Below are 108,421 nucleotides of genomic sequence, written 5' to 3'. Positions count from 1 at the left end.
TTCGTGCTCGCCGACACCCTGGAGAACGCCACCGCGGCCGCCGGACTGGTGAAGATCGCCTACGTGGAGGACGCGCCCGAAGTGGTCTTCCACGACGTGCTGGACGAAGCCGACCAGCCGCCCGGCGAGGAGGACGTCGAGATCGGCGACTTCCACCGCGGCTTCGCCGAGGCGCCCGTCCAGCTCGACCAGACCTGGACCACGCCGCTGCAGAACCATTGCCAGATGGAGCCCTGCGCCACGACCGCCTGGTGGGAGGGGCCGAGGCGCTGCGTCGTCCATACCTCGGTGCAGATGGTCAAGCCCGCCCAGCATGGCCTGGCCGAGACGCTGGGGCTCGACCGCGACGACGTCCACCTGATGACCCGCTACATCGGCGGCGGCTTCGGCGGGAAGGGCCAGACCTACGAGGACCTGATCCTGGCCGCGCTCGGCGCCCGCGAGCTCGGCCGGCCGGTGAAGGTGACCTTCACCCGCCAGCAGATGTTCCACGGCACCATCCATCGGCCGGCGACGGTGCAGCGGGTGCGGCTGGGCGCGACCAGGGACGGGCGGCTCACGGCCCTCTCGCTAATGACCACCACCCACTGCCAGCGGCACGGCGCCTTCACCGAGCACGCCTCCAACTTCTGCCGCAGCCTCTATGCGGCCCCGAACCGGCTGACCGGCCACCGGCTGGTGCACCTGGACCTGCCGCACGCCGGGCCGATGCGGGCGCCGGGCGAGGCCTCGGGCATGCTCTCCCTGGAGTGCGCCATGGACGAGCTGGCCGAGCAGCTGGGCCTGGACCCGGTCGAGCTGCGCATCCGCAACGAGCCGGAGGTCGATCCCGAGACCGGCAAGCCCTTCTCCCTGCGCCAGCTGGTCCGCTGCATGAAGGAAGGCGCCCAGATGTTCGGCTGGGACCGCCGCAACCCGCGCCCGCGCCAGACGCGCGAGGGCCGCTGGTGGGTGGGCATGGGGATGGCCGCGGCGATCCGCGGCAACTTCCTTCTGCCCGCCAAGGCCAGCTTCTCGGTGGACGCGGAGGGGGTGATCACCGTCCGCCAGGGCATGACCGACATCGGCACCGGCAGCTACACGGTGCTGGCCCAGATCGCCGCCGAGACCATGGGCGTGCCGCTGGGCCAGGTCCGGGTGGAGATCGGCGACTCCGAGCTGCCGCCGGCCCCGGGTTCGGGCGGCCAGTTCGGCGCCGCGACGGCCGGCTCGGCTGCGCTGGCCGCGGGCATGAACCTGCGCAAGGCGATCGCCGAGCTGGCGGTGGGCGATCCCGGCTCGCCCCTGCACGGCGGCGATCCGGCCCAGGTGCAGTTCCAGGACGGCGGCATCGCGCTGGGAAACCGCGCCGAGAGCCTCTCGGCCCTGATCGCCCGCGCCGCGCCCGAGGGGCTGACCGTCGAGGGCGACAGCCGCCCGGCCGCCGATGCGCGCAACTGGAGCCAGCACACCTACGGCGCCCACTTCTGCGAGGTGGCGGTGGATGCGGCGAGCGGCGAGGTGCGGGTGCGCCGCATGCTCGGCGTCTTCGCCGCCGGCCGGATCATCAACTGGAAGACGGCCCGCAGCCAGCTCACCGGCGGGATGATCTGGGGCGTCGGGTCGGCCCTCACTGAGGGCAACCTGCCCGACCCGCGCTACGGCTCGCTGATCAACCAGGACCTGGCCCAGTACCTGGTCCCCGTGCAGCTCGACATCGGCGACCTCGACGCCATCATGCTCGACGAGGTGGACGACAAGGCCAACCCGATGGGCATCAAGGGCGTCGGCGAGCTCGGCATCTCCGGCGCCGGCGCGGCCGTCGCCAACGCGATCTACAACGCCTGCGGCGTGCGCGTGCGGGACTATCCCATCACGCCGGACAAGCTGATCGCGGGCGGGCTTTAGGGATGGGTGACAGGCAGCGCTGCACGCAACCGGTCACCGATGCCCGCCGGTGACTGGTTGGGCGAAGCCCTACCTGTCACCCCTCTCGAACTAGCCCGCCTGCGCCGCGGCGCGGAGTTCGCCCAGCACGCGGGCGAGGTCGCCTTCGCGGAAGGGCTTCTGGAGGACCGGCGAGCCGCGGTCGACGTCGCGCAGGCCGGCGTCGCCGTAGCCGGTGGCGAAGGCGAAGGGGGCGCCCTTCTCGCGCAGCAGGTCGGCGAGCGGGAAGATCGGCTGGCCGCCCAGGTTGACGTCGAGCACCGCGCAGTCGAGCTCGGCCTCGTTGGCCAGGGCGATGGCCTCGTCGAGCCGGGAGGCCGGTCCGATCACCTCGCAGCCCAGGTCGCCCAGCATGTCCTCGATGAGCATGGAGACCATCATCTCGTCCTCGACGACGAGGACCCTCAGACCCTCGAGCTTGACTGCGTCGCTCATGCGATGGGCTCCGTTACGCTCACGCCACAACTCCAGCACACGGAGGGGCCGGCGACCAGCGCCAATGACGCGTTGTCATGAACTCCCCCACCCGCCCTGTCTCTATCCGAGGTTAACACCTTCACCGTGGAAAGGTTTCCGGGCCGCATTCAGCCCGCCTCGCCGCGCTCGATCGGCGGGGAGATCCGAAGGCCGGTGATCTGATTGCGCTCGCGCCGGACGACCTGGAAGCGATGGCCGTGGAAGATGAAGGTCTGGCCGACCTTGGGGATGGTCTGGGCCTCGTGGATGACCAGCCCGGCGACGGTGACGGCGTCCTCGTCGGGCAGGTCCCAGTCCATCGCGCGGTTGAGGTCGCGGATCGCCACCGCGCCGTCCACCGTCACCCAGCCGTCCGGCTGCGGCCGCACGCCGGCGACCGCCAGGTCGTGCTCGTCCTCGATCTCGCCGACGATCTCCTCGAGGATGTCCTCCAGGGTGATCAGGCCCTGCAGGGCCCCATACTCGTCGACCACCAGCGCGAAGTGGGTCTGGCGCTTGAGGAAGGCGTTGAGCTGGTCCTTCAGGTTCGTCGTCTCGGGGATGAACCAGGGCTCGCGCGCGATGGCCATGACGTCGATGGTGTCCATCCGCCCCTCGGCCCTGGCCAGCGCCTGCAGGAGGTCCTTGGCGTGCAGCACCCCGACGATGTTCTCCGGATCGTCGCGGTAGAGCGGAACGCGGGTGTGGGCGATCTCCAGCGCCTCGGTGACCAGCTCGCGGGCCGGCAGGGCGGCGTCGATCATGGCGATCTGCTTGCGGTGGACCATCACCTGGGTGACGTCCATCTCGGAGAGGTCGAGGACGCCGCCCAGCATCCGCCGGTCGCGCTCCTCCACCAGGCCCTCCGAGTGGTGGTACTCGACCGCCCCGCGGATCTCCTCGTGGGCGGCCAGGACGTCGGTCTCCATGGACAGGTTGATGCCGAACGGGCGCAGGGTCTGGCGGACCACCCATTGGGCCGCGCGCGCCAGCGGCCCCACCGCCTTCACCAGCCAGTAGGTCGGGATCGACAGGAACCGCGCCGCCGCGTCGGGCCGGGTGATGGCGAGCGTCTTGGGCAGGATCTCGGCGAAGACCACGATCAGCACCGTCATCACCGCCGTGGCGATCAGCGGGCCCATGTAGGAGCCCGGCGCGAAGATCGAGCTCAACACGCTGGTGGTCAGGGCCGAGGCGAAGATGTTGATCGCGTTGTTGGAGAGCAGGATCGCGCCGATCATGTTCTCCTGGTCGGAGATCAGCTTGTTGACCCGCCGTGCGGCCCGGTCGCCCTCCCGCTCCAGCTGGTGCATCCGTCCGCGCGAGGCGGCGGTCATCGCGGTTTCGGCGGCCGAGATCGTGGCGGACGCCATCAACAGCAGGAGAATCGGCAGCGCGAGCGCTGCGACCATGGCCGCAATCACGGCGAGGCTCCCTCCGAGAGCAGGAAGTCGCGCAAGGGCCCGGGGTCGACGTCCTTGGCGACGAAGGCCTCGCCCAGCCGGCGGGCGAGGATGAATGTCAGGCGCCCGCCCTCGGCCTTCTTGTCCTGGCCCATGTGGGCGATCAGGCGGTCGGCGGGGAAGGGCTCGGGCCGCACGTCGGAGAGGCGGGTCGGCAGGCTGGCGGCGGCGATGGCCCGGCTGGCGCGCTCGGCGTCCTGGGCGGGGCAGAGGCCGAGGCGGGCCGAGAAGCGGAAGGCCAGCGCCATGCCGGCGCCGACGGCCTCGCCGTGCAGCAGCGCCTCGCCGTAGCCGGTCTCGGCCTCCAGGGCGTGGCCGAAGGTGTGGCCGAGGTTGAGCAGGGCCCGGCGGCCGGCCTCCTTCTCGTCCTCGGCGACGATCTCGGCCTTCATCTCGACGGAACGCGCCACTGCGGCGGCCAGCGCCTCCGGCTCGCGGGCCAGCACTTCGCCGCCCCGCGCCTCAAGTTGCTCGAAGAAGGCGAAGTCGCCCAGCAGGCCGTACTTGATGACCTCCGCATAGCCGGCCCGCATCTCCCGGTCGGCCAGGGTGTCGAGCACCGAAAGGTCGGCCAGCACCAGCCGGGGCTGATGGAAGGCGCCGATCAGGTTCTTGCCCTGGGGGGTGTCGATGGCGGTCTTGCCGCCCACCGAGGAGTCCACCTGGGCCAGCAGGGTCGTGGGGACCTGCACGAAGTCGATGCCGCGCTTGTAGATCGCCGCGGCGAACCCGGCGAGGTCGCCGACCACGCCGCCGCCGAAGGCGACGATGAGGTCGCCGCGGTCCAGCTCCAGCGCCAGGAGCCGGTCGGACACGTCGGCCAGGCCCGCCCAGCTCTTGGTCTGCTCGCCGGGCGGGATCACCACCGGCAGGGCGGCGAGCCCCGCCCGTTCGAGGGCGCCGGCGAGCCGCTCGCCGTGCAGCCGCCACACCGTCTCGTCGCTGACCACGGCCGCCCGTCTGCGGGTGACGAACGGGGCGATGCGCGCGCCGGCCTCGTCCAGCAGTCCGCGGCCGATCACCACCTCGTAGGCGCGCGCGCCCAGCCCGACCTTGACCGACCGGCTCATCGGGCCGCGCCGTCCAGGTGGGCCTGCAGGGCGTTCAGCACCTGCTCGACCGTGACGTGGTGGGCCGAGTCGGTGGTCTCCACGGCGATGTCGGCCTCGGCGTAGGCGGGATAGCGGACCTGCGCCTGCTCCCTCAGCACGGTCATCGGGTCCCGGCCGTGCAGCAGCGGCCGGTTGTCCTTGCGGGCCAGTCGCCGGGCCAGGACCTCCAGGTCGGCCTTCAGCCAGACGGTGATGGACTTGGCCTTGAGCAGCGCGCGGGTCTGCGGGTTCATGAAGGCGCCGCCGCCGGTGGCCAGCACGTGCGGCGGCTCGTCCAGCAGGCGTGCGATCACCCGCCGCTCGCCCTCGCGGAACGTCTCCTCGCCCAGGTCGGCGAAGATGTCGGCGATCGAGCGGCCGGCGGCCTGCTCCACTTCGGTGTCGGCGTCACGGAACGGGAGGTCGAGGGCGCTGGCCAGCCGGCGCCCGACGCTCGACTTGCCCACGCCCATCAGCCCAACCAGGGCGATCGTGCGGGCGCGGAGGGGGGCGAACTTGTCCATTGGAGTGGACGACGCTTACACGAGCGTGCGCCGCTGCGCCAACTCTCGGGCGCGGGCCGCTTGGGTTAGGCTCGGGCCCATGACCCAACGGGCGATTCGCCGGTGAGCTCGGGCGCGGCCTGGGCCGAGGCCTTCCTGGAGATGATGGCGGTGGAGCGGGCCGCCGCCCGCAACACGCTCACCGCCTATTCCAAGGACCTGGCCGACGCCTCCGGCTTCCTGGCCGGCCGGGGCCGCGATCTCGCCGACGCCTCGGCCGAGGACGTGGAGGCCTATTTCTCCAGCCTGGCCGCGCGGGGGCTCTCCGCCGCGACGGCCGCCCGCCGGCGGGCCGCGGTGCGCCAGTTCTACCGCTTCGTGCTTGGCGAGGGCTGGCGCAAGGACGACCCCTCCCGGCGGGTCGACGCGCCCAAGAAGGGCCGCCCGCTGCCGAAGGTCCTGGACCGCGACGAGGTCGGCCGGATCATCGGCGCGGCGGCGGCCCGGGACGGCGCGCAGGGCCTTCGGCTGGCCTGCATGGTGGAGCTTCTCTACGCCTCCGGACTGCGCATCTCGGAGCTGGTCGGCCTGCCCTTGGCCGCGCTCGCCCGCGACCCGGCCTACCTGATCGTCAAGGGCAAGGGCGGCAAGGAGCGGCTGGCGCCGCTCAACGCCGCCGCCCGCGAGGCCGTGAAGGCCTACCTGGCGGTGCGCAAGACCTTCCTGCCCAAGGGCGATGCGGCCAACCCCTGGCTCTTCCCCTCGCGCGGCAAGGGCGGGCGGCTGACGGCCCGCCGGTTCGCCCAGATGCTCGACGAGGCGGCCCTGGCCGCGGGGGTGGATCCGGCCAAGGTCAGCCCGCACGTGCTGCGCCACGCCTTCGCCACCCATCTGCTGGAGGGCGGCGCCGACCTGCGGGTCGTGCAGACCCTGCTGGGCCACGCCGACATCGCCACAACTCAGATCTATACTCACGTCGCCGGCGACCGGCTGCGCGAGGTCGTCGAAACCAAACATCCACTGGGCCGTAGACGCTGAGCCGTGCCTGAGACCCTGAACGACCTGGACGGCCTGGTGCTGTTCGCGATCGGCCGCACGCCCGTGACCCTGGGCGGGGTGGTTGTCGGCCTGCTGATCATCGTCGGCGGCTTCGTCGCGGCGAAGCTGGCCACGCTGGCGCTCGAGCGGGTGCGCGGCCGCAGCCGCCACGGCAAGGCGGCGCTCTACATCGTCGAGAAGCTGATCGCCTACGGCCTGATCATCGTGGCCATCGTGGCCGGCCTCTCCACCGTCGGCCTCAATCTCTCGTCCCTGGCGGTGTTCGCCGGCGCCATCGGCGTCGGCGTGGGCCTCGGCCTGCAGGGTATCGTCAAGGAGTTCGTCTCCGGCCTGGTGCTGATCTTCGACCGGGTGATGAACGTCGGCGACTATGTGGAGCTGGAAGACGGCAAGCGCGGCCTCGTCCAGGAGATCGGGCCTCGGGCGGTGCGGGTGCGCACCAACGACAACGTCGACATCCTGGTCCCGAACTCCAAGTTCATCGAGGGTCCGGTGGTCAACTGGACCCTGCACGGGCAGGGCCGGCGGATCCACGTCCCGTTCAGCGTCGCCTACGGCTCGGACCGGGAGAAGGTGCGCGAGGTGGTGCTGGCGGCGGCCCGCTCGGTCCCCTTCACCCTGCCCGACGACGACATCCGCAAGAGCCAGGTCTGGCTGGTCGGCTTCGGTGAAAGCGGCCTCAACTTCGAGCTGCTGGTCTGGCCGCAACTCGATGCGGTCAAGCGGCCGGCCGCCATGCACGCCGCCTACACCTGGGCGATCGCCGAAGCGCTGGAATGCGCCGGCGTCGAGGTGCCCTTCGCGCAGATGGACATCCGTTTCCGCAGCCTGTTCGGCCAGGAGGGCGAGGACGCGCTCAAGGCCCTGCGCCTCGACCGCAGCGATCTCCACCACGAGGCGCCCCACGCCCCCGCCCCGCCGAGCACCAACGACGCCGCCGACGATCTGACCCGTCCCCTGCCGACGCCGGAGCCGCCGGAGCGCGCGGCCGAGCGGTGACGAAGTCCTCCCCCGCAGGAGGGGAGGGGAACCGCCGAAGGCGAGGGTGGGGGCACACGGCGCGTTGGCACTCACCGCTTGCGAACCCCCTCGGTCCCTTCGGGGCAGTTCCCCCCGCGGGGAAGCATACTGGAACGAGAAAGGCCGCCCGCTCGGGAGCGGGCGGCCTTCCACCTCACGGGCTGTCGGCGCTAGCCGCTAGCCCCAGTAACGGAAGCGGCCGTAGTCATCGACGAAACGGTAGCGGCCGGTCTCGTCCGGGCAGACGCGGACGTAGCGGAACTCCTCTTCGCGGCCGTCGCGGTCGAAGTCGACCGGCGCGGGGGCGAGGCGGCACCGCATGCGGTTGTAGTAGCTGTAGTCGTAGCGGCCGCTGCGCCGCCAGTTGGCCGGCTCGCGGTAGGGGATGGTCTCGTTGTAGCTGTAGTAGTAGCCGCGGTCGTCGCAGCGGGCGGTGGACTTGCCGACGCCCAGGCCCACGCCGCCGCCGACGATGGCGCCCAGCACCGCGCCTTCGGTGCGGGCGTTGCGGGCGGCGATGTTCGAGCCCAGCACGGCCCCGGCGATGGCGCCGATCAGCGCGCCGGCGGTGGCCTGACGGTCCTCGCGGCGGCGGCAGTCGACGTCCACCGGCGCGCCGTAGGCGGTGTTGCGGCCGTAGTAGCCGGCGCTCGGGGCGACCGCGTAGGTGTCGTACCAGTTGCGCTCGTCCCACACCGGGGCGGGGCCGTAGCGGCGGGCGTAGGCGCCGTAGCCCCAGCGGGCGTCATAGGCGGCGCGGGCGCGTTCATATTCGTCCCGGCGGCGGTCGTACTCGCGGCGGGCCTGCTCATAGCTCGCCCGGCGGGCCTGATAGTCCGCCTGTTCCTCGCGGTATTCCCGCATGTCCTCTCGGTACTGCTGCGGGTAGTACTGGGCGTAGGCGGCCGGCGCGGCGGTGGTAAGCGCCACGGCGGCGGCCATGCCGATCTTCAAGGGGGTGCTCATAACAAAGGGCTCCGTTGTCTCCTCGGGTCGCGCAACGCTCTGTGGATTGGGCGCGCCGCGCGAAAGACGCTCCGGCCCGCATGTCCGACCCCCCGAACGACATGGGCTCGGCTCGACCTCGGGCTAACAAACGAAAACTTCCTGGCGGGGTTGCACCCCCGTCCGAAGCGGGCGCCGCCGAGGCGTTGAATCTCTTCACATCTTTGTGTGGGCGCGCCGACGCACGCTCAGTGCGAGCCGGTCTGGGAATGCGGCGCCGACACCGGCTTGCTCTCGGGCGATCCGCGCTCCCGCAGCCAGATCGCCAGCACCACCAGCATCGCGGTGGAGAGGAACTCGCTCTGCCAGTTCTGGAAGGACTCGAACCAGAACTGCGGCGCGGTCAGGTGCTCGATCAGCGTCGGCGGCGGGTCGCCGTGCTCCGCCGCTTCCTGGGCCCGCCGCCGGGCGCTGTTGACCCAGTGGAGCAGGAACGAGGCGATGAACAGCGCCATGAGCGTCAGGCTGAGCGAGTGGGCGTAGAGCCTGGCGATAAGGCCGCCTTTCCGCACCGGGCCGGGCGCATCGGGCTTGTCGCTGTCGAGCGCGGGGTCGCGATCCTGCGGCGAGGGGCTGTCCGGGTCCTTTGATTCGGGCGAGCCGCGCTGGAAGAGGTAGGCCGTCAGTGTCACGTAGGCCCACATCTGCAGGAACTCGCTCTCCCAGTTCTCGAAAAGCGCCGAGAGGAATTCGCCGCTGGTCAAGAAACCCAACAGGGTCAGCGGGGCCTGATCGTGTTCGGCCAGGGTCTGGTTCTCTTGCGCCCAGCCCGCGAAGACCTGTCCGGTCAGGCTCGCTGCAAACAGAAGCAACAAAGCGATCGTCAGGCTGTTGTCTCTGATCCAGTTCTTCATGTGAGTAGAAGCTGCGGCCACGGCGCAGGTTCCCGACACTTGTGAGGGCGCAGCTTCCCTTCTAGTTTCCGACCCTTCCGCGAACGGCAGGAAGCGAAACCCCGGATGCCCCCTCACTACCTCGAATTCGAGCGGCCGATCGCCGACCTCGAAGCCAAGATCGAGGAGCTCCAGAAGGTATCCGAATCCGCCAATCCCGGCGCCCTGGACGCCGAGATCGAGGCGCTGCGCGCCCGCGCGACCGAACTGCGCAAGCAGGCCTATTCCAAGCTGGACGCCTGGCAGAAGACCCAGGTCGCCCGGCATCCGAACCGGCCGCACTTCACCGACTACGTAGCCGAGCTGATCGAGGACTTCGTCGAACTGCGCGGCGACCGCACCTTCGCCGACGACCAGGCGCTGATGGGCGGCCTCGGCCGCTTCCGCGGCCGGCCGGTGGTGGTGCTCGGCCAGGAGAAGGGCCGCGACACCGTCTCACGGGTGAAGCACAACTTCGGCATGTCCCGGCCCGAGGGCTACCGCAAGGCCATCCGGCTGATGGACATGGCCGAGCGGTTCAACCTGCCGGTCATCTCGCTGGTCGACACGCAGGGCGCCTATCCGGGCGTGGGCGCCGAGGAGCGCGGCGTGGCCGAGGCGATCGCCCGCTCGACCGAGCGGTGCCTGTCGCTGAAGACGCCGCTGGTGGCGGTGATCACCGGGGAAGGCGCCTCGGGCGGGGCCATCGCCATCGCCGCCGGCTCGAGCGTGCTGATCCTCGAACACTCGATCTACATGGTGATCTCGCCGGAAGGGGCGAACGCCATCCTCTGGCGCGGCGCCCGCACCGCCGAAGAGGCCGCCAAGGCGATGAAGATCACCGCCCAGGACCTCCTGAAGCTCAAGGTCGTGGACAAGATCATCCCCGAGCCCCCCGGCGGCGCTCACTCGGACCCGACCGCCACCATCCGCGCCGTCGGCGACGCCATCGAGGCCGAGCTGCTCAAGCTGGACGGGCTCTCGGCCGAGGAGATCCTCAAGCGCCGGGCCGAGCGGTTCTACGCGATCGGGCGGCTGTCCTGAGCCTGAATCCTCCCCCGCAGGGGGAGGGGGACCGCGAAGCGGTGGAGGGGGTTCAAGCCCTCCGAAGCCGGGGTGTTCGCTCTTAACCGACTCAGCGCCTGCGAACCCCCTCAGTCGCTTCGCGACAGCTCCCCCAGAGGGGGAGCATCTTCAGGCCACGGCCCTCAGCGTCTCGGCCAGCTCGTCCACGGCCTCGGGCGTCGTCGCCCAGCTGCACATGAAGCGCACGCTCCCGTCGAGGAAGCGGTAGACGAACCAGCCGGCGGCGTGCAGGCGGGCCAGCGTTTCCTCGTCCATGTCCACGAACACGGCGTTGGCCTCCACCGGGTGGCGCACCGGGAAAGGGGTCGCCTCGGCGAGGCGCCTGGCCATCGCATTGGCGTGCGCCGCGTGGCGCAGGATGGCGCCGTCCTCCAGCAGGCCGATGAAGGGCGCGGCGTAGAAGCGGGCCTTGGACGGCAGCTGGCCGGCCTGCTTGAGGCGGGCGTCGAAGCGGTCCCGCAGCCTGGGATCGAAGATGACGATGGCCTCGGACGGCGTGGCGCCCGCCTTGGTCCCGCCGAACACGGCGATGTCGCAGACGTCCTTCAGGCGCCTGGGGTCGAAGCCGGCGGCGACGGCGTTGGCCAGGCGCGCGCCGTCGAGATGGATCGGCAGGCCGCTGGCGCGCACCGGCGCGGCCAATGCGGCCAGCTCCTCGGCGGAATAGACGGTGCCGTACTCGGTCGCATTGGTCACCGACAGGGCCGCGGCGGCCTGGCGGTGGGCGAAGGGCGGTTGCGACAGCGGCCCGGCCAGGGCCTCCGGCGTCAGCTTGCCGGATGCGCCGGGCAGGGCGATCAGCCCGACGCCGTGGCCGAAGAGGCCCGGCGCGCCGGTCTCGTCGGTGCAGATGTGGGCGTGCTCGTGGGCCATGACCGCGTCGAACGAGCGGCAGATGGCCGAAAGGGCGATGGCGTTGGCCGCCGTGCCGGAGGCGACGAACCGCACCTCGGCGTCGGCGTCGAGGAAGCTTCGCACCAGGTCGGCCGCCCGCGCGCTGACCGGGTCGGCGCCGTAGGCGGGGGCGAAGCCGTCGTTGAAGCGGGTCAGGGCGGCGAGGGCTTCGGGCGCGGCGGGGGCGACATTGTCGGAGGCGAAGTCGTAGCGGCCGCTCATCCGATCTCCCGCGCCCAGGCGCGCACCTCGCCCACGAACAGCTCGGGCTCTTCCATGGCCGCGAAATGCCCGCCGCGGGCCATGTCTGTCCAGCGGACGATGTTGTAGGCCCGCTCGGCGAAGCTGCGCGGCGGGGCGGTGTAGAGCGGCTCGCCGGGGAAGTTGGCGAAGGCGGTGGGCGTCTCCACCCGCTCGCCCGGCTCGAACGCCATCCGGCCCTCCTCGAGCAGGCCCCGGTAGTACCAGGCGCCCGTCGTGAAGCTGCCGGTCATCACGTAGATCATGACGTTGGTGAGCAGCCGCTCGCGGCCGAACGCGGCGTCCAGGTCGCGCCCCTCCATGTCGCTCCAGTCGTGGAAGCGTTCGAGGATCCAGGCGGCCTGGCCGACCGGATTGCCGGCGCCGAGCCAGGCCAGGGACTGCGGCTTCGAAGACTGCAGGCGGAAGTAGGCGCCCAGCATCTCCATCATCGCCCCCTGCCGCTGCGCCCAGGCGACCTCGTCGGGCGACTGCGGCCCGCCGTGCGGACGAAAGCCCAGCATGTTGAGGTGAATGGCGCGGACCGAGCCGGCGTGCTCGCGGCCCAGCCACGACGTCACCAACGCCCCCCAGTCGCCGCCCTGGGCCAGGTAGGACGGATAGCCCAGCACCTGCGTCATCAGGGCGTTGAACAGCCGCGCCGTCGTCCGCTGGCCGATCGGCCGCTTCGGCTTGGATGAAAAGCCGAAGCCGGGCAGGGACGGGATCACCAGGTCGAAGGCGTCGGCCGCATCGCCGCCGAACCGCGACGGGTAGGCCAGCGGCTCGATGGCCCGCCAGAACTCGTAGTGCGACCCCGGCCAGCCGTGGCTGAGCAGCAGCGGCCGCTTGCCGCCCGCCTCGCCGACGACGTGCAGGAAGTGGACGTCGTAGTCCTCGACCCGGGCGGTGAACTGCGGGAAGCGGTTGAGGTCGGCGATCGCCGCAGCCGGATCCCAGTCTTCGCTCCAGGTGCGGCAGAAGTCGCGCAGGTAGGCGCCGTCACAGCCGTACGCCCAGCCGTTCTCCACCTCCGGCGCAGGCGGCCAGGGATAGGCGCGCACCTGGTCCAGCACCCTGGCGACCTCGTCGGCGGACCAGTCGACGGTGAACGGCTTGGCTTGGGTCATCGGCGCCTCCCTTGAGGGCCGCAGATGGCCCGGCTGACGCCGCGGGCGTCAAGCGGTCCGGGCAGTAACACACCCCACCGCCATCCCGGCCGGAGCCCAGCGAAGAGCCGGGACCAGACTGCGCCGAAACTGGGTCCCGGATCGGCCTTTCGGCCGTCCGCGATGACAGAGCTGTTGTGCTCAGTGCGGCCGCAGGCCCCGGGACAGCGCGTGGCTGAGGTTGGAGGCGAGCTTGCGGGGGTCGGCGCCCGGGTCGAGCTTGCCGGCCAGGGCGAGCAGCACGACGCCGTGGGTGGCGGCCCAGAACATCGCGCCGATCTCCTCCGGATCGCCGGCCAGCACGCCGGCCTCGATCAGGCCGCCCACATAGCCGCTCATCGTCCGGCGGGCCCGCTCGGCCGCGCGGCGCAGGTCCGGGTAGTCGAGCTCGTTCGGCTGATGCAGGTCGAACATCAGCTTGTAGGTCTGCGGATGGGCGAAGGCGAAGTCGAGGTAGGCCTCGGCCACCCGGGCGCTGCGGGCGCGGGCGTCCCCGGCCTCGGCGTACGCCGCCTCCAGCGCCTCGGCGAAGCGGTCGAAGGCCCCGGCCCGCACGGCGGCGAGGATGTCGTCCTTGTCCTTGAAGTAGCGGTAGGGGGTCATCGGGCTGACCCCCAGTTCGCTGGCCAGCTGGCGCATCGTCACCGCGTCGGGGCCGCGTTCGGAGAACAGCCGCTCGGCCGCCTCGCACAGACGCTCGCGAAAACCGGCGACGTCGGACTCGGACAGGGTGCGCGGCATGCCCTCACGATTCTTTCACTGACGGACAGATTGCCAGCGCATAGGTCTTACGCCATAAATTTACAACGTAAGTCTTTTCCGAGCCAAGGAGGATGGCGGATGGACGGCGAAGTGATCACCAATCCCTACCTGCGGGGGAATTTCGCCCCCGTCCGGACCGAGGACGACTTCGAGCTCGCCGTCGCCGGCGAGATCCCGGAGGGCTTGCGCGGGACCCTCTACCGCAACGGCCCGAACCCGCAGTTCGAGCCGCGCGACCCCAACCACCACTGGTTCCTGGGCGACGGGATGATCCACGCCTTCCGCGTCGAGGACGGCAAGGTCGTCTACCGCAACCGCTACGTCCGCACGCCCAAGTGGAGGCTGGAGAACGCCGCCGGGCGCTCGCTGTTCGGCGCCTGGCGCAATCCGATGACCACCGATCCCTCGGCGCTCGGCGTGGACAGCGGCGCAGCCAACACCAACATCGTCTGGCATGCCGGCCGGCTGCTGGCCCTGGAGGAGGGCCACATGCCGTTCGAGCTGGCGCCTGGCACGCTCGACTCGCGCGGCTATGTGGAGGCCTACCGCGACCGGGTCACCGCCCACCCGAAGATCGATCCGGTGACCGGCGAGATGATCTGGTTCGCCTATTCGCCGGGCGAGACGCCGCTGAACGCCGCCGTCTCGTACGGGGTGACCAACGCCCAGGGGCAGGTGGTGCGTCGCGACACCTTCCAGGCGCCCTTCGCCTCGATGATCCACGACTTCCTGGTCACCGACCGGCACGTGCTGTTCCCCATCCTTCCGCTCACCGCCAGCCTGGAGCGGGCGATGAGCGGGCGTCCCGCCTTCGCCTGGGAGCCGGACAAGGGGGCGTTCGTGGGCGTCATGCGGCGCGACGCCGACGTCTCCACCGTCCGCTGGTTCAACGCGGGGCCCTGCTACGTCTTCCATCCGATGAACGCCTGGGAGGAGGGCGACAGGATCCACGCCGAGGTGATGCGCTACGACCGCGCGCCCCTGTTCCCCAATCCGGACGGCTCGCCGGGCGAGCCGTGCGGCGCAAAGCTGGTCCGCTGGACTTTCGACCTGGCGGGCGCCAGCGACGCCATCGTCGAGACGCCGCTGGACGATCTGATGGGCGAGTTCCCGAGGTTCGACGAGCGGCGCACGGGCCTGTCCTACCGCCACGGCTGGTACGCGGCCGACACCCGTGGTTCCGACACCATCCGGATGAACGCCCTGGCGCACATCGACCTGCTGACGGGCGCTCGGCAGGTCTGGGAGTTGCCGGCCGGCGACTTCGCCTCCGAGCCGGTGTTCACCCCGCGCAGCGCCGACGCGCCGGAGGGTGACGGCTGGCTGACGGCGGTGATCTACCGCGGGGCCGAGGACCGGAGCGACTTCGTGGTCCTCGACGCTCAGGACGTGGCCCGCGGCCCGATCGCCACCGCCGCCCTGCCGCGCCGGGTGCCGTTCGGCTTCCACGGCAACTGGGTTCCCGCGTAACGGCGCTCTGCTAAGCTCGGGCGGACAACAGGGGAGGGGCCGATGGACGGCTGGGACATGCTGGTGGCCAAGGACGATCTGCGGCGCACGCAGGTCGCGCCGTCCGACGCCGCGACGCGGGAGCTCGCCGAGGGCGAGGCGCTTCTGGAAGTGGAGAGCTTCGCGCTCACCGCCAACAACGTGACCTACGGCGCCCTCGGCGACGCCTTCGGCTACTGGAAGTTCTTCCCTGCGCCGGAGGGCTGGGGCCGCATCCCGGTGTGGGGTTTCGCCAAGGTGGTGCGCTCCAGGGCGTCCGACGCGCCCGAGGGCCTGCGCCTCTTCGGCTACTGGCCCATGTCGAGCCATCATGTGGCGCGGCTCCAGAAGACGCCGACGGGCGTCGCCGACACCTCGCCGCACCGGGCCGAGCTGCCGCCGACCTACAACGCCTACACGCCCGCCCCGGGCGATGCGCTGGACGACTACCGCTCCCTGCTGCGCCCGCTGTTCACCACCGGCTGGCTGATCGACGACCAGCTGTCGGAGGACCCGTCCGTCAAGGCGCTGGTCCTCTCCAGCGCCTCCAGCAAGACGGCGATGTCGCTGGCCTGGTGCGCGCGCCGGCGCGGCCTGAAGGTGGTGGGCCTGACCTCGGCCGGCTCGGTGGAGCTGCTGAACGGCCTTGGCCTCTACGACGAGGTCCTGCCCTATGAGGCCGCCGGCCAGCTGGCGGCGGAAGGCCCCACGGTCTACGTCGACTTCGCGGCCCGCGCCGACGTGACGCTTGCCGTCCACCGTGCTCTCGGCCCGGCGCTCGTGCGCAGCGTCATCGTCGGCCTGACGCACTGGGAGAGCGCCGACCCCGGCGCGCCGCCGCCCGACGTCGGGCCCGCGCCTGCGGTGTTCTTCGCGCCCGACCAGATCCAGAAGCGGCTGAAGGAGTGGGGGCTGGCGGCCTTCCAGCAGCGCTACGACGAGGCGCTCCGCGGCTTCGTCGCCGACGCAACCTGGCTCAAGCTGCGCCATCGCCGGGGCGTCGAGGCCCTCCAGGCCCTCTACGCCGACGTGCTGGAAGGCCGCGTCCGCCCTGATGAGGGCCACATCGTCAGCCCGCGTTAGGCTTCTAGACCTCTCCCCCCGCTCGCGGGGGGAGAGGGTTGGGTGAGGGGGGACTCGCCGCACTCACCGGCGACTGGGCTGAAACACAGCCCGCGCCTCCCTCACCCTACCCTCTCCCTCCGCGTTGCGGAGGGAGAGGTCTTTGGTGCGTGCGCCGCGCCGGTGCTACCAAGCGTCCGACTTGCAAGGGGAGGGGCCGATGAGAGCCGTCTGGTACGACCGCACGGGGCCGGCGCGCGAAGTGCTGCAGCTGGGCGAGCTGCCGACGCCGCAGGCCGGCGTCGGCCAGGCGCTGATCCGCATCAAGGCCTCGGGCGTGAACCCGTCGGACGCAGGGATGCGCCGCGGCGGTCCCATGGCCTATCCGCGCATCGTGCCCAACAGCGACGGGGCCGGGATCGTCGAGGCCGTCGGGCCGGGCGTCTCCCAGCGCTGGGTCGGCAAGCGGGTGTGGTTCTACAACGGCCAGCGCAACGGCCGGGCCTTCGGCTCGGCGGCCGAGTACATCGAGCTCGACGTCGACCTGATCCGCGAGCTGCCGGACGCGGTCTCATTCGCCGAGGGCGCGACCCTGGGCATCCCCTGCATGACCGCCCACGTCGCCCTCTTCAAGGCCGGCCCGGTGCAGGGCCGCACCGTGCTGGTCACCGGCGGGGCCGGCGCGGTCGGCCACTACGCCGTCCAGCTCGCCCACTGGGCCGGCGCGACCGTGATCGCCACCGTCAGCTCCGAGGACAAGGCCGAGCGCGCGCGGGCCGGCGGGGCCGACCACGTCATCGACTACCGCCGCGAGGACGTCGCCGCCCGCGTGCGCGAACTGACCGGCGGCGAGGGCGTGCACCACATCGTCGACGTGGACTTCGGCGGCAACCTGGCCGCCAGCCTGGCGTCGTTGCGGATGAACGGCTCGCTCGCCTTCTACGCCACCCGCGGCGAAGCCGCGCCCCAGGTCCCCGCCGGCGCCCTGATGCGCCTCAACCTCGGCGTCCACGGCGTCTACCTGCCCGTCTCCCCCCACGAGCAGCGCCGCCGCGCGCAGGGCGACATCACCCGCTGGATCGGGACGGGCGAGCGGATCCTCTCCGTCGCCGGGACCTTCCCCCTCGAAGACACGGCCGGCGCGCATGAATTGGTCGAATCCGGCGGCAAGGTCGGCACGGCGGTGGTGGAGATCGACTGATCGCTTTCCCTCCCCCTCATGGGGAGGGTCGAGTCGGCGAAGCCGGCCGGGGTGGGAGAGTCTCGAGCCCCCGCCGCGCAGGATGATCAGCGCCCTAGACGGCCCCTCACTTCCCCACCCGTCCAGCCGCTTCGCGCCGGGCCACCCTCCCCATGACGGGGAGGGAGCGCGCCTAGACCAGCGCGCCGTGGCAGTGCTTGAACTTCTTGCCCGAGCCGCAGGGACAGGCGGAGTTGCGGCCCGTGGACTGCCAGTTGGCGGGAAGGGCGGTGACCGGCAGGGCCTCGCGCTGGGCCGCCGAGAGGCCCTCGGGCAGGGCGCCGGCCTGGGCGACGTTCTCGCCGGTCAGCGGGTCGAGGTGGACCTCCATCAGCCCTTCGGGCAGCGAGGGCAGCTCCGGCTCCTCGACCTGGATCTGGGCCGTCATCACCCACTTGGTGACGTTCTGGCGCAGGTCCACCAGCAGCTTCTCGAACAGCGAGAAGGCCTCGGTCTTGTACTCGTTCAGCGGGTCGCGCTGGCCGTAGCCGCGCAGGCCGATGACGTTGCGCAGGTGGTCCAGGTGCATCAGGTGCTCCCGCCACTGCATGTCGATGTTCTCGAGCAGGAAGCTCTTCTCGACGGCGCGCATCCGCTCGGGCGTCAGGATCTGCTCCCGTTCGGCGGCTCTCGCGTCGGCCGCGGCCGCGATCCGCTCACGGATCTCCTCGTTGGCGATGCCTTCCTCGGCCGCCCACTCCCTGATCGGCAGCTCCAGGCCCAGGTAGTCGCGCACGTGCTCGTCCAGGCCCTCCACGTCCCACTGCTCGGCGTAGGCCTTGGGCGGCAGGTGGCGGTTGACGAAGTCGTCGATGGTGTCGGACCGCATCTCGGCGATGACGTCCGACAGGTCCGTCGCCTCCATGAACTCGTGGCGCTGCTCGAACACGGCCTTGCGCTGGTCGTTCACGACGTCGTCGTACTTGAGCAGGTTCTTGCGGATCTCGTAGTTGCGCTGCTCGACGCGCTTCTGGGCCGTGGCGATGGCGCTGTTCAGCCACTTGTGGGTGATCGCCTCGCCTTCCTGGACCCCGAAGGTGCGCATGATGGCGTCCAGCCGCTCGCCGGCGAAAATCCGCAGGAGGTCGTCCTCGCAGGAGAGGAAGAACTTCGACTGGCCCGGGTCGCCCTGGCGGCCCGTCCGGCCGCGCAGCTGGTTGTCGATCCGCCGGCTCTCGTGGCGCTCGGTGCCGAGCACGAAGAGGCCGCCGGCCGCCAGCGCCTTGGCCTTCAGGTCGGCGATGTCGGCCTCGACCTCGGCCTTGTACTGCATGGCCATCTCGGGCGTGACCTCGATGCCCAGGCCCTGCTGCTCGTCGCGCCAGCGCAGCACGCGCATGTCGACGTTGCCGCCCAGCTGGATGTCGGTGCCGCGGCCGGCCATGTTGGTGGCGATGGTCACCGCGCCCGGCACGCCGGCGTCGGCCACGATCATGGCCTCCTGCTCGTGGTAGCGGGCGTTCAGCACGTTGTGCGGGATGCCGGTCACCGTCTGGCCGTTCAGCTCGAACTTGTGCTGGCCGAGCAGTTCGGAGAGCTGCTCCGACTTCTCGATGGAGACGGTGCCCACCAGGATCGGCTGGCCGCGCAGGTAGCAGGCCTCGATCTGCTTGATGATCGCCTGGTTCTTCTCGGCGGCGGTGCGGTAGACCTCGTCGTCGTCGTCGATCCGCGCGATGGGCCGGTTGGTCGGGATTTCGACCACTTCCATCTTGTAGATGTCGCCGAACTCCTGCGCCTCGGTGGAGGCCGTGCCGGTCATGCCCGACAGCTTCGAGTAGAGGCGGAAGTAGTTCTGGATGGTGACCGAGGCCAGGGTCTGGTTCTCGGGCTGGATGAAGACGCCTTCCTTGGCCTCGATGGCCTGGTGCAGGCCCTCCGACAGCCGCCGGCCCTGCATCATCCGGCCGGTGAACTCGTCGATCAGGATGATCTGGTTGTTGCGGACGATGTAGTCCTTGTCGCGCGTGTAGAGCACGTTGGCGCGCAGCGCCTGGTTCACGTGGTGCACGACCGAGACGTTGGCCGGGTCGTAGAGGCCGGCGGAGTCCTCGGCCAGGTGCCCGGCCTGCTCCAGGATCTCCTCGATCCGCTCCGAGCCCTCCTCGGTCAGCAGCACCTGCCGGTGCTTCTCGTCGTGGTCGAAGGTCGCCGGATCCTTGATCAGCTCCTTCATGAGCGCGTCGACGACCTTGTAGAACTCGCTGCGGTCCTCCGTCGGTCCGGAGATGATCAGCGGCGTGCGGGCCTCGTCGATGAGGATCGAGTCCACCTCGTCGACGATGACGAAGTTGTGCCCGCGCTGGACCATCTCGGAGATGTCGTAGACCAGGTTGTCGCGCAGGTAGTCGAAGCCGAACTCGTTGTTGGTGCCGTAGGTGATGTCGGCGCGGTAGGCGGCCTGGCGCTGGCCCTGGGAAAGCCCGTGGACGATGGTCCCGACCTCCAGGCCCAGGTAGCGGTAGACCTGCCCCATCCAGTCGGCGTCGCGCTGGGCCAGGTAGTCGTTGACGGTGATGACATGGACGCCCTTGCCGGTCAGGGCGTTGAGGTAGACCGGCGCGGTGGCGACCAGCGTCTTGCCTTCACCGGTCCGCATCTCGGCGATGCCGCCCTGGTGCAGCACCATGCCGCCGACCAGCTGCACGTCGTAGTGGCGCTGGCCCAGCGTGCGCTTGGACGCCTCGCGGACGGCGGCGAAGGCCTCTTCGAGCAGGGAGTCCAGGCTCTCGCCGCGGGCGATCCGCTCCTTGAACTCGGCCGTCTTGGCGCGCAGCTCCTCAGGGCTCAGCCGCTCGAACTGAGGCTCCAGGGCGTTGATCTTGGCGACCCGCGCCATCATCGCCTTGACCTTGCGGTCGTTGCTCGAGCCGAAGAGCCGTTGGAAGAACATCGATCAGGTGGTCCTTGGTGGCGGGGCGCCGGCGGTGCGCGCCATGAGGGCGATCACCCTCCCGCCAACCCGGAATCCCGCCTGTTATAATGCGTCGGAGACTTAAGGAGCGCCCCCTGAAGTGTCAACGCGACCTCGGGCGGCGGGGGCGCGGGGAGCTGGATAGGCCCGCCCTCGTGAACGGCGTCCCGGCGGCGGCTTCGGGCGGCGTTCATGCGCCGCCGGGCGCGGGCTAGGCGGACCGGGAAGAGGGGTCGAGCCAGTCCGCGAAACGGCCGCTCACCAGCCGCAACACCTCGGCCGCGCCCCTGCGGATGCCCGCGACGCTCCGAGCGACGGAGTCCAGGGATCGGCGCCAAGGCGTCGTCGCCCTGACGGCCTCCGAAGCGGGGCGGGCGCCCTCCACCTCCGCAACCTCGGCCACCTTGGCGACCTTGGCCGGGGCGGTCGTGATGCCCGGCTGACTGACGCCTTCGACCAGTTCGATGGTCTCGCGGATGTACTGGGCGTGGACGACGATGCCGATGTCGAGGCGCTCGTCGTTCAGCTGCACCTGCTGGACGAGCAGGCCGGCGATGAGCGGCTTGGCGGGGCCCGTGCTCGTCCGGTGCAGCCCGGACGTCGCAAACACCGGGCCGCCCGAGTTTCCCGGGAACACCGAAAAATCGAGGAGGAAGGTCGGCGAGTACTTCGGCGAGACGGGGTAGGACGCCACCCGCCCGGCCCGAAGTATCGGAAAGCCGGCGCTGTTGGCTGCGACCCCGCGGGGAAAGCCCAGCACCAGGAGCTCGTCGCCGGGGCGGAGCTCGTTGGCGTCCGGTCCGGTCTGGGGCGCAAGATAGCCGGCCGGGATCGCCGCCTTGGCGTACTCCGGCGGCGCCTGGATGCGCATCACGGCGACGTCCTGGCTGGGATGGCGGGTCCAGAGCGGCGCCTCGGCCGCGTCGCGGATCCTGATCGGCGCCGGCGTATAGCGCCACGTCCCGTCCGGGTTCAGGCTCCGGTAGCCGATGTTGGCCTCGCCGCCGGGCATGCGCGCGAGCACGTGGTTGGCGGTGACCAGAACGGTCCCTGGCGTCCCATCCGCCGAGATTGAGGAAACCAGAAAGCCGGTCCCGATAATGCGGTCGCCGGCCGCGCTCGGCTGTTCGACTTGAACTGTTGCTTGGATGAGGTCGACAGGCGTGTCCAACACTGGCGTCTTACGAGTTCCCTTCTCTCGTCTGTAGTTACTCCTTGATGCAGGGGTAGTTATCGCGCCCCGCAATAGCCAATCGCAAGGCTGTGAACGTGGCGCGCCCAATCGCCGCATAGTAATCGTGTGGCTGAATACATCACATCGCCGTGATGCCGGCCGACGTTCTGCGGGGCGGCGCAGGCCGCCGGGAGTTCAGTGGGGTGCGGTCGCCCGGGCCGCCGCCTGCTCGCCGTAGCGCTCGGCGAGCTGCGCCAGCGCGCCGGCGCAGTCGCCCTCGAAAGACGAGCCGTGCATCAGCGCCAGGGTCCGCGGCCTGAGCTCCGCCAGTCGGCGCAGCATCGGCCCGGTGTCGGGACCCAGGCACATGGCGTGGAACATATCCTCGGAGTCGAAGGCCGGCCCGACGATGTCGCCGCGGGTCAGCGGCTCGGGATCGCCGGTGTGGGTGAACAGGTCGCCGCAGAGCAGGAGCTCGGCGCTCTCTTCGAAAATCACCCCGCTCTCCCAGCCGTGCGGCACGTGCGGGGTGTGCAGGAAGCGCACCCGCTTGCCGCCCAGGTCGAGGGTTTCGCCGTCGGCCAGGGGGCGCGGCGGGCGGTCGGCCATGTCGTTCAGGGAGATGTCGCAGGCGAGCTGGCCGTGGGCGATCTGGGCGTTCGGCGCGGCGGCCAGCCACTCGTTCATGGCGCCGCACTCGTCGGCCTCCACGTGGCCGAAGCTGATCCAGCGCAACCGCTCCAGCGGCATGATCCGCCGCACGGCTTCGGAGATCAGCGGGAACATGCGCCGGTGGCCGGCGTGGAACAGCAGCGGCTCGTCGGCGTCCAGCAGGAACTGGTTGAAGGTGAAGCCGTGGGGCGAGATCTCCGGCACGAAGGTGGAGAGACGGTAGACGCGGTCGCCGATCTCGTGGACGCGGGTTTCCATGACGGGTTCTCCGGGCTCAGGAAGGGTTCGGGGGCAGGCGCGAGGCGACGGCCTCGGCCATGGCGCGCGCGGCCGCCTCGGTGGTGAGGCCGGCGCGGGTCAGGGCGCTCCAGACGCCGATGTCGAGCAGGCCGGCGGCCAGGCGCGCGAGCTCGCGGTCCTCGGCGGCGGGGCCCAGCGCCTGGCGCGCCAGGCCGGCGCGGCGCTGGGCCTCCTCGGCGAAGACCTGCCGAAGCACGGGGCTGACGTGCTGGTCGGACCGGGCGGCCTCCATCATCGGGACGGTCCGGTACTGGCCGTAGGCGGCGTGGAAGAGGGCGGCGATCCGCTCGCGCGGGTCGGTCAGGTTCTCGAACACCCGCTCGTCCGGCGGCGGCGCCAGGGAGAAGACGTGGGCCCCGCAGGCCGCGATCGCATCGTCGTAGGTCGGGAAGTGGTGGTAGACCGTGCCCACGCTGACCCCCGCCCGCTCGGCGATCTGCTTCATGCTGGTCGCGGCGACGCCCTGTTCGGCGTGCAGCGTGAAGGTCGCTTCCACGATCCGGCGGCGGGTCTCCGCCGCCGCCTCGGCGCGCCGGGACTGGACGTAGGTGCGTTGGACCATATCCGCGTTATCTTACTGACCGAACGTTCGGTCAATGAAATAGCGCATCCTCGTCCCCTTCCTGGAGAGGCTGGCCGATGTGCAGCCTCGGTCGGGTGGGGGAGGGGAGCCCCCTGGAGAGAAAGGGATCTCCAAAACGAAAGCGAGGGCCGGGTTCCCACCCGACCCTCGCTGCGCTTAGGCCACCCTCCCCCCGAGGGGAGGGAGGATCTGGACTACAGGACTTCGAACAGGCCGGCCGCGCCCATGCCGCCGCCGATGCACATGGTGACCACGACGTTCTTGGCGCCGCGGCGCTTGCCTTCCTGCAGGATGTGGCCGGTCAGGCGGGCGCCGGTCATGCCGTAGGGGTGGCCGATGGCGATCGAGCCGCCGTTGACGTTGTACTTCTCGGGGTCGATCCCGAGCTTGTCACGGCAGTAGAGGCATTGGCTGGCGAACGCCTCGTTCAGCTCCCACAGGTCGATGTCGTCGACCTTCAGGCCGTGCCGCTCGAGCAGGCGGGGAATGGCGAACACCGGGCCGATGCCCATTTCGTCGGGCTCGCAGCCGGCGACGGCCCAACCCTTGAACACGCCCATCGGCGTCAGGCCCCGGCGCTCGGCTTCCTTGCCTTCCATGATCACCACGGCGGCGGCGCCGTCCGACAGCTGCGAGGCGTTGCCGGCGGTGATGAACTTGCCCTCGCCGCGCACCGGCTGGAGCTTGGCCAGGCCCTCGATGGTCGTGTCGGGGCGGTTGCACTCGTCGCGGTTCACGACGTAGTCGACGATGGACTCTTCCTTCGTCTCCTTGTTGACCACCTTCATCTTGGTGCTCATCGGGACGATCTCGTCCTTGAACTTCTCGGCCTGCTGGGCCGCCGCCATCCGCTGCTGGGACTCGTAGGAATACTGGTCCTGGTACTCGCGGCTGATCTTGTAGCGCTCGGCCACCACGTCGGCGGTGTCGATCATCGGCATGTGGATGGCCGGGTACATCTGCACCAGGCGCGGGTCGTTGTTCTCACGGCTGCCGCCGCCGCCGGGGAAGGACAGGCTCTCCACGCCGCCGGCCACCACGCAGTTCGCGCCGTCGTTGCGGACGTAATTGGCCGCCAGGGCGATGGTGTTCAGGCCCGAGGAGCAGAACCGGTTCACGGTCACGCCCGAGGTGGTGATCGGCAGGCCGGCCAGCAGGGCGGTCTGACGGCCCAGGTTGCCCGCGCCGTGCGCCACGTTGCCGATGTAGCAGTCCTCGACCGCCTCCTTCTCGACGCCGGCGCGCTCCACGGCGTGCTTCACCGCATGGGCGGCCATCGAGACGGTCGGCGTCATGTTGAAGCCGCCGCGCTGCGACTTGGCCAATCCGGTGCGGGCGTAGGAAACGATTACGGCTTCACGCATGGGCAATTGTCCTCCGTTCGAAATCGATGGTCGCCGGTCCCTTGGCTGGGCCGTGCGGATCTAGAGGGCCGCAACCTTTGCATCCCGCGGGCGAAATGGCTAGGGACGGATGCGGCGGCCTGACGCGGTTTCGGCCGGCCAAGGGGATCGGAACATGCGGCGGAACCCGCCCATCATCGCCTGGCGCCGGGCGGCCCTGGCGGCCGGGCTGGCGCTCGCGCTCGCCGGCTGCGGCGACCGCGGCGGGGCCGACGGGCCGCCCCGGCCGAACGACGTGGCCGTGGCCAAGGTGAACGACCGCACGGTCTGGGCCTCCGACGTCAAACGCGAGGCGGTGGCCCAGGGCCTGATCGGCGAGGGCGAGCCGCTGGACCCCTCCTCCGAGATGTTCCGCCGGGTGCTGGACCAGGTGATCGACCAGCGGCTGCTGGCGGCCGAGGCCCAGCGGCGGGGCCTCGACGACACCCCGGAGGGCCAGCGCCGCCTCGCCGCCGCCCGCGAGCGGGCCCTGGCCGATCTGCTGGTGGAGCGGGTGGTCTCGGACAACGTCGACGACAAGGCCGTGCGCGAGGCCTACGAGGAGCAGCTGAAGGCGCCGCGCAGCGAGGAGATCCGCGCCCGCCAGATCGTCGTGGCCACGGCCGCCGAGGCCGAGGCGGTGAAGAAGCTGCTGGCCTCCGGCGCCTCCTTCGAGGCCCTGGCCGTGGAGCGCTCCACGGACGCCGCGACGCGGTTCAACGGCGGCGACCTCGGCTACTTCACCACCGACGTGATGCCCGAGGCCTACCAGGCGGCGCTGCGCACGGCCAAGCCCGGCGAGGTGGTCGGCCCGTTCCCGGTGGAGGGCGGCTTCGCGCTGGTGCGGGTGGAGGACCGGCGCGTCGAGGCGCCTATCGCCCTGGACGCCGCCCGCCCGCAGATCGTCCGCTTCCTGACCTACGGCGAGATTCGCGAGCTGATCGAGAGCTTGCGCGACAAGGCCAAGCGTCAGAACAACGTCGAGTACACGCTGAGGGGACCGCAGCCGGCGCCGGGCCGTGCGCCCGAGCCGGCCGACGCGCCGCCGGCCCCGAACGCGCCGCAGTCCGAGGGGGCCAGCAAGTGAGCCGTAAACCCGCCAAGCCGTCCAGGGCCAAGGCCGCGCCCCGCCCGAAGGCGCCCGCCCCCAAGCCTGTCGAGGCGATGGGCGAGGCGATCGAGCGCGCGCTCGACCCGCTGACCTCGGCCCTGAAGCGCGCCGCCCTGAAGCGCGCCGACAAGGCCTCGCGCCAGTTCGCCGAGGAGCCGGCGGCCACCGGCGCCGGCAAGCCGGGCCTGGCCGTGTCGCCGCTGGCCGTGCCGTTCCCGAATATCCCGCCGGTGGGCGGCGTGGAGCTCGCCACCGGCCGGGCCGGCTTCTACAAGCACGAGCGCGAAGACCTGATGGTCATGCACTTCCCCGAGGGCGCCAGCGCCGCCGGGGTGTTCACCCGGCACGGGGTGGGCTCGGCGCCGGTGGACTGGTGCAAGCGCCAGCTGGCCGTCACCAAGGGCCAGGACGTGCGCGCCCTGGTGGTCAACGCCGGCTGCGCCAACTCCTTCACCGGCAAGCCCGGCGCCGACGCGGTCCGCCGGGTCGCCTCGGCCGCCGCCAAGCGGTTCGGCTGCCGCCAGCGCGACGTGATGGTGGCCTCCACCGGCGTCATCGGCGTGCTGCTGGATGACGCCAAGATTTCGACCCGCCTGCCGGAGGTGGAGCAGCGGCTCTCGCCGGACGGCTGGGCGGCCGCCGGCCGGGCGATCATGACCACCGACACCTTCCCCAAAGGGGCCTACGCCGAGGCGATGGTGGACGGGGTCCCGGTGCGGATCGCCGGCATCTGCAAGGGCTCGGGGATGATCGCCCCCGACATGGCCACCATGCTGGCCTTCGTGGTCACCGACGCGGCCATCTCGCCGGCCGCCCTGCAGGCGCTGGTGACCCTCTACACCCGCAACACCTTCAACGCGGTGACGGTGGACGGGGACCGCTCGACCAACGACACCCTGCTGCTGTTCGCCACCGGCGCCTCGGGGGCGCCGAAGATCAGCCGGGCGGGCGACCGGCGCCTGGCCGACTTCCGCGAGAAGCTCGAAGGCGTGCTGCTGGACCTGGCGCTGCAGCTCGTCCGCGACGGGGAGGGGGCCACCAAGTTCGTCAAGGTCACCGTCGCCGGCGCCGAGAGCCAGGCCAGCGCCCGCAAGATCGCCCGCACCATCTGCGAGAGCCCGCTGGTGAAGACCGCCTTCGCCGGCGAGGACGCCAACTGGGGCCGCATCGTCATGGCCGTGGGCCGCGCCGACGAACCGGTGGACCGGGACCAGATGAGCGTCCGGTTCGGCGACCTGTGGGCCGCCCAGGACGGCCTCGTCTCGCCCACCTACGACGAGGCCAAGATGAGCGCCTACATGAAGCGCCAGGAGCTGGAGGTGTTCGTCGACGTCGGCGTCGGCAAGGCCAGCGCCGTCATGTGGACCTGCGACCTGACCAAGCAGTACGTGGCCATCAACGGCGACTACCGGAGCTGATGACCGACGCCTGCACCATCTTCACCACCGCCGGCTCCGAGACCGAGGCGGAGGACATCGCCCAGGCGCTGCTGTCGGAGAAGCTCGCCGCCTGCGTGCAGATGACGCCGATCGCCTCGCGCTACGTCTGGAAGGGCGAGCTGGTGCGCGAGGAGGAGGTGCTGCTGCTGATCAAGACCCGCGCCGAGCTGTTCGAAGATGTCCGATCCCGCGTTCGCGCGTTGCACAGCTATGAGACGCCCGAGGTGCTGATGGTCCCCGTCGCCGCCGGCGATGCGGACTATCTCGCCTGGCTGGCGGAGAGCACGGCGCGCCGCTAGCCTCCCCGAGTCTGGGAGGACTGATGATGCGATTTGGAAGCCTGGCAGGCCTTGCGGCCGCGTTCGCGCTGTCGGCCAGCGGCGCGGCGGCGCAGCCGGCGGTCGCCGACGCCGATCCGGCCAGGTTCGCCGACCAGATCGCCGCCTTCGCCGAGGAGGACAGGGCCGCGCTGCGGCCGGCCTGCCAGATCGTCTTCACCGGCTCCTCGAGCGTCCGCTTCTGGAAGACGCTCGGCCAGGATCTCGCCCCGCTGCCGGTCCTGAACCGCGGCTTCGGCGGCTCGCGCATCGCCGACGTGAACCATTTCTTCGAGCAGGTCGTCGGGCGTTATCGCCCCGCGGCGGTGGTGTTCTACGCGGGCGAGAACGACCTTGCGGCCGGCAAGGACCCGGCGGCGATCGTCGCCGACTTCGAGCAGTTCCTGGCGCTCAAGGAGAAGGCGCTGGGCGAGACGCCGGTCTACTTCATCTCCCTCAAGCCCTCGAAGCTGCGCTGGGACCACTTCGCCGCCCAGAGCTGGGTCAACGACCGCATTCGCGAGCTGGCCGACCGGCGCGCGGACCTCGAGTTCATCGACGTGGTCGGCCCGATGCTCCAGGACGGCCGGCCGAAGGACATCTTCGTCGAGGACAACCTGCACATGACGCCGGCGGGCTACGTCCTCTGGACCGGCGCGGTGAAGCCGGTGCTGGAGCGCGACGCCGAGCGGCTGCAGGCGGACTGCCAGCGCCGGAGCGCGGCGGGCTAGTCCGGCGCCGTGCGCGGCTCGCCGGCGGCCAGCCGCCCGTTCTCGATCCACGCGGCGGCGGAGGCCGACAGCCGCTGGCGCGCGAGGGCGGCGTAGCGCGCCAGGTCGGCCTCGCCCAGGATGTCCCGCCAGCGGCCGTTCACCCCCTTGTTCAGGAAGCGGTCGTGGCCGCGGTCGAAGAATTCGCCGAGTTCGGGCAGGATGCCGGCGCCCTGCCGCTTCATCGCCTCGAAGCCGGCCGCCGCAGCCAGCTCCGCCAGCTTGTCCTCCGGCGTGGCGATCTCCAGGAAGTCGGAGATCCGCCGCATCTTGCCCGGCAGGTCGGCCTTCAGGTCGTTGTAGTGGACGAGCAGCAGGTTGGGTCGCGTCCGCTCCCGCCAGTAGGTCATCTCGTAGTCGAAGAACGACAGGTCCTGGTAGGGCGCAGCGTCCGGCGCCTCGGCCTCGGCGATCCACTGGAGATAGAACTCGCGCGGGTCGGCGGGGGTCGGCGGCGGCCGGAAGTCGGGCGGCAGCCCGTTGGCCGCGTTGATCCGCTGCTTGGCCGCGTCGGTGAAGCCGAGCTGGTGGTTGTGCATGGAGATGCAGGCGTCGCGGCCGTCGCGGGCCACGTGGACGTATTTCACGTCGTCGTAGAGCGGCAGCGAGTCGAACGGCAGGTGGGACTTGATGGCCCGCCGATGCGTCTGGGCTTCGAGCCGGGCCAGCACCTCGTCGATGGGGGCGAAGAAGGTGGCGTCCAGCCAGGGATAGTCGGTCATGATCGGGCGCGGGTCCGTCGACTGGTGGATCAGCATGTCGACGATCCGTTGCGTCCAGGTGGTGCCGCATTTGGGATAGGTGGCGACCACGATGTCGCCTTCCCTCGGGCGGAAACCGTCCCAGCGACGGCTGTCCATGACCGGGGACCGGTAGTCGCGGGTCGGCGCCCGAAGCAGCGTGGTCATCTCATCGCCCCTTAAGTCGAACAACGTTATCCGACGCTACGCCTTCGACGCAGTGCGGGAAAGCGGCGCGCGCTGAACGAGTCCGCCGCTCGCGCATTGATGAGCTGAGCCGTACGGGGCGGCCGGTCATTCAAGGAGTGTGAGGGCGTTGATCGCGACGGGCAGGATGAGGGCCGCGGTGCTGGCGGCCCCTGGGCAGATCCGCATGGACCTGGTGGAGCGTCCGGAGCCGGGACCAGGTCAGGTGCGGGTCAAGCTGGAAGGCTGCGGCGTCTGCGCCTCGAACCTCACCCCCTGGGCCGGCCCCGACTGGATGAGCTTCCCCACCGAACCCGGCGCCCTCGGCCACGAGGGCTGGGGCGTGATCGACGCGGTGGGCGAGGGGGTGACGAACTACGCGGTCGGCGACCGGGTCGCGGCCCTCTCCTACAAGAGCTACGCCGAGTACGACGTCGCCGACGTCGGCGCGATCGTGCGCCTGCCGGAGAGCCTGGCGGGCAAGCCGTTCCCGGGCGAGCCGCTGGGCTGCGCCATGAACATCTTCCGCCGCAGCGACATCGCCGCCGGGCAGACCGTCGCCATCGTCGGCGTCGGCTTTCTGGGCGCCATCCTTACCCGGCTTGCGACCGACGCCGGCGCGCGGGTCATCGCCATCTCCCGCCGGCCGTTCTCGCTGGACGTGGCCCGCCGGATGGGCGCGGCCGAGACCGTCCCGATGGACGACCACTACCGCATCATCGAGGACGTGAAGCGTCTCACGGACGGCGTCTTCTGCGACCGGGTGATCGAGGCGGTGGGCAAGCAGTGGCCGCTGGACCTCTCGGCCGAGCTGGTCCGCGAGCGGGGCAAGCTGATCATCGCCGGCTACCACCAGGACGGTCCGCGCCAGGTGAACATGCAACTGTGGAACTGGCGCGGCATCGACGTGATCAACGCCCACGAGCGCGATCCCGAGGTCTACGCCCAGGGCATCCGCGAGGCGGTGGAGGCGGTGGCCTCCGGCCGGCTCGACCCCTCCAGCCTCTACACCCACACCTATCCGCTCGACCGGCTGGACGAGGCGCTGAACGCCACCCGCGACCGGCCCGACGGCTTCCTCAAGGCGCTGGTGACGCCATGAGCGAGGTGCTGGTGCAGGAAACGGCGCCCGCCCCGGCCGCCACCCGCCGCCCGCGCGTCGGCTTCCTCGGCGTCGGCTGGATCGGCCGTCACCGCATGGAGGGGATGCTGGCGACCGGCGCGATCGAAGCGGCCGCCGTCGCCGACCCGTCCGCCGAGATGGCCCAGGAGGCGCTGCGGCTTGCGCCGGGCGCCGAGCGCGTTGGGGGGCTGGACGAGCTTCTGGCGCTGGATCTCGACGGCCTCGTCATCGCCACGCCCAGCGCGCTGCACGCCGAGCAGTCCATCGCCGCGCTCGAGCGCGGCTGCGCCGTCTTCTGTCAGAAGCCGCTCGGACGCACGGCGCGGGAGGTGCGCGCCGTGGTGGATGCGGCCCGCGCCGCGGACCGGCTGCTCGCCGTCGACCTCTCCTACCGCTTCACCGAGGGGATGCGGCGGATCCGCGAGCTGCTCGCCGCCGGCGAGCTCGGCCAGGTGTTCGCCGTCGACCTGACGTTCCACAACGCTTACGGGCCCGACAAGGCCTGGTTCTACGACCCGCAGCTGTCGGGCGGCGGCTGCGTGATGGACCTCGGGGTCCACCTCGTCGACCTGGCGCTCTGGGCGATGGATTTCCCGGAGGTGACCGGCGTCTCCAGCCAGCTCCTGGCTGGCGGCGAGCCGCTCGCCGGCCGCGACGACCGGGTCGAGGACTACGCCGTCGCGACCCTTGAGCTGGCGTCTGGCGCGACCGTGCGCCTGGCCTGCTCCTGGCGGCTGCAGGCCGGCTGCGAGGCGGTCATCGCCGCCGACTTCTACGGGACCGGCGGCGGGGCGGCCCTGCGCAACGTGGCCGGCTCCTTCTACGACTTCACCGCCGAGCGCTTCCGTGGCACCGCCCGCGAGAGCCTGGCGAGCCCGCCCGACGCCTGGGGCGTGCGCGCCGGCGCCGACTGGGCCCGCCGCCTCGCCGCCGGCGAGCGGTTCGACCCGGCGGCCGAGCGGCTGGTGGATGTGGCCCGGGTCCTCGACCGCATCTACGGCCGGTGAGCGGGTCTTGGCTCTACCCGTAACAAGCTTGACCGCTTAAGCTGCCTGCCCAGCCGGCGGGGGAGGGTGCGGTCATGAGTTTGGTTCGAGTGGTGTTGGCCGGCGTGCTGGGCGCCTGCCTCGCCGGGACCGCACTGGCGCAGCCGAAGTCCGAACCCTTCCCCCGCGCCGAGATGGAGGCCGGGCTGGTCGAGCTCCCGGTCTTCCGCAGCATGCGCGATCACCATCCGGAGGTGTTCCGCAAAGTCCTCGATGCGACGCGGGAGGGGCTGCTGGCCGGCGACACGCGGGACGACGTGGCCGCTCGCGTGCGGCCGCTGTACCTGGCGCTGATAGATTCCGAGATGCCCAAGGCGAACGACGAGAACCTGCTGGGCGCGGTGCGCATGACCTTGTCGCAGATGCGCATGCTCCAAACCGTTTCGCCCGACGCCTGCTACGGGCTCATCGTGGGCGACAAGACGGTGAGCTTCGCCTCCGCCTTGACGCCGGAGCTGATCGCCGAAGAGCAGGCGTGGGCCACCCAGATGTTCGAGCAGACCGCGACCGCGCCGGTGACGCGGCCCACCGAGGACCTCAGCGACCAGATCGCCGAACTGGCCTTGTCCGCCTACGAGACCCTGTCGCGGCCGGACCGGGCCCGGTTCATGGAACTGGGGGGCGACCTTTCCGCGGCCAGTTCGCCGGACGATCGCCGGATCGGCTGCGCGTTCGGCGTGGCCATGTACGAGCTGCTGCTGGAGATGCCCAAGGCCGAGGCGGCGCGGCTGTTCTACGCGATGATCGTCGAACCGGAAGCCTGACCCCCGCCGGCCGGCGCAAGGTCAAGCTGAACAACAGGCAACGCCGCGCTCCGGCGGCGTTCAGGCGCGACCGTGTTTCTTCGCGTCATCGGTCGCTTGCGACTGTCCAGACCGGAGTTCCACAACAATGAAGCGTATCCTCCTCAGCCTCGCCGCCGCCTCGACCCTGGTGGTCGCGGTCCCCGTCACCGCCAGCGCCGCCCCGTGGCAGTCGGTCAACCAGCGCCAGGACACGCTCGAGCGCCGCATCGACCAGGGCGTGCGCCGGGGCGACCTGACCCGGGCCGAAGCCCAGCGCCTGCGCGCCCAGTTCCGGGAGATCGCCCAGTTGGAGCGGCAGTACCGTCGCTCGGGCGGCGGGCTCTCGGCCCGCGAGCGGGCGGACCTGGACCGCCGGTTCGACCGCCTGAGCCAGCGCATCTACGCCCAGCGGCACGACCACCAGGTTCGCCGCTACTAGGCCCGATCCGTCTTCCCTTCCTGAGCAACTCGCCCCGGCTTCCCTCCCGAGCCGGGGCGCTTTTTTCAAGCCGCCTCGAAGACGCTCATCTGGCCCTGCAGCGCCCGCTGGAAGGCGGGCCGCGCCTCGCAGCGGGCCTTGTAGGCGGCCAGCACCGGATCGGACTCGACAAGGTCGGTGTGGCGCAGGATGCGCAGCACGGTGGTCATCATCAGGTCGCCGGCTGTGAACCGGTCCTCCAGGTACTCGCGGGCCTTCAGGCAGGCGGACAGCTCGGCGAGCCGTCCGCGGACCGCCGCCTCGGCGCCCGGGCGGCGCAGCCTGGCCCAGTCCTCCTCCGGGTAGAACAGGTCGATCTCGGCGAGCGGCGTGACGAAGGTCTCGATGGAGTTCAGCGCCGCCAGGACCCAGCACATCGCGCGCGCCCGGCCGGCCGGATCGCGCGGCAGCAGCGTCTCGCTGCGCTCGCCGACGTGCAGCACGATGGCGCCGGACTCGAACATCCGGACATCGCCCCCCTCGAAGTAGGGCACCTGGCCGAAGGGCTGGCAGGCCCGGTATTCGGGACTGGCCTGGTCCTCCGGGCCGATCAGCCGGACCTGATAGGGCAGGCCGGCCTCTTCCAGGGCCCAACGGACGCGAAGGTCGCGGACCAGGCCGCGGGCGAAGTCGGGGACCCATCGGAATGCGGAGATGGTGATCACGGCTGGCCTCCCTGCGCCAGGCGCTCGGCGTAGGCCTGCTCGCGCTCGAAGCACTCGCTCCAGCCGCCGATGTGGCTGTCGCGCACTTCGACGCTGCTGAACGGCCGCTGGTGGAACGTCTGCAGCGTGCGGCCCTCGCGCTCCTGGAAGGTGACGGTGATCGTGGTCTCCAGGTCCCGCCCGCTGCCCTCGTCCCAGGCGAAGGTCATGACGATCTTCCGGTTCGGCTCGATCTGCAGGAGCCGGCCGCCGAACCAGCTGTCGCCATAAGCCTCCGACCGGATGCAGGCGCGGTAGGCGCCGCCCTCCCGGAAGTCGAGGTCGAGGTGGGTGCAGGTGAAGTCCTTGGGGCCCAGCCAGCGCATCATGTGCTCGCGCCGGGACCAGATCAGGAAGACCAGCGACGCAGGTGCGGCGAAGCTGCGGCGGATCAGCAGTTCGTCGTCCCGCACCGATGGGAATTCAAGGGTGTCCATCGCCATCTCCTTTGGTGAGCTCGGCCAGGTAGGCGTCCATCTTGTCGAACCCGCCCTCCCAGAAGGCGCGGTAGCGCTCCAGCCACCCGTCGAGCGCCTTGAGCGGCGCGGCTTCCAGCCGGCAGGGCCGCCACTGGGCCTCGCGGCCGCGGCTGACGAGGCCGGCGGCCTCCAGCACCTTCAGGTGCCGCGAGATGGCGGGCAGGCTGATCTCGAAAGGCTCGGCCAGCTCGCTCACCGTCGCTTCGCCCTGCGCCAGACGCGAAAGGATCGCGCGGCGCGTGGGGTCTGCGAGAGCTGAGAGGGTGGCGCTGAGCGGGTCCATGGCCAGAACCGTACTTAACATGATTGTTAAATGCAACTTGTCTTGATGCGGCCCATGCGAAAGCCCTCGCCGCGCAGGGCGGCGAAGGCTTGCAGGGCGGACGTACGGCCGATGGTCCGGCCGTGCGGGACGCAGCCTCGCTGCGATCAGTCCTCGTTGGCGGGGTGCGGTTCGCCGGCGCCGTCGGGCGAGGCGGCGGCGCGCTCGCGTTCCTTCAGCTCGCGCTTGGCGGCGGCCTTCTCGGCCATCTTGGCCGCCTTGGCGCGGTCGCGCTCGCGGCGCTCGAACTGGTAGTTGGGCTTCTTGGCCATCTCAGCCTCCGATTAGCCGCGACGGCTTGGTTTTACTTGCGGGCCTTGCGGGCGGCGTAGCGGGCGTCCCGCTTGGCCTTGGCTTCGGCCTTGCTGAGCGCCTGGCGCTCCTTGCGCTGGCCGCGCTTGGCATCCAGGGCGGCGGCTTCGACCGCGGCGGCCTGGGCGCGGATCGCCTCTTCGGCGTCGGCGGCGGCCTGCTTCTTGTCGGCCTTCGCCTGGGTCCGCGCCTGGCGGACCTGGTCGAGCTCGGCGGCGCGCAGGGCGCCCCGCTCTTCGAACTTCGGATCGGTGACCGTGGGCTTGGGCTTGAAGCCGGCCAGCAGGGCCTTCTTGGCCTCGGCGGCGGTCTTCAGCCGATCGGCGAATCCGGTGTCGTGCGTGAAGTTCATTCGGCCTCTTGGTGTTGTTCGCTCGGCGCCTTGAAGGAGGCGGCGCAGATCGCCTCCAGGTGCCCGCGGATCGACCGCGAGGCGAGGAGGGCGTCGACGGCGCGGCAGCCGTCGGCTTTCAGCCGCTGCTGCAGCCGGGCGAAGTCCTGGCACTGACCCGAGCGGGCCAGCGCGTAAGCGCGCTCAATGGTGGATTGCGACATGGGTACTCTCGTCGTCCGTTCGGGGCCGACGGCGTCGCCGCCGGCCCCGTCCGGTTCAGGCCTTAGGCCGCCTGCAGTTGGCCGGCGGACATCTTGCCGCTGCGCTGGTCGCGCTCGAGCTCGTAGCCGATCTTCTGGCCTTCGTGGATCGAGCCGAGGCCCGAACGCTCGACAGCCGAGATGTGGACGAACACGTCGGGGCCGCCGGCGTCAGGTTGGATGAAGCCGAAGCCCTTGGTGGCGTTGAACCACTTCACAGTGCCAGTCGTCATGGGAAGTCACCTTTCGGGTGCAAGAATACGCTCGCGCCAGATGGCGCGGACGATCAAATTGTCGGAAAGGGTCTTGGTAGGCCCGGAGCTCGATCCGAAGAACAAGCGTAGAGAGCAACCGAAGCCAATGCGATATTCGATAGAGGGATACTGACACATAAATCCGGGGAACGCCAGGAAAATCCCCGAAAATCTCTCAAGCCGCTGAGGGTGCACGGTTATTCTGCTTTGCAGTGCGGGCGCTGAATCGGCGCCGGGCGCGGTGCGGGAGCGCCCGCGCGAGGCGCGGCGAGAGGCCGCTGCGCCCAAATGCCAAGGACCGGCGCGCCCGGCCCCGCGCTAGTGGGAGAACGCCGGTCCGGCCCCCCATCCATGCCAGGAGCACCCCCAGTGGACCCACTGCGCGAGACGCCGTTCGACAGCTTCTTCATGGGCGGCTTCGACTGCGCGACCCAGCGCCGGCGGGACGGCGCGCGGGTCGATTCCCTGATCGCCCAGGGCCACGACCGCTGGGTGCGGCAGGACTATGCGACGGTGGCGGCCCACGGGCTGACCACGGTGCGCGACGGTCTGCGCTGGCACCTGATCGAGGGGCACAGGGGCAGCTACGACTGGTCCAGCTGGCGGCCGATGCTGCAGGCCGCCCGCGAGGCCGGCGTGCAGGTGATCTGGGACCTCTGGCACTACGGGACCCCCGACTGGCTGGACATCTGGTCGCCGGAGTTCGTCGAGCGGATGGCCGCCTTCGCCGAGGCCGCCGCGCGCGTGCGGGCCGAGGAGGACGACCGCGTCCCCGTCTGGTGCCCGCTGAACGAGATCAGCTACTTCGCCTACATGGCCGGCGACCAGGGCGAGTGGGCGCCCTACGCCAAGGGCCGCGGGCCTGAGCTGAAGCGCCAGCTGGTGCGCGCGGCCATCGCGGCCACCGACGCGGTGCGCCGGGTCGACCCCCGCGCCCGGGTGCTGTGGTGCGAGCCCTGCGTGCACATCGTGCCTCAGACCCTGCAGCCGCACGACCTGGACGAGGCGCGGATCATGGCCGAGGCCCAGTGGGAGGCCTTCGACATGCTGGCCGGCCGGCGCGATCCGGACCTCGGCGGCCGCCCGGAGATCCTCGACATCGTCGGGCTGAATTTCTACTCGCACAACCAGTGGACGCCGGCCGGCAACTTCGTGCCGCTGGGCCACCACTCCTGGCGCGCGTTCAGCACCATGCTGACGGACGTGGCCAGCCGGTACGGGCGGCCGATCATGGTCGCCGAGACCGGCGCCGAGGGCTCGGCGCGCGCGGCCTGGATCCACTACGTCGCCTCCGAGGTCGAGCAGGCCCGGGAGTCCGGCGTGCCGGTGCAGGGGATCTGCCTCTATCCGGTCGCCAACTACCCCGGCTGGAACGACGGCCGGATCTGCCCGACGGGGCTGCTGGGCCCCGCCGACGACGAAGGCCGCCGCCCCGTGCACCAGCCGCTCGCCCGCGAGCTTCGCCGCCTGGCGGCCGAGGCCGAGGAGGCGCGGCGGCCGAAGGTGCTGCTGGCCGCCGAGTAGGGCTCAGGCGCCGCTCGCTTCGAGGCGGCTCCGCGCCGCCCGGGCGAGCACGACCGCGGCCCCGCAGGCGGCCAGCGCCACGGCCAGGGCGGCCAGGCCGAAGCGATAGGACGACGCCTGGGCCAGCGCGCCCACGCCCATCACCGCGCCGCCGAACACCGCCGAGGCGCCGAGCGCCCGCAGGGAGCCCATGGTCGCCCGCACGGCCGAGGGGCTGGCGTCCTGCATGCGGGCCTCGAGGTTGATCTCCATGGTCTTGAACACGCCGGCCATGACGATCAGCAGCCAGGCGGTGACCGGCGTCAGGAAGGCCGCCACCAGGCCGAGCAGCGCTGCCTGGGCCAGGAAACCGTAGCCGAACCAGCCGGCGGGCAGCCTGCGCCAGCGGTGGGCGAAGGCGCTGGCGATGAGCTTCATGGCGCTGAGCGCCGTCATGTAGAGAGCGATCTGCGCGGCCGTCAGGCCGGCGTCCTGGACGATCACCGGACCGTAGTCCTGCAGCACGCCGCCCAGGCCGGTGGCCAGCAGCAGCGGGATCATGAAGCCCAGCACGGTGCGGTTGCCCAGCGTCTCGGCCACGGCCGCCGCAAAGCCGCCGACGTGCACTTCGGCCAGCTTGGGCGCGCGCGGGAGGATCGCCGCGCAGCCCGCCGCGACGGCCCCCGAAGCGACGCTCAGCCACAGCACCAGCGGATAGCCGAACCGGATCGCCCCGGCCGCGCCGAGCGAGGCCAGCAGCACGCCCGCCGCCTGCACCGCATGGGCGCGCCCGATCACCTTGGCGTACTCGCCCTCGCGCCCGACCGAGCGCAGCTCGTCGTAGACCACGGCCTCGTAGGTCCCAGTGGTGAAGGCGCTCTTCACCCCCCAGAGCGCCAGACCGATCAGGAAGCCCCAGAAGCTGGGCCAGGCCAGCCAGACGAGGAAGCCGCCGCAGCGGGCCACCTGCGCCAGGCACAGGATCCAGCGGCGGGACCAGTGGTCGGCGGCGACGCCGGCCGGCCCGTGCAGGACGATGGTCGCCGCCGACCAGGCCGTCATGATCGTCGACAGCTCGAGCGGCGAGACGCCCTTGTCGACGAACATCACCGCGTACAGCGGATAGATCAGCACGAAGGCGTCGAAGAACCTCAGCGCATAGATCTTGGCGAGGAAGGCGTTCATGCCGGCGGCAGCCCCTTGGAGTCTCCCGAGTAGCACGAGTTTCGGCCCGGCGCCGGGACCGCCCGCGAGCCGCCCCGCTCTGGGCTGCGCTGACTAGCGGCTGCGCTTGCCTAACGCCGTTCACCCAATGCAGCCTTCCCCTACGGCCCCGCTGAGAGGGCCTTCAACAGAACATGCGCGCCGCTCGGCCGCGTATGGGAGGGATCGATATGGGCAGGTGGACGTGGAGCGCTTCGGCGCTCGTGTTGACGTTGGTCGTTCCGGGCCTGGCGGCGGCCCAGGACAGCGTGGTCGAGGAACTGATCGTCACCGCCCAGAAGCGGGAGGAGTCGGTCCAGGACGTGCCGATCGCCGTCTCGGCGTTCGGCGAGGAGGCGCTGAAGGCCCGGCGCATCGACGGGGCGCAGAACCTCGTGGAGTCGGTGCCCAACCTGACGTTCACGCGGCGCGCCCTGCGCAGCAACTTCCAGATCCGCGGCGTCGGCGCCCAGCTGGTCTCGGCCTCCGGCGACGACGGCGTGGGCGTGCACCACAACAACGTGCCGCTGACCACCAACCGGTCCGCGGACGCCGAATTCTACGACGTCGAGCGGGTGGAGGTGCTGCGCGGGCCGCAGGGCACCCTGTTCGGCCGTAACGCCACCGGCGGGGTGGTCAACGTCATCACCAACAAGCCGAGCGACCAGCTGGAAGGGTCGATCACCGTCGACTACGGCAACTACGACGCCGTGCGGATGAACGGCTTCGTCAACATCCCGCTGGGCGAGATCTTCTCGCTGCGGGTGGCCGGCTTCGGGCTGCAGCGCGAGGGCTACACCAAGAACCTGCTGAACGGGCAGGACATCGACGACCGGCAGATCTGGGCCGGCCGGGTGACCCTGGCCTTCGAGCCCACCGAGACCTTCCGCGGCTTCCTCTTGTGGGACAGCTTCGCCGAGGACGACAGCCGCGGGGCGCGCAAGCAGCTCTGCGTCAAGGACCCGGGGCTCAGCACCATCGGCGGCGTCGCCACCGGGGCGGCCCAGGTCGCCTTCACCCGCGGCTGCCTGCCGGCCGGCGTCTACGATCCGAACGCCTTCGGCACGACCAACCAGCTGGCCACCTTCAGCGGCATCATCGCCCGCCAGGTCGGCCTGCAGCCGGTCGACTCCTTCGCCGGCAAGACCATCTCCCGCGACCTGCGCGAGGTGGAGGTGGTGGGCAAACCCATCTACCGCCCGCGCGCCGAGCTCTACGAGCTGAACCTGGAGTGGGACGTCACCCCCGGCCTGACCGTCACCTCGCTGACCAGCTACAACGAGAACGAGACCTATTCCCGCGGCGACTCCACGGGCGGCTTTTCCTCGGTCACCTTCCCGAACTCGCCGCTGGCCCCGACCGGCGTGCTGAACGATCCGCAGTTCGGGCTGACCGACCGGCTGATGAGCGAGTCCGGCGGCCGCAGCCACAGCGAGCAGTGGACCCAGGAACTGCGCGTCCAGTCCAACTTCGACGGGCCGTTCAACTTCAACGTCGGCGGCATCTTCCTGGACTACGAAATCGAGACCATCACCTACGTGGCGACCAACGCGGCCACGGCGGCGGTGCGCGTCGTCCAGCCGCTGGCCTATGTGGACCCGCTGCGCGAGCCGGACTTCACCGGCCACAACTACTTCGTCAGCCTGACCGAGTACCAGCTGACGTCCAAGGCCGCGTTCGGCGAGGTCTACTGGCAGGCGATGGACGACCTGCGGGTCACGCTGGGCCTGCGCTACACCGATGACGAGAAGTGGACGCGCGGCAGCGGCTCGACCCTGTTCGCCCCCGGTCGCGGGCCGATCTGGACGCCCGAGCAGGAGGCCCAGTTCCAGGAGACCACCGGGCGGCTCAACGTCGACTGGTCGCCCGACCTGGGCTTCACCGACGACACCCTGATCTACGCGTCCTACTCCAAGGGCTACAAGGGCGGCGGCTTCAACCCGCCGGGCGTGGTGGCGCTGGGCCTCAACGCCACCTTCGACCCCGAGTTCGTCAACGCCTGGGAGATCGGGGCCAAGAACACCCTGCTGAACGGGGCCCTGCTCCTGAACCTGACGGGCTTCAAGTACGACTACGAGGGCTACCAGATCGGCCGCAGCGTCAACCGGTCGGTCTACAACGAGAACATCGACGCCGAGATCGCCGGCCTGGAGCTGGAGGCGGTGTGGCGGCCCATCGAGCCGCTGCGGCTGAACGCCAACATCGGCTACCTGCAGACCGAGATCCAGGAAGGCCTGGTGGTCGACACCCACAACCGCACCCTGGGCGACCCCAACTACGTCTACGCCAACGCCACCAGCGGCGGCTGCGTGCTGGTCGCCTCGGGCGTGGCGCAGATCCTGTCCACCCCGGCCGGGGTCGCGACCCTGACCAACAGCGCCTGCTCGGGCCCGACGGCGATCACCAACGGCCTGATCGCCCGCGGCGTGCCGGCGGCCCAGGCCCAGGCGCTGTCCGCCGCGGCCCACGCCTTCGGGCCCAACGTCGCCCGCTACTCCAGCGGGGCCGGGGAGGGGCTGATCCAGGACCTGGCCGGCAACGAGCTGCCCAACGCGCCCGAATGGACGGTGTCCCTGGGCGCCCAGTACGAGTGGCGGTTCGGCGGCAGCTGGAGCGCGACGCTCCGCGGCGACTACTATTGGCAGGCCGAAAGCATGATGCGGTACAACAACGCCTTCTTCGACCGCATCCAGGCCTGGGAGAACGTCAACGCCAGCCTGACGTTCGAGAACGCCGACCTCGGCCTCACCATCCAGGCCTACGTCCGCAACCTGCTGGACGAGGACACCATCGTCGGCTTCGACATCGCCGACGAGAACCTGGGCGCGACCCGCAACATCTTCCTGCTCGACCCGCGGCTCTACGGGGTGGCGGTCACGAAGCGGTTCTGATTTCGGACCGCGCGGCGGATCACTCCCCTCCCGCCGGGCACGCGGCTCCACCTCAAGGGCGGCGCGGATCTCGCGCCGCCTTTTTCCTTATCGGCGCAGGTAGAGGCCCTCGAGGCCCTGGATCACATCGCCCATCAGCTCCGGCCCGCCGGCGCCGCTGAGGGTGAGGGAGGCCGCGCCGTGGGTCGCCGCCCAGACGGCCAGCGCGATCTTGTCGGCCGGCGTGGAGGCGCGCGCCAGGACCGGCGAGCCCTCGACGAACACCTGGATGGTCCTCATGGCCAGGGCGCGGGCGGCGCTGACCTGCGGGGCGTGGGCGATCGTCGGGTCGAACATCAGGCCGTAGAGCGCCGGCCGGTCCTGGGCGAAGGCGAAATAGGCCAGGGCCCAGGCGCGCACCCGCCCGCCCTCGGCCGCCTCGCCGCCCGCCCGCTCGACCCTGCGGCGCAGCTCCTCGAAGCCGGCCGCGGCCAGCTCGGCCAGCAGCGCCGACTTGCCGTCGAAGTGGTGGTAGAGCGAGCCGGCGGTGATGCCGGCCCGCGCGGCCAGGTCGCGCAGGTTCAGCGCCTGCAGCCCCTCGCGCTCGAGGATGTCCAGCGCCTCGTCGAGCAGCCGGGCGCGGACGTTGCCGATCTGGTAGGCGCCTCGCCGCGGCGCGGCCTTGTCAGGGTTCTCCATCCACCCTCGATCGGCGTGCGACATGAGCCTCAGTTACGCTTCGGAATGACGACCGGCAGCGTCTCATATCCTTTGACGAAAACCGAGTGGGTTCGCGTGGGCTCTGCGACGAGCTCGACCACGGGGAACCGCTTGAGGATCTCCTCCCAGATGATGGTCAGCTGCAGCTCGGCCAGGCGGTTGCCGACGCAGCGGTGGATGCCGAAGCCGAACGACAGGTGGTTCCGCGGCCGAGGCCGGTCGATGATGTAGCTTTCCGGATCCTCGATCTGGGTCTCGTCGCGGTTGCCCGAGACGTACCACATCACCACCCGGTCGCCCTCGCGGATGGTCTTGCCGCCCATCTCGAAATCGCGCGTGGCGGTGCGGGCCATATGGGCCAGCGGCGTCTGCCAGCGGATGGTCTCCGAGACCATGGACGGGATCAGGGCCGGATTGGCCCGCAGCTTGTCGTATTGGTCCGGGTTCTTGTTCAGTGCGTAGATCGAGCCGGAGATGGTGTTCCGGGTCGTGTCGTTGCCGCCGATGATCAGCAGCACGACATTGCCGTGGTACTCGTGGATGTCCATGCCGCGGGTGGCCTCGCCGTGGGCCAGCATGGAGATCAGGTCGAAGGCCGGCTCGGCGTTGACCCGCTGGTTCCACAGCTCGGTGAAGGCGGCGAAGCACTCCTCGCCCTCGCGGCGCTTCTGCTCCCAGCTGGTCACCGGCCCGTGGCCCGGCGCATTGGTGAAGATGTCCGACCAGTGGGTCAGCTCGCGGCGCTTCTCGAAGGGGTAGTCGAAGAGGGTGGCCAGGGTCATGGCCGTCAGCTCTTTCGAGACCAGGTCGACCCAGTCGAACTCCTCGCCGATCGGCAGCCCGTCGAGGATCTGCCCGGCGCGCTCGCGGATCACCGGCGCCATGCGGTGCAGGTTGGCCGGGGCGACCGCCGGGCTCACCGTCTTGCGCTGCACGTCGTGCTTGGGCGGGTCCATGGAGATGAAGCTCGGCCGCGTCGGCCGGCCCACGGTCTGGGCCTTGGACTCCAGGCTCTGCAGGGTGATCCCGTCGGCGGAGGAGAAGACCTCGTGGTTGGTGTCCACCGCCATGATGTCCTGGTAGCGGACGACCGACCAGAACGGCCCGTAGGCGCCGTCCGGGGTGAAGTGGACCGGCGCCTCCTTCCTGAGCCGCTCGAAGTAGGGCCACATGGCGTCCTGGGCGAACAGCTCCGGCTGGGCCGGGTTGAGCGTCTCGAGCGGCTCGGCGTAGGCGCGGGCGCGGACGTCGCGCCGAAGGTCGATGGATCCGTCGCTCATGGGTCGTCTCCCATCCCGTTCGGGCCCGGCTCTTGCGGCCGGCGCTCTCAATCGGTCGATGGCGCCCGTCCAAACGACGTTTTGCAAGCGCCAAGCGCCCCCGCGTCAGTGCAGGACGCGGCGCAGGATGTGGGAGAGGGCTTCCACGGAATAGGGCTTGCGCAGGAGCTCGAAGTCCTGGGCGCCCTGTTCGGCGAGCGCATCGCTGTAGCCGGTCGTCAGCACCACCGGCAGCGACGGCCACCGGCGGCGCAGCTCTTCGGCCAGCTCGACGCCGCTCATGCCGGGCATCACCACGTCCGAGAACACCAGGTCGAACGCGCCCTCGGCCTCCAGCCGCTGCAGCGCCTCGGCCGCGTGCGCGGCCCACACGGTCTCGTAGCCGAAGTCGTGCAGCAGCTGGCGGGCGAACTCGCCGACCGCGGCGTTGTCCTCGACCACCAGGATGCGCGCCCGCCGCGCCGCCGGACCCACCGCCCCGGACCGCACGGACGCGGCCTCGGCGTCCGCCGGCTTGTCGGTGAGGGGCAGGTAGAGGGTGAAGGTCGCGCCGCGCCCCGGTTCGCTGTCCACCACGACCTCGCCGCCCGATTGCTTGGCGAAGCCGTAAACCTGCGAGAGGCCCAGTCCCGTGCCCTTGCCGACCTCCTTGGTCGTGAAGAAGGGCTCGAAGATCCGCTCCATCCGGTCGCGCGGAATGCCATGGCCGGTGTCGGCGACCGAGACCGCCACGAACTCGCCGGCGGCGCGGCGGCCGGCGCGCGGCACGTGATAGGCCCTGCGCAGCCCAATGGTGAGCCGGCCTTCGCCGTCCATGGCGTCGCGCGCGTTCACCGCCATGTTGATCAGCGCCGTCTCGAACTGGCTGCGGTCGGCCTCGATGTGGCAGACGGCGTCGGTCAGCTCCGTCACCACCTCGATCCGCGGGCCGACGACGCTCTGGATCATCCGCGAGACCTCGCCGATCCGCTGGCCGACGTCGAATACCACCGGCCTCAGCGCCTGGCGGCGGGCGAAGCTGAGCAACTGGCTGGTCAGCTCGGCGGCCCGGTCGGCGGTGTCGGAGATCGCGTCCACGTAGCGGCGGCGCTTGGCCTCGTCCACGTCATGCCGGCGCAGCAGGTCCGCGGACGAGCGGATGATGGTCAGCAGGTTGTTGAAGTCGTGGGCGATGCCGCCGGTCAGCTGGCCGATGGCCTCCATCTTCTGGGACTGGCGCAGCTGTTCCTGGGCGGTCTTCAGCTCGCTGATGTCGCGGCCCTCGGCGACCAGCCACAGGACCTGGCCGGCCTCGTCCATCACCGGCTTGAGGCTGAAGTCCACGGTGGCGACGACGTCTCCGGCCCCCCGCATGACGTGCTCCTCGCGCACCACCTGGCCGGCCGCGGCGCGGCGCACGCCGGCCTCGACGGCCGCCTGCAGCTCGGCGTCGTCGCGCATCGGGGCGGCGAGCCAGAACGGGCGGCCGACGATCTCGTCCGGCTGGATGCGGCTCCAGCGCAGGGCTGTGCGGTTGACCTCGACGACGACGCCGTCGGGGGTGAGGAGCGCCATGAACTGCAGGGCGGAGTCGAAGATGGCGCGGAAGCGGCGCTCGCTCTCCCCCAGGGCGGCCGTGCGGTCGGCGACCTGCCGCTCCAGGTTCTCGTTCAGCTCCCTCAGCGCCCGCTCGTTCTCTTCCAGCGCCGCCTGGGCCCGGCGAAGGTGGGTGACGTCCTGGATCAGCGCATAGAGGCCAAGCACGCGCCCGTCCGGCGCGCAGTGCGGAATGTGGTCCACGAGGCTGAGCAGCGTCTCCTCGCCGCGCGGGAAGGGGACCTCGTAGGTCACCCGCTCTCCCGCGAGCGCACGCTCCACATAGGGGCGGCGCACTTCGTACAGTTCGTCCCCGAACACTTCGCGCAGCGTGTGGCCGAGGATCTGGTCGAGCGGGCGCTGGAAGCGCTCTTCGTAGGCCCGGTTGGCGAACTGGAAGCGCTGGTCGGCGTCGATGTAGGAGATCAAGACCGGCATGGCGTCGGTGATGGCGCGCAGCCGGGCCTCGCTGATGTCCAGCCGCGCGCGGACCTGCAGCTCCTCCTCCACGTCGCGGAACAGGATGCAGATGCCGCCGTCGGGCGTCGGCCTCACCTTGGCCTCGACCCAGCGGCCCACGGCCATCGAGCGGGTGTGGATCTGCACCGGCTGGCGTTCGCGCATCACCTGCTGGTGCGCCCGCCACAGGTCGCTGCCGACGGCGTGCGGGAACAGCTCCCAGACGTCGCGGCCGAGCAGCTGGTCCCGCGAGCGTCCGGTGACGCGCTCGACCAGCGGATTGACGTAGGTGAAACGCCAGTCCGGCGACAGGGCGTAGAAGCCGTCGCTCATGGTCTCGAGCAGGTCGAACGGGTCGACCGGGGGCTTGCGCGGTTCAGCGCCGTCCACTTCGAGCCGCCCTGGGATCGCCGCCGTACGTCACGCCGTTAGCCATACCCCGGCCGGGCCGCGGTTAACAGCCGCCAAGCGCCTCTAAACCATGGAGATTATCCGATCCAGGCGGGCCGACCGCTCAGCGGGCGGGATCTCGATGAGGTCGAAGCCCAGGCGCCGGTAGACCGCTTCATGGGTCTGCTCGAAGGCGAGGGCGGCCTCGAAGGTGATGCGCCGGACCGCCGTGCGTTCGATGAAGCCCAGGTTGCGGACGAAGAAGACCTGGCGCGCGAACACGCCCGCCGCAGCCAGCCGCTCGGCTTCCCGCGCCAGGGGCGAGGGAACCGGCCGGCCGAGGTGCTCGGCCAGGGCGAGGGTGCAGAACGGGGAGCGGTCGTGGAACTGGACCGGGCCGGCGTCGCCGGCCGCCCGGAGGCGCTCCAGCTGGAGCGCGAGGATCTGGTCGAGGAAGTCGGGTTCGAGATGCGGCTGGGCGAGGCCCCTGGCCAGCATCCGCGCGTTCACCTCCGTCGCCGCCTCCTCGACGACCGGGAAACCCCGGCCGGCGAGGGCGCGGATCAGGGTGGTCTTGCCGGCGCCAGGCGTGCCGGTGAGGACGTAGCGCCTCACCGGCCGCCCGGACGTCAGCGGGTGGAGGTCCAGTTCGACCACGGCGAGCCGCCGCCGGAACCGCCGCTGGAGCCGCCGCCTTGCGAGCGCTTGCGGCCGCGGCCGCCGGCCGGCTTGGCCGCCGCCCGGCCTTCGCCGCCGTACGCCGGCTTGTTGGCCGGACGGGCCTCGCCGCCATGCGGCTTGGCGCCGTGTCCGCCGTGCGGCTTGGCGCCCGAGCGGCGCCCGCGGGCGCTGTGCGAGGGCCGGTCGTCGCTGCGGTGCGGCTGGGCGGGACGCTCTTCGCGCACGCCCTTCAGCTCGCCCATGACGGCCAGCGCCGCGCCGAGGTGGCGGTCGTTGCGCCGGTCGAAGGACGGGATGGTCTGGCGCGTCACCTTCTGGATGTCGCGCAGCAGGTTCCGTTCGTCGTCGGCGCAGAAGGCCACGGCCGAGCCCTTGGCCCCGGCCCGGGCGGTCCGCCCGATCCGGTGGACGTAGGCTTCCGGCACGTTCGGCAGTTCGTACTGGACGACGTGGGTGACCGCGTCGATGTCGATGCCGCGCGCGGCGATGTCGGTGGCCACCAGGGCCCGGACCTGGCCAGCCTTGAAGGCGGCCAGGGCGCGCTCGCGCTGGCCCTGGCTCTTGTCGCCGTGGATGGCCGCAGCCTCCACGCCGCCCTGTTCAAGCGACTTGGCGACCCGGTCGGCCCCGCGCTTGGTGCGGGTGAAGACGATCACACGGGTGAAGGCGGCGTCGTCGAACAGCTCGGCCAGCAGGGCGCGCTTGCGCTGCTGCTCGACGAACACGACCTGCTGGTTGACCCGCTCGACGGTGGTCGATTGGGGCGCAACCTCCACCCGCAGCGGCTCCTTCAGCAGCTCGCCGGCCAGCTTGCCGATCTCGCCCGGCATGGTGGCCGAGAAGAACAGGTTCTGGCGCACCTTGGGGATCTCGCGGACGATCTTGCGGATCGGCACCACGAAGCCGAGGTCGAGCATCTGGTCGGCCTCGTCGAGGACGAAGATCTCGGTCGCGCTCACGCTGATGGACTTCTGCTCCATGTGGTCGAGCAGGCGGCCCGGGGTGGCGACGAGCACGTCGACGCCGCCGGCAAGGGCGCGCATCTGGGCGCCGTACTTCACGCCGCCGAACACTACGGCGACGGTGAGGCCCAGGTGCCGGCCGTAGGTCTTGAAGCTGTCGCCGATCTGGGTGGCGAGTTCGCGGGTCGGCGAGAGCACCAGCACGCGGCAGCTGCGCCGCGGGGCCGGCTTGCGGTCGTCCGCCAGCCTCTGGAGGATGGGAAGGGCGAAGGCGGCGGTCTTGCCGGTGCCGGTCTGGGCGATGCCCAAGAGGTCACGGCCGGAGAGCACGCCCGGGATGGCCTTCGCCTGGATCGGGGTCGGCGTTTCGTAGCCTTCTTCGGCCAGAGCCTTGAGAAGCGGCTTCGAGAGGCCGAGTTCGGAAAACTGAGTCAAAGTCTTTGCGTCTTTCACGTTGCGCAAAGGGCGGGCGCACGGCTTGGCCGTGGCTCGCTGTTCGCGCGGTCTTTTTGGGAAGCGCCCCGCGTGGCCGGGCGATCGATGATCTTCTGGGCGCTACGACAGGCTGGACCCGAGAATGGGTCCCTCACGCGGCTGGAGCGCCAATAGCGCCCACTCGGGGCGCGGGGCCTACATCGGGGTGCAGGCGGTTAAAGTCAAGTAAAGGCGGCGATTGCGCCGCAGGGGGCCGGCGGCGGCAAACGCGCCGGCAGGTCAGATCCGGAGCGCCGTCGACGCCTTTTCCGCTCCGCGCATGTCGGCGCCGGCGCGCCTGCTGCGTCCTTTGGCTACGGCCCGGATGTGGCCACGGCGCAACGGAGACGCACCATGTCGATCACCCTCTATGAGCTGCAGCCCACCCGCTCGACCCGGGCCCGCTGGACCCTGCTGGAACTCGGCTTGCCCTACGAGAGCATCGAGGGGCCGGAGGTGTTCGCCATGCCAGAGCTCGCCGCGATCCACCCGCTCAGCAAGCTCCCAGCGCTGCGCGACGCCGGCCGGCCGCTGTTCGAGTCCGCCGCCATCTGCAACTGGCTCGCCGACAGCCATCCGGAAGCCGGTCTGGTCGCCCCCTCCGGCACGTGGGCGCGGGCCCTGCACGACCAGTGGGTGGCCTTCACGCTCTCCGAGATCGAAGCCTTCCTCTGGCATACCGCCCGAAACCTCTTCGTTCTGCCGGAGGAAGAACGCGTCCCGGCCGTCTATCCCCAGAACGAGGCCGCCGCCAGGCGCGGCCTCGCCGTGCTCGACGTCCACCTGCGGGACAAGGAATGGCTGGTGGAAGACCGCTTCTCGCTCACCGACATCTTCACCGGCTACGCGACCTCCTGGGCTCATTGGCAGGGGATGACGGCCGATCTGGCCAACGTCACCGCCTACGTCGAGCGCCTGCAGGCCCGGCCGCTCTGCACCTATCGGCAGGACGTCTTCGGCCAGTGACGCAGGAGCCTCGCAAACCAGGCAGAAGCTTCCACGCGAATAGGTCCGCTCCTTATGGTCCTGCCGAGGCCGCCTTTCTCGCTGCGAGGGCCGCCGCAAGCATCGCCCGGTGGCGATCCGTGACGGCGCTGAACGCCGCCCTCGCAGACATCAGCCGCGAGCGCACTTCGCCCTGGGTGGGGTCACGGCCTCGCCGGTCATAGCGCGCGCATTCGGTGAGATAGATGACGTTCGCGAAGTCGCACCAATCGTGCGGGGGCGCAGGGCCGGCGTGTTGGAAATGCAGGAAGGCGAACGGGCGGAGCTCGCCGACGTGCCACCCGCACTCTTCCAGGAGTTCGCGACGGACCGTCGCTTCCAGGCTCTCGCCCGGCTCGCGGCGACCTCCGGGCATGACGTGGCGCGTGCCCTCGGACTCGCTCACCACCACGACCCGGCGGCCTTTGAACAGGACGGCGCGGACCGCCGACACCAAGACGTCCGGCACAGCGATCGCCGCGGTGTAACCCCGCACACGCAGCCGTCCCTGCGGTCGCTGCACCTCATGGTCGAAGAAGGGCTGGTGGGCCGCGAGCAGGGGTGCGAACGCCGCCGCAGCCTCGGACTGGCTCACGGTGGGGGCTGCCGTGCGCACGTCGGCAGTCGGTGTCGAGCCGTCGCTCATCCGGCGATCCTAATAGGTTCCGGTCGTATCCTTCGAGCGTCTTTGCGAGGCGTGCATGCCTTGCGCTCCAACCCCGCGAGCTATTGCCCCCGGCGCGGTTCATGGCATACAGGGCCCCACGCGTCAGGCGCGCGTCCGGTCCGCGGAAAGGGCTTCAAGCCCGCCCCCAGAACTGTGCGTACCACCCGCCCTTCTTTCGGCCCGTCATGCGGACATCGGGCTCCTTGAAAGGAGGACGATCATGCCCGGCGCACTTCCCCCCAATCCTGATCTTCGTCGACTCCGCGACCTCGCGCGAACCCTGCAACGGGATTGCCGAGCGGGCGATCCGTCCGCGCAACGTCGGCTCCTGGCGGTCTTCCCGGACGCCGATCCGGCGAACGTGGCCCTCTCGAAAGCCCTGACGGTGGTGGCGAGGGAGCATGGCCACCCCAGCTGGCCCCGGCTGAAGGCCGAGGTCGAGGCGAGACGATCCTCGAACTCCCGCCGCAGGAAGGTCTACGAGGGCAAGGCCAAGATCCTCTACGAGGGGCCGGAGCCCGGCACCCTGATCCAGCACTTCAAGGACGACACGACCGCCTTCGACGCCGAGAAGCGGGCGGTGCTGGAGGGTAAGGGCGTCATCAACAACCGCATCAGCGAGTTCGTGATGACCCGGCTGAACGCCATCGGGGTGCAGACCCACCTCATCGAGCGGCTCGGTCCGAGCGACCAGCTGATCCGGGAAGCCGAGATCATCCCGCTGGAGGTGGTCTGCCGCAACATCGCCGCGGGCTCGCTCTCGCAGCGCTTCGGCCTGCCCGAGGGCCAGCCGTTGCCGCGGCCGATCGTCGAGTTCTACCTGAAGGACGACAGGCTGCACGACCCGATGGCGGCCGAGGAGCACATCGCAGCCTTCGCCTGGGCCTCGCCGCAGGAGATCGACGACATCCGGGCGCTGACGCTCAGGGTCAACGACGAGCTCCGCGGGGTGTTCGGCGCGGTCGGCATCACCCTGGTGGACTTCAAGCTGGAGTTCGGGCGCGTTCGGGACGGCGATGTCTCGCACATCATCCTGGCCGACGAGATCAGCCCCGACAGCTGCCGACTCTGGGACTCCGCCACCCAGGAGAAGCTCGACAAGGACCGCTTCCGCCGCGACCTCGGCGGCGTCGTCGAGAGCTACGCGGAAGTGGCCCGCCGCCTCGGCGTCATGTCGTAGCTGCTTGGTGGACGGACGCACGCCCTGTGACCTTGCCTTACCGCCCCAGCGCCGTCGTCTTCGACATGGACGGCCTCCTGTTCGACACTGAGGCGCTCTGGCAGGAGGCCCTCCTCTCCACCGCCGCCGAATGCGGGCTCGAGATTCCGAGCGAGGTCTACGACAAGTCGATCGGCGTGCGGCGGTCGCAATGTCGGGGCCTGTTCACGTCGCACTTCGGCGAGGACTTCCCCTTCGACGATTTCCACACCGATTGGCGACGCCATTTCTGGCTGATCGCCGAGACTAAGGTCGCCTTGAGACCGGGCGTCCCTGAGTTGCTGGACCTTCTGGACCGGCTGACGCTGCCGCGCGCGATCGCCACCTCCTCGTCACGAGCGACCGTGGAGCGCCACCTGGCTGTGCACGGCCTGACGGAGCGCTTCCACACGATCGTCTGCCGCGGCGACTACGAGCAGGGCAAACCTGCGCCCGATCCATTCCTGAAGGCCGCCGAGCGGTTGGGCGTCGAACCTCGCCTGTGCTTGGCCCTGGAGGACTCCCACATCGGTGTCCGCTCGGCTTCCGCGTCCGGCATGATGACCGTGATGGTCCCCGATCTGCTCGAGCCGACAGAGGACATCTGCACACTCTGCGACTTTGTCGCGCGCGATCTCCACGAGGTCTGCGATCTGGTTGTGGGCTGCGGGCAAGAGCGATCGCGTGCAGGATGGCGAGAATGGAGGCGGGCATGAACACCACCGGAGGGTGCCAGTGCGGGGCGGTGCGGTTCCGCGTCGAGGGCGAGCTGGGCGAGGCGTCCATCTGCCACTGCCGTATGTGTCAGAAGGCGATGGGCGGCCTCTTCGGCCCATTCGTGAGCGCGCCGGCCGAGGCCCTGGTGTGGACGCGCGGCGAGCGCAAGCGCTTCCAGAGCTCGAACAAGGTGCATCGCGGGTTCTGCGGCGATTGCGGCACGCCGCTCACCTATGAATACGCCGGCGCCAGGCACATCGGTCTGGCGATCGGGGCGCTCGACCGGCCCGCCGAGGCGCCGCCGGCCGAACAGCTGGAATCGCCGGAGCGCGTGCCCTTCTTCGACGATCTCGCCAGTCTGCCGGTGCACCGGACCGACGAGCCGAGGGCCGCGGCCCACCTGGCCGGCATCGTGTCGTATCAGCACCCCGACCACGACACCGCCGAGTGGCCGCCGAAGGGCTGAGGTCGCCGTGCCCCTGACCCCTCACGAGGGGGAAGAGACGGGTATCGCGTTCGACAACGGCGCTTCCAGCACGCAGGTGAGCCCTTCCTCCCGCCAGGTCAGCGTCGTCGCCCCGCCGATCGCTCCGCGCAGCGCGCGCTCCAGGACCGTCGCGCCGAAGCCGAGCTGGGCGGGCCGGCGTACGGGCGGCCCGCCGGTCTCCTCCCAGGTCAGCCGCAGCACGCCGCCGCGAGCGGTCCACGCCACCTTCACCCGCCCGTCCGGTCCTTTGAGCGCGCCGTGCTTCACGGCGTTGGTGGTCAGCTCGTGCACCGCCATCGCAAGGCCCTGAGCGAGCGCGGGGCTGAGCGGCAGGCCGGGCCCCTCGATCTCGACGCGCTGCAGGTCGCCCAGGACGAAGGCGCGCAACTCTTCCTCGACGAGCTGACGCAGGTCGGCGCCGTTCCACCGCGAAGCGGCCAGGAGCTGGTGGGCGCGGGCGAGCGCATCGACCCGACCGAGCACGATGGACCTTAGGGTGTCGGCGTCGTCCGCCCGGCTGAGCCGCACCGCGCCCTGGACCACCGACATCAGGTTGTTCGCCCGGTGGTCGACCTCGCGCATGAGCAGCTCGAGCCTCTCCTCCGAGGCCTTACGCTCGGAGACGTCGCGGTAGAAGATCGCCAGGCCCTGATCGGTCGGATAGGCGCGGGTCTCGAACCAGAGCGAGCGTCCATCGACGTACTGATAGCCGTGCTGCAGCTCTGCGGGCCGCCCGGTCTCCATCGCCTTGCGCAGCATCGCGCCCAGATCCGAGTCCTCGGAGCCGGGCCAGAGCTCCCAGTGCGTACGTCCCAGGATCTCGTCTCGCGACCGCCCGTCGAGCCTCAGCCCCTCCGGATTGATCGCCGTAACGCGGTAGCGGCGGTCCAGCAGGATGAACCCCTCGGCCATGCTCTGGAGGACGCGCGCCATCTGGCTCTCGGCCGAGGCGCGGGTCAGCGCCGACCACGTCCGTTCGGCGACCTGATGCACCAGATCGCGGTCGGCGGCCGTCCAGCGCCTGGGGCGGCCGTCGTGGACATACATGGCGGCGATCATCCGGCCGCCCTTGAGCAGGCTCACAGTCAGGACCGAGCGCATCTGGAGCGCGGCGAAGGCCGCCCGCGCCTCCGGCGAGTCGAAGCGCGGGTCGGTCGTGACATCGTCGATCGACAGGGGCTCGCCGGCCTTCAGGGCGTTCCAGATCTCGGGACCGAAGGCGGCCAGGTCGTGGGTGCCGTTGTGGTGCGGGATCGTCCCGTCGGTCCAGTTGTTGGCGGTGGTGAAGTAGCGCGCCTCGAAATCCACCTCGCCGTATCCGACGCGGCCGGCCTGAAGCTCCTCGCCCACCGCGCGCTGCGCCGCCGCGATGATGGCCGCCGGGTCGGAGAGATCCATCAGCTCGCGCTCGAGCTTCAGCCAGAACGCCTGGGTTCGGTTGGCCGCGACCTCCCAGGTCGTCTCCCGCAACGGGCAGAAGATCCCCAGCACCCGCTGCTGCTCGTCCCGGACCGGCGTGTAGGAGAAGGCGAAGTGCGCCTCTTCCGGATAGCCGTTGCGGTGAACGACAAGCCGGATGTCGGGCATATGGATGGGCTCGCCGGCGAAGGCGCGCGCCATGATGGGCCTCAGGTCCTCGGCGAGCTCGGGCCAGACCTCGAAGAACGGCCGCCCCAGGGCGCCGCGATGGCGGGCGCCTAGGATGGGCGCGTAGCCGTCGTTGTAGATCATCGTGCGCTCGGGGCCCCAGAGCAGCAGCATCGGCTGGTCGGCGTCGAGCATCACGTCCACCAGCGTCTTCAGCGCAGACGGCCACTGGGCGGGCGGGCCGAGGGAGGAGTGCTCCCACGCGTGCGCGCGGACAGCCTGGCGCATGCGGGACTGGACAGCGAAGGGCGCGCGATCGGCGGACACGAACATCTTGGGGAAACGCCGCAGCGGGCGGTGAAGCTAAGAGCCTGTTCCTTCACGAGATATCTTGTGAACGCAAGCGAGGCCGTGAGCCTTTGTCCGGCCAGGATCCAGGATCGTCCGCAGGCCTGCGCGCCGCCGCCCCGAAGGGGCCCCGACAGGGCTTCCACGCAAGCGACCGCCTCTGCGAAATAGTGACTCCGGTTCGGCGAACGGTGAGACTGTTCGTCAAAACGACGGGAGTGAGCCATGGGCGCCGACAACCCCTTTGTTGCAATCCAGGACCTTTCCGCGGGCTACTTCGCCTCGCGCTGCCTTCACGTAGTGGCGGAACTGGGCGTGGCGGATGCGCTGGACGAGGCGGGGATGCGGGTCGAGCGGCTCGCCGAGCAGACAGGGGCCGATCCCGACGCGCTCGCGCGCATCCTGCGCCTGCTTCAGACCCATGGCGTCTTCGGCCTCCAGGACGGGGTGGTCACCCACACGCCGGCGTCCCGGCTCCTGCGTTCGGACGACCCGCGGTCGCTACGCGACTTCACCCGGATGTTCGGGCTGACGCTGAACTGGCGCAGCGCCGAGCTTCTGCTGGAGGCGGTCAGAACCGGGACGGCGGCGGCGCCCCGCGCCTTCGAAGGCGGCTTCTGGGCGCGCCTGGAGCAGCATCCCGAGGAGGCCCGGATCTTCGACTCGGCCATGACCGCCAAGGCCATGGGCCAGGTGGGCGCGATCACCGCCGCCTACGACTTCTCCGGCTTCCGCCACGTGGTGGACGTGGGCGGCGGGCAGGGACATCTGATCCGGGCGATCCTGCGCGCCTGTCCCGAGGTGCGCGGAACCCTGTTCGACCTGCCGCATGTGGTGGAGGCCGCCCGTGGCGGCGGGGACGAGGGCGGTCGGCTGGCCTTCCAGGGCGGCGACTTCTTCAAGGACCGCCTGCCGGAGGCCGACGCCTACATCCTGATGGAGATCATCCACGACTGGGCCGACGCGCCGGCGGCGGAGATCCTCGCCGGCGTCCGCGCCAGCGCGCCGGCGGGGGCCAAGCTCCTGATCATCGAGACCGAGGTTCCGGAAGGGCCGGGGCCGGACTGGTCGAAGACCCTGGACATCGTGATGCTGACGCTCTTCGCGGCCCGCCAGCGGACGGCCGAGGAGTACCGCGTCCTGCTGGAGGGCCAGGGCTTCGAGATCCGGCGCGCGATCGACACCGGCGCCGGGATATCGGTGTTCGAGGCGCAGTCCGGCGGGGCGCCGGTCACGAGATCGGCCGGCGGCCTGCAGTCCACCGTTGGGTGAGGGCCGGCGACGTCAGCCCCCGCCCTGCGCCTTGCCGCCCTTGGCCGACACCATCAGCTTGACGATCTCCTCGGTGATCCTGGGCTCCAGGCCTTCGGTGTGCCCCTTGTCGAGGCGGACGACGTCGGCGACCACCCGGCCGTCCTTGCAGTTCGGGTAGGTGTAGACCTCCGCCTTGCCGGGACGGGCGCTCATGCCCCAGACGGGATAGCCCTTGCGCGCGGAGTCCTCCACATGGCCGGCCTGGTCGTCGACCACCTCGCGGCGCACGCGGGGCGCGCAGCCGAAGCGTTCGGCCAGCGGCGAGGTCTCGCCGAGGCTCTCGATCTCGTGCTGGCCGACCGCGAAGATGTGGGAGAAGTCGCAGGCCGGAGCGCCCGCCGCGCCCAGCCGCGCGCCGGCCGGGCGCGGGGCGGGGGGCTTGCCGTCGGGCCCGGGCGGGCCGAAGGCGGCGACGAAGGGCGCGGGTCCCACCCGGCCGCCGGACAGGCTGAGGAGGCCGTCCACCTTGTTCCTGTAGAAGTCCGAGCAGACGATCCGGTGGCTGGTCGCCCCGCCCTGGCTGTGGCCGGCCAGCCAGAACGACTTGATGTTCTCGCGGCCGAAGGCCTCGAACACCAGCTCGGTGATGTTCCGCAGGTGGGCGTCGTCCTTGTCCGGCATCCACATGCGCACGCCGGGGCCGGCGCCGCCGCCGATGTTCCCTGAGCCGTCGGCGGTCGGGGTTGCGACCACCAGCCGATACTTGTCCTTGTAGTCCACCGCCGGGAAGTAGTGGCGCTGCCAGTTCCCGATCGAGCCGGCGCCGTGGATGTTGAGGATGAGGACGACCTTCTCGCCCGGCTTCAGGTCGCACGGATAGTCCAGGAAGAAGCTGCGACCGGTCTTCTCGTCGACCACGTTGCCGCGGTTCCCCAGCGTCTCCGGCGTGCAGGACGCGCCGGAGCAGCGGGCGGGCGGCGGGGTCTGGCAGGCGATCCCGCCGATGTCGCGGGCCGCAGACGGGCTCGCCAGCGCCAGGCCCGCAAGCCCCGCCAGCCCCAACAGAAGTTTCTTCAGCATCTCATCCCCCTCAGCGTGCGCTCAGCATCAGCTTGACGATCTCTTCCGTCACGTTCGGCTCCAGGCCCTCGGTGTGGCCCTTGTCCAGCCGGATCACGTCGGCCACCACGCGGCCGTCGGCGCAGCCGGGATAGAGATAGACCCTTGCCGTGCCCGGCCGGGCGGCCAGGCCCCAGACCTTGTTCGGGTTGGCCTGCGGGCGGGTGTCGGCGACATAGCCGGCGCGGGTGTCGACCACGCCGGGACCGCGGGTCTGCGGCCCGCAGCCCAGCTTCTGCGCCCACCGGGACTCTGGCGGCAGGCCGGCGGTGGTCAGCTCATGCTCGCCTGACGAATAGATGTGGGAGAAGGGCGTCTCGGGCAGCACGGAGGCGTCCGCCGCCAGCCGCATCGGCGCCCCGGGCGTCGCGCCCGGCGGCGGCGGCGCGCCGGGGATGGGGGCGCGCACCTCCTCGCGCTTGGAGCCCAGCCGCCCGCCCGAGAGGCTGACCCAGCCGGTCAGCCGGTCCCGGAACGCCGGGTCGGTCATGATCAGCCGGTTGGAGGTCTGGCCGCCCAGCGAGTGGCCGGCCAGCCAGAACGCCTTGATGTTCTCCGGGCCGAAGGCGGCGTAGACCTGCTCGACGATGTTGCGCAGGTGCTGATCGTCCGGATCGGCCCGCCAGCCGTTGGCCGTTCCGCTCGGCGTGGCGATCACCAGCCGGTATTTCTCCTTCAGGTCGACGAGCGGGAAGTAGTGCCGCTGCCAGTTGCCGATCGAGCCGCCCCCATGAAGGTTCAGCACGAAGGTGACCTTCTCGCCCGGCTTCAGGTCGCACGGGTAGTCGAGGAAGAACTTGCGCCCGGTCTTCGGATCGACCGTGTTGCCCAGCTCCCGCAGCTGTTCGGCGGTGCAGCCGCTCGGCGCGCAGTGGAAGGGCGGCGGCGTCTCGCATTTGACGCCCCCGATGTCGCGCGCCTCGGCCGCGCCGGCCGTCAGCGCCGCGGCGCCGAGCCCCGCCAGCACGGCGGCAAGCCTCTTCCTCATCGCTTCCCCCATCCCCGATCCGCCACGACGTCGCGCGGATTTTGTTCTGTTGGCGAACAATCCCAACAAGCGCGGCCAAAATCAAGCTGCCAAGGCGCGGGCGAGGCCGTAGGAAGGCGCTCATGTCAGCAAAGCCCATCCTCCTTGTCGCCGCCTGCGCCCTCGTCGACGCCGACGGGCGGGTGCTGCTGTGCCAGCGGCCCGAGGGCAAGCAGCTGGCGGGGCTGTGGGAGTTCCCGGGCGGAAAGGTGGAGGCGGGCGAGACGCCGGAGGCCTGCCTGATCCGCGAGCTCCAGGAGGAGCTGGGCATCACGGTCGCCCAGGCCTGCCTGGCGCCCTTCGTCTTCGCCAGCCACGAGTACGAGAGCTTCCACCTGCTGATGCCGCTCTACCTGTGTCGGCGCTGGGAGGGGCAGGTGACCCGGCACGAGCATGCGGCGATGGCGTGGGTGAAGCCGACGAAGATGGGCGACTATCCGATGCCGCCGGCCGACGCCCCGCTGGTCGCCTGGCTGCGCGACCTGTTGTGACCGACTGGCTGGCGGCCTTCCGCAGCGCCGAGGCGCTGCCGGCGCAGTTCGAGGAGATGGTCGAGCGGCTGCACCGGCCGCTGGCGGAGAAGATCGCCGCCGAGGCCCGCGCGGCGGGCCGCTGCTGGATCGTCGGCGTCTGCGGGACGCAGGCGAGCGGCAAGTCCACCCTTTGCGCCGTCGTCGCCCGCCTGCTGGAGGCGCAGGGCCTGAAGGCGGCGGTGATCTCCGTCGACGACCTCTACCTGACCCGCGAGGAGCGTGAGGCGCTGGCCCGCGAGGTCCACCCGCTGCTGATCACGAGGGGCGTTCCCGGCACGCACGACGTGGCGCTCGGCCTGCGGCTGCTCGACGACCTGGCGCGCCCGGGGGCCGTGCGCCTGCCGCGGTTCGAGAAGGCGCGCGACACCCGCAAGCCGCCGGAGCAATGGGACGTCTTCCAGGGCCCCGCCGACGTGGTGCTGTTCGAGGGCTGGTGCGTCGGCGCCCGGCCGCAGGACGAGGCGGCTCTGGCCGCGCCGGTCAACGCCCTGGAGCGGGACGAGGACCCGGTCGGCGCCTGGCGCCGATACGCCAACGCCCAGCTCGCCGGGCCCTACCAGGACCTGTTCGGCCGGCTCGACCGTCTGGTGATGCTCGAGGCGCCCGGCTTCGAGACGGTGCTGGCCTGGCGGCGCGAGCAGGAGGCCAAGCTGCGGGCCCGGCTGATCGCCGAGGGCGGCGACCTCTCCCGCACCCTGGACGAGGCGGCCCTGGTCCGCTTCGTCGCCCACTACGAACGGCTGACGCGCCACATCCTGGCCGAGATGCCGGTGCGGGCCCATGTGGTGGCGAGGCTGGGGCCGGCGCGCGAGCTGGTCGACCTGCGGATTTGAGAGGTTCGGGAACCGATCCGCCCGAACAAGGCTAGGAGCCCATGGCGAGCGGCGCGCGAGTGATCATCGTCGGCGGCGGCTTCGGCGGCCTTGAGGCGGCCAGGGCCCTGTCCCGCGCCCCGGCCGAGGTGCTGCTGATCGACCGGCAGAACCACCACTGTTTCCAGCCGCTGCTTTACCAGGTCGCCACCGCCGCCCTGTCGCCGGCGGACGTGGCCTGGCCGATCCGCACCCTGCTGCGCCGTCAGCGCAACGCCACGGTGATCATGGCCGAGGTGGTCGGCGTCGATCCCGGCCGGCGGCAGGTGCGCACCAGCGCCGGGACCCACGACTACGATTTTCTGGTGCTGGCGACTGGAGCGACCCACTCCTACTTCAGCCACCCGGAGTGGGCGCCCGCCGCGCCGGGACTCAAGCGGATCGAGGACGCCACCGACATCCGTCGCCGCATCCTGACCGCCTTTGAACGAGCCGAGGCCGTGCAGGACGAGGCCGAGCGCCGGCGGCTGCTCACCTTCGTCATCGTGGGGGCGGGACCCACGGGGGTCGAGCTGGCGGGCGCCCTGGCCGAGGTGGCCCGCGACGCCCTGCCCGGGGACTTCCGCCGCATCGACCCGGCGAGCGCGCGCATCGTGCTGGTCGAGGCCGGCCCGCGCGTGCTGCCGGTCTTCCCCGATCCCCTGTCCGACTACGCCCGGCGGGCGCTGGAGCGGGCGGGGGTGGAGGTCATGCTGGGAGCCCGGGTGGTGGACGTGGGGCCCGACGGTGTGCGCCTGGAGGAGGGTGAGATCGCCGCCGGGGCCGTGCTCTGGGCCGCCGGGGTGGTCGCCTCGCCGGCCGCCGGCTGGGCCGGCGCCGAGGCCGACCGCGCCGGCCGCGCCGTCGTGGAGCCGGACCTCTCGGCGCCAGGCCGGCCCGAGGTGTTCGTCATCGGCGACACCGCCGCCGTCAGTTCGGAGGGCGGGCCGGTCCCGGGGATCGCGCCGGCGGCCAAGCAGATGGGCCGCTACGTGGGCCGGCTGATCGCCGCGCGGCTGGCGGGCCGGCCGGCCCCGCCGCCGTTCCGCTACCGGCATGAAGGAGACCTAGCCACCATCGGCCGGCGGGCGGCGGTGGTGAGCGTGCACGGCCTGAAGCTGACCGGCTACACAGCCTGGCTCTTCTGGAGCCTGGCGCACATCTACTTCCTGATCGGGCTGCGCAACCGGATCGCCGTGGCGCTGAACTGGGCGTTCAACTACGTCACCTACCAGCGCGGCGCCCGGCTGATCACCGAGCCGGCCGCCCCGCCGCCGCCGCCGGGCTGAGCGTCAGGGCGCCGCCGGCTCGGCGGCCGGCGCCTGGGCCGGCGTCGCGGGCAGGGCGGCGGGCTGCGAGACCGGCGCAGCGGCCGGGGCGGACGCGGCCGCGGGGGCCGCCGGCATCGGGTCGGTGTCCGGGCTGGAGGCCAGGAAGCCCGGGAAGTAGAGGCCCATGGTCAGGGCGATGAAGCCCGCCGCCAGCGCCCAGCCGAGCCAGATGAACACCTTCTCGCCGATGCTGGCGCGCGCGGAGTACTGGCCGTGGTCGTGCAGCTCGTGATGGACGCCCGGCTCGTCGCGGATCCCGGATTGCGGGGCGGTGGAGTCCAGAGACATTGCGATCCCTCGTGATGGTTCGCCTGTCTCAACAGCCCTGCGGCGGAGGCGTTCCGATTTCCCCACTTCCGGCATCGCCGGGCTTGTCCCGACGACCCAGCGGGAGCGCCTCAGCCCTTCGGCAGCTTGTGCTCCACGGTCCCGAGCGCGTCGGCGAGGCGGGCCTTGGCCGAGCCCGGCTTCAGGGGCTGCTGCTGGCTGGCGTGGGGCGCCCAGCCGGTCAGGGTGAGGATCTCGAAGGTGGCGTCGACCTTGCCGTCGGGGCCGGAGAACCGCTCGGCGTAGATCTCGCAGGTGCGGGCGATCAGGGCCCGGGTCAGCGGCCGTGGGTGGCGGTCGGCGAGCACGTTGGTCTCGCCCATCTGGCGAAGGTCCGCGAGCAGCCTCAGCGGATGGGAATAGCGCACGGTCACCCGGTCCACGTCGGCGACGGGCAGGGCGAAGCCGGCGCGCTGCAGCAGGCCGGCGGCGTCCAAGGCGTCGGCGAAGGGGGAGACGCGCGAGCCCGCGCCGCCCAGCAGGTCGATCTCGGCGGCCACCAGCGACTGGCGAAGCTCGGTCAGGGTCGCCCCGCCCAGGAAGGCGCCGATGAACAGGCCGTCGGGCTTCAGAGCCCGGCGGATCTGGATCAGCGCGCCGACGACGTCGTTGGTCCAGTGCAGCGAGAGGCTGGAGACCACCAGGTCCAGGCTCTCCGGCGCGAACGGCAGCCGCTCCTCGTCCAGCGCCACCCGCAGGCCGCGGCGGCCGGCCAGCATGGCTTCGGAAAGGTCCGCCTCGATCAGCGCGCCGACGCGGGGTGCGGCGTCGCTGGCCGCCAGCGCTTCGCGGAAGGCGCCGGTGCGGGCGCCCAGGTCGACGGCCAGGGGAAAGTCGCGCAGGATGGCTTCCAGGCGGCTGACGACGTCATTCGCCGCGCGCGCCTTGAGGAAGCCGGCGTCGTCGAAATCGGCGGCGGCCCGGGTCAAGCGCTTGCGGTGGAGGTCTCGGTCGAAGAGGCGGGGCGGGGCGGACATGGACCTGCAAGATGGCGTCTGGCGCGCCCTGAAACCAGGGCCAAGGGCCCGTGCATTCGGCCGCGGGCTGCTCGACCTGGTCTTCCCGCCCCACAGCCTGGACGAAGACCTGGCGCCCGCGCCGCAGAGCTCCGGCTTCTCGGCGGACGCCTGGAGCCGGATCGCCTTCGTCGACGGGCCGGTGTGCGACGGCTGCGGCGCGCCGCAGGAATTCGCCCTCGGCCCGGGCGGGCGCTGCGCGCCGTGCGAGGCGCGGCCGCACGCCTTCGCGCGGGCCCGGGCCGCCTGCCTCTACGACGAGGCCTCGCGCGGGGCGATCCTGAAGCTGAAGCATGCTGACCGCCTGGACCTGGCGCCGCTGTTCGCCCGCTGGCTCTCGCGGGCCGCGCGCGAGCTGATCACCGACGCCGACCTCGTGGCCCCTGTGCCGCTGCACCCGACCCGGCTGATCGCCCGCCGCTACAACCAGGCGGCCGAGATCGCCCGCCCGCTGGCGCGGATGAGCGGCCTCGCCTACGCGCCGGACGTGCTGAAGCGGATCAAGGCGACGCCCACCCAGGGCGGCCGTTCGGGCTCGGGGCGACGGCGCAACGTGGCCGGCGCCTTCGCCGTGCCCGCCTCGAAGGCGGCGGCGGTCCGCGGCCGGCGCGTGCTGCTGATCGACGACGTGCTCACCACCGGCGCCACCGCCGACGGCTGCGCGCGGGCGCTGCTGGCGGCCGGGGCGGTGGGCGTGGATGTCGCAGTGGTCGCACGCGTGCGCCAGAGCGAGCGACTCTCCATATGATGATCCTGTGACACCCTCCGGCGTTGAGAGAGCCATGACCGAGGTCACCATCTACACCAAGCCCTACTGCCCCTACTGCGTGCGGGCCGTGGCTCTGCTCGAGAAGAAGGGCGTCCCCTTCACCGAGATCGAAGCGGCCTTCGATCCGGAGAAGAAGAAGGAGATGATCCAGCGCTCGGGCGGCCGGATAACGTTTCCGCAGATCTTCATCGGCGAGACGCACATCGGCGGCTGCGACGACATGATGGCGCTGGAGCGGGCCGGCAAGCTCGACCCGCTGCTGCACGCGGCCGCCTAAGGGCTTGAATTCCGCGGCCAGGGCGGCGAAAGCCGGGCCATGAGCCTGCGCGCCGCCCTGATCCAGACCCGCACGCCCGCAACCCAGGACGCGGCGCTGGCCCACGTGCTGCCATTGGTCCGCGAGGCCGCCGCCCAGGGCGCGCAGCTGATCGCCACCCCCGAGGGGACCAACTTCCTCCAGAAGGACCGTGAGAAGCTCTTCCAGGTGCTCCGCACGCCGGAAGAGGACCCCGTGGTCCAGGGCCTTTCCCGCGCCGCGGCCGAGCTGAAGGTCTGGCTGCTGATCGGCTCGGCGCTGGTGAAGCGCCAGGACGGCCTGGCCGCCAACCGATCCATCCTGCTGGACCCGCAGGGCCGGATCGCGGCGACCTACGACAAGCTGCACATGTTCGACGTCGACCTGCCCACCGGCGAGACGGCGCGCGAGAGCGCCCTCTACACGCCCGGCGACCGGGCGGTGACGGCGCAGGCGGGCGAGGCGAAGCTCGGCCTCACCGTCTGCTACGACGTCCGCTTCCCGGCCCTGCACCGGGCGCTGGCGCTGGCCGGCGCGCAGGTGCTGACCGTGCCCTCGGCCTTCACCCGGCCGACCGGCGAGGCGCACTGGGAGGTGCTGCTGCGCGCCCGGGCGATCGAGACCGGGTCCTTCGTGCTGGCCCCGGCCCAGGGCGGCTTCCACGAGGACGGCCGCGGCACCTACGGCCACAGCCTGGCCGTCGCGCCCTGGGGCGAGGTGATCGGCAAGCTCGACCACGACGAGCCCGGGGTGCTTGCGATCGAGCTCGACCTTTCCCAAGTGGAGCGCGCCAGACGGGCGATCCCCGCCCTGAAGAATGCGCGAGGCTTTTCAGGCCCTTAAAGTCGATGATCCGTTACGCTCTCGCCTGCGACGCCGGCCACGAGTTCGAAGGCTGGTTCGGCTCCTCCACCGACTATGACGACCAGTCCGCCCGCGGCCTCCTGAGCTGCCCGGTCTGCGAGAGCGGCCAGGTGCGCAAGCAGATCATGGCCCCGGCGGTGACCGGCACCAAGCGCACCCGCCGCGAGGCGCCCGCGGCGCCGCGGGAGATGATGATGCAGGCGCTGGCCAAGGTCCGCGCCCACGTCGAGGAGAACTTCGACTACGTCGGCGACGCCTTCGCCGCCGAGGCCCGGGCCATCCATGAGGGCCGCTCGGAAAAGCGCGACATCTACGGCGAGGCGAGCCCGACCGAAGTGAAGAAGCTGGTCGAGGACGGCGTCCCCGTCGCCCCACTGCCGCCCGCGCCGCCCAAGCCCACCGAGATCAACTGAAAGCTCCGCTCATCCCGGCGAAGGCCGCGATGAGCGGGTGATGGGGCCTGGCCTACGGAACCGAGCTCCGCAGCGCGTTGGCCAGCGCGTCCTGGATGCGCAGGTCGGTCTGCTCGGTCTGGAACTGCTGCTGGAAGCGCTGCAGCTCGGGGATGTCGAGGATCACCTCGGTCTCCAGCCGGATGTCCTGGTTCGAGGCGGTGTTGACCAGCAGGTTGCCGATGCGGTCTTGGGTGAAGCTGTTCAGCACGGCGGTGAAGCCGTCCGGGTTCTCCAGGATCAGCCCGATCCAGTCGTCGCTGACGTTGAGGCCCAGCCGGGCCGCGGCGGCCTGCGCGTCAGGCGTCGGCTGGCCGACGGTGATCTCCCGCACGATCCCCTGTTCGGCCCAGGTGAGGCGGCTCTCCAGGGTCAGCTCGCCGCCCACATAGGTGCGGACGACGGCGCCGAGGCCGACCTCGTAGCCGAGCGGCGTGAGGATGCCGGCCCGGCGAAGCGCCATCTCGGCGTCCGACAAGGGCGAACGCGCCTGGGCCGGCGTGGCGGCGATGAGCCCGGCCGCCAGGGTCGCGGCGAGCGCGAGGGTCTTCAGGCGTTGGGTCATTGGAGGTTGAACACCGGGGTGATCTGGTAGCGTGGGGGGAGCTCGCGGGTCAGGGCGGCCAGGGAGTCGTCGGGCAGCCGCTGGTCCAGGGCGAAGGCGCCGTAGGGCCGCCACTCGGCCTCGCGGTTGAACGGCGGCCGTCCGGCCTGCTCGATGGTCAGGATCACCGGCTGCCAGATCGCCGTGAACTCCTTGGCGCTGTAGGTGCGCAGGCCCTGGGCCGGATCGCCGACCAGCACCTGGCCGTCCCGCGCGCCCTTCACCACCACGAAGTGACGGTAGTCGCCCAGGTCGATGATGGTGATCATCGGCTCCTTCGAGGCCAGCAGCTCGGCCAGGCTGATCTGGTAGCCCTCGGCCTTGTAGCCGAGGCTCTCCAGGTAGCGTTTCATGTCGAGCAGCGAGAAGCCGACCTTCTGGATCTTGGCCTGGTCGCCGACGTCCCACATGGCCTTGAAGATCTCGGCCTCGCCTACCGGCCGGCCGTAGTGGTAGCGCAGCAGGGTGGCGAGCGAGGCCGACCCGCAGCTGTAGTCGTACTGCTGGCGCACCACCGTCTTGAAGCGGATGTCCCGGAAGGTGGTGACCGGCACGTTCAGCGGCGAGCCGCGGTCGAACAGGGCGACCTGGGCCGCGGCCGGGACGGGGGCTGCGAGCGCCAGCGCCGCGCAGGCGGCGCCGAGCCCGATCAGGTGAGGCTTGGACATGGCCGCACCCTCACAGTTCCGGCCCGCCGACGACCGTGACCAGAACGCTGCCCTGCAGGTTGCTGTTGGCGCCGGTGTTGATGACCACGTTCCCGACGCCGCTGAAGTTGTCGAGCGCCCCGTCGGAGAAGTTGACGTCGCCCGAGAGCAGGTCCCCGCCGATGGAGTTGCCGCTGGCGGTGGCGGTGAGCGTCTGGGTGGCCTGCACCTGGACGCCGGCGTCCTGGCCGCCGTTGTAGGCCGACAGCTCCGCCTCCGGCAGCAGCCGGCGCTGCGGCGCTGGGTCGGGCGCCGGCTGTGCGGCGACGGCCGGCGCAGCCTCTTCGGGTCCGGACGCCAGCGCGGGGCGGCCGCCCACGACGGCCGCCAGGGCGGCGGCCGCGACTATCGCATGCCTCATCATCGTCCCGTCGGGAGCCATAGGGGCCCCCGCCTTCCGATCGTCTGAGTTGACCGGGCCGGCCGCAGGGGCCGGCCCGGCGGGCTCGTTCGAACAGGCCGCCCTTACGGGCTGCCGAAGGTGATGTCGGCGTTGGCCGAGATGCCGCTCGCCGACTGGACGTTGGCTGCGAAGCCGGTGTTCGAGCCGGTCACGTGGACGCCGGCCGAACCGGAGAAGGAGTCGCCGCTGTGGGCGACGTCGCCGGTCTCGAACGCGCCGTTCTGGTCGCCCGTGGTCGGGGCGGCGAACGACACGGCCGTGCCCGTCACCGAGCCGGTCAGGGTCTGGGTCGACAGGCTTGTCCGGTGGGACGAGGAGTCGTTGTAGGAGTCGTTGATCGAGTTGTCCGACCTGTCCGAGTTGTCGGAGTTGTTGGTGTTGTCGACCCGGACGCTGTTGTCCGAGTTGTTCGTGTTGTCGGTGTTGTACGAGTCTTCGATGCTGTTGTCGGTGTTGCCTGAGTCATTCGTGGAAGCATCGATATCGACGTCGCCGACATTGGTGCTGTTGTCGGTGTTGCCGGAGTCGTTGGTCGAGGCGTCGACGTCGACATCGCCGACGTTGGTGCTGTTGTCGGAGTTGTCTTCGGTCGAGTTGTCGTTGAAGCCGTTGGTGATCGCCGACGTGTTGATGTCGCCGCCGACTTCTTGGGCGTAAGCGGACGTAGCCATTCCCATAGCGAGGGCGGCGACAGACGCCGCCGCGACAAGCGCGTTCCTCATGGCCTGCTCCTGGATTCCGATGTGAGCTGGAGTTGCCCTCCCCAGTGCCCGCGCAACCTACACCCACTGCGACAACTTGCATCACTAAGTTTTCGCCAAAAAATTGTGAATATGGTCAAGCTTGAGATAAGTCGCCAAGGCGTTCAGCCGCGCCGAATAGCTGGATGCAAGGATCGAATACATGATCTTGGGCTAGGATAAGCGCGGCTGTATACCTATTGGTCTCGTCACGCGAAGCTCAGAATGGGTGCAGCTTGCTCACTTTGGGTATGGCCGCGCCCGGCCCACCGCCGCGGGAGCTGCGCCGTCGCGTCGTCGCGGCCTCGCGGCGGTCCCTGAAGCGAGGCGGGGCCCGGCGGCCGCTGGCCTTGTGTGGCGCATCTGCCACACTACATCCACCCCAGGTCCTGGCCGCGCTTAGTCAAGGCGGTCCGGCCCATCCGCCTATTCGAGGGGACAGAATGAACATCGACCTCTACTCCGACCGCGCCAAGCAGGCGATCCAGTCGGCCCAGAGCCTGGCGCTCGCGCGCCGTCACCAGCAGCTCGGCCCCGAGCACATCCTGAAGGTGCTGCTCGAAGAGAAGGACGGGCTCTCCCGCGCCCTGATCCAGAGCGCCGGCGGCCGGCCCGACGAGGCCGACAAGGCCGTCGAGGCCCTGCTCGCCAAGCTGCCCAAGGTCGAGGGGGGCTCGGGCCAACTCTACATGAAGCCCGACACCGCCCGGGTGTTCGTCAAGGCCGAGGAAGAGGCCAAGAAGGCCGGGGACGCCTTCGTCACCACCGAGCGACTGCTGATCGCCATCGCCCAGGAAGGCGGCGAGGCCGCCACGGCGCTGAAGAGCGCCGGCGCCACGCCCAAGGGGCTCGAGGAGGCCGCCCAGGCGGTCCGCAAAGGCCGCACGGCCGACAGCGCCTCGGCCGAGGAAGGCTACGACGCGCTCAAGCGCTACGCCCGCGACCTGACCCAGGCCGCCCGCGACCAGAAGCTGGACCCGGTGATCGGCCGCGACGAGGAGATCCGCCGCACCATCCAGGTCCTGTCGCGGCGCACCAAGAACAACCCCGTGCTGATCGGCGAGCCCGGCGTCGGCAAGACCGCCATCGTCGAGGGCCTGGCCCTGCGCATCGTCAACGGCGACGTGCCCGAGAGCCTGAAGGACAAGAAGCTGCTGGCCCTCGACATGGGCTCGCTGATCGCCGGCGCGAAATACCGCGGCGAGTTCGAGGAGCGGCTGAAGGCGGTGCTCAACGAGGTCACCGCCGCCGAGGGCTCGATCATCCTGTTCATCGACGAGATGCACACCCTGGTCGGGGCCGGGAAGACGGAAGGGGCGATGGACGCCTCCAACCTGCTCAAGCCCGCCCTGGCCCGCGGCGAGCTGCACTGCGTCGGGGCGACCACGCTCGACGAGTACCGCAAGCACGTGGAGAAGGACGCCGCGCTGGCGCGCCGCTTCCAGCCGGTGTTCGTCAACGAGCCGACGGTGGAGGACACCGTCTCCATCCTGCGCGGCCTGAAGGAGAAGTACGAGGTGCACCACGGCGTGCGCATCTCCGACAGCGCCATCGTCGCGGCGGCCACGCTCTCCAACCGCTACATCTCCGACCGCTTCCTGCCCGACAAGGCCATCGACCTGGTGGACGAGGCCGCCAGCCGGGTGCGCATGGCCGTCGACTCCAAGCCCGAGGAGCTGGACGAGATCGACCGCCGCATCGTGCAGCTGAAGATCGAGCGCGAGGCCCTCTCGAAGGAGACCGACGCCGCCTCCAGGTCGCGCCTCGAAAAGCTCGAGGAGGAGCTCGACGACCTGGAAGGCCAGTCCGCCGAGATGACCTCCCGCTGGCGCGCCGAGAAGGACAAGCTGTCCTCGGCCGCCCAGGCCCGCGAGGCCCTGGACCGGCTCCGGGCCGAGCTCGTCGCCGCTCAGCGGCGCGGCGACCTGCAGCGCGCCTCCGAGATCGCCTACGGGGAGATCCCGCAGCTCGAGAAGCGGCTGGCCGACGAGGAGGCCGCCGGCAAGGACGCCCTGACCCCCGAAGTCGTCGACGCCGAGCAGATCGCCGCCGTCGTCTCCCGCTGGACCGGCGTGCCCGTGGAGAAGATGCTCGAGGGCGAGCGCGAGAAGCTGCTGTCCATGGAGGACGCCCTGCGCAGGCGGGTCGTCGGCCAGGAGGAGGCGCTGGTCGCCGTCTCCGACGCGGTGCGCCGCGCCCGCGCGGGCCTGAAGGACCCCAACCGGCCGATCGGCTCGTTCCTGTTCCTGGGCCCCACCGGCGTCGGCAAGACCGAGCTCACCAAGGCTCTGGCCGAGTTCCTGTTCGACGACGAGGCGGCGGTCACCCGCCTCGACATGAGCGAGTACATGGAGAAGCACTCGGTCAGCCGGATGATCGGGGCGCCTCCCGGCTACGTCGGCTACGACGAGGGCGGGGCGCTGACCGAGGCCGTGCGTCGCCGACCCTACCAGGTGGTGCTGTTCGACGAGGTCGAGAAGGCCCACCCGGACGTCTTCAACGTGCTGCTGCAGGTGCTGGACGACGGCCGGCTGACCGACGGCCAGGGCCGCACCATCGACTTCCGCAACACGCTGATCATCATGACCTCCAACCTCGGCTCGGAATACCTGGCCGGCGGGGAGGACGTGGAGGCCGCGCGCCCGGCGGTGATGGAGGTCGTGCGCCGGCACTTCCGGCCTGAGTTCCTCAACCGGATCGACGAGCTGATCCTCTTCAAGCGGCTGGGGCGCGAGGAGATGGACGACATCGTCCGCATCCAGCTGGGCCGGGTGGAGAAGCTGCTCGCCGACCGCCGCATGGCGATCATGCTCGACGATGCGGCCCTGCACTGGCTGGGCGACAAGGGCTACGACCCGGTCTACGGCGCCCGCCCGCTCAAGCGCGTCATCCAGAAGGAGCTGGTCGACCCCGTCGCCCGCAAGCTGCTGTCGGGCGAGCTGGAGGACGGCTCGGCCATCCAGGTCACCGCCAACGGCGAAGGCCTGGAGATCGGCCGCGCGCACGTGCACTGACTCTCGCCTCTCCCCCGAGGCGCAGCAGAGGGGTGGAGCGGCCTGACGGAGCCTGAAGCGTCAGGTCGAGAGGCCTGTGCGGCCGCGCTCGGCCATCCGGTGCGGCCGCAGGGCCTCTGTCGCCCCTCTCCTCAATCCTCTCCCCTCGCCCTTCGGGTCGGGGGAGAGGAGGCTGTCACCAGCACCGCCGCTCGCGGATGCGGCCGTAGTACGGATCCCAGTAGGTCACCGTCCGGCACCGCTGCCGATAACGGTAGGGCGGGTAATGGTAGCCGTAGCGGGGGGCGTAGTAGCGCGGCGCATAGTAGGGCCGGCCGTAGTAGCGCCGGTCGTAGTAGCCCGGGCCGTAGTAGGGGCGATAGCCGTAGTCGTAGTAGCCGCGGCTGGACGCGCCCAGGGCGCCGCCGATGATCAGGCCGGCGATGCCGGCGGCGATCGCGTCATCGTCGTCGTCCACATGGTGCAGATACTGGGCGCTGGCCGCGCCAGGGGCGGCGATCCCGGCCGCCAGGGTCGCTGCGGCCGCGGCGGCCGCCAACAATCCACGCATCGGAGCCTCCTTCTGAAGGCGCAGTCCCTCTCGAAGGAATGAACGCACGGTCGCGCCTGCGGGTCCAGGGTCGCCGCGGCGACTCGGCGCCTGCGCGCAGGCCCTAGAGGTCGAGCGCGACCGGTCGGCCGCCGCGGGTCACGACCCGGCGCATGATCGCCATGCTGGGGCCGCTGCCGGCCGCGGGGCGGGCCATGGCGATCACGAACCACGACCCGTCGGGCAGGCCTGCGAAACTGAAGCGGTTGGCCGAGTCGCAGGTGGTGGTGCGCACAAAGCCCGAGTAGTCGGCGTTGGGCGCCGAGGGGGTGCGGGCGCGGACCTCGTCGGCCGGCAGGGCGGCGGCGGTGGCCGAGGCGTAGAGGATGCTCATCCGCCGCCGGGTCCAGGGCGTCTCCGGCGTCAGCACCACGCCGGAGCCCGAGCAGGTGAAGCGCGTCTGTCCCTGGCGGTAGACCAGCCGGCCGTCGATCCGGTTGCGGCCGGGGGCCTGCGACCAGGCGAAATCGGAGGGGTGGAACTCGGCCGGGCCGACGGGGCCTCGCGGACCCATCGGGGCTCCCGGACCGCCGGCGCAGGCGGCGAGGGTGGCGGCGGCGAGGGCGAGGGCGGGTAGGGCGCGGGTACGGGACATTTGGGAAAGGGTTATGGCAAGGCTGGGCCGGCGGGAAAAGGGGCGAATCTAATCATCGCGCCCAGGCTTGGCGCGCAGCGCCTTGACGCCGGAGCGGCGGGTCTTGGACTTCAGCCGCTCCATTTTCGAGGCGTAGGTGGGTTTGGTGCGCCGCCTGCGCTTGGGCCGGACGGCGGCCTTGCGGATCAGCTCGATCAGCCGTTCGCGCGCGTCCTGCCGGTTCAGCTCCTGGCTGCGGGCGTTCTGGGCGAACAGCACCAGCACCCCGTCCTGGGTCATCCGGCTGCCCGCCAGGCTGGTGAGCCGCGCCTTCACATCCTCCGGCAGGGACGGGGAGCCGCGCACGTCGAAGCGCAGCTCCACCGCGGTCGAGGTCTTGTTGACGTGCTGTCCGCCCGGACCGCTGGCGCGGACGGCCTTCTCGACGAGCTCGTCGTCCTCCAGGGCGATGGCGTCGGTGACCGGGATCATGGGCGACAGACTACCGCAGATTCTCCGACCTCTCCCTGCGCAGCAGGGAGAGAGGTCGGCGGCGGTTCAGCGCCGAAGTTCGATCAGGTCGAGGATGGACTGCTGCTTCGACCACGGCAGCACAAGCCGGTAGTGGTCTTCGCCCAGGCGCTCGAAGGCGCCGATCTGGTCCTGCGCCGGGTCGCGGCCGTAGCCGGCCTGGCCGCCCACATAGACCAGGCGCTTGGCGTTGTCCTCATAGAGGCGGCCCCAGGGACGCTGCGAGCCGGTGGTCTTCTCCAGCAGCAGCTCGCCGCCGGGCCCTTCCTCCACCTCGCAGCGGAACCAGTCGTAGGCCGCGAAGGCGGGGCCGTCGCCGCCCGGACTGCCGAGCTTCACCGTCCGGCAGTAGTAGGCGCCGGCCGCCGGGCGCGAGCCGCGCAGCGCCGCCTTCGGCTCGACGAGCAGGCCCAGGCTGGCGAGTCCCGGACGGTGGTTCCGGCGGGCCTGGCGCAGGGCCTCGCTCCAAGCCTGGTCGATGCGGGCCAGACGGCGGGCGTCCTCGGCGCTGGCCTCGGCGCGCCAGTCGTCCGGCTCGGCGCGCGCGACCGGACCCAGCTGGATACCCGCGTAGAAGGCCGCGGCGGCGCACGCCGCGTGGATCGTCTTCTTCACCGGCATCAGAGCATGCCCAGCGCTTTCAGCGCCTCGATCGATTGCCTGGCTGAGCTGTGATGCACGAAGACGCCCCCCGCCTCTTCCCATAGGCGCCGATACTTGTCCTTGTCATCCACCAGCACGTCGCCGGGATGACAGTGCTCGCGTTTGAGCGCCGCGCTGGTGGTGATCACGGGCACGCCGGGGAAGTGCCGCTCGGCCCAGCGGCGCTTCTGGGGCTCGGCCCAGTTGCCCCTGGGCAGGCCGGTCAGGATGATCGGGTTCAGGGCCTTCACGGCGTCATAGAGCTCCATGGCGTCGGGCATCAGGGGCAGGTCGGCGAAGAAGTCGGGAGTGTTCGCCAGACGCTTCCAAAAGGCGCCCAAACCATGGCGCTTCTCGAACCTTTCCGGGGTCGCGCCCAGGATTTCGGTGGCTCTGCGGTCGAAATCGGCGAGCACGCCGTCGCAGTCCAGATACAGCTGTCTACGCATACGGGTGGTGCTAACGCGCCTGCAGCCTGCGGGTTCGATTCAGGCGCCCTGGCATTCGGCGCACAGCCCGCGGGCCTCCAGGGTGACGGAGCGGACCGCATAGCCGGCGGTCTCGGCGGCGGCGAGCTGGGCGGAGAAGTCGGGCTGGAATTCCTCGGCCGCCCCGCAGCAGTCGCAGATCAGGAAGGCGGCGCTGTGCCGGTCGGACTCCATCCGGCAGGGCACATAGGCGTTCAGGCTCTCGATCCGGTGGGCGAAGCCCAGCCGCTCGAGGAACTCCAGGGCCCGGTAGACGGTCGGCGGCTTGGCCGGCTCGCCCGCGTCGCCGTAGGCGGCGATCAGGTCGTAGGCCTTCAGCGGCCCCTCGGCGCCGAGCAGCAGCTCCAGCACCCGCCGCCGCGGCGGGGTCAGCCGCTCCTGTTCGGCCGCGCAACGGGCCTCGGCCGCACCCAGGGCGGCCGTGAGCTCGGCCCCGTGGATGCCGGGTCGCGCTCCGTGGTCGTGGCGGCAGGCCTCGCTCATGATCCCTTTCGCTAACCCCGTGCGGCCCCCGCCGCAACAGGCTTGACGGCCCGTTATGTTATTTCATAACACCACGGCTCGCAACTCGCCCGAGGGTCATCCGCATGCGCAAGCTCATCTGGTTCGCCGCGTCCGCCCTGGTCGGCGGCCCGGCCCTGGCCCAGCCGGCGCAGGTGTCCGAAGTGGTGGTCTCCGGCGCGCCCTATGCGGTGCCGATCGAGGCGACGACGGCCAGCGTCGACGTGTTGCGGCGCGAGGCGCTGGACTTGGCGCCCCCGGCGGGGCTGGGCGAGACCCTGGCCGGACTGCCCGGCATGCGCTCCACCTTCTTCGGCCCGGGCGCCAGCCGGCCGGTGATCCGCGGTCTGGCCGGCCCGCGGGTGCTGGTGCTCAACAATGGCATCGGCCTCATCGACGCCTCGGCCCTATCCCCCGACCACCAGGTGGCGACCGACCCGCAGGAGGCGACGCGCATCGAGGTGCTGCGCGGATCGGCCGCGCTGCTCTACGGCGGCTCGGCCATCGGCGGCGTGGTCAACATCATCGACGACCGCATCCCCGAGGCGCGGGTGGACGGCGTCGACGGCCGGCTGCTCGGCGCGGTCTCCAGCGTCGACGACGGAGCCATGGCTTCCGGTGCGGTGAAGTTCGGCCTCGGCGATTTCGTGCTCAGCTTCGACGCGCTGCGGCGCGAGAGCGGGGACTACGAGGTCCCGGCGCCGGCGGAATCCCGCCGCCAGCTCGAGGCGGACGGCGAGGCCTGGCCAGGCCCGGTGGACGACGTCGTCGAGAACATGTCGGTGGAGCTCACGGCGTACGGCGCCGGCCTGTCCTGGATCGGCGAGCGCGGGTTCCTCGGCGCGTCGGTCAAGCGGACCGAGACGAGCTACGGCGTTCCGGGCCACGTACATGAGCACGAGGAAGACCACGACCACGAAGATCACGAAGATCATGAGGAGGACGCAGAGCACGCGGCGGGCGAAGGCGTCGTCATCGACCTGAAGCAGACGCGCGTCGATCTGCGCGGCGGCGTCACCGCCGACTTCGGACTCTTCGAGCGCCTGCGCCTGTCGGCCGGCTTCGCCGACTACGAGCATGTGGAGATCGAGGACGGCGCGCCGGCGACCCGGATCGCCTCCGACGGCGCCGAAGGGCGGCTGGAGCTGGTCCAGCCCGAGCGCGACGGCTGGCAAGGGGCCGTGGGCCTGCAGGCCCTGCAGAAGTCGATCTCCACCGAGGGAGCCGAGGCCTTCATCCCGCCGGTCGACATCTCCGAGGTGGGACTTTTCACGCTCCAGCGGCTGGACCGCGAGGGATGGGGCCTCGAGGGCGGGATCCGCGTGGATCGCCGCGAGCTGGAGAGCCCGGCGGGATCGCGCGACTTCACCAATGTCTCGGCCAGCGTCGGCGCCTTCCTCAGGCCCGCCGACGGCCTGTTCCTGGGGACGTCGCTGACCCGCACCGCCCGCGCGCCGACCGAGACGGAACTGTTCGCCAACGGCGTCCACGCCGCCACCCGCGCCTTCGAAGTGGGCGATGCGAGCCTTGACTCCGAGGTCGCCTACGCGCTCGACGCGACGCTGCACTATTCGCGCGGGCCCTGGAGCAGCGACCTGCATCTGTTCGGCGCGCGCTACGAGGGGTTCATCGACCTGCGCCCCACCGGCGAGGCCGACGAGGAGGGGACGCCCGTCTTCGCCTACCGCCAGACCGACGCCGAGTTCTGGGGGGCGGAGGCCGAGCTCGGCTACCGCCTCTGGGAAGACGCCGGTCGCAGCTTTACCCTCGAACTCGCCGCCGACTATGTGCGCGGCGAGACCGACCTTGGCCCGCCGGCCCGCATCCCGCCGTGGTCCGCGACCGCCCGCGGCGTCTTCGAAGGCGGCTGGTGGACCGGCAGGCTGGAGCTGCGCCAGGTGGGCGAGCAGATGCGCGTCGCCGCGTTCGAGCTGCCGACCGACGGCTACCGGATGCTCAACGCCTCGCTGGTCGTCCGGCCGCTCAAGGACAACGACGGCTTCAAGGTCTTCGCCGAGGCGCGGAACATCAACGACGCCGAGGCGCGCGAGCACGCCTCCTTCCTGAAGGACCTCGCCCCGCTTCCGGGGCGCAGCTTCAGGCTGGGCGTGGGGTACAGGTTCTGATGACCTCGCCCTCCCCATGAAGGGGAGGGAAGGAGATCAGACCTCTTCGGCCTCGGTGGTCGGCGGCGCGCCTTCGGAGCCGGCCTCGAAGCTGCGGGGCGCCCGGCGGCGGCGCGGGCGCTTGGCCGGCGCTGCGCCTTCCTCGGCCTCCGGCGTTTCGGCGCGCGGCGCGACCGAGGACTGCAGGAAGGCCGGGGCGTGGCTTTCGCCGCCTTCGGCGTCGCGCAGCATCGGCGAGGGGCGCTCCTCGGCGGCCACCAGCGGCGTCGCCTGCGGCTCGGTCACCGGCAGCGGATCGCGTTCGGGCCGGTCGCTCCGCTCGCGGCGCTCACCGCCGCGGTCCCGGTCGCCACGATCGCGGTCGTCACGGTCCCGGCGGCCTTCGAAGCGGTCGCGGGAGCGGTCGTCGCGCGGGCGGTCGTCACGTTCGCCGCGGTCGCGGCGGCCCTCGAAGCGGTCGCCCCGGCGCTCGTCGCGTTCGCCGCGGTCCCGATCGCGACCGTCACGGTCGCGGCCGTCGCGGTCACGGCCCTCGCGGTCACGCCCGTCCCGGTCGCGGCCCTGCCAGCCGCCGCGCTCGCGGCCGTCCCCGTCGGCCTCGGTCGCTTCGGCGCCTTCCTGGGCGGCGTCGGCCTCGGCGTTCGCCTGGGCGCCGCTCTCGTCCTCGAAATCGATGTCGATGCCGGACGTGAACTGGTCGCGGCCAAGAATCTCGCTGGCCGAGCGCTGCGGCTGCATGGCGCGCAGCAGGCGGAAGTAGTGCTCGGCGTGCTGCAGGTAGTTCTCCGCCAGCACGCGGTCGCCCGCCGAACCGGCGTCGCGCGCCAGCTGCTGGTATTTCTCGAACACGTGCTGGGCGTTGCCGCGCACCTTCACGCCGTCGGGCCCGTTGGAGTCGAAAGCCCGGTTGGCGTTCTGCTGTGGCTTGCCACCGCCGCCGCCCCCGCGATTGCGGCCGCGCTGACGCTTCATACCCTTGAAATCTCTCATTCGTCGCTGACCGTCTCGGGCGCTGCGCTCATGGGGAACTAAGGCGCTGGGACCCGTGTGGTTCTGATCGGAGCGGGCGATTGCGGCCCAATATTCCGTGTGTTGATGAGCAGGTTTCCCCGTCTTCCAACCTGGCTTGAGGAGGCGCGCGTCACGCGAGGCTTGCGGGCTCGCGCCTGCCGGAGCGGTCTGGCGCCTCTATTCGGGACGCTTGAACCTGATGCACCGGCCAATTGGGGTGGAGACAGTTTCTGATGTAGCGATTCAGCGGCCCGTTTCCAAGGTCTTTTTCGCGCCCGCCACGACACGATCGTGATCGGCCAGGTCCTTCAGCGTCCGGACCTCGACGGCGCCGGCCTCCCGGAACAGCGCCTCGACCGGCGCCTTCTGGTCGTAGCCGATCTCCACCGCGAACCGGCCGCCCGGCTTCAGCACCCTCAGGATCTCGGGCGCGAGGCGGCGGTAGGCCTCCAGGCCGTCCGGGCCGCCGTCCAGCGCCAGGCGGGGCTCGTGGTCGCGCACCTCCGGCTCCAGGGTCTCGATGACGTCGGTGGCGATGTAGGGCGGATTGGAGACCACCAGGTGGAAGTTCTCGTCCGCCAGGCCTTCGGTCCAGTCGCCGCGCAGCAGCGCGACGCGGCCGGCCAGGCCCAGGTTGGCGGCGTTCTCCCGGGCCACCGCCAGCGCCTCCTCGGAGACGTCGACGCCGAGGCCCCGGGCGAACGGCCGCTCGGCCAGGATGGCCAGCAGGATGGCGCCCGAGCCGACGCCCAGGTCCAGCACGTTGAACACCTGGTGCTCGCCGAAGTCCTTCAGCGCCAGGTCGACGATGGTCTCGGTGTCGGGGCGGGGCGTCAGCACGTCCGGCGTGACCCGCAGCATGATCTTCCAGAAACCGCGGCGGCCGAGGATGTGGCTGACCGGCTCGCGCCGCTCGCGGCGCGCCAGGTAGTCGTCGAGCCGGGCCTCCTGATCGGGGGTCAGCGGCCGGTGCGGGTCGGTGAGGATGTCGATCCGCGCCGCGTCGGCGGCCGCCTCCACCAGCAGCCGCGCGTCGATCACCGGCCCGGCCAGGCCGGCGGCCTCCAGGCGGTTCTTGGCCGCGGACCAGGCCTGGACGAGGGTCAGGGGCAAGCTGCGTCTTCCGCTTTGGGCGCCGTCTCAGGGGCCGTGCAGGCGTCGCCGAGGCTGACCTGGCCGGCCTTGGTGACGTGAACGTAGATGCCGCAGTTCATGTGCCCGTAGGCGTCGTAGAGCCCCTTCACGAGGTCGATATCGCGCTCGGCCGTGTCGGGGTTCACGTGCGTCGCCGCACAGCGGACGATCGGCTTGAACACCTCGGCCTGCGCCCACCCCAGCATCAGCCGCCGGCCCTCCCAGTCGTTCTCGGCCCAGGCCGGCCAGCCCTCGACGTAGAGGTTGGCGCGGAACCGCAGCGGGTCGATGGGGACGCCCAGCCGGCTCTCCAGGTCGCGCACGCTGGCCAGGTTGATGATCGAGACGTGGCCGCGGGGGTGGTCGGTGAACCGGTGGCCGTCCACCGCCTCCACCACCCGCAGCGGCCCGCGGGCCTCCTCGCCAAGCAGGTCGGCCAGCCAGCGCGCGAAGGCTTCCCGGCCCGCCGGCTCGGCCAGCCGCTCGGCGAACATGGGCCGGCCCGGCGCCTGCGCCTGCAGCACGGTGGTGGCCGGATCGTAGCGGGTGCGGGCGCTGGCGACCTGCGGGATCGACATCAGCACCGTGAACTTCTGCTTGGGGATGAAGGCCGGCGCTGCGGGATCGTAGCCGGAGGGGCCGTTCTCCACCGCCCAGATGCGGTCGAAGGGGAAGGGCTGGCGCTCGGCGAGCTGCGCCGCCTGCACCGGCTCGGGCGTGAACCCCTTCACAGGGTGGCGGAACAGCGCTGCGACGAAGCCGGTCATCCCGGGTCTGTTGCCGCAAGACGGATCGGTCTACAAGGGAACGGCGACGCTTCGGTCAAGGTTGTTGCCGTCGCGGGGGAAGGGAGTTGCTCGCTTGCGACGAGACCAGGACCGGGCGCCTGGCCCGCAACAACGCGCCAGCCGTCTGCCCTCCTGGCTGCTGAACGCCGCCCCCTGGGTCGCCCTCGCCGCCACCACCGCCGCCCTGTTCTACCGCGAGCCGCCCAAGCCCCAGCCGGGGATGAGCCTGCAGCAGGTGCTCTCGCCCGAGGAGCACGAGCTGGCCGAGCCCGGCCGCGGCCGCATGGCCACCGCGCCGCACAAGATCCCGCCCAGGGGCTGGAAGGACATCCTCTGGCGCACCTACCAGGAGGTGACCCACGACCGGCTGAGCGCGGTCGCCGGCTCGGTCACCTTCTACACCCTGATGGCCATCTTCCCGGCGCTGGGGGTGTTCGCCTCGCTCTACGGCCTGTTCTCCGACGTGGAGCAGGTTCGCCAGCAGCTGGCGTCCCTCGCCACCGTCTTCCCCCGCAGCGTGCTCGACCTGATGGGCGACCAGATGATGCGGATGGCCACGCGGCGGCCGGTGAGCCTGTCGGCGGCGTTCGTGATCTTCCTCTTGGTGTCGGTGTGGAGCGCCAACGCCGGCGTCAAGGCGCTCGTGGACGGGCTCAACATCGCCTACGACGAGGTCGAGAAGCGCAACTACTTCCTGCGCTCGGCCCTGACCTACGCCTTCACCGCCGGCGCCCTGGTGTTCCTGACCCTGGTGACCGTCATCCTGGTCGCCGCGCCGATCGCCATCCGCAACCTCGGCTATCTGGAGCTGCTGGAGGCCTGGATCCCGCTGCGCTGGGGGCTGCTGCTGCTGCTGGCGGCGAGCGCCTTCTCCATCCTGTTCCGCTACGGCCCGTGCCGCACCCGGGCCAAGTGGCGCTGGGTGATGCTGGGCGGCTTCTTCGCCGCAGCCCTGTGGCTGGGCGGCTCGCTGGGCTTCTCGTGGTACCTCAACAACGTCGCCCACCTGGACGTGACCTACGGCTCCCTGGGGGCGGTCATCGCCTTCATGCTCTGGGTCTACGTCTCGGTGATGGCCGTGCTCATCGGAGCCGAGTTCAACGCCGAGATCGAGCACCAGACGGCGATCGACTCGACCAAGGGCCCGCCCCGGCCCCTGGGGCAGCGGGGGGCGGCCATGGCCGACACCGTGGGCCTGGCGCTGCGGGGCGGGCTGACCGCGGCGATCACCGCCGCCTGGCGCGGCGGGCGCCGCCACGCCGGCCGGGTGCACGGCTTCCTGCGCCGCAAGGGCGGCAAGCCGGACAAGGCCGATCAGGCCAGTTCGTCCTCCAAAGCCGCCAACCGCGCCGCCTGATCCTCGGCGATCAACGGGTCGATGATCTCGTCCAGGGCCTCGCCGGCCAGCACCTTGGGCAGGTTGTAGAGGGTCAGGTTGATGCGGTGGTCGGTGACCCGCCCCTGCGGGAAGTTGTAGGTGCGGATGCGCTCGGACCGGTCGCCCGAGCCGACCTGGCTCTTGCGGCTCTCGGCCCGTTCGGAATCGATCGCCTCGCGCTTCTGCTCGTAGAGCCTCGCCTGCAGCACCTTCATGGCGCGGGCGCGGTTCTGGTGCTGCGACTTCTCCGACGAGGTCACCACGATGCCGGTGGGCAGGTGGGTGATGCGCACGGCCGAGTCGGTCTTGTTGACGTGCTGACCGCCGGCGCCGCTGGAGCGGTAGGTGTCGATGCGGATGTCCGCATCGTTGATCTCGATCTCCACGTCCTCGGGCTCGGGCAGCACCGCGACGGTGGCGGCCGAGGTGTGGATCCGTCCGCCGGCCTCGGTCTCGGGCACCCGCTGCACCCGGTGGACGCCGCTCTCGAACTTCAGCCGGCCGAACACGCCCTCGCCGGTGATCGAGGCGATGATCTCCTTGTAGCCGCCCACCTCGCCTTCGGAGACGCTGTCGACCTCCACCCGCCAGCCGTGCAGCTGGGCGTAGCGTTGGTACATCCGGAACAGGTCGCCGGCGAACAGGGCCGCCTCGTCGCCGCCGGTGCCGGCGCGGACTTCCAGGATGGCCGAGGCGCTCTCGTCCTTGTCCTTCGGGGCCAGCAGCAGGGCGACTTCGCGCTCCAGGCCGGGCAGGCGCTCGTTCAGCGCGGCCAGCTCCTCGCGGGCGAGGTCGGCCATCTCACGGTCGCCGGACGCGGCCATCTCCTCCAGTTCGGGGGCCTCGGCGCGGACGCGGGCCAGGGCCTCGACGGCCTCGGCCACCGGCTTCAGCTCGGCATGCTCCTTGGCGAGGCGCACGATCTCGGCGCCGTCGGAGGCCGCGCCCATGCGCGCCTCGATCTCGCGGAAACGGTCGAGAACCTGGTCCAGTCTGGCCTGCGGTAGACGCAACGGCGGAACATCCTTTGATCGGTCGGGGCGGGAAGCTCCTCTAGCGTCCTTTGCGCCCGGTTTACAGCGGCGAAGGAGCGCGGCAGGTTCAACCGGATGGTTTTGCAAGACGCCGCCCTCGACGACGTGTTCCACGCCCTGGCCGACCCGACCCGGCGGGCGATGCTGAGGAGCCTGGCCGGCGCCGAGCGCAACATCACCGAGCTGGCCGCCCCGTTCCGGATGTCCTTCGCCGCCGCCTCAAAGCATGTGCGGGTGCTGGAGGCCGCGGGGCTGGTCCGCCGCCGGGTGGAGGGCCGCTCCCACCTGTGCCGGCTGGAGCCCAAGCCGCTCGCCGCCGCCGACGAATGGCTTCGCTACTACGAGCGGCTGTGGACCGACAGCCTCGATCGGCTGGACGATATCCTCGAGCAGGATCGGTGAAGGGTTGGGACGCGCAGCGGCCCGACCGGTCACCTCCCGCGGCGCCGGGTGACTGGTAGCGCCTGCGGCGCAACCAGTCACCGGAAAGGCTTGGTGGTAGACTGCCGCCCAGACGGAGGCGGCCATGTACCATCAGGGCAATCGCGAGCTTCAGGACCTGTTCGGCAGCCGGGCGCTGGCCGACCGGCTGGAGGAGAAGCTGCGGCGCGAACGGTTCACCGAGGCCGACGCCGCCTTCATCGGGGCGCAGAGCTTCTTCTTCCTGGCCACCGCCGACGCCGAGGGCCGCCCCGACTGCTCGTTCAAGGGCGGCGCGCCGGGCTTCGCGCGGGTCGAAGCGCCCGACCTGCTGGTGTTCCCCGACTATGACGGCAACGGGATGTTCAAGAGTCTGGGCAACCTGCGGGCCAATCCGCACGTGGGGCTGCTGTTCATCGCCATGGGCGAGAAGCCGGGGCGCCTGCGGGTGAACGGCCGGGCGGAGGTCGTGACGGACGATGCGCGGCTGGCGGACATGCCCGGCGGCCAGCTGCTGGTGAAGGTCACGCCGACCGACATCTTCCCCAACTGCCCACGCTACATCCCGCGCATGGAGCTGGTGGAGCCGTCCGCTTATGCGCCCAAGGCCGGCGCCGCTCCCGTGGAGCCGAAGTGGAAGGCCTTCCCCGACTTCGCCGACGTCGTGCCGCCGAGACGGCGGTGAGGCCGAATCCTCCCCCAGGGGAGGGGGACCTTCGAAGGCGGTGGAGGGGGTTCACGCGCGCCGAGTCAGCGCCCTTGAACCCCCTCAGTCAGCCTCGCTGACAGCTCCCCCTGTGGGGGAGCACCTTATTCGCTAGACCCGCACGCCCGAGATCGGGGCGGAGCCGAAGGCGCCGAGCTGGACGGTGCCGGTCATGTTGTCGCCGTTGACGGTCGCCTGGAACTCCAGGGTCATCGGCATCGGCTGGCTGATGTTGGTGCTCCAGGTCAGGGTGTCGCCGTTCACCTTGCCTTCGATCTTCTGCTCGCCCATGCGACCGCTGGTCGTGCCGGTGAAGGTGTCGCCGGAGGTGGTGATGTTGGCGTTCACCTCCTGGGCGCCCATGGGCGTGTTGATCGTGATCTTCCAGTTGCCGTCCGCGGACATGGGCATCCTCCGTTGTGGAGGCTGCAACTAAACAGTGCGGTGTTTCCGACGCAAGGGTGACGCTGGCGTCAACTTTGGCGATTGGCGGCTAGGCCGCCTCGTCCAGGCCGCCGATCCGGTGCAGGCTGTCCATCAGCTGGGCCAGGCCTCTGTAGCAGGCGGTCAGCGCTTCGATCATGTCGGGACGCGTGAACACCGCAGACGGGACGACGACGCCGGCCCCGACGCGTTCGACATAGCCCCGAGCGATCAGCCGCTCGAGGCAGGGTTCGAACACCGCCGGCGGCAGCCGGAGCCGAACCATCAGTTCGGCTTCTCCGATCGGCCGGCGCAGGCTGTCCGGGGGCAGGTCCAGCAGCTTGGCGTAGCGGTCGGTGTTCTCCAGGAGGTGCTCGGTATTGGCCGTCCAGACGCCGGCGTGAACCAGCGTCTCGATCATGTCGAAGCCCATCCGGTCGGCCAGATCGCCGAGGACCGTCAGGATGTCATGAGATGCGACCCGCACCGCCAGCCGGCGGTTGTCGACGAACGTATCGGAGGCGGTCACGGGCAGGCTCCAGGGCGGCTGCTTCGCAGCCTAGCGCCGGGGCCCTCGCTGTTTGGTTAACGAACCCTCGCTCGCCGAGCGCTATTCGGCGGCCGCCAGTTCGACCTTGCGGGCGGCCTCGATCTCGGCGGCCCGGGCCTCCACCAGCTCGACGATGTGGTCGACCATGCCGACGTTGTCCTGCTTGTGGTCCGGCCGGCCGGCGACATAGACCATGCCCGCCCCCTTGCCGCCGCCGGTGAAGCCGAGGTCGGTCATCAGCGCCTCGCCCGGGCCGTTCACCACGCAGCCGATGATCGAGAGGCTCATGGGCGTGGAGATGTGCGCCAGCCGCTGCTCGAGCTCGGTCACCGTCTCGATGACGTTGAACCCCTGCCGGGCGCAGGACGGGCAGGCGATGATGTTGACGCCGCGGTGGCGCAGGCCGAGCGACTTCAGGATGTCGAACCCGACCTTGATCTCCTCGACCGGGTCGGCGGCCAGGCTGACGCGGATGGTGTCGCCGATGCCTGCCCACAGCAGCGAGCCGATGCCGATGGCGCTTTTCACCGTGCCGGTGCGGGTCGCCCCGGCCTCGGTGACGCCGAGGTGCAGCGGGCAGTCGATGGCCTCGGCCAGCATCTGGTAGGCGGCCACGGTCATGAAGGCGTCGGAGGCCTTCACGCTGATCTTGAACTCGTGGAAGTCGTGGTCCTGCAGGATCCGGGCGTGGTTGAGGGCGCTCTCGACCATCGCCTCGGGGCAGGGCTCGCCGTAGCGCTCCAGCAGCTCGCGCTCCAGCGAGCCGGCGTTGACGCCGATGCGCATCGAGCAGCCGTGGTCGCGGGCGGCCTGGATGACCTCCCTCACCCGGGCGGGCGAGCCGATATTGCCGGGGTTGATCCGCAGACAGGCCGCGCCGGCCTGCGCCGCCTCGATCCCCCGCCGGTAGTGGAAGTGGATGTCGGCCACCAGCGGGACCTTGGCCGCCTTGGCGATCGCCTTGAAGGCGGCCGTCGACTCCTCGTCCGGGCAGGAGACGCGCACGATGTCGGCCCCGGCTTCCTCCAGCCGGCGGATCTGGTCGATGGTCGCGCCGGCGTCGGCCGTGACCGTGTTGGTCATCGACTGGACGGTGATGGGCGCATCGCCCCCCACCTCGACGTTCCCGACGCGGATCTTGCGCGACGGGCGGCGGTGGATCGCCCGCCAGGGGCGGTGATGGTTGGGGTCCTGGCTCATGACCGCCGGAAGGTAAGCCCTCGGTGTGAATTCTGAAAGACGGCCGGGCGGGCCGGCCGTCCTTTAGACGGCCAGGATCGAGCCGGCGGGCAGGGCGCCGGCGTTGACGTTCGCCAGGATCATCTGGTCGCCGCTGGCCAGGGCGATCACCGTGTCGGCGCCCTGCTGGAGGACGCTGAAGGTCGCGCCCGAGACGGTGACCTTGTCGCCCTCGGCGATGTTGAAGTCGCTCACCCGGTCGACGCCGCCCGCGGCAATCATGTGGAAGGTGTCCGCGCCGGTCCCGCCGGTCAGCTGGTCGTTTCCGCGGTCGCCGAGCAGCCAGTCGTCGCCGGCCTCGCCGAACAGCACGTCGTCCGACTGGCCGCCCAGGATGGTGTCGCGCCCGTCGCCGCCGTAGGCGGTGTCCGACGCCAGGTTGGCCACGATGTAGTCGTCGCCGCCCTCGCCGTGCAGCAGGTCGCCGTCCTGGCCGCCGACCACCCAGTCGCCGCCTTCGCCGCCCCAGAGGGTGTCCGAGCCCTGGTTGCCGTGCATGTAGTCCCAGGCGTCGCCGCCCCACAGCTGGTCGTTGCCGAAGCCGGCGGAAATCGAATCCTCGCCCCCGAAGCCGCTGATCCTGTCGTCGCCGGCGCCGCCCATCAGGACGTTTCTGAGGTGATTGCCGTAGAGGACGTCGGCGCCGGCGCCGCCGAAGCCGTTCTCGATGTCGGTCCCGATGGCGATCGCCACGTTGCCCTGCAGCCCGCCGGTGCTGGAGAAGTGGCCCTGGCGCAGGTCGATCGTCGCGTTGGAGACGTAGCCGGAGAAGTCGAAGGTGTCGTTCCCGCCGGCGTCCCAGGCGGCGAAGACCACGCGCTGGTTCGAGGCCGCCTCGAACCATGGCCGTCCGGCGTTGGAGTTGAAGCCGTAGACGGTGTCGCCGGTCCGGGTGGACATGTTGGCGCCGTACATCAGCTGCGCCGCGGCGATGTCGTCGAGCATCGGGGCCGCAGCGTACATCCCGCCGAAGTTGCCGCCGGTGTTGAACTCCGAGAAGTAGCTCATCACCGTGTACTGGCGGGTGTCCTCGGCGTAGTCGGCCTGACCCAGGTAGGTGTTGTTCGCGTCGGCGGTGGCGTCGTACTCCGACGGGTGGGCCAAGCCGATGGTGTGGCCGATCTCGTGCACCAGCACGTGCGCGCCGTAGTTGAACGTGGTCGGCGAGCTGTTGGACCCGGACTTGATGTTGATCCAGACGTCGCCCGAGGCCGAGCCCGCGCTGGTCCCGCCCGGGTAGTAGGCGAAGGCCGAGGCGCCGTCGGACCCGCTGTCGTAGTTGGCGAACAGGATGGTGGCGTCGTTGGTGTAGTCGCCCACGCGGACGAAGGTGATGCGCGCCACGTCCGACCAGGCGGCGAGCGCCAGTTCGGCCTGCTGGATCTGGGCGAAGTTGAAGCGCGAGAAGCCGCTGGTGTCGTCCGGCATCTTGGCCGGCGCATCGGCCCGGAAGCCGTAGGTGACGGTGAAGGGCACGCCCATGGAGCCCCAGCCGGGCTCGCCGCGGATGATCTGGTTCGCCGCCTGGGCGACCGTGTAGCTCACCTTGCCGCCGTCGGCTCCGCCGCGGGCGTCGGCGTTCAGGAAGGCGACAGGTTGCAGAGGCTCAACTGCCTCGACCGCCACCCCCGCGCACATGGGGCAGGCGCAGACGCGCGCATGGATCAGGCTGTCGGGAAGACGTTCGAAGGACATGGGAGCCGCATGATGCCGTATTTGAGTGCGTCCCCCGATCGCGCCTCGATGCTACGTCGCGGTCGGGGAGCGAACAAGCGCATCGAACGTCGTTGCGTCGATTATTCGCACGATTCTCGAAGCTTAGGTCGCGCGGACGACTCTAGTCGCGAGAGGTTTCGATGAGGTTTCGAACCACGCTCGCCGCCCTCCTGCTGGTGGGCGCTTGCGCCGGGCCGCCGGCGGGGGCGCGCAGCCCGGCGCTGATGTCGCCCGAGACGCTGGCGGGCGTCTGGACGCTGACGGTGGAGGGCCGGGCGGCCTGCAAGCTGCGCCTCACCGTGACGCCGGCGGCTCAGGGCTACGGCGCCTCGCCGCAGGGCGGTTGCCCGTTCGCGGTAGCCCAGTGGCGCCCGGTCCCCGACGGCGTTGAGCTCGCCGGCCCGGACGGTCTGACCCTGATCCTGCTGGCGCCGTCCGGCGCGAACGCCTTCAGCGGCTTCGACGGGGAGCGGCGGCCGGCGCGCATGGTCCGCTAGCGCGAGCAGGCGGACCCGCCGCAGTAGGCCCGCCCCGCGGGCCGCCCCCAGGTGACTTCGCCGGCGCCCCCGACGATCTTCCTGACCCGGCCGGTCACGGCCGCGGCGTGGATGCGGCCCGAGCCGTTCAGCTCGGCCTCCAGCGTGCCGATCCGGCCCGAGTGGACGATCTGCCCCGAGCCCTTCAGCCGCAGGCCCGCGTGGGGGCTGACGCCGCCGGCGACCGACATCCGCCCGCGACCCGCCACATCCGCCGACAGCGGTCCCTGCGCCTCGCCGATGCTGATCCGGCCATCGCCGATCAGCCGGGCGGTCAGGCCCTTGTGCGCCGCCCCGAGCGCGATCGACCCGCCGCCTGCCTGGGCGAGCGTCGCCGGCGCTGCGGCGCTGCTGGCGCGCCAGCTGCCGCAGCCGCCGCTCGCCAGCCGCAGTTCCCTGGCCGGGCCGACCTCGCCGAGGACCGCGCCCTGGGCGTGGATGTCCACATCCATCGGCGTGCGAACGGTGATGGTCGTCAGCCCCGCCGCAGGAAGTCTCTCCGGGCAGTTCCGCCCGTCCTCGGCGTCGAAACCGTCGCTGATGGTGAGCGCCTGGCCTTCCCGCGCCAGGGCGAAACCGGCCGCGCCGCCCTCGACCGCGATGTCGCTGCGGTCCTCGGGGATCACCACCACCCTGACGACCCCGACGGTCCCCGACTGCACCTGGATGCGCAGGGCCGGACGGCCCGACGGCTCAGGCGGCGGCAGACGGGCCGAGGGGCCGCAGGCGGCGAGGGCGAGCGCGATGATCCACGGGCAGCCCCGACGGAGAATGTTGGGCACGCCCCCGCTCCTGTGAAACTACACGTGTAGTAGCGCAGGATCGGCCGGGTGCAAAATCCGTCGGCGGGCGCCGCGTTAGTTGGAGATCTTGGAGAGCGGGGTCTGGGCCTGGGGCAGCAGCCCGCGGCTCTGGCCGGCCACGAACACCTGGAAGGCGGTGGGGTCGGAGACGTCCACCGTCAGGCCGGAGATGGCCGGGGCGCGGTACGCTTCGCCGGCCGAGAGCTGGCGGGCGAAATAGACCTTGCCGTCGGCGCCGCGGATGATGACCGAGCCGCCGCGCACCGCCTGCAGGGTGACGACCGAGGCCCCTGCCGAGGCGCCGTGCACCGGCCCCTTCGGCGTGAAGACCGCCGGCAGCGGCTGGGCGTGCACCGCGGTCGCCGCGGACGTGGCGCTGGGCAGCTTGGTGGGGTCGCTCTCGGGCAGGCTGCCGCCGGCGGCCGTGGCGGCCGCCAGGCCGGGGGTTTCGTAAGGCGCGGGCGTGGTGGACTCCACCGGCGCCGGCAAGGGCGCGCCGAGCTCCACCGGGCCCTGCGGGACCGGCGCGACGATGGTGGCCACGGCCTTGGCGGGGGCGGCCTCAACGGGCGCCTCCTCTTGGGTCATGGCCCGCTGCACCAGGTTCCAGGCCAGCACGGCGGCCAAGACGACGCCGAAGGCGGTGGCGAACAGGCCCAACCGCGGATCGCGCTCCTTCTGCACGCCCACCGGCTCGGGCAGGGCGTTGTCGGGCGCAGGCTCGTCGCGCTTGAAGCGGGCGACGGCGGCCTCGCCGTCCAGGCCCAGCGCGTTGGCGTAGGCGCGAATATAGCCGATGGTGAACGGACGTGAGGGGAGGGCCTCGAGCCGCATCTCCTCAATCGCCTGGAGATAGGCGCGCCGGACGCAGGTCTTTTCGGCCACTTCCTCCAAGGACAGGCCGAGGAACTCGCGGATGGTCTTCAGGGCTTCGCCAACGTCGGGGCCGTCTTGAAGCGTCGGCATGTAGGTCTCGACTTTGGCTGGACTGCGGCGGGTCCGGGCACGCAAAGAAATGTCCATTTCTCCGCCAGTATCGAGCGGCATGGTATCAGTCACCCCCACTGAGCGCACAGCGACCGCCAGTCCCCATGAGCCCATTTCCACCTAGCAGCTTCATCTTAACGAAGAGTTGTGGTTAGAGGTTCAGCATTCGCGCCGGAATGCGGTGGTTCGTCGCGAAGTGTAACCGAGATTCTACACCGCCAAATAGAGCTTCCGCGCCAGGGTCTCGATCTCGTTCCGCACCGATCCGGCGCCGCCCTTGATCAGCGCCGAGACCCCCCGGCGGGCCGCCTCCCGATCGCATGACAGCACCATCTGCTTCACCGGACCGACCCCGGCCGGAGGCATGGACAACTGTTCGAAGCCGAGCGCCACAAGCACGAAGGCCTCCAGCGGCCGGCCGGCCATTTCGCCGCAGACCGACACCGGCGTGCCCGTCTCCGCGCAGGCCCGCTGGATCGCTTCCAGCGCCCTGAGCGCCGGCGGCGAGAGCACGTCGTAGCGGTCGGCCACCCGCGGGTTCCCGCGGTCGGCGGCGAACAGGTACTGCATCAGGTCGTTGGTGCCGACCGAGACGAAGTCGGTCATCGGCAGGAGGGCGTCCAGGTGCCAGATCAGGCTCGGCGCCTCGATCATCGCGCCGACGTCCAGGCGCGACGGCGGCGGGCGCCCGCGCCGCTGGGCCCAGGCGACCTCGTGGTCCACCAGGGCGCGGGCCTGGCGGAACTCGTCCACCGTGGCGACCAGCGGGAACATGATCCGCAGCGGCCGGCCGCGGGCCGCGGCGATCAGCGCCCGCAGCTGCAGGCGCAGCAGGGCCGGACGGTCCAGCCCCATGCGGATCGCGCGCCACCCGAGCGCCGGGTTGTCCTCCCGCTCGGCCTCCAGGTAGGGCAGCACCTTGTCGCCGCCGAGGTCGAGGGTGCGGAAGGTCACCGGCAGCCCGGCGGCGGCGTCCATCACCCGGGCGTAGAGGGCGGCCTGGGCGGAGAACCGCGGCAACTCCTCGGCGACCATGAACTGGAACTCGGTGCGGAACAGGCCGATGCCCTCGGCGCCCGCCTCCCGCAGCAGCTCGAGGTCGACGTCCAGGCCGGCGTTCATGAGCAGGGTGATCTTGGCGCCGTCGCGGGTGAAGGCCGGAGTCTCGCGCAGCTTGGCGAATTCGGCCCGCCGCTGCGCCCGCACCTCCATCCGCGCGGTGATCGCCTTGCGCACGTCGGGCCGGGGCCGCAGGTAGGCCTCGCCGGTCTCGGCGTCCACGATGACCGTGTCGCCCTCGTTCACCCGGTCGCGCAGGCCGGGCAGCCGCCCGACGCAGGGGATGTCCAGCGCGCGGGCGACGATGGCCGCATGGCTGGCGGCCGAGCCTTCCTCGAGCAGCAGGCCCGTCAGCTTGGTGCGGTCGTATTCCAGGAGGTCGGCGGGGCCGAGGTTGCGGGCGATGAGGATCGCGCCGTCCGGCAGCTCGCGGGCGGCGTGGCCGTCGCCGGCCAGGTGCCGCAGCAGCCGGTCGTTGAGGTCCTCCAGATCGTGCAGCCGCTCGCGCAGGTAGGGGTCCCGCGCCTGGCCCAGGCGCGCCCGATGCTCGGAGCGGACGCGCTCGACGGCCGCTTCGGCGGTCAGGCCGTTGCGCACCGCGTCCACCAGGCTGCGGTTCCAGCCGCGGTCGTGGGCGAACATCCGGTAGGTGTCGAGCACCTCGTAGGAGGCCTCCACCAGCCCGTGCTGGCCCTCCAGCATCTGGTCGATCTGCGCCTGCAGCGCGGCGATGGCGGTGTTCAGCCGCTGTTCCTCGGCCTGGGCGTCGTCGGCCAGCAGGTGGGAGGGGGCGACCGGCGGCTCGTGCAGCACGGCCACGCCCAGCGCCAGGCCCTCGGCGAACTTCTGGCCCTTCAGCCGCTCGGGGCGGTGGGGCGCCAGCTCGACGCCCTTGAGTTCCTCTTCCTTGATGAGCTCGCCGGCGGCGACCATCTCGGCCAGGACCATGGCGATGATCTGCAGGTCCTCGACCTCGTCCTCGGTGTAGACCCGCTCGGTGCGGTTCTGGACGACCAGCACGCCGATCGCCCGGCCGCCGCGCAGCAGCGGCACCCCGAGGAAGGCGTGATAGGGGTCTTCGCCGGTTTCCGGCCGGTAGGAGAAAGCCGGATGGCTGGGCGCGTCGGCCAGGTTCAGCGGCCGCCCCTGGCGCATGATCTCGCCGATCAGGCCCTCGCCCTGCTTCAGCCGGGTGACGTGGACGGCCTTGGACTCCAGGCCCTCGGTGGCGAACAGCTCCATCTCGCCGCCCGGGCGCCGCAGGTAGAGCGAGCACACCTCGGCGACCATGGAGCGGGCGATGATCCGCACCACCATATCCAGGCGCGCCTGGGCCGGGCCGCCGCTGGCGAGGGCTTCCCGGATCTGGCGCAGCAGGCTGCGCTGGCCTCGGATGGCGATGCCTTGGATGGGCACTTTGGCCGTTTCCTCCTGTCCCTTCCGCTTCTTAGCAGACACCGGCGACGGATCGGAGACACCTTTCCGGCGCGTGCGTCAGCGCGTCGCCCTCCTCAGACTATCTATCAGCAGGACCCCGAAAGCTGCTCGCATTTTGCGCAAGCGGCGCCAGAAAAACTCGCCCGCCGCTTGCGCCGTTTGCGCCGTCAGAGCCGGGCCGCCCGCAACCGGAGCGCGTTGCCGACGACGCTGACGCTGGACAGCGCCATGGCCCCGGCGGCGATGGCCGGCGACAGCAGCCAGCCGAACACCGGGTAGAGCAGGCCCGCCGCGATCGGCACCCCGGCGGCGTTGTAGACGAAGGCGAAGAACAGGTTCTGGCGGATGTTGCGCATCACCGCCCGCGACAGCCGCCGCGCCTTCACCAGCCCCTGCAGGTCGCCCTTCAGCAGGGTGACCCCGGCGCTCTCGATGGCCACGTCCGCGCCGGCGCCCATGGCGATCCCGACGTCGGCGGCGGCCAGGGCAGGGGCGTCGTTCACGCCGTCGCCGGCCATCGCCACCTTGCGGCCTTCGCCGCGCAGCTTGTCGACCACCGCGGCCTTGTCCTGCGGCAGCACCTCGGCCTCGACCTCGTCGATGCCCAGCCGCCGTGCGACCGCCAGGGCGGTGGTGCGGTTGTCGCCGGTCATCATCACCAGGCGCAGGCCGTCGGCCTTCAGGGCCGAAACCGCGGCCGGGGTGGTCGCCTTGATCGGGTCGGCGATGGCGACCACCGCCGCCGCCTCGCCGTCCACGGCCACGAAGATCGCCGTGGCGCCTTCGCCGCGCAGGTTCTCGGCCTCCGCCTCGAGCGCGCGGACGTCTACGCCCTGCTCCTGAAGGAACCGGCCCGAGCCGATCGTCAGCCGGCGCCCGTCGACCATGCCGACGACGCCCTTGCCGACCGGCGAGTCGACGTCGGCGGGGTGGGCGAGGGCCAGGCCCCGCTCGTTCGCGGCGCGGACGATGGCGTCGGCGAGGGGGTGCTCGCTGGCCCGCTCCAGGCTGGCGGCCAGGCGCAGGACCTCGGCCTCGTCGAAGCCGGCGGCCGGGCGGATGGCGGTCACCGCCGGGCGGCCCTCGGTCAGGGTGCCGGTCTTGTCGATCACCAGGGTGTCGATCTGCTCGAAGCGCTCCAGCGCCTCGGCGTTCTTGATCAGCACGCCGGCGCGGGCGCCGCGCCCGACGCCGACCATGATCGAGATCGGCGTCGCCAGGCCCAGGGCGCACGGACAGGCGATGATCAGCACCGAGACGGCCGCCACCAGGCCGAAGCTGAACCTGGGCTCCGGCCCGAACAGGCTCCAGACGACGAAGGCCACGGCCGCGACGGCGATCACCGCCGGCACGAACCAGCCGGAGACCAGGTCGGCCAGCCGCTGGATCGGCGCGCGGCTGCGCTGGGCCTGGGCGACCATCTGGACGATCTGCGAGAGCAGGGTGTCGGCGCCGACCTTCTCGGCCCGCATGACGAAGCCGCCGGTCTTGTTGATCGAGCCGCCGACGACCTTGTCGCCGGCTTCCTTGGTGACCGGCATGGATTCGCCGGTGACCATGGACTCGTCGATGGCCACACGGCCCTCGACCAGCTCGCCGTCCACCGGGACCTTTTCGCCGGGACGCACGCGCAGCCGGTCGCCGACGGCGATCTGGTCCAGGGTGACCTCCTCGTCGGAGCCGTCGTCCCGCACCCGCCGGGCGGTCTTGGGGGCGAGGTCGAGGAGGGCGCGGATGGCGCCCGAGGTCTGCTCGCGGGCCCGCAGCTCCAAGAGCTGTCCCAGCAGCACCAGGACGGTGATCACCGCCGCCGCCTCGAAGTAGATCGGGACCGAGCCGTCGGCCCGGCGGAAGGCGTCCGGGAACAGGCCCGGCGCGACCGTTGCGATCAGGCTGTAGACGTAGGCCACCCCGACGCCCATGGCGATCAGGGTGAACATGTTGAGGTTGCGGCTGACGAGCGAGCGGGCGCCCCGCTCGAAGAACGGCCAGCCGGACCACAGCACCACCGGCGTGGCGAGCAGGAGCTGCAGCCAGTTGGAGGTCTGGGCGCCCAGCCGCATGGTCAGGCCCGTGAGGTGGCCGCCCATCTCCAGGGCGAACACCGGCAGGGCGAACAGCAGGCCGATCCAGAACCGGCGGCCGAAATCCTTCAGCTCCGGATTGGGCTCGGCGTCGGCGGTGAAGAGCTCGGGCTCCAGGGCCATGCCGCAGATCGGGCAGCTGCCCGGCCCCACCTGCCGCACCTCCGGGTGCATCGGGCAGGTGTAGATGGTCCCCGCCGGCGCCTCGGGCGCCTTGCGGCCGTCCTTGTTCAGGTAGGTTTCGGGATCGGCCTCGAACTTCGTCTTGCAGCCGGCCGAGCAGAAGTGGAAGGCGCGGCCCCCGTGCTTGGCGTGGTGGGGCGTCTTGGTCGGATCGACGGTCATGCCGCAGACCGGATCCTCCACCTGCAGGTACTTGTCGGGATCGCCCTCGAACTTCGTCTTGCAGCCGGCCGAGCAGAAGTGGAACGCCCGCCCGTCGTGCTCGGCGTGGTGCGCCGTCCTGGCGGGATCGACGGTCATGCCGCAGACCGGGTCCAGCACCTTGCCCGCGTCCGCGTGATCGTGATGGCAGGCTTCGCCATGCGCGTGATGGTGGTCGTGGGGCTTGGTCGGCATCGCCGCCTCCAGGATCGGGAAGATACCCCCTCGGGGCATCGGCAGGTCCAGCAGATATACCCCCGCGGGGCATATTGCAATTACCCCCTGAGGGTATATGTTCCTGGCCAGGAGGCGCGCCGATGAACCGCGAGAACAAGCCCAAGCTGCTCAACCGCCTGAACCGTATCGAAGGCCAGGTGCGGGGCGTCGCCCGGATGGTGGAGGAGGACCGCTACTGCATCGACGTGCTGACGCAGATCCAGGCGGTGCGCGCGGCCCTGGCCAAGGTCGAGACCGAGCTGCTCCGCGACCACCTCAACCACTGCATCGTGGGGGCGATGGTCAGCGGCGACGAGGCCGAACAGCGCAAGAAGGCCGAGGAGCTGATCCAGGTCCTCGAGCGCGCCCGCTGAGGTAAGAGTAAGAGGACACATCCATGCGCCCCGGCGCACATCCCATCGACCGCCGCCAGCTGCTGCGCGGCGCAACCGCCCTTGGCGGCGCGGCCGCCCTGAGCGCCGTCGCGCCCGGCTGGGCCCGCGGCCAGACCGGGCCGCAGGCGCTCTCCGGCGACGAAATCGCGCTGACCATCGGCCATGCGCCGCTGCGCATCGACGGCCGCCCCGCCCACGCCATCGCCATCAACGGCCAGGTGCCGGGCCCGCTGATCCGGCTGAAGGAGGGCCAGCGCGCCCGCATCGCCGTGACCAACCGGCTGGACGAGGACACCTCGATCCACTGGCACGGCCTTCTGGTGCCCTTCCAGATGGACGGGGTGCCGGGCGTCAGCTTTCCGGGAATCCGGCCGGGCGAGACCTTCGTTTACGACTTCCCGGTCCGGCACGCGGGCACCTACTGGTACCATAGCCACTCGGGGCTGCAGGAGCTGATGGGCCACTACGCCCCGCTGGTCATCGATCCCGCCGGCGCCGAGCCCCACCCCTACGACCGCGAGCACGTGATCGTGCTCTCCGAGCACAGCTTCATGCACCCGCATGAGATCCTGCGGCGGCTGAAGATGCAGCCCGGCTACTTCAACCGCCAGAAGCAGACCATCGCCGGCCTGCTCGCCGGCGAGGACCAGAAGCTGTCCGACCGCATCGCCTGGGCCGGCATGCGGATGGACCCCACCGACATCCTCGACGTCAGCGGCTCGACCTACACCTACCTGGTCAACGGCGCCTCGCCGCGGGCGAACTGGACCGGCCTCTTCAGTCCGGGCGAGCGGGTGCGGCTGCGGATCATCAACGCCGCGGCCATGACCATCTTCAACGTCCGCATCCCGGGCCTGCCGATGACCGTCGTCCAGGCCGACGGCCAGGACGTCGTCCCGATCGAGGTGGACGAGCTGCAGATTTCCAACGCCGAGACCTACGACGTCATCGTCCAGCCGCGCGAGGACGTCGCCTACGCCTTCGTCGCCGAGGCGGCGGACCGCTCGGGCATGGCGCTGGGAACGCTCGCGCCGCGCGCCGGGATGGCCGCGGCGGCGCCGCCGCTGCGTAAGCGGCCGGTGCTGGGCATGAAGGACATGGGCATGGGCGACCACGGGGCCGGGCACGGCGCCCACGCCGGCCACAGCATGTCGATGCTCGACCCGGCCAACGCGCCGCAGGTGAAGACCGGCCCCGGCGTGCAGATGATCTCGCCGATGCCGGTGGACCGCACCGCGGACCGCGGCACGGGCCTGGAGGACGTCCCCCACCGGGTGCTGGTCTACACCGACCTCGTGGCGCTGACGCCGAACCCCGACGCGCGGCCGCCCTCACGCACCCTCCAGATCCACCTGACCGGCAACATGGAGCGGTTCATGTGGGGCTTCGACGGCAAGAAGTTCTCCGAGCTCGTCGACCCGATCCCCTTCCACCTGGGCGAGCGGGTGCGGGTGACCCTGGTGAACGACACCATGATGAACCACCCGATCCACCTGCACGGCCACTTCGTGGAGCTGGTCAACGGCCACGGCGAGCGCCAGCCGCGCAAGCACACGGTCAACGTCAAGCCGGGCGGCAAGCTCAGCTTCGACCTGACCGCCAGCGAGCCCGGCGACTGGGCCTTCCATTGCCACATGCTGCTGCACATGCACGCCGGCATGTTCAACGTCGTCACCGTGCGGCCGCTGGCGGAGGGCGCGGCATGAGGCGCCTGGCCCTGATCGCGCTGGCGCCCCTGGCGCTGGCCACGCCCGCCTTGGCCCAGCAAGCGGACCCGCACGCCGGCCACCACGGCCACGGGGCGCCGGCCGACCCGCACGCGGGTCATGTCATGCCGACGCCTCCCGCCGACCCGCATGCCGGGCGCGCCATGCCGGCGGCGCCTGCCGATCCGCACGCGGGTCACGCCATGCCGCAAGCCCCGGCCGACCCGCACGCCGGCCACCACGGTCACGCGACGCCCGCTGATCCGCACGCCGGCCACGACATGCCGCCGCCGTCCGCGCCCGCGCCGCCGCCCCCGGGCGACCACGCCGCCGACACCGTCTGGTCGCCTCAGGAGATGGCCGCCGCGCGGGCGCAGCTGCGGGCCGAGCACGGCGACATCCGCTGGCCCCAGGTGGTCGTGGAGACGCTCGAGGCGCGGCCCTCGTCCGACGGCGACGGCTACGCCTGGGACGGCGAGGTCTCGTACGGCGGCGACATCAACCGCTTCGTGCTGGCCTCGGAAGGGGAGGGGCGCTCGGGCGAGCGGCCCGAGCACTTCGAGGTGCAGGCGCTGTGGCGGCGGGCGGTGAGCCCCTACTTCAACCTGCGCGCCGGCGTGCGCCAGGACTTCGAGCCGCGGCCGCGCCGCACCTACGCCACCCTCGGCGTCGAGGGCGTCTCGCCCTACTGGGTGGAGCTCTCGGCCGCCGCCTTCCTGTCGGACGCGGGCAAGCTCTCGGCGCGGCTGGAGGCGTCCACCGACTTCCGGCTGACCCAGCGGCTGGTCCTGCAGCCCAGCGCCGAGGTGAACCTGGCGGCCCAGGACGATGAGGCGATCGGCGTCGGATCCGGCCTCTCGGACCTCGAGCTCGGCCTTCGCCTGCGCTACCACCTGACGCCGGCCTTCGCCCCCTACGTCGGCGTCGTCCACGAACGGGCCGTCGGCGGCACGGCCGACCACGCCCGCGCCCACGGCGAGGACGTGCGCGACACCCGGGCCGTGATCGGCCTGCAGGCGATGTTCTGAGTCTTAGACCTCTCCCCCCGCGCAGCGGGGGGAGAGGGTAGGGTGAGGGGGGACTCTGCGCCAAGACGGATGTCCGCCCCTTCGCGACGGGCGCGGCTTCGCCGCGCGCCCCTCACCCAACCCTCTCCCCGCGAGCGGGGAGAGGTCATCAATCCGCCGGCGGCGCCACGCGCAGCCAGGCCACGTCGTCCAGCACGTAGCGCTCGCCCGCGGCCCGCAGCTTGCTGGCCGGGATGCGGACGCGCCGGTCGCCGGTGCGGACGACGGCGTAGGCCTCCGTCGGGCCGTCGCGGTCGATGACCTGGGTGATCACGCCGATCCGCGCGCCGGCCGGATCCTGAACGAGGGCGTCCTGGCGCAGCGTCGGATACTGCAGGGCGTTGTGGGCCGCGTCGGCCGGCGTGCCGGTGGCGGTGACGCCCGCCCTCGCCTGGCCGGCCTGGCTCGCGCCCGCGCCGGCGTTCATCGGCTGGCTGTCGTCGAACTTCGGCGCGGAGGGGACGTCCTGCGCAGCCGCCGGGGCGGCCAGCAGCAGGGCCGCGGCGGCCGCGCCCAGACCTGCGTGCAGTCTCATCTTCGGTCTCCCGTTGCGGTTCCGCGTTAGAACCCCTGCGGGAGAACGGTGTTCCGCTAAATCAGAGCTGGTCCAGGCCGTAGGCGGCGTGCAGGGCGCGAACGGCCAGCTCGGTGTAGGCGGCGTCGATCAGCACGCTGATCTTGATCTCGCTGGTGGAGATCACCTGGATGTTGACGCCCTTTTCGGCCAGCGCCCCGAACATGGTCTTGGCGACGCCCGCGTGGCTGCGCATGCCGACCCCGATCACCGAGACCTTGGCGACCTCCTCGTCGACATGCACGTCGTCGAAGCCGATCTCCTGCTGGGCGGCGCGGACGATCTCCACGGCCCTCGCTGCGTCCCGCTTGCCGACGGTGAACTCCATGTTGGCCGTGTCCGCGGTGCGGGCATGGCTCTGGACGATCATGTCGACGTTGACGTTGGCGTCGGCCAGCCGGCCGAAGATCTCCTTGGACACGCCCGGATGGTCCGGCAGGCCGAAGAGGCTGATCTTGGCCTCGTCGCGGCTGTAGGCGACCCCGCTCACGATGCGCTTTTCCACGATCTCCTCCTCGTCGCACACGATGGTGCCTGCGCCTGTCGCTTCGCCCGGCTCCACGAAGCTCGAAAGCACGCGCACCGGCACCTTGTAGGCCATGGCGAGCTCGACCGAGCGGGTCTGCAGCACCTTGGCGCCCAGCGAGGCCATTTCCAGCATCTCCTCGTAGGAGATCTTGGCCAGCCGACGCGCCTTGGCCTCGATGCGCGGGTCGGTGGTGTAGACGCCGTCGACGTCCGTATAGATGTCGCAGGCCGCCTCGAGCGCGGCGGCGATCGCCACCGCGCTGGTGTCCGAGCCGCCGCGGCCCAGGGTGGCGATGCGGCCCTGGCGGTCGACGCCCTGGAAGCCGGCGATTACCGCCACCTCGCCGCCGTCCAGCGCCGCAGCCAGCTTCTCCGGCGGGATCTCGTCGATCCGCGCCTTGCCGTGCGCCTCGTCGGTGATGATCGGGATCTGCCAGCCCAGCCAGGAGCGGGCGCGCAGGCCCATGTTGCGCAGGGTCATGGACAGCAGCCCGGCGGTCACCTGCTCGCCGGAGGCCACCACCACGTCGTATTCGTCGTCGCTCTCGGGGATGCCCTGCGCGGCCGCGCCGGCGCCATCGGTCCAGGCGACCAGCTCATTGGTCTTGCCGGCCATGGCCGAGACCACCACCGCCACCTGTTTGCCGGACTCCACCTCGGCGGCCACCAGCCGCGCCACCCGGCGGATACGCTCCAGGTCGGCCACCGAGGTGCCGCCGAATTTCATGACCAGCCGCGACACGCCGCCTTGGCCCCCCGTCCTTGCGAAGTGCGCGCCTTCTAGCGACGCCGCTCTGCCGGGGCAATGGTCAGGCGTCGGCTACGTGGGACTTGTCGGCGTCTGGCGCAGCAGGCCGTTCAACAACGCCTTGAACGCCGGGATCGCCTTCTGCGACGCCGCCTCAGGGTCGGGGGCGTTGGCGATCCAGAGCGCAGCGTCCGTCGAGGCTCCGGAGATCAGCCGAGCGGCGGCGCCGGCGTCGATGTCGTCCCTGACGACGCCGTCCGCCTGCAGTTCCTCCAGGTGCTTGCGGATAGCGGCTATGCAGCCAGCCGCGCTCGGCCACCCCGACGGATCGCCCAGCACAGCCGGGCCGTCACGCAGCAGGATCCGCTGGATTTCGGGGTCCAGAGCCATCTCCACATAACCGACGTTCTCCTGGACCAGCGCCTCCCATCGGGTTGGCGCCGAGGCGGAGATCGCCGCCAGCCGCTCGGCCATCTCGGCGTCGAGCTGCACAACCACCGCCTCCAGAAGCCCCTTCTTGTCGCCGAAGTGGTGGTAGAGCGCCCCTCGCGTCAGGCCCGCCTCGGCCGTGAAGTCGTCCATCGACGCCTCCGCATAGCCAAGCTCGCCGAAGGCCTTGCGGGCCGCTGCGATCAACTTGGCGCGGGTCTCGGCGATCATTTCGGAGCGCGGCTTGCGCGACATCTCCTGCTCCCAATCACAGTACGGCCCATTGACATACGTCGCGTATGTGACCAACTCAGACACATACGAGGCGTATGTAATCCAGCGCGGCGATCGCCGCCAGGAGGTCGGAGCATGTTGAAGGCCTACAGCGAGATCTTTCGACCCGCCGGCACGAAGGGCTTTGCCGCCGCAGGCTTCCTCGCCCGCCTGCCGATTGCGATGGCGCCGATCGGCATTGTGACCATGCTGTCCTTGAGCCACGGCGGCTACTGGCTGGCGGGCGCCGTCGCCGCCGCATTCACTTTCACCAACGCCGTCGCCGCACCGCAGATCTCGCGTCTCGTCGACCGGTTCGGCCAGAGCCGCGTGCTGACGCCGACAGCGGCGATCTCGGTCGCCGCCTTCGGCTTCCTCATGCTGTCTGCTCGATTCGACTGGCCGATCTGGACCCTGTTCGCCTCAGCCCTGCTCGCCGCCGCGATGCCCAGCATGCCGGCCATGGTCCGCGCCCGCTGGACCGAGGTGTTCCGCGGCCGGCCGGAGCTGAACACAGCCTTCGCCTTCGAGTCGGTCGCTGACGAGTTGGTCTACATCGCCGGAGCGTCCCTCTCGGTGGCGCTGAGTGTGACGCTGTTCCCCGAGGCCGGGGTCCTGGCCTCCACCCTCTTCCTTAGCGTCGGAATGGCGGCCTTCGTGCTTCAGCGTCGCACAGAGCCCCGGATTCGCGTGCTCGAGACGGGTGGGGGCAGGTCGGCCATCCGGCTGCGGCCCGTCCAGATCGTCACCGCCGCGCTGGTCTTCGTCGGCGCCCTCTTCGCAACGGCCGAGGTCAGCACGGTGGCGCTGACGGCGGAGCTCGGACAACCAAGCGCGGCGAGCCTGGTGATCGGCGTCTATGCGATGGGCTCGTTCATCGTCGGCCTGATTTTCGGCGCGCTGAACCTGAAGGCGCCGTTCGAGCGCCAATTGCTGGCGGCGCTCGGCGTGGTCCTGCTCACCACCTTGCCCCTGCTGCTGGTCGACAGCGTGCCGGCGCTGGCGGCCGCCATCTTTCTCAGCGGCGTGGCGATCTCGCCGACCTTCATCACGGCCTTCGGCCTGGTCGAGCGGCGCGTGCCGCCCGAGATCCTGACGGAAGGCATCACCTGGGTGATGACCGGCATCGGCATGGGGATGGCTCTAGGCGCGTTCGTGGCGGGCTGGGTGGTCGACGCTTTCGGTGCGCGGAACGGCTTTTGGGTGTCCGTCGGGGCCGCGGGCGCGGCCGTGACCATCATGGCGTGGGGGCAGCGGACGCTGGGAGAACCCCAGGTCGACGCGCTGGGCGCTCAGCCCCTCAGCTGCCGGTAGACCTCGGCCAGGGGCGCCGTGGTGATCGCGGCCATCACGGCGCTCAGGACCGAGCCCAGGACCACGAAGAGGGGCAGAAACGGTCCGACGGTGCGGAGCAGCAGGAGGGGATCGCCGGCCATCAGCGCCTGCCAGTTCGGCCCGATCACCGCCAGCATCAACCCGGCGCAAATGACGAAGCCGACGAGCTGGACGCCGAGCGCGATCAGCACCGCCAGCAGGAAGACGAGGAACAGCCGTCCGGCGTGGCCGCGGGTGGCGGTCCAGGACTCGAACAGCCGGAAGTTCCGGTCGGCGAAGCTCATCGGATAGGCCAGGCACAGCCGGAGCATCAGCCAGACCACCGCGCCCATGAACAGCAGTAGGGTCGGGCCGCCGATCAGCACCATGCCCCAGGGCCCGAGCGCGTCCCGGAAAAGGTAGCCGAGGAACACGGCCAGCCCCACCACCGGGAACAGCAACATCATCGCGACGATCGAGATCCCGAACGACAGGACGAGGTAGACTAGCCCCAGCCACAGCTCCTGACCGGAGAGCCGCAGGTAGGCCCAGCGCCGCTCCTCCGGCTGCAGTACGGCGCGGAAGACGGCGGCCATCAGCACCGTCTGCAAGACGATCGCGCCCAGCCACACCAGCGGCTGCAGCGCCATCATCTGCGCGTTCAGGCCCATCAGGACGGCCGGATCCGGCTCGGCGTCCCGCGCCAGCGTGGTGAAGAACTGGCCGAAGATCGCGCCGAACAGGGCCATCGTGATCGCGGCCGCCGCCAGGTAGAGCCCCGCCCAGCCCAGCACCGCCTTCGGCTCGCGGCGGATCAGCCGCAGGCCCGCCCCCGCCGCCCGGCCGACCGAAATCTCCGCCATCGCCGCCTCCCCCAAGGCCCAGGTCCGCTCAGATGCTACCTCAGGTCGGCATGGGCGTCATATGCGGGTCCGCACGCCTTCGCGCCGGCCCGGTTCTCCACTATGCAGGAGCCATGACGAGCACAGCCTCCTCGAGCATCGACCCGGCCGACGTCGAGCGCTTCTCGCGCATCGCCGCCGAGTGGTGGGACCCAAACGGCAAGTTCGCGCCGCTGCACTGGTTCAACCCCGTCCGCCTGGCCTTCATCCGCGAGCAGGCGCTGGAGCGGTTCGGCCGCGATCCGGCCGCGCGCCGCCCGTTCGAGGGGTTGAAGCTGCTCGACATCGGCTGCGGCGGCGGTCTGCTCTCCGAGCCCATGTGCCGCCTGGGCTTCGAGGTCCTCGGCGTCGACGCCTCCGAGCGCAACGTGGCGACGGCCTCGGCCCACGCGGCCGAGCAGGGCCTGCCGGTGACCTACCGCGTCGCCACCGCCGAGCAGCTGCTGGCCGAGGGCGCCGGGCCCTTCGACGTGATCCTCAACATGGAGGTCATCGAGCACGTGGTGGACCCGGGCGAATACCTGCGCACCTGCGCGGCCCTGCTGGCCCCCGGCGGCCTGATGATCGTCGCCACCCTCAACCGCACGCTGAAGGCCCTGGCGCTGGCCAAGGTCGGCGCCGAGTACGTGCTGCGCTGGCTCCCGGCCGGCACCCACGACTGGCGCAAGTTCCTGCGGCCGGAGGAGGTGCGCGGCTTCCTCGACGGCGCGCCGGTGGAGGTGGCGGGCCCGTTCGGCGTCGCCTTCAACCCGCTCAGCGGCCGCTGGTCGCGGTCCAATGACACGGACGTGAACTATATGATGACGGTGACACGGCCCGCGGCTTAAGGAGCGGCCTGTCCGATAGGAGTCTGCATGCCGTCGATCCGCGTGCTCGGCCACGCCTTCCGCGCGTGGCGACGCAACCTGCGCTGGGCCAAGCACGAGCCCGAGACGCCCTACATCGCCGACCTGTTGTCGGGCGCGCCGGTGTGCCTGCACGTGGGCGCCAGCGACGGCCGCCACTCCTACGTCATGACCAAGGTCGCCCCCCGGGCCCGCATCCACGCCTTCGAGCCCTCGGCCTTCACCTTCGAGGTGCTGAAGACCTGCCTCGTCTGGCACGGCATCGCCGACCGGGTGACGCCGGTGCACGCCGCCGTCTCCGACCGCCCCGGCGAGCTGCTGCTGGTGACGCCCAAGAAGACCTCCGGCCGGATGGGCCGGGCCTACGCCTTCGTCGCCGAGGAGCGGCCGGCCGGCGCCGTGCGCCCGGACCTGCAGGACGTGGGCTCGGAGATCCAGCCCACCCCCGTCGTCACCCTCGACGACTACTGCGCCGCCCACGACCTCAACAAGGTCGACTTCATCCGCATGGACATCGAAGGCGCCGAGCTGCGCGCCCTGAAGGGCGCCGAGGGCGTCATCGAGCGCGACCTGCCCCACGTCCTCGTCGAGATCCACCCGGCCATGCTCGAAGGCCGCTTCGACGCCTGCGCCGAGGACGTCGTCGACGTCTTCCGCTCGCGCGGCTACCGCATGTTCGCCCTCAACGGCGACCGGCTGGAGGAGCGCACGACGGTGGTGCCGGACCTGCCGTGGAAGGACTACTTCTTCATCCACCCGTCCCGCGCCGCGCGGCTGCCGGACGGGGTGTTCAAGGCGCGGATGGCGGCCTAGTCGTCCGTCACGCCACGGCGACCCAGCCGCGGAAGGACAACCCGGCGTAGAAGAGGGCGATCCCGGAGAAGCCGGCTTCCCGGAGGAGCTCCTCTTCCTCCGGGTCGGAGAGGACCTGCAGGCGCTCGGCCATCAGCGCGCCCGACGCGGCCGAACGGGCGGCGTCGGCGCCTGAGCGATCGGCGAAGGCGGCCGACAGCGACAGCCAGCGCGCCGCCTCGCCGCGAGCCGGAAGCCCGTGGTGGGCCACCACCAGGGGCGCTCCAGGTCGGGTGCGTCGCCTCAGCTGCTTCAGCACATGCAGCCGCTCGTCCCTGGAGAGGAAGTGCAGCACCAGCAGGCAGACGGCGCCGTCGAAGGGCCCGGCGGGCGCATCGTCCACGTAGCCAAGCTGCAGCCGCACCCGAGACTCGTGGGGCGGGAGGATTCGCCTCGCCAGTTCCAGCATCTCGGCGGACGGATCGACGCCGACGAAGCGCCACGACGGCTGGGCCTCTGAGAACGCCTTCAGTTCAAGGCCGCCGCCCGCGCCCAGGACCAGGATCTCCGCCCCGGCCGGGGCGCGTTCGGCCAGCAGCAGCATCGCCATCCGATGGAGGTCGGCGAGGCCCGGCACCTTGCGCGGGGTGTCTTCGGCGTACGCGGAGACCAGCTTCGGGTCGCTGAACGGCTGGGCGGTCGGGTCCGAAGAGCGGCCCATTATCGAGATCCCGCCTGCGCCATCACCAGGGACCGGTGGGCCGACACGCCCGCGAGCACGCCCGCCGCCGACGCGAGGGTCGCATTGTGCATGGCCTGCGCCGCATCGCCGGCGGCGAACACCCCGGGGACGCTCGTCTGTTTGGCGCCGTCGACCTCGATGAAGGGCCCGGTCGGGCCGGCCTCGAAGGCGCAGCCGAGCTGTTCGGCCAGCGGGCTGGCCACCCGGGTCCGCGGCGCCGTGAAGACGGCGTCGGCCGCGATCGCACGTCCGTCCGCGAGCCGCAGGGCCTCCGTCCGGGGCGCATCGCCCAGCAGCTCGACCACCGGGGTGCGCTCGATCGCAACGCCACGGGCCGACAGCTGGGCGGCTTCGGCCTCCGTCGGTTCGAACTCGCCCTGGGTGAAGAAGGTGGTGGGGCCCCAGTCGGGGAGCAGCATCGCCTGGTGCGCCGCCATCGGGTGGTTGGCGATGACCGCGAGGCGCCGCCCGCGCACCTCGTAACCGTGGCAATAAGGGCAGTGCAGCACGCTGACGCCCCAGCGCAGCGGCATCGAAGGCAGCGGCAGGTCGTCGATCAGCCCGGTCGCCAGCACCAGCCGCCGCCCCTCGGCGACGCCGGCCTCGCCCAGGTCCACCGCGAACGCCTCGCCGGCTGCACGCGCCGCCACAGCCTGGCCGTCGACGAAATCCACCGTCGGGTAGGCCGAGAGCTGCCGCAGCCCCTCCCGCACGATGGCGGCGGGCGCCGCCCCGTCCTGGCCCAGGAAGCCGTGAGAAGCTTCGGCGAACCGGTTGCGCGGGCGGCCGGCGTCCACCAGCAGCACCCTGCGCTGCGCCCGGGCCAGCTGCATGGCGGCGGACAGCCCGGCGAAGCTGCCGCCCACGATGATCACGTCATAGAGCACGTCCGCACCTCATGTATCTGCAGGTGTTACATATGCGAGCTTGGCTGACCTTCTGCAACTTCTTTTGTTTCGTGATGTCAGGGTGTAGGAAGCGGCATGCGCACAGACAGTCGCCTCTCACGCATGCTCCACGTGCTCATCCACATGGCGCGGCACGACGGGCCGGTGACCTCCGAGGTCATCGCCCGAATGCTCAACACCAATCCGGTGGTGGTGCGCCGGACGATGGCCGGCCTGCGGGACCGGGGTTTCGTCGCCTCCGGGAAGGGCCACGGCGGCGGATGGGCGCTCTCCCGCCCGTTGGAGCGCATCACGCTCCGGGACGTCTACGACGCCCTCGGCGAGCCGACGCTGTTCGCCATCGGCGTCGCCGACGACGCGCCCGACTGCCTCGTCGAGCAGGCGGTCAACGCGGCCGTGGGCCAGGCGCTCGCCGAGGCCGAGCAGCGCCTGCTCGCCCACTTCGGCACGGTCACGATCGCCAGCCTCGCCGCCGACTTCGATCGCCGCTGCCGCGAACGCTCAGCCGCGGCCCCGGACGGCTGACGCGCCTGGAGGGGCGGCGGCTTGGCGGAAGCGCCAGGCGATGACGCGGCCCGCCCTAGGCCTTCTCGAGGCCCTCCGCCGCGGTCAGGGTGCGGTCGGGGAAGGCATCGCAGATGAAGTCGATGAAGGCGGCGATCTTCAGGCTCGCGAGCCGCCGCGAATGATGCAGCGCCCACAGCTCCACGGTCCGATCCGGCGCCTGTCCCCAGCTCTGGAGCCGGCCGGAGGCCAGGTCGCCGTGCACGAGCGAGAGCGGCAGCTGGGCCACGCCCGCGCCGGCGAGGACGGCGTCGCGCACCATCAGCAGCGAGGAGAGGCGCAGGCGCGGCTCGGCCTCGACCAGCAGCTCACCCTCCGGGCCGACGCAGCGCCACACGGCGGCGGGCGCCGTTGCGGTGTTCACGACCGCCGGAACGCGATGCGGCTCGGCGTCGTCGGCGGGCGGACGCCGCCAGCCCGCCGGCGCGACCACCAGCAGCTCGTCGCGGGCGAAGAGGCGGCCCACCAGGTCCGCGGCCGGGTCCGGATTGACGCGGATCGCCACGTCGTAGCCTTCCTCCACCAGGTCGACGGGCCGGTCCTCGGCGGCGATCTCGAGCCGCACCTCGGGATGTCGTGCGGTGAAGTCCGCCGCGAGCCTGCCGAGGAACAGGTTGGAGAGCAGCACCGGCGCGCTGACGCGCAGCGGGCCGCGCGGGCGGGCGCTGCCGTCGAGCAGGAGCTGGCGCGCTTCGCCCAGGTCGTGCAGCGCCGCGCGGGTCCGCTCGTGCAGCAGCCGGCCCTCGGCCGTCGGCCGCAGGTCGCGGGCGCCGCGCTCGAACAGTCGGACGCCGAGGCTCTGCTCCAGTTCGCGGATCTGGCGCGACAGCGTCGCCTTGGGCCGGCCGAGCGCGCGGGCGGCCTTGCCGACGCCGCCGGCCTGGACGACCGCGCTGAAGGTCTCCAGCGCCCGCAGGTCCCACTGGCTCATTTTTGGAACGCTCCGTCCAGAAGCTGCCAACTCATCGGCAATTCTGAAACGAACTAGATCAGCTCCGCAAGCCGCAGACCCCGATGGGCCCGGCTCACAAGGAGACGATCATGACGAGCATCTGGGATCCCATCCGCATCGGCCGCATGGCGCTGGCGCATCGCTTCGCCATGGCGCCGATGACCCGCAGCCGCGCCCAGGCCGATGGCGCGCCGGGCCCGCTGGCGGCCGAATACTACGCCCAGCGCGCAGGCTTTGGGCTGATCATCACCGAGGGCGTCCAGCCGTCGGACGACGGCCAGGGCTATCTGAACACGCCGGGCATCTACACCGAGGCGCACGTCGCGGGCTGGCGGCGGGTGACCGACGCGGTCCACGCCAGGGGCGGCCATCTGTTCATGCAGCTGATGCACGCCGGGCGCATGGCCCATCCGGACAACACCCCGCATCACCGCCAGCCGGTGGCGCCCTCGGCCATCGCGCCGGGCCAGACGATGTTCACCGCCGCCGGCCTGCAGGAGATCCCCGAGCCGCGCGCCCTCTCCACGGACGAGGTGGAAGCGACGGTGCGCGACTTCGTCCACGCCGCAAGGCAGGCGATCGCCGCCGGCGCGGACGGCGTCGAGATCCACGCCGCCAACGGCTACCTGATCCAGCAGTTCTTCGCGTCCAACGCCAACCGGCGGACGGACCGCTACGGCGGCCCGATCGAGAACCGGATGCGCTTCGCGATCGAGGTGGCGCGCGCGGTGAGCGAGGCGATCGGGCCCGAGCGGACCGGCCTCCGCATCTCGCCGGGATCGACGCTGGGCGGGATCGACGAGGGGCCGGAAGGGCCGGCGCTCTACCGGCGCCTGGTCCCGGCCCTGGCCGAGCTGGACCTGGCCTATCTCCACGTCGCGCAGGGCGGGAACGAGGCGCTGCTCGGCGAGATCCGCCGCCTGTGGCCGAACGCCCTGCTGGTGGCGCGGGGCGGCCGTCCCCTCGAACGGGCGGCGGCCGATGTCGAGGCGGGGCTCGCCGACGTGGCGCCGGTCGCCCGCTGGGCGCTCGCCAACCCGGACTTCGTCGAACGCTACCGGCGCGGCGCGCCGCTGAACGAGGCCGACCCCGCCACCTTCTACGGCGGCGGGGCCCATGGCTACACCGACTATCCGACCTTTGGGCGTGCGCTCGTCGCGGCCTGAGCGGCGAGACGCCGATGGCGAGCCGCCCGGCTCAGGCGGCCCGCCATCTTCTCTTCGGTGAGGCCGCCGCGCCGCCGGTCAGTCGGCGGCGCGATGGCCCTCGGGGATGCGGAAGACCTCGCCGGCGCGGCCATAGCCGCCGTCCTTGACCTCCTCGATCAGCACCATGGTGTGCGGGCGCGCCGCCTCGGAGAAGTAGTGGGCGAACATGTCCGTCACGCGCTGGACGATCTCTTCCTTCTGCGCGCCGCTGAGCGCCGCCTCGGGGACCTTGATGTTGGCGAACGGCATGTGTCAGGCCTCCTGGAGGGACGAAGGCTGATGGGCCGCGCCGATGGCGTCGAGCTCGGCGACGGCGTCGGCCGGCAGGACGAGCGAGGCCGCCGCGATGTTCTCGCGCAGATGGGCGATCGACGAGGTCCCGGGGATCAGCAGGATGTTGGCCGACCGCTGCAGCAGCCAGGCGAGCGCCACCTGCATGGGCGTGGCCTGAAGCCGGCGCGCCACGTCCGAGAGCGTCGTCGACTGCAGGGGGCTGAAGCCGCCCAGCGGGAAGAAGGGCACGTAGGCGATCCCGTCCTCGGCCAGGGCGCCCACCAGCGCATCGTCGCCGCGGTGGGCGAGGTTGTAGTGGTTCTGCACGCAGACGATGTCGACGATGCGCCGCGCCTCCTCCACCTGGGCGCGGGTGACGTTGCTGACGCCGATGTGGCGGACCAGCCCCTGCCGCTGAAGGCCCGCCAGCGCCTCGATCGGCTCGGCGATCGAGCCTTCCGCCGGCCCGTACGGATCGAGCATCGCCCGGAAGTTCACCACCTCGAGGGCATCGAGCCCGAGGTTGCGCAGGTTGTCCTCCACGGCGCGCGCCAGGTCATCGGCGCCGAACGCCGGCAGCCATGCGCCGTCGTCCCCCCGGCGCGCGCCGATCTTGCTGACGATCGTCAGATCGGCCGGGTAGGGCGCGAGCGCCTCGCGGATGATCCGGTTGGTGTGGTGCGGGCCGTAGTAGTCGCTGGTGTCGATGTGGTCGACGCCGAGCGCGACCGCCTCGCGCAGCACGGCGATGGCCGCGTCGTGGTCCTTGGGCGGGCCGAACACCCCCGGCCCTGCGAGCTGCATCGCCCCGTAGCCGAGCCGCTTCACCGCGCGCCCGCCGAGCCTGAAGGTTCCAGCCTGGTCGATCGTCTGCATGTCAGCCTCCGTTGCTGTGCTGACGCGACAGTTAGGCGTTGTGGATTGCTGCGATAATCCGACATTATCCGCACGGGCCGTGCGGAAAATCGTACAATGCAGGCGGATCTCGGCGACCTGAACGCCTTCCTTGCGGTGGTGCGGGCCGGCGGCTTCCGCGGCGCCGCGCGCACCAGCGGCCTGAGCGCCTCGAGCCTCAGCGAAGCGATACGGCGGCTCGAGGCGCGGCTCGGCGTGCGGCTGCTCCACCGCACCACGCGCAGCGTCGCCCCGACCGAGGCGGGCGCGCGGCTGATCGAGCGCCTGGCGCCCGCCCTGGCCGAGGTCGAGGCCGCCGTCGAGGTGGTGAACGCCTTCCGCGATCGCCCGGCCGGCACCCTGCGCCTCAACGTGCCCGTCGTCGCCGTCCGGCTCGTGCTGCCGTCGATCCTGCCCGGCTTCATGGCCGCCTATCCCGACATCAAGGTCGACGTCGTCGCCGAGGAGAGCTTCGTCGACGTGCTGGCCTCCGGCTGCGACGCGGGCATCCGATACGAGGAGAAGCTGGAGCAGGACATGATCGCCGTGCCGATCGGCCCCCGCGTCCAGCGGTTCGCCACCGCCGCGGCGCCGGCCTACCTCGACCGGCGCGGCCGCCCGGAGCGCCCGCGCGACCTGCTCGGCCACGCCTGCCTGATCGGCCGCTTCGCCAGCGGGGCGATGACCAACCCGTGGGAGTTCGAGCGGGACGGCGAGGTGGTGCGCGTCGAGGTGCAGGGGCCGCTGGTGGTGTCGGTCGGGGCCGCCACCGACCTGGCGGTCGAGATGGCCGTGGCCGGGGCCGGCGTGATCCAGCTGTTCGAGGACTGGCTGCGCCCGCACCTTGCGACCGGCGCCCTCGAGCCGGTGCTGCAGGACTGGTGGCAGCCCTTCTCCGGCCCCTTCCTCTACTACTCCGGCCGCCGCCTCGTCCCTCCGCCGCTGCGGGCGTTCCTGGACTACATCAAGGGGTGACCCGGCGCCGCTACCCGCCCGGGTGCAGCCCCGGCGCCTCCTGGCCGGTGCGGGCGACATATTCGGTGTAGCCGCCGCCGTACTGATGGACGCCCTCGGGCGTCAGCTCCAGCACGCGGTTCGACAGGGCCCCCAGGAAGTGGCGGTCGTGCGAGACGAAGAGCATGGTCCCTTCGAAGTTCGCCAGGGACGCGACCAGCATCTCTTTCGTCGCCATGTCGAGGTGGTTGGTCGGCTCGTCGAGGACCAGCAGGTTCGGCGGATCGAACAGCATCTTGGCCATGACCAGGCGCGCCTTCTCGCCGCCGGACAGCACGCGGCAGGGTTTTTCGACGTCGTCGCCGGAGAAGCCGAAGCATCCCGCCAGCGTGCGCAGCGCGCCCTGGCCCGCCTGCGGGAACGAGCCCTCCAGGGACTCGAAGATCGTCTCCTCGCCGTCCAGCAGGTCCATGGCGTGCTGGGCGAAATAGCCCATCCTGACGCTGGCCCCGATGCTGACCGTGCCCTTGTCCGGCGCCGTGGCGCCGGCCACCAGCTTCAACAG

110 protein-coding genes (2 of these 110 cut by a window edge) are annotated in these 108,421 nt (G+C 71.0%); 44 read left to right on the top strand and 66 right to left on the bottom strand.

The window, feature by feature from the left end; genetic code table 11:
• Positions 1-1,887, top strand: partial view of a molybdopterin cofactor-binding domain-containing protein gene (locus tag ACFSC0_RS03315; RefSeq protein WP_377280532.1) — the 3' portion only. 369 nt of this gene lie to the left of the window's left edge; 1,887 of the gene's 2,256 nt are visible here — the last part of the coding sequence; the start codon falls outside the window, past its left edge; its stop codon occupies positions 1,885-1,887.
• Between the two features lie 90 nt (positions 1,888-1,977).
• Here the strand turns inward: ACFSC0_RS03315 and ACFSC0_RS03310 are convergent, their stop codons facing one another.
• From ACFSC0_RS03310 to ACFSC0_RS03295, 4 genes are all read right to left on the bottom strand, one after another.
• Positions 1,978-2,361, bottom strand: a complete 384-nt coding sequence (locus ACFSC0_RS03310) for a response regulator (protein ID WP_377280533.1) — start codon at positions 2,359-2,361, stop codon at positions 1,978-1,980.
• 149 nt (positions 2,362-2,510) lie between these two features.
• Positions 2,511-3,794: an HlyC/CorC family transporter gene (locus ACFSC0_RS03305; protein ID WP_377280534.1), complete on the bottom strand. Its 1,284-nt coding sequence runs from the start codon at positions 3,792-3,794 to the stop codon at positions 2,511-2,513.
• An 8-nt stretch (positions 3,795-3,802) separates the two neighbouring features.
• Positions 3,803-4,915, bottom strand: coding sequence for a 3-dehydroquinate synthase (gene aroB, locus ACFSC0_RS03300; RefSeq protein WP_377280535.1), 1,113 nt, complete (start codon positions 4,913-4,915; stop codon positions 3,803-3,805).
• A complete protein-coding gene (locus ACFSC0_RS03295) occupies positions 4,912-5,460 on the bottom strand; it encodes a shikimate kinase (protein WP_377280536.1) in 549 nt (182 codons plus the stop codon). Before ACFSC0_RS03295 ends, aroB begins: the two co-directional genes overlap by 4 nt.
• A 102-nt stretch (positions 5,461-5,562) precedes the next feature.
• Here ACFSC0_RS03295 and ACFSC0_RS03290 point away from each other — a divergent pair, with 102 nt between their 5' ends.
• Together ACFSC0_RS03290 and ACFSC0_RS03285 are read left to right on the top strand one after the other, a co-directional pair.
• A complete protein-coding gene (locus tag ACFSC0_RS03290; protein ID WP_377280537.1) occupies positions 5,563-6,477 on the top strand; it encodes a site-specific tyrosine recombinase XerD in 915 nt (304 codons plus the stop codon).
• Between the two features lie 3 nt (positions 6,478-6,480).
• Positions 6,481-7,497 (top strand): mechanosensitive ion channel family protein, encoded by a 1,017-nt coding sequence (locus ACFSC0_RS03285; RefSeq protein ID WP_377280538.1) that lies wholly within the window; start codon positions 6,481-6,483, stop codon positions 7,495-7,497.
• Positions 7,498-7,695: 198 nt separating this feature from the next.
• Here the strand turns inward: ACFSC0_RS03285 and ACFSC0_RS03280 are convergent, their stop codons facing one another.
• Complete coding sequence (locus ACFSC0_RS03280; protein ID WP_377280539.1) at positions 7,696-8,484, bottom strand: glycine zipper 2TM domain-containing protein; 789 nt, start codon at positions 8,482-8,484, stop codon at positions 7,696-7,698.
• A gap of 227 nt (positions 8,485-8,711) precedes the next feature.
• Positions 8,712-9,398, bottom strand: a complete 687-nt coding sequence (locus tag ACFSC0_RS03275) for a DUF6766 family protein (RefSeq protein ID WP_377355067.1) — start codon at positions 9,396-9,398, stop codon at positions 8,712-8,714.
• Between the two features lie 84 nt (positions 9,399-9,482).
• Between ACFSC0_RS03275 and ACFSC0_RS03270 the strand changes: the two genes are divergently transcribed.
• Positions 9,483-10,439: an acetyl-CoA carboxylase carboxyltransferase subunit alpha gene (locus ACFSC0_RS03270; protein ID WP_377280541.1), complete on the top strand. Its 957-nt coding sequence runs from the start codon at positions 9,483-9,485 to the stop codon at positions 10,437-10,439.
• Positions 10,440-10,589: 150 nt separating this feature from the next.
• Here ACFSC0_RS03270 and ACFSC0_RS03265 read toward each other — a convergent pair whose 3' ends face one another.
• From ACFSC0_RS03265 to ACFSC0_RS03255, 3 genes are all read right to left on the bottom strand, one after another.
• Positions 10,590-11,597, bottom strand: a complete 1,008-nt coding sequence (locus ACFSC0_RS03265) for a threonine aldolase family protein (RefSeq protein ID WP_377280542.1) — start codon at positions 11,595-11,597, stop codon at positions 10,590-10,592.
• Complete coding sequence (locus ACFSC0_RS03260) at positions 11,594-12,745, bottom strand: alpha/beta fold hydrolase (protein ID WP_377280543.1); 1,152 nt, start codon at positions 12,743-12,745, stop codon at positions 11,594-11,596. The genes ACFSC0_RS03265 and ACFSC0_RS03260 overlap by 4 nt, the downstream gene beginning before the upstream one ends.
• Positions 12,746-12,925: 180 nt before the next feature.
• Complete coding sequence (locus ACFSC0_RS03255) at positions 12,926-13,525, bottom strand: TetR/AcrR family transcriptional regulator (RefSeq protein WP_377280544.1); 600 nt, start codon at positions 13,523-13,525, stop codon at positions 12,926-12,928.
• A 99-nt stretch (positions 13,526-13,624) separates the two neighbouring features.
• Here ACFSC0_RS03255 and ACFSC0_RS03250 point away from each other — a divergent pair, with 99 nt between their 5' ends.
• The 3 genes from ACFSC0_RS03250 to ACFSC0_RS03240 all read left to right on the top strand — a co-directional run bounded on the left by ACFSC0_RS03250 (position 13,625) and on the right by ACFSC0_RS03240 (position 17,297).
• Positions 13,625-15,016: a carotenoid oxygenase family protein gene (locus ACFSC0_RS03250; RefSeq protein WP_377280545.1), complete on the top strand. Its 1,392-nt coding sequence runs from the start codon at positions 13,625-13,627 to the stop codon at positions 15,014-15,016.
• 42 nt (positions 15,017-15,058) lie between these two features.
• A complete protein-coding gene (locus ACFSC0_RS03245) occupies positions 15,059-16,117 on the top strand; it encodes a DUF2855 family protein (RefSeq protein WP_377280546.1) in 1,059 nt (352 codons plus the stop codon).
• 199 nt (positions 16,118-16,316) lie between these two features.
• Positions 16,317-17,297, top strand: coding sequence for an NADPH:quinone reductase (locus ACFSC0_RS03240; RefSeq protein ID WP_377280547.1), 981 nt, complete (start codon positions 16,317-16,319; stop codon positions 17,295-17,297).
• Positions 17,298-17,469: 172 nt separating this feature from the next.
• Here ACFSC0_RS03240 and secA read toward each other — a convergent pair whose 3' ends face one another.
• From secA to ACFSC0_RS03215, 5 genes are all read right to left on the bottom strand, one after another.
• Entirely contained in the window at positions 17,470-20,229 is a 2,760-nt protein-coding gene (gene secA / locus ACFSC0_RS03235; RefSeq protein ID WP_377280548.1) for a preprotein translocase subunit SecA, read from the bottom strand.
• A gap of 232 nt (positions 20,230-20,461) precedes the next feature.
• Positions 20,462-21,424, bottom strand: a complete 963-nt coding sequence (locus ACFSC0_RS03230) for a S1 family peptidase (protein WP_377280549.1) — start codon at positions 21,422-21,424, stop codon at positions 20,462-20,464.
• Between the two features lie 195 nt (positions 21,425-21,619).
• Positions 21,620-22,354: an oxygen-binding di-iron domain-containing protein gene (locus ACFSC0_RS03225; RefSeq protein ID WP_377280550.1), complete on the bottom strand. Its 735-nt coding sequence runs from the start codon at positions 22,352-22,354 to the stop codon at positions 21,620-21,622.
• A 16-nt stretch (positions 22,355-22,370) separates the two neighbouring features.
• Complete coding sequence (locus ACFSC0_RS03220; RefSeq protein WP_377280551.1) at positions 22,371-22,958, bottom strand: TetR/AcrR family transcriptional regulator; 588 nt, start codon at positions 22,956-22,958, stop codon at positions 22,371-22,373.
• Between the two features lie 215 nt (positions 22,959-23,173).
• Complete coding sequence (locus tag ACFSC0_RS03215) at positions 23,174-24,343, bottom strand: acetyl-CoA C-acyltransferase (RefSeq protein WP_377280552.1); 1,170 nt, start codon at positions 24,341-24,343, stop codon at positions 23,174-23,176.
• 154 nt (positions 24,344-24,497) lie between these two features.
• On the opposite strand from ACFSC0_RS03215, the gene ACFSC0_RS03210 reads away from it, so the two are divergent.
• From ACFSC0_RS03210 to ACFSC0_RS03195, 4 genes are all read left to right on the top strand, one after another.
• The gene (locus tag ACFSC0_RS03210) at positions 24,498-25,448 is read left to right on the top strand and encodes a peptidylprolyl isomerase (protein WP_377280553.1); all 951 of its coding nucleotides are present in this window, start codon (positions 24,498-24,500) and stop codon (positions 25,446-25,448) included.
• Between the two features lie 77 nt (positions 25,449-25,525).
• A complete protein-coding gene (argJ, locus tag ACFSC0_RS03205; RefSeq protein ID WP_377280705.1) occupies positions 25,526-26,890 on the top strand; it encodes a bifunctional glutamate N-acetyltransferase/amino-acid acetyltransferase ArgJ in 1,365 nt (454 codons plus the stop codon).
• On the top strand, positions 26,890-27,210 hold the full coding sequence (gene cutA / locus ACFSC0_RS03200; protein WP_377280554.1) for a divalent-cation tolerance protein CutA: 321 nt from the start codon (positions 26,890-26,892) through the stop codon (positions 27,208-27,210). The genes argJ and cutA overlap by 1 nt, the downstream gene beginning before the upstream one ends.
• Before the next feature lie 23 nt (positions 27,211-27,233).
• Positions 27,234-27,959 carry a GDSL-type esterase/lipase family protein gene (locus tag ACFSC0_RS03195; protein ID WP_377280555.1) on the top strand — a complete coding sequence of 242 codons (726 nt, stop codon included), beginning with the start codon at positions 27,234-27,236 and terminating at the stop codon, positions 27,957-27,959.
• Here the strand turns inward: ACFSC0_RS03195 and ACFSC0_RS03190 are convergent.
• Positions 27,956-28,906 carry a sulfotransferase domain-containing protein gene (locus tag ACFSC0_RS03190; protein ID WP_377280556.1) on the bottom strand — a complete coding sequence of 317 codons (951 nt, stop codon included), beginning with the start codon at positions 28,904-28,906 and terminating at the stop codon, positions 27,956-27,958. The two genes, ACFSC0_RS03195 and ACFSC0_RS03190, sit on opposite strands and share 4 nt — an antisense overlap.
• A 148-nt stretch (positions 28,907-29,054) precedes the next feature.
• Between ACFSC0_RS03190 and ACFSC0_RS03185 the strand changes: the two genes are divergently transcribed.
• The 4 genes from ACFSC0_RS03185 (at position 29,055) to ACFSC0_RS03170 (ending at position 32,317) form a co-directional block, all read left to right on the top strand.
• Positions 29,055-30,026 (top strand): MDR/zinc-dependent alcohol dehydrogenase-like family protein, encoded by a 972-nt coding sequence (locus ACFSC0_RS03185; RefSeq protein WP_377280557.1) that lies wholly within the window; start codon positions 29,055-29,057, stop codon positions 30,024-30,026.
• On the top strand, positions 30,023-31,054 hold the full coding sequence (locus tag ACFSC0_RS03180) for a Gfo/Idh/MocA family protein (protein WP_377280558.1): 1,032 nt from the start codon (positions 30,023-30,025) through the stop codon (positions 31,052-31,054). The genes ACFSC0_RS03185 and ACFSC0_RS03180 overlap by 4 nt, the downstream gene beginning before the upstream one ends.
• Positions 31,055-31,128: 74 nt before the next feature.
• Positions 31,129-31,857, top strand: a complete 729-nt coding sequence (locus ACFSC0_RS03175; RefSeq protein ID WP_377280559.1) for a hypothetical protein — start codon at positions 31,129-31,131, stop codon at positions 31,855-31,857.
• Between the two features lie 127 nt (positions 31,858-31,984).
• The gene (locus tag ACFSC0_RS03170; protein ID WP_377280560.1) at positions 31,985-32,317 is read left to right on the top strand and encodes a hypothetical protein; all 333 of its coding nucleotides are present in this window, start codon (positions 31,985-31,987) and stop codon (positions 32,315-32,317) included.
• 65 nt (positions 32,318-32,382) lie between these two features.
• Here ACFSC0_RS03170 and ACFSC0_RS03165 read toward each other — a convergent pair whose 3' ends face one another.
• The 7 genes from ACFSC0_RS03165 to ACFSC0_RS03135 form a co-directional block, all read right to left on the bottom strand.
• Complete coding sequence (locus ACFSC0_RS03165) at positions 32,383-33,021, bottom strand: glutathione S-transferase family protein (RefSeq protein WP_377280561.1); 639 nt, start codon at positions 33,019-33,021, stop codon at positions 32,383-32,385.
• Positions 33,018-33,497, bottom strand: a complete 480-nt coding sequence (locus ACFSC0_RS03160) for an SRPBCC family protein (RefSeq protein WP_377280562.1) — start codon at positions 33,495-33,497, stop codon at positions 33,018-33,020. Before ACFSC0_RS03160 ends, ACFSC0_RS03165 begins: the two co-directional genes overlap by 4 nt.
• Positions 33,484-33,843, bottom strand: coding sequence for an ArsR/SmtB family transcription factor (locus tag ACFSC0_RS03155; protein ID WP_377280563.1), 360 nt, complete (start codon positions 33,841-33,843; stop codon positions 33,484-33,486). Before ACFSC0_RS03155 ends, ACFSC0_RS03160 begins: the two co-directional genes overlap by 14 nt.
• Positions 33,844-33,968: 125 nt before the next feature.
• On the bottom strand, positions 33,969-34,133 hold the full coding sequence (locus ACFSC0_RS03150) for a hypothetical protein (protein WP_377280564.1): 165 nt from the start codon (positions 34,131-34,133) through the stop codon (positions 33,969-33,971).
• A gap of 32 nt (positions 34,134-34,165) precedes the next feature.
• A complete protein-coding gene (locus ACFSC0_RS03145; RefSeq protein WP_377280565.1) occupies positions 34,166-34,525 on the bottom strand; it encodes a DUF6481 family protein in 360 nt (119 codons plus the stop codon).
• A complete protein-coding gene (locus tag ACFSC0_RS03140; protein ID WP_377280566.1) occupies positions 34,522-34,728 on the bottom strand; it encodes a hypothetical protein in 207 nt (68 codons plus the stop codon). The genes ACFSC0_RS03145 and ACFSC0_RS03140 overlap by 4 nt, the downstream gene beginning before the upstream one ends.
• A 62-nt stretch (positions 34,729-34,790) precedes the next feature.
• Positions 34,791-35,000 (bottom strand): cold-shock protein, encoded by a 210-nt coding sequence (locus ACFSC0_RS03135; RefSeq protein WP_377280567.1) that lies wholly within the window; start codon positions 34,998-35,000, stop codon positions 34,791-34,793.
• Positions 35,001-35,390: 390 nt separating this feature from the next.
• Between ACFSC0_RS03135 and ACFSC0_RS03130 the strand changes: the two genes are divergently transcribed.
• The gene (locus ACFSC0_RS03130; protein ID WP_377280568.1) at positions 35,391-36,545 is read left to right on the top strand and encodes a glycoside hydrolase family 1 protein; all 1,155 of its coding nucleotides are present in this window, start codon (positions 35,391-35,393) and stop codon (positions 36,543-36,545) included.
• Between the two features lie 3 nt (positions 36,546-36,548).
• On the opposite strand, the gene ACFSC0_RS03125 is transcribed toward ACFSC0_RS03130, so the two are convergent.
• The gene (locus ACFSC0_RS03125) at positions 36,549-37,709 is read right to left on the bottom strand and encodes an MFS transporter (RefSeq protein WP_377280569.1); all 1,161 of its coding nucleotides are present in this window, start codon (positions 37,707-37,709) and stop codon (positions 36,549-36,551) included.
• Positions 37,710-37,954: 245 nt separating this feature from the next.
• Between ACFSC0_RS03125 and ACFSC0_RS03120 the strand changes: the two genes are divergently transcribed.
• Complete coding sequence (locus ACFSC0_RS03120) at positions 37,955-40,618, top strand: TonB-dependent receptor (protein ID WP_377355066.1); 2,664 nt, start codon at positions 37,955-37,957, stop codon at positions 40,616-40,618.
• Between the two features lie 87 nt (positions 40,619-40,705).
• Here ACFSC0_RS03120 and ACFSC0_RS03115 read toward each other — a convergent pair whose 3' ends face one another.
• The 5 genes from ACFSC0_RS03115 to ACFSC0_RS03095 form a co-directional block, all read right to left on the bottom strand.
• Positions 40,706-41,296 (bottom strand): TetR/AcrR family transcriptional regulator, encoded by a 591-nt coding sequence (locus ACFSC0_RS03115; RefSeq protein ID WP_377280571.1) that lies wholly within the window; start codon positions 41,294-41,296, stop codon positions 40,706-40,708.
• Positions 41,297-41,325: 29 nt separating this feature from the next.
• Positions 41,326-42,597, bottom strand: coding sequence for a cytochrome P450 (locus tag ACFSC0_RS03110; RefSeq protein ID WP_377280572.1), 1,272 nt, complete (start codon positions 42,595-42,597; stop codon positions 41,326-41,328).
• A 105-nt stretch (positions 42,598-42,702) separates the two neighbouring features.
• Complete coding sequence (locus tag ACFSC0_RS03105) at positions 42,703-45,021, bottom strand: hybrid sensor histidine kinase/response regulator (RefSeq protein ID WP_377280573.1); 2,319 nt, start codon at positions 45,019-45,021, stop codon at positions 42,703-42,705.
• 84 nt (positions 45,022-45,105) lie between these two features.
• Positions 45,106-45,678, bottom strand: coding sequence for an AAA family ATPase (locus ACFSC0_RS03100; protein ID WP_377280574.1), 573 nt, complete (start codon positions 45,676-45,678; stop codon positions 45,106-45,108).
• The gene (locus ACFSC0_RS03095) at positions 45,651-47,099 is read right to left on the bottom strand and encodes a DEAD/DEAH box helicase (protein ID WP_377280575.1); all 1,449 of its coding nucleotides are present in this window, start codon (positions 47,097-47,099) and stop codon (positions 45,651-45,653) included. The genes ACFSC0_RS03100 and ACFSC0_RS03095 overlap by 28 nt, the downstream gene beginning before the upstream one ends.
• A gap of 393 nt (positions 47,100-47,492) precedes the next feature.
• On the opposite strand from ACFSC0_RS03095, the gene ACFSC0_RS03090 reads away from it, so the two are divergent.
• The gene (locus ACFSC0_RS03090; RefSeq protein WP_377280576.1) at positions 47,493-48,104 is read left to right on the top strand and encodes a glutathione S-transferase family protein; all 612 of its coding nucleotides are present in this window, start codon (positions 47,493-47,495) and stop codon (positions 48,102-48,104) included.
• Between the two features lie 52 nt (positions 48,105-48,156).
• Here the strand turns inward: ACFSC0_RS03090 and ACFSC0_RS03085 are convergent, their stop codons facing one another.
• On the bottom strand, positions 48,157-48,768 hold the full coding sequence (locus ACFSC0_RS03085) for an NUDIX hydrolase (protein ID WP_377280577.1): 612 nt from the start codon (positions 48,766-48,768) through the stop codon (positions 48,157-48,159).
• A gap of 445 nt (positions 48,769-49,213) precedes the next feature.
• On the opposite strand from ACFSC0_RS03085, the gene purC reads away from it, so the two are divergent.
• The 3 genes from purC to ACFSC0_RS03070 are packed head-to-tail and all read left to right on the top strand — an operon-like array spanning position 49,214 to position 51,170.
• Positions 49,214-49,969 carry a phosphoribosylaminoimidazolesuccinocarboxamide synthase gene (purC, locus tag ACFSC0_RS03080; RefSeq protein WP_377280706.1) on the top strand — a complete coding sequence of 252 codons (756 nt, stop codon included), beginning with the start codon at positions 49,214-49,216 and terminating at the stop codon, positions 49,967-49,969.
• Positions 49,970-49,995: 26 nt separating this feature from the next.
• Positions 49,996-50,703, top strand: coding sequence for an HAD family hydrolase (locus tag ACFSC0_RS03075; protein ID WP_377280578.1), 708 nt, complete (start codon positions 49,996-49,998; stop codon positions 50,701-50,703).
• Complete coding sequence (locus ACFSC0_RS03070) at positions 50,700-51,170, top strand: GFA family protein (RefSeq protein ID WP_377280579.1); 471 nt, start codon at positions 50,700-50,702, stop codon at positions 51,168-51,170. The genes ACFSC0_RS03075 and ACFSC0_RS03070 overlap by 4 nt, the downstream gene beginning before the upstream one ends.
• Positions 51,171-51,191: 21 nt before the next feature.
• Here the strand turns inward: ACFSC0_RS03070 and ACFSC0_RS03065 are convergent, their stop codons facing one another.
• Complete coding sequence (locus tag ACFSC0_RS03065; protein ID WP_377280580.1) at positions 51,192-53,066, bottom strand: PAS domain-containing protein; 1,875 nt, start codon at positions 53,064-53,066, stop codon at positions 51,192-51,194.
• 285 nt (positions 53,067-53,351) lie between these two features.
• Here ACFSC0_RS03065 and ACFSC0_RS03060 point away from each other — a divergent pair, with 285 nt between their 5' ends.
• Entirely contained in the window at positions 53,352-54,398 is a 1,047-nt protein-coding gene (locus tag ACFSC0_RS03060) for a methyltransferase (protein WP_377280581.1), read from the top strand.
• A gap of 12 nt (positions 54,399-54,410) precedes the next feature.
• Here the strand turns inward: ACFSC0_RS03060 and ACFSC0_RS03055 are convergent, their stop codons facing one another.
• Positions 54,411-55,460, bottom strand: coding sequence for an alpha/beta hydrolase (locus tag ACFSC0_RS03055; protein ID WP_377280582.1), 1,050 nt, complete (start codon positions 55,458-55,460; stop codon positions 54,411-54,413).
• Between the two features lie 10 nt (positions 55,461-55,470).
• Entirely contained in the window at positions 55,471-56,487 is a 1,017-nt protein-coding gene (locus tag ACFSC0_RS03050) for an alpha/beta hydrolase family protein (protein ID WP_377280583.1), read from the bottom strand.
• A gap of 122 nt (positions 56,488-56,609) precedes the next feature.
• Here ACFSC0_RS03050 and mutT point away from each other — a divergent pair, with 122 nt between their 5' ends.
• Genes mutT through ACFSC0_RS03035 form a run of 3 tightly spaced genes read left to right on the top strand, consistent with a single transcriptional unit; the run spans position 56,610 to position 59,199 of the window.
• The gene (gene mutT, locus ACFSC0_RS03045) at positions 56,610-57,017 is read left to right on the top strand and encodes an 8-oxo-dGTP diphosphatase MutT (RefSeq protein WP_377280584.1); all 408 of its coding nucleotides are present in this window, start codon (positions 56,610-56,612) and stop codon (positions 57,015-57,017) included.
• A 56-nt stretch (positions 57,018-57,073) separates the two neighbouring features.
• Entirely contained in the window at positions 57,074-57,892 is an 819-nt protein-coding gene (locus ACFSC0_RS03040; RefSeq protein ID WP_377280707.1) for a kinase, read from the top strand.
• Positions 57,893-57,933: 41 nt separating this feature from the next.
• Positions 57,934-59,199 (top strand): NAD(P)/FAD-dependent oxidoreductase, encoded by a 1,266-nt coding sequence (locus tag ACFSC0_RS03035; protein WP_377355064.1) that lies wholly within the window; start codon positions 57,934-57,936, stop codon positions 59,197-59,199.
• A gap of 3 nt (positions 59,200-59,202) precedes the next feature.
• Here ACFSC0_RS03035 and ACFSC0_RS03030 read toward each other — a convergent pair whose 3' ends face one another.
• Together ACFSC0_RS03030 and ACFSC0_RS03025 are read right to left on the bottom strand one after the other, a co-directional pair.
• Positions 59,203-59,529, bottom strand: coding sequence for a hypothetical protein (locus ACFSC0_RS03030; protein WP_377280586.1), 327 nt, complete (start codon positions 59,527-59,529; stop codon positions 59,203-59,205).
• Positions 59,530-59,639: 110 nt separating this feature from the next.
• Complete coding sequence (locus tag ACFSC0_RS03025) at positions 59,640-60,545, bottom strand: methyltransferase domain-containing protein (protein WP_377280587.1); 906 nt, start codon at positions 60,543-60,545, stop codon at positions 59,640-59,642.
• Between ACFSC0_RS03025 and ACFSC0_RS03020 the strand changes: the two genes are divergently transcribed.
• From ACFSC0_RS03020 to ACFSC0_RS03005, 4 genes are read left to right on the top strand one after another with little or no spacing between them, the layout of a single operon-like run.
• Positions 60,544-61,332: a ComF family protein gene (locus tag ACFSC0_RS03020; RefSeq protein ID WP_377280588.1), complete on the top strand. Its 789-nt coding sequence runs from the start codon at positions 60,544-60,546 to the stop codon at positions 61,330-61,332. The two genes, ACFSC0_RS03025 and ACFSC0_RS03020, sit on opposite strands and share 2 nt — an antisense overlap.
• A 34-nt stretch (positions 61,333-61,366) precedes the next feature.
• Positions 61,367-61,630: a glutaredoxin 3 gene (gene grxC / locus ACFSC0_RS03015; RefSeq protein WP_377280589.1), complete on the top strand. Its 264-nt coding sequence runs from the start codon at positions 61,367-61,369 to the stop codon at positions 61,628-61,630.
• Positions 61,631-61,669: 39 nt separating this feature from the next.
• Entirely contained in the window at positions 61,670-62,491 is an 822-nt protein-coding gene (locus ACFSC0_RS03010; RefSeq protein ID WP_377280590.1) for a carbon-nitrogen hydrolase family protein, read from the top strand.
• Between the two features lie 5 nt (positions 62,492-62,496).
• Positions 62,497-62,925, top strand: coding sequence for a DUF1178 family protein (locus tag ACFSC0_RS03005; RefSeq protein ID WP_377280591.1), 429 nt, complete (start codon positions 62,497-62,499; stop codon positions 62,923-62,925).
• A gap of 52 nt (positions 62,926-62,977) precedes the next feature.
• Here the strand turns inward: ACFSC0_RS03005 and ACFSC0_RS03000 are convergent, their stop codons facing one another.
• From ACFSC0_RS03000 to ACFSC0_RS02985, 4 genes are all read right to left on the bottom strand, one after another.
• Positions 62,978-63,529: a hypothetical protein gene (locus ACFSC0_RS03000; RefSeq protein ID WP_377280592.1), complete on the bottom strand. Its 552-nt coding sequence runs from the start codon at positions 63,527-63,529 to the stop codon at positions 62,978-62,980.
• Positions 63,526-64,236: a C39 family peptidase gene (locus ACFSC0_RS02995; protein ID WP_377280593.1), complete on the bottom strand. Its 711-nt coding sequence runs from the start codon at positions 64,234-64,236 to the stop codon at positions 63,526-63,528. The genes ACFSC0_RS03000 and ACFSC0_RS02995 overlap by 4 nt, the downstream gene beginning before the upstream one ends.
• 10 nt (positions 64,237-64,246) lie before the next feature.
• Positions 64,247-64,636, bottom strand: coding sequence for a hypothetical protein (locus ACFSC0_RS02990; protein ID WP_377280594.1), 390 nt, complete (start codon positions 64,634-64,636; stop codon positions 64,247-64,249).
• Positions 64,637-64,740: 104 nt separating this feature from the next.
• Complete coding sequence (locus ACFSC0_RS02985) at positions 64,741-65,349, bottom strand: hypothetical protein (RefSeq protein ID WP_377280595.1); 609 nt, start codon at positions 65,347-65,349, stop codon at positions 64,741-64,743.
• A gap of 512 nt (positions 65,350-65,861) precedes the next feature.
• On the opposite strand from ACFSC0_RS02985, the gene clpB reads away from it, so the two are divergent.
• Positions 65,862-68,432 carry an ATP-dependent chaperone ClpB gene (clpB, locus tag ACFSC0_RS02980; protein WP_377280596.1) on the top strand — a complete coding sequence of 857 codons (2,571 nt, stop codon included), beginning with the start codon at positions 65,862-65,864 and terminating at the stop codon, positions 68,430-68,432.
• 175 nt (positions 68,433-68,607) lie between these two features.
• On the opposite strand, the gene ACFSC0_RS02975 is transcribed toward clpB, so the two are convergent.
• From ACFSC0_RS02975 to ACFSC0_RS02950, 6 genes are all read right to left on the bottom strand, one after another.
• On the bottom strand, positions 68,608-68,982 hold the full coding sequence (locus tag ACFSC0_RS02975) for a hypothetical protein (RefSeq protein ID WP_377280597.1): 375 nt from the start codon (positions 68,980-68,982) through the stop codon (positions 68,608-68,610).
• Between the two features lie 103 nt (positions 68,983-69,085).
• Positions 69,086-69,616 (bottom strand): hypothetical protein, encoded by a 531-nt coding sequence (locus tag ACFSC0_RS02970; protein WP_377280598.1) that lies wholly within the window; start codon positions 69,614-69,616, stop codon positions 69,086-69,088.
• 48 nt (positions 69,617-69,664) lie between these two features.
• Positions 69,665-70,087, bottom strand: coding sequence for an alternative ribosome rescue aminoacyl-tRNA hydrolase ArfB (gene arfB / locus ACFSC0_RS02965; RefSeq protein ID WP_377280599.1), 423 nt, complete (start codon positions 70,085-70,087; stop codon positions 69,665-69,667).
• Positions 70,088-70,153: 66 nt separating this feature from the next.
• Positions 70,154-70,741, bottom strand: a complete 588-nt coding sequence (locus ACFSC0_RS02960) for a DUF4893 domain-containing protein (protein WP_377355063.1) — start codon at positions 70,739-70,741, stop codon at positions 70,154-70,156.
• Positions 70,742-70,746: 5 nt separating this feature from the next.
• The gene (locus tag ACFSC0_RS02955) at positions 70,747-71,217 is read right to left on the bottom strand and encodes a 5' nucleotidase, NT5C type (protein ID WP_377355062.1); all 471 of its coding nucleotides are present in this window, start codon (positions 71,215-71,217) and stop codon (positions 70,747-70,749) included.
• A 39-nt stretch (positions 71,218-71,256) separates the two neighbouring features.
• Complete coding sequence (locus ACFSC0_RS02950) at positions 71,257-71,739, bottom strand: Fur family transcriptional regulator (RefSeq protein WP_377280602.1); 483 nt, start codon at positions 71,737-71,739, stop codon at positions 71,257-71,259.
• A gap of 104 nt (positions 71,740-71,843) precedes the next feature.
• On the opposite strand from ACFSC0_RS02950, the gene ACFSC0_RS02945 reads away from it, so the two are divergent.
• Positions 71,844-73,883: a TonB-dependent receptor domain-containing protein gene (locus ACFSC0_RS02945; protein ID WP_377280603.1), complete on the top strand. Its 2,040-nt coding sequence runs from the start codon at positions 71,844-71,846 to the stop codon at positions 73,881-73,883.
• A gap of 36 nt (positions 73,884-73,919) precedes the next feature.
• On the opposite strand, the gene ACFSC0_RS02940 is transcribed toward ACFSC0_RS02945, so the two are convergent.
• From ACFSC0_RS02940 to ACFSC0_RS02930, 3 genes are all read right to left on the bottom strand, one after another.
• Positions 73,920-74,873 carry a DUF4167 domain-containing protein gene (locus ACFSC0_RS02940; RefSeq protein WP_377280604.1) on the bottom strand — a complete coding sequence of 318 codons (954 nt, stop codon included), beginning with the start codon at positions 74,871-74,873 and terminating at the stop codon, positions 73,920-73,922.
• A 264-nt stretch (positions 74,874-75,137) separates the two neighbouring features.
• Positions 75,138-76,007: a peptide chain release factor N(5)-glutamine methyltransferase gene (prmC, locus tag ACFSC0_RS02935; protein ID WP_377280605.1), complete on the bottom strand. Its 870-nt coding sequence runs from the start codon at positions 76,005-76,007 to the stop codon at positions 75,138-75,140.
• On the bottom strand, positions 75,998-76,795 hold the full coding sequence (locus tag ACFSC0_RS02930) for an MOSC domain-containing protein (protein WP_377280606.1): 798 nt from the start codon (positions 76,793-76,795) through the stop codon (positions 75,998-76,000). Before ACFSC0_RS02930 ends, prmC begins: the two co-directional genes overlap by 10 nt.
• Before the next feature lie 94 nt (positions 76,796-76,889).
• On the opposite strand from ACFSC0_RS02930, the gene ACFSC0_RS02925 reads away from it, so the two are divergent.
• Positions 76,890-78,173, top strand: a complete 1,284-nt coding sequence (locus ACFSC0_RS02925; RefSeq protein ID WP_377280607.1) for a YihY/virulence factor BrkB family protein — start codon at positions 76,890-76,892, stop codon at positions 78,171-78,173.
• Here ACFSC0_RS02925 and prfA read toward each other — a convergent pair.
• Positions 78,131-79,207, bottom strand: coding sequence for a peptide chain release factor 1 (prfA, locus tag ACFSC0_RS02920; protein ID WP_377280608.1), 1,077 nt, complete (start codon positions 79,205-79,207; stop codon positions 78,131-78,133). The two genes, ACFSC0_RS02925 and prfA, sit on opposite strands and share 43 nt — an antisense overlap.
• A gap of 96 nt (positions 79,208-79,303) precedes the next feature.
• On the opposite strand from prfA, the gene ACFSC0_RS02915 reads away from it, so the two are divergent.
• Both ACFSC0_RS02915 and ACFSC0_RS02910 read left to right on the top strand, forming a co-directional pair.
• Positions 79,304-79,630 carry an ArsR/SmtB family transcription factor gene (locus ACFSC0_RS02915; protein ID WP_377280609.1) on the top strand — a complete coding sequence of 109 codons (327 nt, stop codon included), beginning with the start codon at positions 79,304-79,306 and terminating at the stop codon, positions 79,628-79,630.
• 124 nt (positions 79,631-79,754) lie between these two features.
• Complete coding sequence (locus tag ACFSC0_RS02910; RefSeq protein ID WP_377280610.1) at positions 79,755-80,333, top strand: pyridoxamine 5'-phosphate oxidase family protein; 579 nt, start codon at positions 79,755-79,757, stop codon at positions 80,331-80,333.
• Positions 80,334-80,465: 132 nt separating this feature from the next.
• On the opposite strand, the gene ACFSC0_RS02905 is transcribed toward ACFSC0_RS02910, so the two are convergent.
• From ACFSC0_RS02905 to ACFSC0_RS02890, 4 genes are all read right to left on the bottom strand, one after another.
• Complete coding sequence (locus ACFSC0_RS02905; RefSeq protein ID WP_377280611.1) at positions 80,466-80,759, bottom strand: hypothetical protein; 294 nt, start codon at positions 80,757-80,759, stop codon at positions 80,466-80,468.
• 88 nt (positions 80,760-80,847) lie between these two features.
• Positions 80,848-81,306: a hypothetical protein gene (locus ACFSC0_RS02900; RefSeq protein ID WP_377280612.1), complete on the bottom strand. Its 459-nt coding sequence runs from the start codon at positions 81,304-81,306 to the stop codon at positions 80,848-80,850.
• Positions 81,307-81,387: 81 nt separating this feature from the next.
• The gene (gene ispG, locus ACFSC0_RS02895) at positions 81,388-82,527 is read right to left on the bottom strand and encodes a flavodoxin-dependent (E)-4-hydroxy-3-methylbut-2-enyl-diphosphate synthase (protein WP_377280613.1); all 1,140 of its coding nucleotides are present in this window, start codon (positions 82,525-82,527) and stop codon (positions 81,388-81,390) included.
• Positions 82,528-82,590: 63 nt separating this feature from the next.
• On the bottom strand, positions 82,591-84,261 hold the full coding sequence (locus ACFSC0_RS02890) for a M57 family metalloprotease (protein ID WP_377280614.1): 1,671 nt from the start codon (positions 84,259-84,261) through the stop codon (positions 82,591-82,593).
• 161 nt (positions 84,262-84,422) lie between these two features.
• Here ACFSC0_RS02890 and ACFSC0_RS02885 point away from each other — a divergent pair, with 161 nt between their 5' ends.
• Complete coding sequence (locus tag ACFSC0_RS02885) at positions 84,423-84,779, top strand: AprI/Inh family metalloprotease inhibitor (RefSeq protein ID WP_377280615.1); 357 nt, start codon at positions 84,423-84,425, stop codon at positions 84,777-84,779.
• Here ACFSC0_RS02885 and ACFSC0_RS02880 read toward each other — a convergent pair.
• The 4 genes from ACFSC0_RS02880 to ACFSC0_RS02865 all read right to left on the bottom strand — a co-directional run bounded on the left by ACFSC0_RS02880 (position 84,776) and on the right by ACFSC0_RS02865 (position 91,806).
• A complete protein-coding gene (locus ACFSC0_RS02880) occupies positions 84,776-85,600 on the bottom strand; it encodes a head GIN domain-containing protein (RefSeq protein WP_377280616.1) in 825 nt (274 codons plus the stop codon). The genes ACFSC0_RS02885 and ACFSC0_RS02880 overlap by 4 nt on opposite strands.
• A gap of 75 nt (positions 85,601-85,675) precedes the next feature.
• Positions 85,676-86,587: a RodZ domain-containing protein gene (locus ACFSC0_RS02875; RefSeq protein ID WP_377280617.1), complete on the bottom strand. Its 912-nt coding sequence runs from the start codon at positions 86,585-86,587 to the stop codon at positions 85,676-85,678.
• Positions 86,588-86,818: 231 nt separating this feature from the next.
• The gene (ptsP, locus tag ACFSC0_RS02870) at positions 86,819-89,083 is read right to left on the bottom strand and encodes a phosphoenolpyruvate--protein phosphotransferase (RefSeq protein WP_377280618.1); all 2,265 of its coding nucleotides are present in this window, start codon (positions 89,081-89,083) and stop codon (positions 86,819-86,821) included.
• A gap of 188 nt (positions 89,084-89,271) precedes the next feature.
• Entirely contained in the window at positions 89,272-91,806 is a 2,535-nt protein-coding gene (locus ACFSC0_RS02865) for a heavy metal translocating P-type ATPase (RefSeq protein WP_377280619.1), read from the bottom strand.
• Positions 91,807-91,889: 83 nt separating this feature from the next.
• Here ACFSC0_RS02865 and ACFSC0_RS02860 point away from each other — a divergent pair, with 83 nt between their 5' ends.
• The 3 genes from ACFSC0_RS02860 to ACFSC0_RS02850 are packed head-to-tail and all read left to right on the top strand — an operon-like array spanning position 91,890 to position 94,917.
• Positions 91,890-92,162: a metal-sensitive transcriptional regulator gene (locus ACFSC0_RS02860; RefSeq protein WP_377280620.1), complete on the top strand. Its 273-nt coding sequence runs from the start codon at positions 91,890-91,892 to the stop codon at positions 92,160-92,162.
• Between the two features lie 23 nt (positions 92,163-92,185).
• Positions 92,186-93,889 carry a copper resistance system multicopper oxidase gene (locus ACFSC0_RS02855; protein ID WP_377280621.1) on the top strand — a complete coding sequence of 568 codons (1,704 nt, stop codon included), beginning with the start codon at positions 92,186-92,188 and terminating at the stop codon, positions 93,887-93,889.
• Positions 93,886-94,917 (top strand): copper resistance protein B, encoded by a 1,032-nt coding sequence (locus ACFSC0_RS02850; protein ID WP_377280622.1) that lies wholly within the window; start codon positions 93,886-93,888, stop codon positions 94,915-94,917. Before ACFSC0_RS02855 ends, ACFSC0_RS02850 begins: the two co-directional genes overlap by 4 nt.
• 148 nt (positions 94,918-95,065) lie before the next feature.
• On the opposite strand, the gene ACFSC0_RS02845 is transcribed toward ACFSC0_RS02850, so the two are convergent.
• The 3 genes from ACFSC0_RS02845 to ACFSC0_RS02835 form a co-directional block, all read right to left on the bottom strand.
• On the bottom strand, positions 95,066-95,491 hold the full coding sequence (locus ACFSC0_RS02845; protein ID WP_377280623.1) for a hypothetical protein: 426 nt from the start codon (positions 95,489-95,491) through the stop codon (positions 95,066-95,068).
• 61 nt (positions 95,492-95,552) lie between these two features.
• Positions 95,553-96,800 (bottom strand): aspartate kinase, encoded by a 1,248-nt coding sequence (locus tag ACFSC0_RS02840; RefSeq protein WP_377280624.1) that lies wholly within the window; start codon positions 96,798-96,800, stop codon positions 95,553-95,555.
• A gap of 78 nt (positions 96,801-96,878) precedes the next feature.
• Positions 96,879-97,490, bottom strand: a complete 612-nt coding sequence (locus ACFSC0_RS02835; RefSeq protein ID WP_377280625.1) for a TetR/AcrR family transcriptional regulator — start codon at positions 97,488-97,490, stop codon at positions 96,879-96,881.
• A 114-nt stretch (positions 97,491-97,604) separates the two neighbouring features.
• Here ACFSC0_RS02835 and ACFSC0_RS02830 point away from each other — a divergent pair, with 114 nt between their 5' ends.
• Positions 97,605-98,822, top strand: a complete 1,218-nt coding sequence (locus ACFSC0_RS02830) for an MFS transporter (protein WP_377280626.1) — start codon at positions 97,605-97,607, stop codon at positions 98,820-98,822.
• Here ACFSC0_RS02830 and ACFSC0_RS02825 read toward each other — a convergent pair.
• Positions 98,801-99,685, bottom strand: coding sequence for a hypothetical protein (locus ACFSC0_RS02825; RefSeq protein ID WP_377280627.1), 885 nt, complete (start codon positions 99,683-99,685; stop codon positions 98,801-98,803). The two genes, ACFSC0_RS02830 and ACFSC0_RS02825, sit on opposite strands and share 22 nt — an antisense overlap.
• 113 nt (positions 99,686-99,798) lie before the next feature.
• Here ACFSC0_RS02825 and ubiG point away from each other — a divergent pair, with 113 nt between their 5' ends.
• Together ubiG and ACFSC0_RS02815 are read left to right on the top strand one after the other, a co-directional pair.
• Positions 99,799-100,551 carry a bifunctional 2-polyprenyl-6-hydroxyphenol methylase/3-demethylubiquinol 3-O-methyltransferase UbiG gene (ubiG, locus tag ACFSC0_RS02820; protein ID WP_377280628.1) on the top strand — a complete coding sequence of 251 codons (753 nt, stop codon included), beginning with the start codon at positions 99,799-99,801 and terminating at the stop codon, positions 100,549-100,551.
• 27 nt (positions 100,552-100,578) lie between these two features.
• A complete protein-coding gene (locus ACFSC0_RS02815; protein WP_377280629.1) occupies positions 100,579-101,382 on the top strand; it encodes an FkbM family methyltransferase in 804 nt (267 codons plus the stop codon).
• A gap of 7 nt (positions 101,383-101,389) precedes the next feature.
• Here the strand turns inward: ACFSC0_RS02815 and ACFSC0_RS02810 are convergent, their stop codons facing one another.
• Both ACFSC0_RS02810 and ACFSC0_RS02805 read right to left on the bottom strand, forming a co-directional pair.
• Positions 101,390-102,082 (bottom strand): class I SAM-dependent methyltransferase, encoded by a 693-nt coding sequence (locus ACFSC0_RS02810; RefSeq protein WP_377280630.1) that lies wholly within the window; start codon positions 102,080-102,082, stop codon positions 101,390-101,392.
• Positions 102,082-102,990 carry an NAD(P)/FAD-dependent oxidoreductase gene (locus tag ACFSC0_RS02805; RefSeq protein ID WP_377280631.1) on the bottom strand — a complete coding sequence of 303 codons (909 nt, stop codon included), beginning with the start codon at positions 102,988-102,990 and terminating at the stop codon, positions 102,082-102,084. The genes ACFSC0_RS02810 and ACFSC0_RS02805 overlap by 1 nt, the downstream gene beginning before the upstream one ends.
• A 96-nt stretch (positions 102,991-103,086) precedes the next feature.
• On the opposite strand from ACFSC0_RS02805, the gene ACFSC0_RS02800 reads away from it, so the two are divergent.
• Positions 103,087-103,536, top strand: coding sequence for an RrF2 family transcriptional regulator (locus tag ACFSC0_RS02800; protein ID WP_377280632.1), 450 nt, complete (start codon positions 103,087-103,089; stop codon positions 103,534-103,536).
• A 55-nt stretch (positions 103,537-103,591) separates the two neighbouring features.
• Here ACFSC0_RS02800 and ACFSC0_RS02795 read toward each other — a convergent pair whose 3' ends face one another.
• Positions 103,592-104,506, bottom strand: coding sequence for a LysR family transcriptional regulator (locus ACFSC0_RS02795; RefSeq protein WP_377280633.1), 915 nt, complete (start codon positions 104,504-104,506; stop codon positions 103,592-103,594).
• A 110-nt stretch (positions 104,507-104,616) separates the two neighbouring features.
• Here ACFSC0_RS02795 and ACFSC0_RS02790 point away from each other — a divergent pair, with 110 nt between their 5' ends.
• Positions 104,617-105,693: an alkene reductase gene (locus ACFSC0_RS02790; RefSeq protein WP_377280634.1), complete on the top strand. Its 1,077-nt coding sequence runs from the start codon at positions 104,617-104,619 to the stop codon at positions 105,691-105,693.
• Between the two features lie 78 nt (positions 105,694-105,771).
• On the opposite strand, the gene ACFSC0_RS02785 is transcribed toward ACFSC0_RS02790, so the two are convergent.
• Together ACFSC0_RS02785 and ACFSC0_RS02780 are read right to left on the bottom strand one after the other, a co-directional pair.
• Complete coding sequence (locus ACFSC0_RS02785; RefSeq protein WP_377280635.1) at positions 105,772-105,984, bottom strand: tautomerase family protein; 213 nt, start codon at positions 105,982-105,984, stop codon at positions 105,772-105,774.
• Positions 105,985-105,987: 3 nt separating this feature from the next.
• The gene (locus ACFSC0_RS02780; protein WP_377280636.1) at positions 105,988-106,884 is read right to left on the bottom strand and encodes an aldo/keto reductase family oxidoreductase; all 897 of its coding nucleotides are present in this window, start codon (positions 106,882-106,884) and stop codon (positions 105,988-105,990) included.
• Between the two features lie 96 nt (positions 106,885-106,980).
• Here ACFSC0_RS02780 and ACFSC0_RS02775 point away from each other — a divergent pair, with 96 nt between their 5' ends.
• Positions 106,981-107,877, top strand: coding sequence for a LysR family transcriptional regulator (locus ACFSC0_RS02775; protein WP_377280637.1), 897 nt, complete (start codon positions 106,981-106,983; stop codon positions 107,875-107,877).
• Between the two features lie 10 nt (positions 107,878-107,887).
• Here the strand turns inward: ACFSC0_RS02775 and ACFSC0_RS02770 are convergent, their stop codons facing one another.
• Positions 107,888-108,421 carry the final stretch of an ABC-F family ATP-binding cassette domain-containing protein gene (locus ACFSC0_RS02770; protein ID WP_377280638.1) on the bottom strand. Its footprint extends 1,095 nt past the window's final position, so the window shows 534 of its 1,629 coding nt (coding positions 1,096-1,629); its start codon lies off the right edge, out of view — the gene reads right to left on this strand; it ends in the stop codon at positions 107,888-107,890.

This window comes from Phenylobacterium terrae, from assembly GCF_042681205.1.
Taxonomy (GTDB): domain Bacteria; phylum Pseudomonadota; class Alphaproteobacteria; order Caulobacterales; family Caulobacteraceae; genus Phenylobacterium; species Phenylobacterium terrae.
Note: the sequence above shows the minus strand (reverse complement) of the source record. Positions and strands in the feature narration are given on the sequence as shown.

What these genes read in the sequence shown, in the direction of transcription:
- ACFSC0_RS03310 (WP_377280533.1), bottom strand. Translation starts at nt 2,361, where the DNA reads ATGAGCGACGCAGTCAAGCTCGAGGGTCTGAGGGTCCTCGTCGTCGAG.
- ACFSC0_RS03305 (WP_377280534.1), bottom strand. Translation starts at nt 3,794, where the DNA reads ATGGTCGCAGCGCTCGCGCTGCCGATTCTCCTGCTGTTGATGGCGTCC.
- aroB (WP_377280535.1), bottom strand. Translation starts at nt 4,915, where the DNA reads ATGAGCCGGTCGGTCAAGGTCGGGCTGGGCGCGCGCGCCTACGAGGTG.
- ACFSC0_RS03295 (WP_377280536.1), bottom strand. Translation starts at nt 5,460, where the DNA reads ATGGACAAGTTCGCCCCCCTCCGCGCCCGCACGATCGCCCTGGTTGGG.
- ACFSC0_RS03280 (WP_377280539.1), bottom strand. Translation starts at nt 8,484, where the DNA reads ATGAGCACCCCCTTGAAGATCGGCATGGCCGCCGCCGTGGCGCTTACC.
- ACFSC0_RS03270 (WP_377280541.1), top strand. Translation starts at nt 9,483, where the DNA reads ATGCCCCCTCACTACCTCGAATTCGAGCGGCCGATCGCCGACCTCGAA.
- ACFSC0_RS03265 (WP_377280542.1), bottom strand. Translation starts at nt 11,597, where the DNA reads ATGAGCGGCCGCTACGACTTCGCCTCCGACAATGTCGCCCCCGCCGCG.
- ACFSC0_RS03260 (WP_377280543.1), bottom strand. Translation starts at nt 12,745, where the DNA reads ATGACCCAAGCCAAGCCGTTCACCGTCGACTGGTCCGCCGACGAGGTC.
- ACFSC0_RS03255 (WP_377280544.1), bottom strand. Translation starts at nt 13,525, where the DNA reads ATGCCGCGCACCCTGTCCGAGTCCGACGTCGCCGGTTTTCGCGAGCGT.
- ACFSC0_RS03250 (WP_377280545.1), top strand. Translation starts at nt 13,625, where the DNA reads ATGGACGGCGAAGTGATCACCAATCCCTACCTGCGGGGGAATTTCGCC.
- ACFSC0_RS03245 (WP_377280546.1), top strand. Translation starts at nt 15,059, where the DNA reads ATGGACGGCTGGGACATGCTGGTGGCCAAGGACGATCTGCGGCGCACG.
- ACFSC0_RS03240 (WP_377280547.1), top strand. Translation starts at nt 16,317, where the DNA reads ATGAGAGCCGTCTGGTACGACCGCACGGGGCCGGCGCGCGAAGTGCTG.
- secA (WP_377280548.1), bottom strand. Translation starts at nt 20,229, where the DNA reads ATGTTCTTCCAACGGCTCTTCGGCTCGAGCAACGACCGCAAGGTCAAG.
- ACFSC0_RS03225 (WP_377280550.1), bottom strand. Translation starts at nt 22,354, where the DNA reads ATGGAAACCCGCGTCCACGAGATCGGCGACCGCGTCTACCGTCTCTCC.
- ACFSC0_RS03220 (WP_377280551.1), bottom strand. Translation starts at nt 22,958, where the DNA reads ATGGTCCAACGCACCTACGTCCAGTCCCGGCGCGCCGAGGCGGCGGCG.
- ACFSC0_RS03215 (WP_377280552.1), bottom strand. Translation starts at nt 24,343, where the DNA reads ATGCGTGAAGCCGTAATCGTTTCCTACGCCCGCACCGGATTGGCCAAG.
- ACFSC0_RS03210 (WP_377280553.1), top strand. Translation starts at nt 24,498, where the DNA reads ATGCGGCGGAACCCGCCCATCATCGCCTGGCGCCGGGCGGCCCTGGCG.
- argJ (WP_377280705.1), top strand. Translation starts at nt 25,526, where the DNA reads ATGGGCGAGGCGATCGAGCGCGCGCTCGACCCGCTGACCTCGGCCCTG.
- cutA (WP_377280554.1), top strand. Translation starts at nt 26,890, where the DNA reads ATGACCGACGCCTGCACCATCTTCACCACCGCCGGCTCCGAGACCGAG.
- ACFSC0_RS03195 (WP_377280555.1), top strand. Translation starts at nt 27,234, where the DNA reads ATGATGCGATTTGGAAGCCTGGCAGGCCTTGCGGCCGCGTTCGCGCTG.
- ACFSC0_RS03190 (WP_377280556.1), bottom strand. Translation starts at nt 28,906, where the DNA reads ATGACCACGCTGCTTCGGGCGCCGACCCGCGACTACCGGTCCCCGGTC.
- ACFSC0_RS03180 (WP_377280558.1), top strand. Translation starts at nt 30,023, where the DNA reads ATGAGCGAGGTGCTGGTGCAGGAAACGGCGCCCGCCCCGGCCGCCACC.
- ACFSC0_RS03175 (WP_377280559.1), top strand. Translation starts at nt 31,129, where the DNA reads ATGAGTTTGGTTCGAGTGGTGTTGGCCGGCGTGCTGGGCGCCTGCCTC.
- ACFSC0_RS03170 (WP_377280560.1), top strand. Translation starts at nt 31,985, where the DNA reads ATGAAGCGTATCCTCCTCAGCCTCGCCGCCGCCTCGACCCTGGTGGTC.
- ACFSC0_RS03160 (WP_377280562.1), bottom strand. Translation starts at nt 33,497, where the DNA reads ATGGACACCCTTGAATTCCCATCGGTGCGGGACGACGAACTGCTGATC.
- ACFSC0_RS03155 (WP_377280563.1), bottom strand. Translation starts at nt 33,843, where the DNA reads ATGTTAAGTACGGTTCTGGCCATGGACCCGCTCAGCGCCACCCTCTCA.
- ACFSC0_RS03150 (WP_377280564.1), bottom strand. Translation starts at nt 34,133, where the DNA reads ATGGCCAAGAAGCCCAACTACCAGTTCGAGCGCCGCGAGCGCGACCGC.
- ACFSC0_RS03145 (WP_377280565.1), bottom strand. Translation starts at nt 34,525, where the DNA reads ATGAACTTCACGCACGACACCGGATTCGCCGATCGGCTGAAGACCGCC.
- ACFSC0_RS03140 (WP_377280566.1), bottom strand. Translation starts at nt 34,728, where the DNA reads ATGTCGCAATCCACCATTGAGCGCGCTTACGCGCTGGCCCGCTCGGGT.
- ACFSC0_RS03135 (WP_377280567.1), bottom strand. Translation starts at nt 35,000, where the DNA reads ATGACGACTGGCACTGTGAAGTGGTTCAACGCCACCAAGGGCTTCGGC.
- ACFSC0_RS03125 (WP_377280569.1), bottom strand. Translation starts at nt 37,709, where the DNA reads ATGAACGCCTTCCTCGCCAAGATCTATGCGCTGAGGTTCTTCGACGCC.
- ACFSC0_RS03115 (WP_377280571.1), bottom strand. Translation starts at nt 41,296, where the DNA reads ATGGAGAACCCTGACAAGGCCGCGCCGCGGCGAGGCGCCTACCAGATC.
- ACFSC0_RS03110 (WP_377280572.1), bottom strand. Translation starts at nt 42,597, where the DNA reads ATGAGCGACGGATCCATCGACCTTCGGCGCGACGTCCGCGCCCGCGCC.
- ACFSC0_RS03090 (WP_377280576.1), top strand. Translation starts at nt 47,493, where the DNA reads ATGTCGATCACCCTCTATGAGCTGCAGCCCACCCGCTCGACCCGGGCC.
- ACFSC0_RS03085 (WP_377280577.1), bottom strand. Translation starts at nt 48,768, where the DNA reads ATGAGCGACGGCTCGACACCGACTGCCGACGTGCGCACGGCAGCCCCC.
- ACFSC0_RS03070 (WP_377280579.1), top strand. Translation starts at nt 50,700, where the DNA reads ATGAACACCACCGGAGGGTGCCAGTGCGGGGCGGTGCGGTTCCGCGTC.
- ACFSC0_RS03065 (WP_377280580.1), bottom strand. Translation starts at nt 53,066, where the DNA reads ATGCGCCAGGCTGTCCGCGCGCACGCGTGGGAGCACTCCTCCCTCGGC.
- ACFSC0_RS03060 (WP_377280581.1), top strand. Translation starts at nt 53,352, where the DNA reads ATGGGCGCCGACAACCCCTTTGTTGCAATCCAGGACCTTTCCGCGGGC.
- ACFSC0_RS03055 (WP_377280582.1), bottom strand. Translation starts at nt 55,460, where the DNA reads ATGCTGAAGAAACTTCTGTTGGGGCTGGCGGGGCTTGCGGGCCTGGCG.
- ACFSC0_RS03050 (WP_377280583.1), bottom strand. Translation starts at nt 56,487, where the DNA reads ATGAGGAAGAGGCTTGCCGCCGTGCTGGCGGGGCTCGGCGCCGCGGCG.
- mutT (WP_377280584.1), top strand. Translation starts at nt 56,610, where the DNA reads ATGTCAGCAAAGCCCATCCTCCTTGTCGCCGCCTGCGCCCTCGTCGAC.
- ACFSC0_RS03040 (WP_377280707.1), top strand. Translation starts at nt 57,074, where the DNA reads ATGGTCGAGCGGCTGCACCGGCCGCTGGCGGAGAAGATCGCCGCCGAG.
- ACFSC0_RS03035 (WP_377355064.1), top strand. Translation starts at nt 57,934, where the DNA reads ATGGCGAGCGGCGCGCGAGTGATCATCGTCGGCGGCGGCTTCGGCGGC.
- ACFSC0_RS03030 (WP_377280586.1), bottom strand. Translation starts at nt 59,529, where the DNA reads ATGTCTCTGGACTCCACCGCCCCGCAATCCGGGATCCGCGACGAGCCG.
- ACFSC0_RS03020 (WP_377280588.1), top strand. Translation starts at nt 60,544, where the DNA reads ATGGACCTGCAAGATGGCGTCTGGCGCGCCCTGAAACCAGGGCCAAGG.
- ACFSC0_RS03025 (WP_377280587.1), bottom strand. Translation starts at nt 60,545, where the DNA reads ATGTCCGCCCCGCCCCGCCTCTTCGACCGAGACCTCCACCGCAAGCGC.
- grxC (WP_377280589.1), top strand. Translation starts at nt 61,367, where the DNA reads ATGACCGAGGTCACCATCTACACCAAGCCCTACTGCCCCTACTGCGTG.
- ACFSC0_RS03010 (WP_377280590.1), top strand. Translation starts at nt 61,670, where the DNA reads ATGAGCCTGCGCGCCGCCCTGATCCAGACCCGCACGCCCGCAACCCAG.
- ACFSC0_RS03005 (WP_377280591.1), top strand. Translation starts at nt 62,497, where the DNA reads ATGATCCGTTACGCTCTCGCCTGCGACGCCGGCCACGAGTTCGAAGGC.
- ACFSC0_RS03000 (WP_377280592.1), bottom strand. Translation starts at nt 63,529, where the DNA reads ATGACCCAACGCCTGAAGACCCTCGCGCTCGCCGCGACCCTGGCGGCC.
- ACFSC0_RS02995 (WP_377280593.1), bottom strand. Translation starts at nt 64,236, where the DNA reads ATGTCCAAGCCTCACCTGATCGGGCTCGGCGCCGCCTGCGCGGCGCTG.
- ACFSC0_RS02990 (WP_377280594.1), bottom strand. Translation starts at nt 64,636, where the DNA reads ATGAGGCATGCGATAGTCGCGGCCGCCGCCCTGGCGGCCGTCGTGGGC.
- ACFSC0_RS02985 (WP_377280595.1), bottom strand. Translation starts at nt 65,349, where the DNA reads ATGGCTACGTCCGCTTACGCCCAAGAAGTCGGCGGCGACATCAACACG.
- clpB (WP_377280596.1), top strand. Translation starts at nt 65,862, where the DNA reads ATGAACATCGACCTCTACTCCGACCGCGCCAAGCAGGCGATCCAGTCG.
- ACFSC0_RS02975 (WP_377280597.1), bottom strand. Translation starts at nt 68,982, where the DNA reads ATGCGTGGATTGTTGGCGGCCGCCGCGGCCGCAGCGACCCTGGCGGCC.
- ACFSC0_RS02970 (WP_377280598.1), bottom strand. Translation starts at nt 69,616, where the DNA reads ATGTCCCGTACCCGCGCCCTACCCGCCCTCGCCCTCGCCGCCGCCACC.
- arfB (WP_377280599.1), bottom strand. Translation starts at nt 70,087, where the DNA reads ATGATCCCGGTCACCGACGCCATCGCCCTGGAGGACGACGAGCTCGTC.
- ACFSC0_RS02955 (WP_377355062.1), bottom strand. Translation starts at nt 71,217, where the DNA reads ATGCGTAGACAGCTGTATCTGGACTGCGACGGCGTGCTCGCCGATTTC.
- ACFSC0_RS02950 (WP_377280602.1), bottom strand. Translation starts at nt 71,739, where the DNA reads ATGAGCGAGGCCTGCCGCCACGACCACGGAGCGCGACCCGGCATCCAC.
- ACFSC0_RS02945 (WP_377280603.1), top strand. Translation starts at nt 71,844, where the DNA reads ATGCGCAAGCTCATCTGGTTCGCCGCGTCCGCCCTGGTCGGCGGCCCG.
- ACFSC0_RS02940 (WP_377280604.1), bottom strand. Translation starts at nt 74,873, where the DNA reads ATGAGAGATTTCAAGGGTATGAAGCGTCAGCGCGGCCGCAATCGCGGG.
- ACFSC0_RS02930 (WP_377280606.1), bottom strand. Translation starts at nt 76,795, where the DNA reads ATGACCGGCTTCGTCGCAGCGCTGTTCCGCCACCCTGTGAAGGGGTTC.
- ACFSC0_RS02915 (WP_377280609.1), top strand. Translation starts at nt 79,304, where the DNA reads ATGGTTTTGCAAGACGCCGCCCTCGACGACGTGTTCCACGCCCTGGCC.
- ACFSC0_RS02910 (WP_377280610.1), top strand. Translation starts at nt 79,755, where the DNA reads ATGTACCATCAGGGCAATCGCGAGCTTCAGGACCTGTTCGGCAGCCGG.
- ACFSC0_RS02905 (WP_377280611.1), bottom strand. Translation starts at nt 80,759, where the DNA reads ATGTCCGCGGACGGCAACTGGAAGATCACGATCAACACGCCCATGGGC.
- ispG (WP_377280613.1), bottom strand. Translation starts at nt 82,527, where the DNA reads ATGAGCCAGGACCCCAACCATCACCGCCCCTGGCGGGCGATCCACCGC.
- ACFSC0_RS02890 (WP_377280614.1), bottom strand. Translation starts at nt 84,261, where the DNA reads ATGTCCTTCGAACGTCTTCCCGACAGCCTGATCCATGCGCGCGTCTGC.
- ACFSC0_RS02885 (WP_377280615.1), top strand. Translation starts at nt 84,423, where the DNA reads ATGAGGTTTCGAACCACGCTCGCCGCCCTCCTGCTGGTGGGCGCTTGC.
- ACFSC0_RS02875 (WP_377280617.1), bottom strand. Translation starts at nt 86,587, where the DNA reads ATGCCGACGCTTCAAGACGGCCCCGACGTTGGCGAAGCCCTGAAGACC.
- ACFSC0_RS02865 (WP_377280619.1), bottom strand. Translation starts at nt 91,806, where the DNA reads ATGCCCCGAGGGGGTATCTTCCCGATCCTGGAGGCGGCGATGCCGACC.
- ACFSC0_RS02860 (WP_377280620.1), top strand. Translation starts at nt 91,890, where the DNA reads ATGAACCGCGAGAACAAGCCCAAGCTGCTCAACCGCCTGAACCGTATC.
- ACFSC0_RS02855 (WP_377280621.1), top strand. Translation starts at nt 92,186, where the DNA reads ATGCGCCCCGGCGCACATCCCATCGACCGCCGCCAGCTGCTGCGCGGC.
- ACFSC0_RS02850 (WP_377280622.1), top strand. Translation starts at nt 93,886, where the DNA reads ATGAGGCGCCTGGCCCTGATCGCGCTGGCGCCCCTGGCGCTGGCCACG.
- ACFSC0_RS02845 (WP_377280623.1), bottom strand. Translation starts at nt 95,491, where the DNA reads ATGAGACTGCACGCAGGTCTGGGCGCGGCCGCCGCGGCCCTGCTGCTG.
- ACFSC0_RS02835 (WP_377280625.1), bottom strand. Translation starts at nt 97,490, where the DNA reads ATGTCGCGCAAGCCGCGCTCCGAAATGATCGCCGAGACCCGCGCCAAG.
- ACFSC0_RS02830 (WP_377280626.1), top strand. Translation starts at nt 97,605, where the DNA reads ATGTTGAAGGCCTACAGCGAGATCTTTCGACCCGCCGGCACGAAGGGC.
- ACFSC0_RS02825 (WP_377280627.1), bottom strand. Translation starts at nt 99,685, where the DNA reads ATGGCGGAGATTTCGGTCGGCCGGGCGGCGGGGGCGGGCCTGCGGCTG.
- ubiG (WP_377280628.1), top strand. Translation starts at nt 99,799, where the DNA reads ATGACGAGCACAGCCTCCTCGAGCATCGACCCGGCCGACGTCGAGCGC.
- ACFSC0_RS02815 (WP_377280629.1), top strand. Translation starts at nt 100,579, where the DNA reads ATGCCGTCGATCCGCGTGCTCGGCCACGCCTTCCGCGCGTGGCGACGC.
- ACFSC0_RS02810 (WP_377280630.1), bottom strand. Translation starts at nt 102,082, where the DNA reads ATGGGCCGCTCTTCGGACCCGACCGCCCAGCCGTTCAGCGACCCGAAG.
- ACFSC0_RS02800 (WP_377280632.1), top strand. Translation starts at nt 103,087, where the DNA reads ATGCGCACAGACAGTCGCCTCTCACGCATGCTCCACGTGCTCATCCAC.
- ACFSC0_RS02795 (WP_377280633.1), bottom strand. Translation starts at nt 104,506, where the DNA reads ATGAGCCAGTGGGACCTGCGGGCGCTGGAGACCTTCAGCGCGGTCGTC.
- ACFSC0_RS02790 (WP_377280634.1), top strand. Translation starts at nt 104,617, where the DNA reads ATGACGAGCATCTGGGATCCCATCCGCATCGGCCGCATGGCGCTGGCG.
- ACFSC0_RS02785 (WP_377280635.1), bottom strand. Translation starts at nt 105,984, where the DNA reads ATGCCGTTCGCCAACATCAAGGTCCCCGAGGCGGCGCTCAGCGGCGCG.
- ACFSC0_RS02780 (WP_377280636.1), bottom strand. Translation starts at nt 106,884, where the DNA reads ATGCAGACGATCGACCAGGCTGGAACCTTCAGGCTCGGCGGGCGCGCG.
- ACFSC0_RS02775 (WP_377280637.1), top strand. Translation starts at nt 106,981, where the DNA reads ATGCAGGCGGATCTCGGCGACCTGAACGCCTTCCTTGCGGTGGTGCGG.